Source organism: Dyadobacter psychrophilus (genome assembly GCF_900167945.1).
Lineage (GTDB): Bacteria > Bacteroidota > Bacteroidia > Cytophagales > Spirosomataceae > Dyadobacter > Dyadobacter psychrophilus.
Window position 1 is genome coordinate 288358 of the sequence record NZ_FUZA01000007.1, and the last position, 97875, is coordinate 386232.

Sequence of the window (97875 nt, forward strand, 5' to 3'; positions counted from 1 at the left end):
GAAATATGGCATGATCGGGGTGATTATCCACGAAGTTGGACACAATTTCTTCCCGATGATCGTCAATTCCGACGAGCGCCAATGGGCTTGGATGGATGAAGGTTTGAACACATTCTGTCAATATCTGGCTGAAAAAGAGTGGGATTTCAACTTCCCGACCCGCCGCGGCGAACCTAACCAGATCACGGATTATATGTCGTCAGACAAATCTGTGTTAACGCCTATTATGGCTTCCGCCGAAAACGTAATCGGCTTAGGACCAAATGCTTATGCAAAACCAGCAACTGCGCTGAACATTCTCCGCGAAACCGTTATGGGCCGCGAATTGTTCGATCATGCATTCAAAGAATACGCGACCAGATGGAGATTCAAAAGCCCATCCCCAGCCGACTTCTTCCGGACTATGGAAGATGCATCCGGCGTGGATCTGGACTGGTTCTGGAAAGGCTGGTTTTATGGAACCGAGCCTGTGGATCAGGATTTGGTGAGTGTGGATTGGTTTAACATTGATACGCAAAACCCAGAAATTGAAAAGGAAATCGCACGCAAAGAAGCAGCCCGCAAGCAGCAAACGATGAGCAAAATGCAAGATGCAAAAACCAAAGGCGAAACCGTTGTTGCCCAGGATTCCACCATGGCCGATTTCTACAACCGCTATGACCCATTCAAAGTAACCGAAGCGGACAAGCACAAATATGACCAATACATGGCATCGCTTACAGATAATGAAAAAGCGCTGATCCAGGAAAACAGCAATTTTTACACCTTATCTATTAAAAATAAAGGCGGATTACCAATGCCCGTGATCGTTAAGATGGGCTTCGAAGACGGCACAGATTCCGTAGCCGTTTTCCCGGCCGAAATCTGGCGCTTTAATGACGCTCAGATCAATAAGGTAATTTCAACCAAAAAGAAAGTCGTGCAATGGACATTGGATCCTTACCAGCAAATTGCAGACATCGACACGGAAAACAACGCATTCCCACGCATTGCAGCGCCAACAAGGTTCCAGATCTTCAAGCAGCAGCAACAAAAAAGAGCCCCTAACCCGATGCAAATGCAAGGTGCAGGAGCAGGGAAAGTCAGTACGGATCCTAAAAATTAGGGAACCAGCAACATTCGAATCAATCCTCCCCAAGCCTTGTTTCGGGGAGGATTTTTTATGTTATTTCAAAATCAAAAATCAATACATTGAAATGAACATCACAATCCTCGACGGCTACACATTAAATCCGGGCGACCTGGACTGGTTACCGATCCAGCAACTTGGCAATGTGACGATTTATGATCGGTCGGCTAATGATGAAATTGTTGAGCGTGCAAAAGATGCGGAAGTGTTGCTTGTAAACAAAGTGGTGCTTAATGAAGCGATTTTGGATCAGTTGCCAAATTTGAAATATATCGGCGTGATGGCGACTGGTTTCAACAACATTGACATTAATGCTGCCCGAAAACACAACATTACAGTCACCAATGTGAAGGCTTACGGCCCGGCTTCTGTCGCGCAGCAGACATTCGCATTGCTGTTGGCCCTTGTTAACCATGCCGAGTTGCATAGCCAAAGCGTGTTTGCCGGTGAATGGGTTTCTTCACCGGATTTTTGTTATTGGAAAACACCCTTGACAGAGCTGGCAGGAAAAACAATGGGCCTTATCGGACTGGGTGACATTGGATCGCAGGTCGCGAAAATTGCGCGGGCATTCGGGATGAATGTGATCGCTTACCGCAAACATCCGACTCCTACCGATGGCGTCGAAATGGTTTCTCTGGAAGAAGTTTTTGAAAAAAGTGATGTCGTAAGCCTGCATTGCCCGTTAACCGACGAAACAAAAGGAATCGTCAACAAAGAACGCCTGGCTCGCATGAAGCGAAACGCCATCATCCTCAACACCGGCCGCGGGCCGCTAATTAATGAAGCAGATCTCGCAGAAGCATTAAAAAACGGCATCATAGCAGGAGCCGGACTGGATGTCCTATCAACAGAACCACCCAAAGCCGATAACCCCCTACTCTCTGCCCCCAACTGCATCATCACCCCACACATAGCCTGGGCCTCATTCGAAGCAAGAAAACGCCTGCTTCAAATGGTAGCGGATAACCTGGAAAGTTTCATGCATGACGAGCCTAGGAATGTGGTGTAGTAAGATTAGCTCCTGGTCTTCTTCCCCTTACCCCAGTTCTTCTTCATCTTACTATACGACTTCTTACTCACGGTTTTTTTGCTTTTTGGCCTTGAAGTTCCTTTTTTCTTGCGGGCGTTGATGTTGTTGACAAGGGAATTTTTCACACCTAATTTGTTCTTTTTCTTACCGCTGGTTTTTGCTTTTGTGCCGCCCTTCTTTTTCGCTTTCTTAGCCATAGTGAATGCTTCGTTTAAATGGTTTCGGCACAAGCTTAAATATCCGTGCCCGCTGATCACGGACACAAAAAGCCCCGGATCTGAAACCCGGGGCTGACTTTATAAATCCCTTCCTAATAAGCACTATGCCGCAGCGTATTCACCTACCAGCATTTCCTGGATTTCGCGCATTCTTCTTCGGGCAATAGGCACCTTGCGACCGCAGCTCAGCAGAAGCGTGTCCGGCTCGATCTGCGCCGTAACGTACATAGGATTAACGATATATGATTTGTGAATCCTGATAAAATTCACATTTAAAATTTCCACCACCACTTTCAGCGTTTTGGAAACAAGGTGTTTCTTGCCCTGGCGGGTGTGAATGTATGTGTAATTGCCTTCGCCTTCCAGGTGTGTGATTTCCCGCGCCGAAACCCACAAGATCTTACCGTTCATGTGTACGGCGATTAGGTTGGCATTTTCAATGTTTGCTGGGTTGACGATCCAGGAGAATGGGTTCATTAATGTTGCTTTCATGGCTTAATAGATAAATAGTTAAATGAGTTTTTGGGGTTTGCCCTGGCTATTAGAATGACACAAAATTCGCTTGCAAACGTTGCGGTTGGAAATACATATTATCCGTACTGTCAGATTTGGTATCTGTATTACACTTTTTGGCGGATGACCTGTATGTAAGGCCTTTTTTACGGAAAATGTATATTCGGATCCGGGTAAGCAGTTTAAAGGAACATTTCCGACATTTCAGCTCATTTTTCATACAATTGACAGACGATCAGTTTCTCTTCGTCTGCCCGCGTTCCTATTTTTGCTGTTCAGTTTTTCCTTATGATGAAAATCCGGTTCAGGTATTTCGACAAGTATTTTGATACACTTCGAAAAAACCGTCTCAACTTCTTCATTCTCGTATTAGTGATTCCCTGGCTGGTTCCGGTGGTGGGCTACTTAATGTGGGGAAACATTTACTTTTCGGATCTGCAAATTTTCCTGGGCGGAAGCCTCATTAACCTGATCCTCTGCCTGATAGCCAACCATATCAATCAGGTCATTGCCATTTTAATCGCAAAAGTTTATCCCGACACACACCAATCTGTTTTCCGCGTGGTTTTTTGGTTTGTACTCTATTCCATCATCAATGTTTCCATCCTGATCCTGGTTTTGCTGGCCTATGATCAGGTGCATTTATTCGGCTTTTCCTTACAGCGTGAACGGGCGATCTGGTCTGTGTTCCTGCTGCTGGCGGCTTCGCTGATTGGCGCCGGGCTCACGGAGTTGGCTTACACATTTATGCAGTGGAAAACCAATCAGGATGAGTTGCAGCAGATGGAGCAGCGGCAATTGCTTTCTGAGTTGGAAGTGGTGAAACAGCAGGTTAATCCGCATTTTTTGTTCAACTGCCTTAATTCCCTTTCCGTCCTGATCTCCGAATCGCCTGCGACGGCGGAAAAATTTGTGGATGAAATGTCCAAAGTTTATCGCTATCTGCTCAGCGTTAACGGCCCCGACCGTGACACAAGCATGGTAACCCTGGACGCGGAGTTGCGCTATATTCGTTCGTACATTTATTTGCTGGAAACCCGCTTTGAAAATGGCATCAGCATTACAATTCAGGCCGCAGATCTTTATTTGAATGGTCAGATGGCACCATTAACATTGCAAACGCTGATTGATAATGCGATCCGGCATAACATTGTTTCCGCTGATCATCCGCTGCGGATCGATATCCGAACCACTGCGACCGGCCAGCTGGAAGTGATCAACAATTTGCAGAGAAGGACTGTACGCACGCCATTCAGTAATGCCGGGCTCGCCACTTTGATATCACGCTATAAAATGCTTTTCAACCAGGCAGGAACCATTCAGATCAAGGAAGAAGGTTCTGAATTCACAGTGCTTTTGCCTTTGATTTATACATGATTCAGACTCACAGATTTCAGCATATCGGCCAGCTGATCTGGCTAAGCCTCTTCGGCAGGTGGATGTTTGTCCTGCTGGTGCCCTGGTTTGTGCCAACCATCAGTTTTTTGCTGATTGGCGATCCTTATTTCGCCAGCATTCCTAATTTCATTTTAGGCACATTAATGGTCTTGTCCATGACCATTCTGGCTTTTGTTCCGCATGATTGGGCTGCGCAATACATTGCTCAAAAATATCCGTCGATACATTCGTCACTCAAAAGGGCGGCTTACACGGCGCTTGCTTTTTGCATACTTACGGGCATTTACATTACGGGTTATGGCTTGTTCATCATCCGGTTCCGCCCGCTTAATGCGCAATTGGATGCCGGAAAAATGGTTAATGTCTATTTGTTCGAACTGCTCGCTGTCCTGCTTCTGACCTGTTTATATGAAGTAAATTATTCGCTGCGCAAATGGAAAGAGATCAAAACCAATAAAGAGGCGATCAAGAAGGCCGGATTGCAAGGGCAGCTGCAAAGTCTGAAAAGTCAGGTTAACCCTCATTTTTTGTTTAATAGCCTGAATACATTATCGGCGCTCATCAACGACGAGCCGGCCCGGGCGGAGCAATTTGTGGATGAGATGGCGAAAGTTTACCGCTATCTTTTGCAAACCAACCAACACGAACTCACGACATTAGAAACCGAAATCCGCTTCATCAAATCGTATTATCATCTCTTGCGAACGAGATACGACAAAGGTTTGGAATTAGTGATTAATGTCAGCGACAGCGCTCAAAACAAATACATTCCGCCATTAACATTACAATTGCTGGTTGAAAACGCGGTGAAGCATAACACGATTTTGGAAAAAAATCCTCTTTTGATTGAGATCACTTCGCTCGAAAATGACGAGTTGGAGGTGCGAAATAATCTTTTGGAAAAATCAACACGCGTAAAATCGACCAAGCTGGGACTAGCCAACATTGAAGCCAAATACAAACTGCTCTCCGACAGGCAGCCCGTGATCGACCTGAGTGCAGATCACTTCACGGTTCTGTTGCCATTGCTCATGCAAAACTCTGAAAACCAATGAATATCCTGATCGTTGAAGACGAAAAGCTTGCCGTGCGCAAACTCACAAAATTGCTGGAAGAAACGGCTCCTGAGTTTGTGATCAAAGGCATTACACCCAGCATTGAAGCCACAGTGGAGTGGATTTTGGAAAACCGGAAAAGCGGTAATGCCGAACCCGACATTATTTTTCTGGACATTGAGCTGGCAGACGGCCAAAGTTTTGAGATTTTTAACCGCGTGGAAATCAGGAGCACAGTGATTTTTACGACTTCCTATGATGAATACGCGTTGCAGGCATTTAAGGTCAACAGCATTGATTATCTGCTGAAACCCGTGCAGCAGGAGGATTTGCAGCGGAGTATTAAAAAGTTTTACGACCTCACCGGAAGCCAGCGAAAATCGGAGGTGCCCGCATTGCCTGCTAATTTGGAAAACATTCTCAAAAACCTGCAATTGCAGCAGCCTGCGACCGATTACCGTAAACGCTTTTTGGTGAAGCAGGGCGCCAGGATGCTGTCTGTGGAGATTTCGGAAATTGCCTATTTCTTCATTGACGACGGCGTGAGTTTTTTCAAAAATCTGCAAGGGCAGAAATTCGTTGTTGATTACCGCATGGATGAAATGGAGCTTTTCCTCGACCCCGATCGCTTTTTCCGCATTAACCGCGGTCTCATCGTCACGCACCAGTCCGTAACCCAAATCCAACCCTACTACAACAACCGCCTCGCCCTAACATTAAAACCCGCCTTCGACAAAGAATCCATCGTCAGCAGGGAGAAAACGAATGATTTTAAGAAATGGATGGGGAAATAAGATGCCAGCTAAGTAACCATTTGATGATAAATTTTGGACTATTGTTTCTGGATTAACTTACAATTTCAGAACTTAGTAAGAAAAGTGGATATGCGAAATCGTTTACCGAAGTTTGTTGCTTTTGTCTTGCTGTTTTTCATGGACAGCTGCATTGAGCCGTTCTCTCCGCCCGAGGTGAATTCTATTGAGAATCACCTTGTTGTGGATGGATTCCTTAATGTAGGCCAGGATACGAGCAGAATCGAACTTAGGAGAACGCAAAATGTGAATCAAACGGCTGGCCCGATCATTGAAACTGGCGCTGAAATGTCCGTGGAAGCGGAATCGGGAGAGATAAACGCTTTTACGGAATCAAAACCCGGCCTTTATGTGCTTCCGCCACGACAATACAGTATGTCCGGAAAATACCGGCTCCGCATTAAAACCCGTGACGCAAAGGAATATTTATCCGATTTTGTGGAAGTGAGCGTTACGCCTGCTATCGATAGCCTGACAACCAAATTTGACAGTTTTCAGGACGCAATGATTTTCTACGTCAATGCGCATGATACGCAGGGCAAAGTACAGTTCTACCGCTGGAAATTTGAGGAAACCTGGGAATACCGCGCTGCATACCAAACGGCAATCGAAGTGATTGATAAAAAATACGTTGGCCGACAGATCGATATAAACCATTGCTGGGGAAACCAGAAATCCGGCAGCATACTGCTCGGAACCACGATCAAGCTTTCCAGCGACATAATAAAAGACCTTCCGTTATTCAAAGTGCCGGTTTCGACCAACAAGCTTTACATGAAATACAGCGTGCTGGTGAAGCAATACGGCCTCTCCCGCCCTGCTTTTGAATATTGGACGAGCCTATCCAAAACGACACAGGGAACCGGAACGCTTTTTGACCCTCAGCCTTCACAGGTTACCGGCAACATTAAAAGCACAACAAATGGGCAGGACCTTGTCTTTGGCTATTTCAGCGCTTCGACGGAAGAAACAAAAAGGCTAACTATTACACCGCGACTGGGAAGAAATCCTACCTGCATGATGCCCGATACATTTGATGTCGTGTGCAATCCCATGAGCAGCAGACAATGTGGGCTGGAAACAACCTCATTATTAATTGCTTACGCAGGTCTTCGGGGCGAATTCTTACTAGGATCGCCCAGCGAATGCACCGATTGCCGTACGCAGGGCGGAACATTGCAAAAACCTTCGTACTGGTGATTAATAACTTCCTGCGCCGCATATAAGCTTATGGAAGACACATTGACCCCGCTATTTTCCGTATCCGTAAGAAAAATGCAAACTGGCGATCTGCCTTTTTGCAGGCATCTCGTTGCAGAAGCTGGCTGGAACCAACTGGATAGCGACTGGCTGCGGGCTATGGAATTGGAACCGGAGGGTTGTTTTGTTGCTACGATAAATAACTTGCCGGTCGGCACGACTACGGCCTGTTGTTTTGGAAATATCGCTTGGATAGCAATGGTTTTGGTTGATAAAAGAAACAGAAATCAAGGTGTTGGGAAAGTGCTGGTTGAACATGCGATTCGTTTCCTGGAACAAAAAGGCATCACGACGATCCGCCTGGATGCAACCTCGCTAGGACAAGGTTTGTATCAAAAACTAGGTTTTCAGCCAGAATACGAAGTGATCCGTTTTAGAGGGAAGTTGTTACCCCGAATGCCGGACCAAAAGAATCTGCATAAGGTCCTGCCAAATGACGAATCAGCTAAGGATATATTTAATCTTGACCAGCAGATTACCGGAACAAACCGCACCGATTTTATTTCTGATTTCATTCACGCAGCAGAACGTCCATTTTACTGTACGCTCAACGCGGACGGCAAAGTAGATGGTTATGCAGGTTGCCGCGAAGGAAACAATGCAATACAGATTGGACCTGTGGGCGCTTTGAATGCGGTTTCAGGTGAAAAATTATTGAATGCAATGGCCTCACATTTTGATAAAATACCCCTTTTTATCGATATCCCTGCCGCTAATGTGCATGCCGTGGAATGGGCTGCAAAAAATGGTTTCACAGCACAGCGCAATTTTATCAGAATGTACCGGGGAGCGCCGTTAACGGATTTACAACAGCACATCTGGGCAAGTTCCGGGCCGGAGAAAGGATAATGTTAAAAGGGTTTGCATTGACAAAAAAGGCGTTCTGCCTTATATTTGCACTTTAACCAAGAAACATATCCATGTAAGAGGCAATTTCTTTCAGAAAAAATAGACCGCAGCTGATCCGATCAGTTGCAGAATTATTCACTTTTTAAAGAAAGAAATTATGCTTTTTCTTCAAGGTGCCGCCTATGCGCACCCTAACAGAGATGTATTGTTCTCCAATATCAATCTCTCCATAAACCGACATGATAAAATTGCATTGATTGGCAACAACGGCTCGGGAAAATCGACGCTGCTGAAAATGCTGGCCGGCCAATTGCGCACTTCGGAAGGACTTGTGAAAGCCGAATCGCAACCCTATTATGTGCCCCAGATTTTTGGCCAATTTAATGATTACACCATTGCGCAGGCGCTGCGGATCGAGGAAAAAATGTCAGCATTGCAGGAAATCCTTGCGGGCCAGGTAACGGAAGCGAATCTCTCTTTGCTGGACGACGACTGGGCCATTGAAGAACGCTGCCATGAAGCATTTGCACATTGGCAGCTCGGTGCATTAGACCTGTCACAAAAACTGGAAATGCTCAGCGGCGGACAAAAAACAAAGGTTTTTCTGGCTGGGATTATGATCCACAATCCGGAAATTGTGCTTCTGGACGAGCCTAGCAATCATTTGGATGCTTTGGGCCGGGGTATTCTTTATGATTATATCAAAACAACCTCCAACACATTGCTGGTCGTAAGCCACGACAGGACGCTGCTTAACCTGCTACAAATTGTTTATGAATTGTCAAAACGCGGCATAACCATCTATGGCGGCAATTATGATTTTTATAATGACCAAAAACACATTGAAAACGAAGCATTGAACAATGACCTGAAAAGCAAAGAAAAGGCGCTTCGAAAGGCAAAAGAAACAGAAAGAGAATCTTTGGAAAGGCAACAAAAACTGGATTCGCGCGGCAAAAAGTTGCAGGAGAAAGCCGGGCTTCCAAGGATTTCAATGAACACATTAAAGAACAATGCCGAGAAAAGCACTTCGAGAATAAAGGACGTGCACGCTGGGAAAGTAGACGCTATCATGCAGGATTTAAGCCAGTTGCGCAAGGAAGTAGCCGATGGGGATACTATGAAAATTGGGTTTGACGATGCTCAGCTTCACAAAGGAAAAATTCTTGTTTCCGCAGAAAACATCCAGGCGGGTTATGATGGAAAACCGCTTTGGAATGATCCGCTGAGTTTTCAGATTACAAGCGGGGAACGAATTGTTGTTAAAGGACTAAATGGCTCCGGAAAAACGACGCTTGTTAAGCTGATATCAGGAAGCCTGGCACCCATTTCGGGCAACATTCAATGTGCTGTTAATCAATCCATTTACATTGATCAAGATTATTCGCTGATTGATAATCGCCTCAGCATTTACGAACAGGCGCAGCATTACAATACGGGCAAATTGCAGGAACACGAGGTGAAAATCCGCCTCAACCGGTTTTTATTTACCAAAAATGAATGGGACAAAAGTTGCGAAAACCTGAGCGGCGGCGAAAAAATGCGTCTCATACTCTGCTGTTTAACAATCAGCAACCAGGCCCCGGACATGATCATTCTGGATGAGCCTACAAATAATCTGGACATTCAGAATATTGAGATTTTGACGGCGGCCGTGAATGAATACCGGGGAACATTACTTGTGATCTCGCATGACGCTTATTTCCTGGCACAGATCAATGTGGAGAGAATAATCGAGTTGAATAATTAATTTTAGATATTCGAATGTTTCTTGGTTTCGACTCTTGGACCGTATACCAACATGAAATTAAAAATTCAGGATGTTTCAGGCTTTCAGTCCCTTGGGTTGAATGTTGATGCTGCCATTTCTTTTATGCCTTTCCTCCGGTTTGTAGCGCAACGGGCCGCGGAAGAAACCACGCCCAAAGCGACCTTTTACCATCAGACCCTGGCCTATTTTAAGCAGCACAACATTCCCGAAGCGGATATTCCGCTGGATGATATCGGGCAGTATGAAGGCTTTTTGGAACACATATATTCCTGTGTTTCCCCGGTGCTTTCGCCAGAGAGAGAGCTTCTTTGGGCACTCAGTTTTCCGTTGAACCCGAAAATATTCTACGGAACGGATTTGCTTTACGAAATGCTGACGCAAAAGCCATTGGATGCCGATCAGTATATCAACAAGAAATCGCCTGCTGATTTTTTCAAAGAGCGGCTGCATGTCATTTATACGCTGATCATGCAGCGGCTATACAATTTTCAGGTCCCTGCAAAAATCCAGCAGTATTATGCCTGGACTAATCCGCAAACGGGATTGCTGCGTTACTTTGAAGTTTTTGTAAACACCGACTTCGTTGAGATTACACCCAAGAGTGAGTTGCCTGTGCTCGATTTTGGCGAGCTCTACGCCCGGTTTAGTGAAGAAAATGGTCATTTGCTACTGGAAAACGTTCTTCCGCTTACATTGTTCAAATTCAGGGGATTTTCGGTGCTGAATGTGTCGGACATTACCAGCAGAACAGCAGTTGAAAATATCAGGAAAGTTAGGCTCAACCGCATTCCGGGCCAGGAAGCGGAGCGTTATTACAACATTATCCATTCGCTTAAAACGCTCGTTCAGAATAATCGCATCGAGTTCGATATGTTCCCTTTTGTGCGGGTTAATAAGCGTGCTGTTTATGGCTATGAAACCACCGGAACAGGTATCATGTTCAGGGTTTGGGGCCAGGACCGGCTGACGCCGGAAGCATTTTCCAAACAAGCGGAGGGTTATGCGGCCAAGCCCATTTCATTTTATTCGCCGGATATAAATGGCGCAAAGGAAATGCAGATTGCATTTTTGGAGGCTTTCCGGAAAGAAGGTGTCCGTTCACTGGCTCTTCTGCCTGTCTTTTTTGACGAGACACTGGTCGGGGTTTTATGCATGCACACCTGGCAGGACGAGGTTTTTGACGAAAAGACATTATCCATGCTCGAACCTGCATTTGAGCCGATCGGACAGCTTTTACAGATCTATATCGACGAGTTTAATCTGGAATTGGAAAACATTATCAAGGAAAAATTCACCTCGATACAACCGGCTGTGCAATGGAAGTTCAATGAGGCTGCATGGCTTTATTTGCATAAAAAAAAGAAAAATCTACCCGGAGAAACGGAGCCGATCACTTTCAGGAAAGTATATCCGCTTTACGGTGCTATCGACATCCGGAATTCAACGCTGGAAAGAAATGCAGCCATTACAAAAGATCTTGATGTCCACCTCAATTTGCTAAGCAATACTTTCTCCGCATTGCAGCGCTGGGACAATTCTTCGCTCATGCAAGAGCTTTCTTACACGTGCAGGAAATGGCAGCAGGCATTACAATCAGAAGAATGGAGCAGCGCGGGAGAACAAAACCTGAACAATTTTTTGGGGCACGAAAGCCGGGATTACCTGGCACATTTATCCGGCCAACAACCTGAAACCAGCACGATCATTGCGGAATATTTAAATGCAACACAGCTTGAAACGGGAGCGGTTTTCAGTAACCGCAGCGCATTTGAGACCTCTATGAAAATGATCAATGATGCAGTAAACAACTATTTTGAAACTGAAAAAGACAAGCTGCAACAGCCGTTTCCCTGTTATTTCGAAAAATTCCGTACGGATGGCGTCGAATATGACATTTACATTGGACAATCCATAAGCCCTGATAAAACTTTCAATAATTTTCACCTTAAAAATCTGAGGCTGTGGCAATTGTCTTCCATGATTGCCATAGCAAAAATGACGAAAGCGCTTTTGCCGGTTATGCCAAAAACGCTTTCGACCACGCAACTCATTTTTATCCATAACCACATGATCGACATTAGTTTCCGTGCAGATGAACGGAAATTTGATGTTGAGGGAGCTTATAACATTCGCTATCAAATGATTAAGAAGCGAATTGACAAAGTGCATATCCGTAACACCAGCGAACGCCTCACCCAGCCCGACAAAATCGCCCTGATATACTTCAACAGAAGAGACATTGACGATTACCTGCCTTTTATCCATTATTTACAGGAAACCAATGTCCTTACTCCCGAAACTGAACACCTGGAACTGGAAGATCTCCAGGGATTGAGCGGGCTTCATGCATTAAGAATGGGAATCGTTTACGAATAGACCATTACCGGGTTCAAGATCACTGTTTTCCGCTCGCGGCTTTCAGGTATGAGCTGGTTATAGAACCCTTCGCGCCCAGCAAGTCCACAGGTGTGCCTTCGAAAACAACACTCCCACCTTTCGTGCCGCCATCCGGGCCCATATCGATAATCCAGTCCGCATTCTTGATCACATCCAGATTATGCTCGATCACGATCATGGTGTTTCCTGCGTCTACCAGGCGGTTCATGATGGACAGCAAGTGCGTGATGTCCGACATATGCAGTCCAGTCGTGGGCTCGTCCAGGACATACACGCTTCCCTTTTTATGCAGTTCGCTGGCGAGCTTGATTCGCTGGCATTCACCGCCCGACAACGTGCTGAGCGGCTGGCCGAGGGTAAGATAATCAAGCCCTACATCGCTCATTGCCTGCAATTTATGAAGAATGTCTTTTTGTGTAAAGTAATCCAGTGCTTGCAGGACGGTCATTTCCAAAATATCTGAAATAGACTTCCCATCCAGCTTGTAAGCCAAAACTTCTTCCTTGAAGCGCTTGCCTTCACAAATTTCGCAAGGCGTTTTAATGCCATCCATAAAAGCCAGATCTGTGTAGATCACCCCGAGGCCCTGGCAATTTGGGCAGGCACCCTGCGAGTTGAAACTGAATAACGACGCGCTCACACCATTCTCTTTCGCGAAAGCCTTGCGCACATCATCCATCACACCCGTATATGTAGCCGGGTTCGATCGCGTAGACGTGCCTACCGCCGACTGGTCAATGACAATCGCTTTGGGATGTTGTTTCAAAAATACGTGATTGATCAGGGAGCTTTTTCCGGACCCCGCGACGCCCGTCACAACCGTCAGCACGCCCGTGGGAATATCCACACTCACATTATGCAGATTGTTAATCCTTGCATTTTTTACAGAAAGCTTGCCCAAAGGCTTCCTCGATTTCTTTTTCAATGGCAACGATTGTTTGATATGGCGGCCCGTAAGCGTATCTGCTTTCACCAGATCGGCAAAGCTTCCTTCGAAAACAATGTTTCCGCCCTTGCTTCCTGCATGCGGGCCCACATCCACAATATGGTCTGCGACTTTAATTACGTCCGGATCATGTTCAACGACGATCACCGTATTTCCCTTATCGCGTAATTTTCCGAGCAATTCATTTAACCTGTGCACATCTCTCGGATGCAATCCTACACTCGGCTCATCGAAAATATACATGACATCAATCAGGCTGCTGCTCAGGTGCTTAACCATTTTCACCCGCTGCGATTCGCCACCCGATAGTGTGGTTGTTTCCCGGTCCAGGCTCAGATATTCGAGGCCAATGTCGACCAGATGCTGCAACCTCTCCGACAATGTTATTACCATGGATGTTGCCAGCGGATCTTTTATCTGCTTTATCAAAGGCACCAGTTCGGACACTTCCATAGCCGACATTTCCGCTATATTCTTGCCATCGATTCTGCAACCTAATGCAGCCTGGCTCAGCCTGGCACCGTTACACGAGGGGCAGGGCCGTAGCGCAATGTATGGCGCCACCGTTTTCTGCGTACGCTCGGACAAGGTCTTAATGTCCCTTTTAATATATGACTTTTCAAATTTCTCAATGATACCCAGGTAAGTTGCATTCATCGTTCCGCCACCGATCTGCAATTTGAATTTCAGATTTTTGCCATAAAGCAGCAGATCCATTTCTTCATTGGTGAAATCTGAGAGTTTTTTGTCATTATCAAAAAATCCCGAGCTGGCGTAACTGCTTTTTTCCCAGGTTGCAAACACCGGAACCTGAACAGCTCCTTCGTTCAGCGACTTGGACATATCCAGAAAGGAATCTGCCACAACGCCCATTTTCTTCCCAATGCCGTTGCATTCCGGGCACATTCCCTGTGGATCATTGAACGAAAATGCATTGGAGTTACCGATATGCGGATGCCCGACCCTTGAAAATAACAGTCGCAAAACGGGCGAAATGTCCGTAATCGTGCCCAATGTAGAGTGTGAATTCCCTCCCAGCCTCCGCTGGTCCACCACAATGGCCATGCTGAGATTTTCAATGGCATCGGCATGCGGCTGCGCATACTTGGGCAAAAAATTCCGGATGAACATGCTAAAATTTTCATTGAGCTGTCGCTGTGCTTCGGTGGCGATCGTGTCAAAGACAATGGAAGACTTTCCGGAACCGGAGACGCCGGTAAAAATCGTAATTTTACGCTTCGGGATGCGCAGTGAAACATTTTTCAGATTGTTTTCACGCGCACCGCGGATTTCAATAAATTCCTGATTCATGGCTTTTTGTTTATGATTCATGGCTAAAACCAGAACAAATAAGGTGCAGATTTCCGAAAATCACCCGCACCCTATCCGATCCATTATGCAAAAAGGCATTTTTCCCGTAAACTTCCTCAAAAATTTTAAATGATTCCCATTACCCAACTCCGCAAGACGCATCTGGTCGGCTTGCTACTTTTTTTCGTTGTCATTACTATCGCTACTTATATAAATCGCTTTCCTACGGGTGACGACGCCTGGTTTGGCGAACAATCTTACTGGCTTGAAAAAGAGGGCATTATAAGGTCTGAATTTTTCCGGGGAATTGTGGGATGGGAAAATCAGATTCTGGTGAGCCATAAACTATTTCTGGCTTTTGGGGCCATTGTGATCCATTTCTTTGGCTACGACTTGCCCATTCTGAAAATTTCCGGCCTTTTGTTTTTTGTGATTATGATCGGCCAGATCATGTATTACATCAATAAAAGTGAGCGGACCTATAAACTGTATTACGCATTAGCCATTGCCATTTTGATTTTCAGCAACCGGCTTCTTATAAAAATGAGCTTTGAAAACCGGCCTGAAATGATGGTTGCGGCATTTGGTTTCGGATCTTTTCTAATGCTGAATTTTTATAACAAAAACTGGCTCGCAGCATTGCTAAGCGGCATCCTCGCCGGACTTGCATTTCTCACTCACCTCAATGGCTGCATTTATGTCATTGCCGGGTTCGCATGCTTGTGCATGTTAAAGGCCCCTCTCAAAACAATTTTGAGCTTTCTGCTGGGCGCTGCGATCACTTGCAGCTTATATTTTATTGATGTTTTTACGGCTCAAAATGGCCTGGAAATGTGGTGGTTCCAATTTCGGAATGATCCCGCCACACAGGCATCATTTGACTTGTATGGAAAGATCATTCAGTTGATAACTTATCCAAGGCTGTTTTTTCAATCGCCCGAACAGCTGGCATTGTCCGTGCTGGTGACGTATCTGCTTTGGACTCAGCGGAAGTTGCTCAATGCATTACCGATGTTTCTAAAAGTGTATTTCCCAGCATTGGTAATCTCATTCTGGCTCATAACCAAGGCCAATGCCGGAATGTATCTGGTGCTCTTTATCCCCTTCATGCTTGTTCTAACTTACGAATTATATCGTCTAAAACCGTTTACACACCGCTATTTCAAATGGCTTCTTGCGCTATACTTCGTGATCGGAATCTTTGGCTCTGTGCAGCTCATTCAGAAGAATATAACCTTGGGGTATTTACCAAAAACTTACCAAAGTTTAGAGAAAATACTGCCCAGGGATAAAGTCGGAGTCGTGCCGCTGACATTCTTTTTTAACGAATACGACAACTTCGAGACATTACGCACGCATGAGAACTACAAGCTATACTGTCATAAAGTCAACATGACCCCGGATGGCTTCGGACGCTGGGCAAAGGCCAGTAATGCCGGCTTTATCTTAATGGATTACCAGTTTAATCCCGAAAAATTCTTCCCGCCCATCTCTGCTTCAAACATTGAAAACTATCACCGTACGTACTTTGACGGCCGTTTTGCTGTGTATTTGCTGGTGGAATGAGATACTAAATGAAGTCTTCGGACTGAAAAAACCTTTTAATTAAACCGAACTTACTGCAAGCGAACAGAATAAAGCGGCTTCATAATTCTAGGTCTTTTTCCGGATTTTTGCATGCTGGCCGAACCATTGTCACGCTGGAAAGGATTGGTATTTTCAAATACGTTCTGCTCTTCGAATAACTCCTGATTTTTTACTGACGATTTCATGTTTTTTAGCTTGTTGATGAATTGTGATTGAGGTAAATAAAAATCTGTGCCAACCCTCCACATTTGCTATTTCACAAAAGAAATCTTCAACTGCGCCGCATTATATGCGGCGAAACACCCGAGCCCGCCCTTCACGTTGGAATAAAGCGGGGCAGGTTCCGCAAACGGAGTGTCTGAATTCTCTTTGATCTCAATGGAATGCATATACTTATAATAATTAACATCGAGATTCAAAACTTGCAGCAACGCGCCCAGAACCTTGTTTTTAGGATAAAAGGTTACCATTTTGCCATCTTTCCCATTTAACTGTATTGGACTAAAATAACTGAATTTCCCAAGCAGCGAGTTCATGATATGGCCATCCAGATATCTATCACTCATGTAATCACTCTTTCCTTCCTGTCCCTGCCAGTGAAAATAGAAATGATTCGTTGATATCTCCTCCCTTATTTCATTCTTATCTGTCAGGATACCAACGGAATACTGATGATCAATACCCGCATCGAGCTTGTAATAATTTGTGTCTCCCGGAACATCCTGCCAGCTCATCCGCAATGTCAGGATGGTGTCTTTCATGTATGAATTGTTGACCACTATGGTGTCAAACTCATATGACTTGATCACCGGCTTCTTGCCGGGAACCGTACATTGCGCAGTAACACTTCTGGCTTTGTCAGAAACGGACAAAAAGTATGTTTTTGAATCTTTAATGGGGAACTTGGACTGGGGAATACTGTAAATTTTATTCTCCGTATCATAGGGAATCGTGATTTCATTCACACCATCGGATAACTTCACCGTGGCATCTTCCACGCGTCTTTCTGTTGCTTCTGTTTTTGTAAACAATGGGACAGACTCTGTGACAACCACATTAATATGGGGTAAATGCGGCGAAATGATGGAGTTAACAACCAGTTTCGATTCCGCTTGCGGCAGCTTTGAAGGTGGAATGTTGGTTAATGGCGTTTCACAACCATATAGTATCGTGGACAACAGCACAATGCTGAAAATACATTTGATGACATTCATGGCTTAAAATTTAAAGTTGTAACTGAATGAAGGCAATACGGGAAACAGCGAGTATTTTTTCAGCACCGTTTTCCATTCCCCATTATTCATCTTCTCTTCCGAGCGATCATAGAAAAACGGATTTTTGCGGTTGTAGGCATTATAGACGCTGAATTCCCAGGTCCGTTCGTGGCGTTTCTTTTTCTTATGAAACTGGATCGAAAGGTCCATCCGGTGAAATGCTTCTGCGCGAAAACTGTTCTTAGCCGGGAATTCAGAGGCCTTGAATTCCTTATAAGTGCTGTTTAGTATTGTTTGCGTGGGATCAAACCGGTTGAAATAATTATCACTGACAGGAGCATAGGTGGCAGCAGGAACTGTAAGTGCATTTCCGGTGCCATAAACCCAGCTTGCCGACATGGTAATGCGTTTATTGAACTCGTAAATTCCTACAACCGAAAGGTCATGCCGGCGGTCGTAGCGCGGATGGAATGTTCGCCCGTTATTCAGTTCTGGGAATTTCCCGTAAATCCAGGATAATGTATAACCCACCCAGCCGGAAAGCTTTCCGCTCTTTTTCTGAACTAAAAATTCAGAACCGTAGGACCAGCCCTTTCCTGATGTAACATTGTCCTGCCAGTCTACGTCATTGGCATTCTCTGCATTTATACTAATAAAACTGGCGCCTTCACGGTAACTCAGGATCCGGTTCATATCCTTATAGAAACCTTCCAATGTTAATGTTAAGCCATGGTCTTGAAGATCTTTTGCAAAGCCAAATGCCACCTGGCTCGATTGCTGCGGCGCAATGCGGTCGGTGCTGGTGACCCACAAATCGGTGGGCAGCCCCAGGCCGGTGTTGGAGAGTAAATGTACATATTGATTCATGCGCGCATAGGAAAGCTTCGCTGAGAAGTCCTTCGCGAGGCGCAATGCTGCTGAAAAGCGCGGCTCGGGATTGATATATTGCTTTTTGCCCGATTTGAAATAACTCATCCGAAAACCCAGATTCATTTTCAACGCTTCAAACGGCTGCCAGGTGTCTTCGAAATAAGCGCCGCCTTCCAGGGAATACATCGGCTTTTCAACAGGATTAATGTCGTCCTCACTATCGCTGCCGGAAAGAGCCAATGCGGATGGTGTGGATTTGTGACGCGTAGCCTGCACGCCAAATTTGATCGCGTGTGAAGCACTGAGATAGAAATCGAAATCGCTTTTTAAGCTCAGATCCTGAATTTGCGAATCATAACGCAGCCTTGACTCCGTTGTAGCATCACCATCGCCTACTGCTTCCCTGAAATAACCTGTTGTTGTAAAGTTGAAATGGGTAAAAACGAAAGCGGTGTTTGCAAATAATTTACGATTGAAAACGTGGTTCCAGCGCATGGCGCCTGTTGCGTTTCCCCAATTCAGGCCTGCTTTCATTTTAAATGTGCCGTGCTCTTCTTTGACAGAAAATTTATCCTGACCAAGGTAGCCGCTGACATAAAGTTTGTTTTTGGGACCAAGGTCATAATTGACCTTGGCATTCAAATCATAGAAATAATAGCCTGGCTTAAAGCTGTTTTCTTCTTTGTTCCTCTGCGTAAATGCTATCACCGGAGCAGCCAGGACATCGATATATGTTCGTCGCCCGGAAATGAGAAACGAGGATTTGCCTTTTGCTATCGGCCCTTCCAGAGTCAGCCGGGAGGCAATAAGGCCGATTCCGCCCGCGCCATGAAGCTTTTCCTTGCTCCCTTCTTTCATATCCATTTCCACAACCGAAGAAAGTCGCCCGCCGTAACGCGCAGGGAAACCTCCTTTTGTCAACTCAACACGCTTGATCGCATCGCTATTAAAGACCGAAAAGAATCCGAACAAATGGCTTGCATTATACACAACCGCGTCATCCAGGATGATCAGATTTTGATCCGGGCCGCCGCCGCGTACATACAATCCAGTTTGCCCTTCCGTGCCTTTCTGGACGCCGGGCATTAATTGCAATCCGCGCAACACATCTTTTTCCCCAAGTAGCGAGGGTATTTTTTTGATCTGTTCGATCGGGATTTCCACCACGCTCATCTGCGCCGAATTGCTGACATTATCCTCCTGTTTCCGCGCGGAAATAGTCACTTCGTCCAGTTGGCGGATGGATGATAACATTACATTTAGTTCTGTATTTTCCCGTGCCGCAATCGTACGCCGCGCAGTCTCATAACCCAACAGCGAATAAGCAATGGTCACCGAATCCGTGGCGGGGATGGTCAGAGAATAAAAGGCGTAATTGTTGGTCACTGTCCCGGTCGACGTTCCAGGAATATAGACGTTCGCACCGGTGAGGAGCTCCTGGCTTCCCTTCTCTTTCACAAAACCGCTTATGGTTATACGTTTTTGCCCAAATACATGCACGGATGCCAGGCATAGGGCTATTAAGATATTTATTTTCATAAAAAGTCAAGCTTGTTGCATTCAGGGACACGCTATTTTTCAAGTCCAGGCAAACCAGATGCATTGCTCCGGATTGCCTGAACATGTGATAAAAGGCCCCGCTTAAATGCGTGGTGAAAATGATGATTAACTGGCCGGAACTGTCACGCGCTCCCTACCAAAAATCAGACTGCGCAAAACGACATTTTAAATGTGCGTATCAATCATTTTGAAAGGAACCTCCTCTTCGATAATCGTTCGATCGTCAAGAGTTGCACTTAATCTTAACAGCAAATCGGTTGATTGATTAACATCATATTCAATCGCCTGCTTGACATTTACTCTTTTCTCACCAATACAATTACAGTCTACCTTTTTTTCGAAAACCGGACGTTTCTCAGAATCCAGTATCCGGATGTAATAACGGATGACAGAAGCATTTTTTGGTTCGATGATTGCTTCAACATTAAATGCAGTGATGTCCTTCAAATCCTGGTTGCGCTCAGGAGAGATCACTGTAATCATTGGGGAATCTTTTGTAATGTCATTCTGCTTACACGAGCCCAATGCTATTATCAGGGTTGTTATGACGAAAATTATTCTGTTAGTTTTCATGTCTTTTTGGTTTTTGTGAAAGGATATTCAATGAATTTGGCTCAGTCCTGGTCAAACGCTGCTTTATTCGAGCGTTCCTATTTTTTGACGTCAACCAATTTGAATGGGATTTCTTCGTGAATTTTACTGGCATCACTCAGTTCGGCGTCAATATGCAGCAGTAGTTCAGAAGTTTTTGAAATGTCATATTTGAATGACGCTTCCAACTGAACTTCATCCTTGTCCTTGCAATCGCAGCCTGCCGCTTTATTATAGATTTCCTTTTTCTCGTTATCCAGAAGCCATATGCGATAACTGATCACCGATTTTTCCTGGGGCTTAATAACCGCCTTCACAACAATCTCTTCGTTGTCTTCAATTTCCTGTTTCCAGCTGGGTGAAGTCACCGTAATGTATGACGAGTCTGCCCTTGGTATCTCTTTTTCCTCACACGCAGTGAATGCTGCCAAGGCCGCAAATACTATCATTGATCTGTTCGCTTTCATGTGTGTTTTGATTTAGGTGAAAAAAATATTTAAAGGAATTTCAAAACCCACATCGAATCCTGTGCCCTTGGACGTCATAAAGCCTTTGCGTTTTTTCTCCGGCAGGTCTGGTTGATTAAATGGTAAAACGCTCCCCCGCCACCGCAACTGGCCTGATAATTTACGCACACCACTTTCCACACTTACATTAAGCTAAATGCCCAGAAAGAACCCCGAACACGCGCGGATTGAGGATTATGGATTGATTGGAAATCTGAAAACCGTTGCCCTGGTATCCGTGGAAGGCTCTATCGATTTCATGTGTTATCCCAATTTCGACTCACCGACGGTCTTTGCAAAATTATTAGACAACAAAACAGGTGGCAGCTTCGCTATTTTTCCGCAGATGGACGGATACAATACCAAGCAGCTTTACCTTCCCGCAACGGCCGTTTTGCTTACCCGATTTTTCTCCGAGGAAGGCATCGCCGAAGTGACAGACTATATGCCGGTCGACGACCGGATGGACAAATCAAACGCAATCGTGCGGCAGGTGAAAACGGTTCGGGGAAAAATTACTTTCCAGGCGAAATGTCAGCCTGCATTTGATTATGCCAATGCTTCGCATACTTGCGAGATGCGTGACGACTGTGTTTATTTCAATGCAGACAATGCAGATGAAACGGTCATGCGCCTGATCGCCGATATTCCCTTGCAGATCAAGAAAAATGCAGGTTATGCAGAGTTCACGCTCGAACAGGGGAAAACAGCCTATCTGGTGTTGGAATGTGGAAAAACGCAGGTGGAAGACGAGAATCCAATTGAGATTTATAAAAAAAACACCTATCAGGACACGGTTGATTTTTGGCGGAAATGGTCTAAGAAATCGAGTTACAAAGGTCGCTGGACGGGCACGGTGAATCGTTCGGCGATAACGCTCAAGCTGCTCACTTCACGCGAGCAGGGTTCCATGGTGGCGGCGCCGACATTCAGTCTGCCGGAAGTCATAGGCGGCGGGCGTAACTGGGATTACCGTTTCATGTGGATCAGGGACGCCGCTTTTACAATGTATGCTTTTCTGCGGCTCGGCTATACGGATGAGGCCACGGCATTTCTCGAATGGATCCATGACCGCTGCAAGGAAGACAAGCTTTACCTCATGTACACGATCGATGGCGGGCATGATTTGGAGGAAAAAGAGCTGGAATATTTGAGCGGCTATCAAAACTCAAAACCCGTCAGGATCGGCAACGGCGCGCAGGACCAGTATCAGCTCGATATTTACGGCGAGCTCATCGACACGATCTACATTTACAACAAACAGCACGCAGCGATTACTTTTGAATTTTGGGAAACCATAGTGAAACAGGTTAATGTGGTTACCAAAAAGTGGAAAACCGCCGATCACGGGATTTGGGAGATCCGAAACACTGAAAAGCATTTTCTGCATAGCCGGCTTATGTGCTGGGTGGCGATGGACCGCGCGATAAAGATCGGGCAGCACCGCTCGTTCCCTTTTCCGGAAAACGACTGGAAGAAAGTGCGTGACGACATTTATACAGACATTTATGATAATTTCTGGAACGACGAAATAGGTGCCTGGGTGCAACACAAAGGCGCAGATACCGTAGACGCCAGCGTTTTACTGATGTCGCTCATGCATTTTATCTCACCTCTCGAACCGCGTTGGTTATCCACGTTGAAAGTCGTGGAAGAACAGCTGGGTGTGGATGTGCTTTTATACCGTTACAAAAACGGCATAGCATCATTCGACGGCTTGAAAGGGGAAGAAGGCACATTTAATATGTGCTCATTCTGGTACATCGAATCACTCGCTAAAAGCGGGGAAGTAGCAAAAGCGCTTGATAGCTTTGAGAAAATGATAGGTTATGCCAACCATTTGGGCTTGTTCAGCGAACAGATCGGCCACAAGGCCGAGCATCTTGGCAATTTCCCACAAGCTTTTACGCATCTGGCCCTCATCAGTGCTGCGTTGGAGATTGATAAACAGCTGGACAGACAATAATGGTATTCTCAATTGAGATTTAGGCCAACGGCAAGCCCAATGTAGGGTTTGCCCTGGTAAATCCATAAATGCTTGTTGCCGTCCAGCAGATGGTCCACCGCGCCGATCAACCCGAAAGTGAAATTTTCCACGCCCATGACAATGGCAACGCCCTTGGACCAGGCCATGCCATCGTATTCAATAGAGATGCCATTATTGGTCACCCAGGGATTTAGCGGCGTGACGCCAAAGCCTGTAATAATTCCTGCCGAGATCCCGTAATGCTTCACTTTTTCATGCAATTTTCCGATCGGATCTGTGGTCAATGACATTCTGTAAACATCCGTCCGATAGCCCAGGTAAACGGCACCATTAAGGTGATTGCTAAATTGCCTTGGAAAGGACTGTGCGGACGGACGGAATTTGATAGGAATAGTCAGGATGTCGACATCGAATCCATTTTGCCAATATTTATTGCTATTCATGTTCTCGGTTGACGCTTTTTGAGCAAAAGTCTGCTTTACCAGCTCCGAAGGCTTGACGGGAGCAGTGCGCCAGCCCTTTTTCAAAGAATATATCGAGATCGAATCTTCTGTATTTTCCACATAAACCTGCTGTTTCTGACCTTTGACTTTGGTATGGTAGATCCCGTCCGCAAAATTGAATTTTGGACTGTCCTTCTGGCTCTTGCAACTGAAAAGTTGGCACATTAAGATCAGGAAAAGAAACCGAAGGGATTTTTGCGCCATTGTCGTCTTAATTCTTAAAAGTTTGTCCAGCCAGACAAAGCTAACAAATATCCCAAAAGTCATTAACATCCCCTTTTGTACAAATACTTAGCGAAGCGCCTAGAAAGCCATTTACACGCTTACAGGCCGCAATTTCAGGAGGTTACCGTTGGCTGTTTGGTTCCCGCCACTTATTCATTGTTTGAGGATAACTAACCTTGCTTGATCTAGTATTGTGCCGTTAAGTCATCTTTAATTTTAACACTATATCGTATGAACAGCTCATTTACAAAGACCGCATTAATGGTCAGTCTTTCTGCCGGTTTAATTTTATCGTCTTGCCAGAATGAAAATTTAATTCCCGCTACTCCGCAGCCAGCAGACAATGAGGCAGGTGCACGCTTAGCAGCGATTCCGGCTGCTACGGCAGCATTGACGCTGGTGAAACACGGCGATGAGGCCTTAAGTTACTATCCCGACGGGCGTTTAAAAGAAGTTCAGTATACGAACAGTGAAATAGATTACGCGATCAAATCACTGCGCGTTGTATACACTTATGGTGCCGACTGGACTGACTGGGTTGTTGCAACCCGTTACGAAAATAATTTCAAGAAGCAGGAAATGAAATGGCGCATTGAGAATGGAAAGGCAACGGAACTGGTAACAGCACATTACAAACAGGGTTCCGGCGGATTTCCTTACCTGTACACCCATGCGAAATTTGAGTACAATGCTAAACAGCAACTCGTGAAGGTAATCAGCACGACCCCGGAAAAATCGGTAATAACGTTTTCATATGACGGATCGGGCAATCTTGTCAAACACCTCACGACCAGTGGAAGCGGAAAGTCATTGACCGTGACCGATTACAACGAATATGCATATGCTGAATATGTGGGAGGGCCACTCGATTTAGACAAGAACCGCGTTATCAACACGCATGTATTCGGTGCAAATGGTTTAAGCCAGATCGGCGATCCGTACTTGCCTATTTTCGGTAAGTTCGGGACAAACCTTGTAAAGATCAGAAATACGTCCGGCCCTACATTCAAATTTGCTCATACACTTGATGCCAAAGGAAATGTCCGGGCACAAAAAATCTCGTATTGGGATGGTCAGCTGGTAAAAGAAAAAGCCTTCCTTTATCGCTGATCGGTTGATATTCCTTCTTACAACCAAGCCAGGCAATCTAAATAGATTGCCTGGCTTGGTTGTACATGATCAAAGGCGCTGAACACGACTTTTTTCAACCCCTTCATGCTGCCTGCTTAGATATTTCTCATAAATCGAGTTGGGAGATCCCAAATACTGCTTTGCGCCTTCCGGATCCTTATAGCCATTGCGGAGGGCCTGGTATATATTAGGGTAGTCTGTATAACGAAATGTTCGATACTGCACCTCTTCGCCTGTGATCTGGCTTGCAATCTTGTTTTCTCTTAAAAGGTCCGATTTGACGTAAATAAGGCTTATTATCAAAAATAAGATCGATGAAGAAGCCAGGTAAAAATGTTTCTGGCCTGGCCATTGTCCGGATCTTATCGCTGCTTCAAATCCCCTCAAAATTCCAATAAACAAAATGATGCACAGGGGAATGGAGCCCCTGAAAAACAGGTCATTGTAAATGCCCATCCGATATAGCGATAATGCGAAGAGCAGCCCGAAAACTGTATTGATAAACCACTTCGGAAAAATCCGAAAAAGCTTATTTAAGTAAATAATTACAATATAAAACAAAGCAAAGTCGATCAGCAGACCGGTTGCATAGCTTAACAAAATATGCTTCGCAGGCTTAAAGTCCCAGAGAAAACCCTGGATTGCTAAGGTTTGAGAAGAAAGAAAGTATGCAAATACTGGCAGAAACGCCAATCCAGGTATCAGATACGAAACGATTACCGTTCGTCTGTCAATTGCTCTCCATCCATCGTTTAAGACATATTTATGAATAAAAACAGCTCCAAATACAGCCAGCAGTGAAAGAGCAGGGAACACAGCCCAAACAAAAACCAGTATGACCACAAAAAAGGTCTCATCGATTTTTTTCCGGTATATAAAATCATATAAGAGGATGCCGGAACCGATTAACGAGGGAATTACCTGGTTAGGGGTAAAAGCATTCTGTTCAAAGATGGATCTGATTGAAGGGTTAAATATGGGTGCATGAATCTGTGAAAGGTTCAAAAGTTTTAACGCAGAGAAAATCAGCTGTCCCACGCCGCGCATGAACAGAAAAAGCAACAGCATTAATCTGCTTTGACCAACAAGCAAAAGCACCCAGGCAAATCCAAGAAAAAAACCGAGAAACGTCCAGAATACAAACACCGAAGGCAGTAACTGGCCGTATATTTTAGAAGTAAATGCAGGCAGCAGATAGTATCCATAGTAATAACAGGCATATCTGTCGACCTCAGGGAAGTAGATTGGCCAGTTATTCTTGAACAAGTCGTAAAATTTTGTATTATGGGCAAGCCAGTCAAACGAAGGTTTACTAAACCCGCCAATACCACAAAAGAATACGCATATAATCGAGAATATAAAAACAAAAACCAGGCTTTTTGCTGTCAGCTTCTCCGTCCGATCCTCTTTTTTCAATTCGAGATAAAGCAGATAAACAAACCCAATCGTAAGCAGGACTGAATATGGCTGCCTGAACCAGCCCAGTCCGAATAACAGATTGGGCAGCATTAAATAGCAAACAGAACATTTACGCAATAGCCCTGCATTCATAAATATGTATTTGCTGAGAGCTTGCCAGCGATCATTTTGACAGCATTTTGTTTTGAGATATACTTATTGTTCAAACACCTAGATAGACGCCATATCGATGACAAAGCGATATTTCACATCGCCTTTCAGCAATCGTTCGTAAGCCACATTGATCTGCTGCATGTCGATCATTTCAATGTCGGACACAATGTTGTGCTCGCCGCAGAAATCCAGCATTTCCTGTGTTTCAGCAATGCCGCCGATCATAGAACCGGCGAAGCTTTTCCGACCCATAATCAAGCTGAAAGCAGCAACGGGCAACGGATTTTCGGGCGCACCAACGAGTGCCAGCGAACCATCTACGCGAAGCAGGTTCAAGTATGCATTGATATCATGCTCTGCCGAAACGGCGTCGAGAATAAAGTTGAGTTTTCCTTTGTAAGCAGCCATTTGGTCCTCGTCTTTCGACAAAACTACTTCGTCAGCACCCAGGCGTTTAGCTTCCGCGAATTTTGATTCGGATGTTGTGAATGCAACAACGTGAGCACCCATTGCTTTGGCAATCTTTATTCCCATGTGGCCCAGGCCTCCGATTCCAACGATCCCTACCTTATGCCCCGGCCCCACATTCCAGTGCCTTAGTGGCGAATAAGTGGTGATACCGGCACACAATAATGGTGCTGTTGCTGCCAGGTCCAGGTTCTCCGGAATGCGCAGAACGTAATTTTCGTCCACTACAACGCTTTCAGAATAACCGCCAAAAGTAGGTGTGCCAAGGTATTTGTCGGGTGAGTTATAAGTGCCCGTCATGCCGGGCTCGCAATATTGTTCCAAACCCTCCTGGCAATACTGGCACTCGCGGCAAGAGTCTACGATACAGCCCACACCCACAGTGTCGCCCACTTTGAATTTACTCACATGATCACCGACGCGGACAATCTTACCAACGATTTCATGACCCGGAACGCACGGATAAATTGTGCCGTGCCATTCATTCTTGGCCGTATGCAGGTCAGAATGGCAAACGCCGCAATATTGGATTTCAATTTGTACGTCGTGCGCAGTAGGAATTCTGCGGCTGATGTCCATCGGATTTAAAGGTGCCTCAGCTGCTGCCGTGCCGTATGCTTTGATGTTTGTTGTTTCAGTCATGGTATTAATACTGGTTGTTAGGTTTGTTCTTTTACAATTTTTTAAAGATTTCCTGCATCGTCTGTGTGTCGAGTACATTCATATCTATCAATTTCAATGCTTTCACCATTTTTAGCGTGGTTGTTTTGTAATGCTGGAAGTGCGGGGTTTTCAAATGCGACTGGTAAGCGGCACTGTCGGCATAAATCTCCACGATACGGATCTGATTGGGCTGCTCTTTCATAGACATTGGAAAGATAGCCACCACGCCTGGCTCCTTTTTGACGGAAGCCGCGGCTTCTTCTTTGACAATTGCGAGATAAGCGCTCAAATATTCGGGAAAAATCTCAATTTCGGAAATCCGCACCATCATTTCCGGTTCAATGACCGGGTGCAAAGGTTTTGAAATAGCTCCTTTTAACGTAATGCTGAACAAAAGCATCAGCATGAAGGCGCATAGTTTAGTTTTTTCCCAGCTCATGTTTTCGATTTATTGTTTGTTCACAGCATTGTAATCTTCTTCCGAAACCGGTTTTAGCCAAACTACATTGGTTTCACCTTCATAATTGGTTATCGCGATGTGCACCATTTTGGTTTGTGCCGCGGCTCCGTGCCAATGTTCCACATTTTCCGGAATATTAACGACGTCGCCTTTTTTAATGGGACGGGCGTCTTTGTTTTTTTCCTGATAAAAACCTGCTCCTTCTGTTACGATCAAAACTTGCCCACGCGGGTGCGTGTGCCAATTAGTGCGCGCTCCGGGCTCGAAGGTCACGCTGCCCATCAGGAAATCATTATTTTTATCTTTCGCGATCAGCGGCGTAAAGAATGCGTTTCCGGTGAAATAGCTGCCTGGTAATGGGTCGCCTTTTGGAAAAAGGGCCGTATCTTGAACTTGTGCCATGTTGGCTTGACGTTTAGTTTGACTATATGCAGCTGTGGAGATGAATGTTCCAAGCAATAATGTGTAAGTTATAGATTTCCTGAAGTGTATCATTGCGTTACGATTTTTGTGCCATTAATAAGACAAAGGTCGCCCAACCTGCCTGCACCGGTTTTATACAGATTACAGAAATATTTACCAGTTTTACTGATTATGATTATTATATAGAATCACCCTAGCCGACGATGCTATATTTGGCCAGGAAATACTAAGCGTCGACAGCAGAAATCTTTATTTTTATGCTTGATATAGTTATAGAATCCAGAAAAGCCGAAATCGTCCCCGGTTTTGAAGTAAAACGCATTCTTCCCTACCAATTAAGGAGAATGGTTGGGCCATTCATATTTATGGACCATGGCGGACCGGTAAGTATTCCCACGCCGACAGCAACTAATCTTGATGTGCTGCCACATCCGCACATTGGTCTTTCAACGGTAAGTTATTTGTTTAGCGGCAATGTTACCCATCGGGATAGCCTTGGCGTTGAGCAGATTATAAAGCCAGGGGAAGTCAATTGGATGACAGCCGGAAAAGGCATAGCACATAGTGAACGTTTTGAAGATCCTGCCATGCTTGCTGGCGGTGAATTGGAACTGATACAAACCTGGGTTGCCCTGCCAGAAAAAGACGAAGAATCTGATCCGTCTTTTAAAAACTATACGCCGGAACAATTGCCGATATTTACCGAGAAAGGCATATGGATGCGATTGATCGCAGGCGAAGCGTACGGACTGAAAAACAATGTCAGCACCAGTTCCCCAATGTTTTATCTGCATGTGGTTCTTGATCAGGGAGCTCGGTTTGGCCTTCCCGGTGGACATAGCGAGCGGGGTGTTTACATTGTTAAAGGCACTATTGAAGTAAACGGTATCAATTATACGGCAGGCAAATTATTGGTTTTCTCAAAAGGCGTAGACCCTTTGCTTATTGCCAAAGAATCCGCAACGCTGATGCTGCTGGGTGGCGAGCATTTAGGAGAGCGTTACATCTGGTGGAACTTCGTTTCCAGCCGCAAAGAAAGGATTGAACAAGCCAAAGAAGACTGGAAACAGGGACGCATTATATTACCTCCGACAGATAACGAGGAATTTGTCCCGCTTCCAAAGGACAACTCGCGACCGGCAGGCGGACCGCCTCCGGAAGCACTTTCCTAGTGTCCGGTTCAGTATTACATGATAATTTTAGATTCCAGTAAAACCACCGGGCAGAAATCATTCCGCCCGGTGGTTTTACTATGCTTTGGCAGCTATGCCGATGGCAGACAACATTAACACTATTCTTGAATAAACGCCAAAATATCCTTGTTAATGGTGTCAGCTTCCGTGGTTGGCATGCCGTGCGGGAAACCTGGATAAGTGATTAGCTTACCATTTTTCAAAAGCTTAATCGCTTTCAATGCAGTAATTTGATAAGGCACAATCTGGTCGTCTTCGCCGTGGAGCACCAGCACAGGAACGTCAACGCTGCTGAGATCCTCAGTAAAGTCCGTTGCAGAAAATGCTTTTATGCATTCGTAATGCGCAAGTATGCTGCCCATCATTCCCTGCCGCCACCAGTTGTCGCGAACTCCTTGTTTTTCAACAGCGCCTTCGCGGTTGTAACCGTAAAAAGCTTCCGAGAAGTCCTTGAAATACTGCGGTCTTTGTGTGGCAGTCAACAAACGGATTTCGTCAAAAACACCCACAGGCACACCGTCGGGGTTGTTTTCTGTCTGCACCATAATCGGCGTTACGGCACTTACCAGCACGGCTTTCGCTACCCTGCCATTCCCGTGCTTGTTCACATAATGTATCACTTCACCACCTCCGGTAGAATGACCGATATGTATGGCATCTTTCAGATCCAGGTGCGTTACGAGCTCGGCTACATCCGCAGCGTATGTATCCATCTCATGACCCTGATAGGTTTGGGAAGAACGTCCATGTCCCCGCCGGTCGTGGGCAATGACCCGGAAACCTTTTTGGAGAAAAAACATCATTTGATTATCCCAGTCATCACCGGAAAGCGGCCATCCGTGGTGAAAGACGATAGGCTGCCCGGTGCCCCAGTCTTTGTAGAACAATGTGGCTCCATCTCTTAATGTCAAAGTGCTCATGATTTTGTTTTTTTAAGTGAAAATCGTCCTGGCAATAACGTAAGATTCGGACTGCTTTTCAAAAACCAAACATCAATCTTGTATTAATTTCAATGGTTTCCAGTGTAATTTGCGCGTATGGCTGCGGAAAAAGCTTACCGTTTCGGCTCGAATATGATCCTGGCCATGAAGCTCATGCCATCATGCCGGAAGTTGGTGGGAATGCCTGTGACAAGGCCCAGTGCAAGATTGGAGGCGAGGATCAGTTTCACTTGCGGACGGATCACGGTGTGACGGACTTCGTTAGAAAACTCGTCATTCACTTCAACACCCACAAAGTTCCCGCTCGGAAGTACGTAATGCATACTCGCATTGACCTGGTAAAACAATTCATTTTTAGATTCTTCGGGCGTAAATTCCCATTCCGGGCCAGTGTAGATCATGGTGTTGATCCGGCTTCCCCATTTTTTGGCAACGATCAGAAACGGGCTGATCGAATTGCCTTTCAGCATGCCCCTGCCGTGGTTAATAGAGTAAAATGAATGGGCGCGAAATTCATGCATATAACCTGCAGCCATCGACATTTGCTGCTTTTCAGATACCAAGAATGTATATTGGGCAGCCAGTTTCAAGCCCTCTACCCTGTTGCGCGGAAGCTCAGCCCCTTCCTGAACGTGGGCCGGCCTGTAAAAAGCAAACGGAACTTCCACTTCCAGACCAAGCCGGTTCACAGGTGAAAATTCGTATTCAACAAACGAATGGTTGATCGTGTAATCCTTATGTCCTTCAACGCCATACCCGACATTCCATTCCTTCTCCCCTTTTCGCGCGCCCAAATCGCGGATCAGATCCATATAAAGCGGCTCTGCATGGCGAATTTTCACCGGTTTCGGTTTTTGAATGGAATCAATCTGTGCCATAGCCGACAACATTGTCGCGGTAAATAATAGTGTAATGATGATAATGTGTTTCATGCTTCAACTTGTTTTTAATACAATGTTAAAGGCCAAAACCGGAAGGAATTGGGAATGAAATCCCGGCATGCTTTCCGGAATAAAGTTGGTTGCACTTGAATTTATCATTATCAAAACAAATATTTGGATTTCACGTAGTATTAAGTTTACTTCGACATATTATGTCACCGCTTGCTTATTCCTCTATCTGCTATGAAAAAAATGGTTTACCTGTTCGTCATGTCGATTGGACTTTTAATCAGCTGTGACAAAGATTCCAGGATATTACAAGTAGCTCCCAAGCCTGACCCCATTCCGGAAGGAAAAATGTTAGCAGCGACAGAATTGCTGCGAGGTGTGAAGGTTGCCGGAGCCGAAAAAATCACCTTCGATTCGCTGCATAATGCTTACATGGTGAGCTTTCCGCAAACTTATGACGCGCAGCTGGCGGAAGTGACACTGTCCCTGAAGCCGGGCGTGCAAGTACTGTATGATGCGAACGAGCCAACGCCTGACAGCACGATCAGCTATAAATTTCAGCGCACATCACCTCTGTCTTTCCAGTTACAAAAGGCAAATAATGATTTCTCTATCCCGAGTATCTACTTCAATTATTCCGGGACGCCTAAAATCGAATTGCTGCAGAAAGAAATTGCTGTTAATGCGGCCGGCATTAAGCTTCCTTTCAGATTCGATGTGAAGCAAGGCAGTTCACCTGCTTCCTATGATTTCGATGGCCCGTTTGTTAAAATTACCAACAGCAAAACCGGCCTGACCGAGGAAGCTCATTTGTATTTGGAAGATCCGAATGTTTATCTTGCCAACGCTGCGGCACTGGCGACCGGCGAGCCACTAAGCTTTGAATTCAGGTTTTTTAATCAAAATCCCGTTGCTTTCGAGGGAATCAGATTCACGAGGGACACGCCGATCGTCGGTAATTTCAGTTACTACCCATTTCAATATGAACGGCAAGATACCATCAAAGCGTCTGGCGGGTTTTTCCTGCCCACACAAAAATACACAGTGGCCTTTTCAAATGCTTCCATGCCGGTTCCCGCAACATTTCCGGTCCGTGTAAATGATAACCAGTTGTTGACCCTTGATAAAATCCCTGCCAACCTGCCGGACGGCTCCTATCTGCTGTCTTATTTTGAAAATGATAAATTGCTGGGAAAAGCGTCTTTTGAACTGGCCAGGAAAGAAACAAAAAGTCTGGAATCTATTTGGAAGGGCGACCTGAACCTCAGCCCGGACCGTAATGTTGAACAGCTGTCGGTGAGCAAAGGTGACGAGTTTTATGTAAAGCCAACACCACTGATGTTCACTACGCCGAGGGTACCTTTTGAGGCAGACCATCTTCCCCGGCTTCGTCTCAAATCAGCTGAAAAAACCTTCATTCTAGTTCCGGAAGTCGCCATTTATAGTTGGGCGATGGCTGGTGTAAGTTTTGCGCTTGGCAAATACACAGTCCCGGCCGATCTGCCATCAGGCGAATACATGATCACCGGCATTTATCCGGACAAAACCGAGACAAAGCCATATTGGTCGAGCCTCAGAGTAAAATAAAAGCCGCTCCTCATATCGAGAAGCGGCTTCGCCTCGCCTTATCGTGCAAATACGGACCTGGTTCCGTTTTCCGAGTGCTTTTGCGCTGACCCGGTTCTGTGGCAGCTTGTGTAATATTGAACTTAATCCTCCGCACCAACCGCAGTTAAGTGCTTCATGGTAGGCCAGTTGTTTGAGATTGTCTTTCTTTCTCCCCATTCACCTACGCTGTTCAAGTTACCTCCGTCAACGACAAGCAGATTTTTGGTATTGGCGGTCAGTTGCGCGTCGGCGGCATAAGTGCCATTCCCGTGCTGCATAATCGCGCCGGAATTCGAATCCATTTTCCACAGTTTTCCGTTTTTCAGGATATAAAGTTTGTCATTAAATGGCACCATCTCGGTAACGCCCTGGTAACCTTTACCCATGGAAACGAAATTTTGTCCGTCCATAGAAATCCGGAAAAGTGTATCTCCATTGACAATGAACAGGAATCCGTAGCAGTAAGACAAAGCCGTTCCTGGCAGCCAGTATTGTCCCGGGAATTTTATGCCTACACCATTGGCAGGGTTGTAACTATACAAATAGCCGTTTTGAAGAAAATAGACCTTCTTTTGCGCATACACCATACTTTTTATGCCCGAAATACCCGTGATCGTTTCAGTTCTTGAACCCGTCAGTTTATTCACGGCCCAAATGGTGTTGTTATGAGCAATGTACAGCGTGTTCGGCGTTGCGCACATGGCTTCAGCATTTTCCCAGTAAAGCGAGCAAGTGGCCCTTTTGCCTTTCAGCGCATCGCCGGCATATAGGCTGCCGCTCAGTGCATAGACATTGCCATACATGATTGTGATTCCATACGTGTCTTCGTTGCTCAGCTTTTCGCGCTGTACCGTAAACGTAGTACCGGGCAGCAACGTCATTACAGGCAGTCCGTTTTTGGAATATGCATAGGAATCGAGCATCATAATGGACTTCATATCCATATACATATACTGAAATCCTTGATAGCCTTGCGCCTGATAGGTAGACATGTTGATAAGGTCTGCTTCGGAAACGTTGTTGAGATTGATCTTGATACTGTTGAGGCGGTCTGGGCGGGTATGTTCGTGGAACAAACCTACCGTATGCCCGATTTCATGCAATATGGCCCCTTTCGTCGCGAAAATTGGCAAGGTAATGAATTGCTGTCCTCCCACACGGCCAATGGAAGAAGAGTAGCCGCGGCCGTGCTTAAATGTTACATAATTGATCCGGATGCCCGCATAAATACCTTCGGGATTTTGCAGCAACACAAACCTGATCGGTGTCGATGCTTCAAATTCGGCGATTGCAGCCATAATTGCATCCTTATTGGTAATGGACGGATCGATCGTATAATTGATCGTCGCATTGCTCCATAGCTCGGGTTTGTTTGACAGTCCAGTTGCCTCCGTGCGTGCATTGGCGCCTGCGAGCTGTTCGGGCGAGAGGATAATGTCTCCCTGGAACACTGCCTTTCCGTCGATCTCGGAGTAAGTGATCTCACTGCCAAAAAGTGTACCTTTTTTTAATGTTCCGACTTCTCCCGGGTAGGCAGTTTCAGGTTCGGTGCGGCTTGTCGCTTTTTCAGAAATGGTAACAACCTCATTTTCCGGCTCCATTTCCCGGCAGGACGTCATGTAAAGCATTGCGCCTAGCAGCAGGCTTGTTTGGGTAAATAGATGAATTGGTTTCATAATTGCAGCGATTTTATGATTTATACATTGGTCGAATGCGGTGTGCATTGGATGATCAAATGTAGATCGGGAGTAGCGCTGCTGCCGCTGATAATCGATGAAGGGAAGGTGAAAATCGCTGAATGCACATGTCGCATTTCATTCCTAAGTAATTATCGCACATATTGCAAAAAGCTGTACACTCAGTCTTAGCTGCTTACCGCACCGGCACCGAATACGTGATCGACGGCGCACAATTCCGACAACATAGCAATTGAAGCAACTTTCAACCTTCTACACGAAACAATTTCTCAGGTCGGGAAAAATGTACAAGCCGCATTGACTTTTATCCATTCTTCTGCGCTGTTTTCCGTGCCAACTTTGCAATGTCAAAAAACAACGACAATCAGCTAGCGGTTAGTTGATTAACTCAAAAATACAACCTTACTACTATAATGAAAACCATTGCACTGACCATCGGATTCATATTAATGTTTATCCAAAGCCAACTCCTGTTTGCACAAACGCGCAAGCCGTCATCCGCAGGAAGAGAAGAATACATTGAAGTTGAAAAAAATGTTAAACTGCACGTTATTGACCTTGGCGAAGGTAAGCCCGTTGTCCTCATCCACGGATGGCCGCTCAACAATGAAATGTATGAATATCAATATCAGTATCTGGTTGAAAAAGGTTTCAGGGTGATCGGCATTTCGCTTCGCGGTTTTGGAAAATCTGACAGACCTTACGGAAAATATGATTTCGACACATTCTCAGACGATATTAAAGTGATTTTGGAAAAACTGAAAATCGAGAACGCAACGCTGGGGGGCTTTTCAATGGGCAGCGCCGTGGTACTTCACTACGTGACTAAATATAACGGAGCGCATATTGCCAAACTGGCGGTCTTCGGCGCCACCGGCCCATCATGGAAACAACGCGAAGGTTATCCTTACGGCATTACCGACCAAGGCGCAGCCGATTTGATCAAACAGACCAAAACCAATCGGGAGCAACTGGTGGCAGGTTTCGGAAAAGCTTTTGAGGGACAAGAAGGCGGACTTTCATCTGAATCCATTAAATGGCTGGAAAACATTAACCTGAATGCTTCACCTTATGCAACTACACAAGCAATTTCTGCATTGCGGGATCTGGATCTGCGTCCCGAGCTGGCAAAAATCAAAATGCCCGTCGCCATATTCCATGGCGTAAATGATAAGTTATGTGATTTCTCACAGGCTGAGCAGCTGAACAAAGCAATTGAAGGTTCATATATCGTGAAATTTGAAAAAGGCGGACATGGGTTATTCATTGAAGAAATGGATAAATTTAACTCCGAACTGGAAAAGTTTGCCGCGAAGTAACCAGCCTATTGTCCCTGTGGAGCTGCCAACCGCTTCGCAGGGACTTTTTTCCATATTAAAACAAAAGATATTAACCTTCCCAAGCGTATATAGCCATGAGTACGACGGTTTTCAACAATAATTCAAAGACATTGGGATTACTGCATGTAAGTAAAGCGCAGACAGACGTCATCAACGGACCCGATTACAAGCAATACATTAAGATCCTTTATTTGCCAGCCGGCTATAAAATCCGGGTAGATTTTGCCTGTTACGAAACGCAGCAGCCGACCCTTTTCTTTATCAGTCCTAATCAATATCTGGAACTGGAAAAAGCTGGCGAGGAAAGCGGTTATTTTATTTTTTACAACCGAGATTTTTATTGCATTCAAATTCACGATCAGGAAGTTGCGTGCGATGGGCTACTTTTTAACAACATCCGGAACATGCCCAAAGTCGAGGCTTCGGAAGAAGAAATCGCTTTTTTAGGAGGAATATTTAAAGAAATGATCCAGGAGTTTCAACTAAAAGATAGCTCGCTGGAAGAAATGGTAAGGACCTATCTCAAACAACTACTAATCCGCGCAACCCGCTCATGGAAAAGGCAGCATTTGGACAATGCAGTGACCGAACAGCAAAGCGATCTCGAATTTTTCCGCAAGTTTACCCGACTGGTGGAAGAGCATTATAAATCAAAACATACCGTCGCCGACTACGCGGATTTTCTCTGCATGGCGCCAAAAACGATTACACATAAGTTTAACCGTCTGCGGTTGCCACAACCCAATGAGGTGATCAAAAACCGGATTATTTTAGAAGCAAAACGACTGCTCGTTCACACATCGCTTACGGCAAAAGAAATTGCCTACGACCTTGGTTACAATGATCCGGCTTATTTTAGCAGGTTATTTCAAACTAAAACGGGTGAGTCACCGTCGGGCTTCCGGGCGAACTTCTTGGGGTAAGGGATTTTGAAAGTGAATGACTTAATGTTGTCAAAAAAATTGAAACCAGTCCGCAGAAAGAAGTAACGATTATTTATGGTTCCCTCTTTAAGTAAGAATTCGTCTTTGGCAAAGCGGAGCTCTTCGAAATACTCAACGACTTGGTCCAAAATGGGTGCACCTTCGGTAAGGAAAAATAAATACATCAATGGTATGTTTTTTCTTTACCGATAAAAAATTTCCTAATTGCCGCTTTTCGGGTGATCAATTAAAAGCCGGCTCGCCGGCCATGGATATGTTATCGTTTCGGCATGAGGTCTTTTTTGAAGTGGCTAGTTTGCTCAGTTTTACGAAGGCAGGCCAGGTTCTTAATCTAAGCCAGCCCGCCATCAGCAAGCATATCAAAGCGTTGGAAGACAATTATAAGACAAGTCTTTTTGAACGCTTTGGGAATGGTATCAGGCTGACAGACGCGGGCAGAATCCTGTTTACTCATTTGCGGGAGGCAAGTGCGATCAAGAACAGGCTGGAATTTGAATTAAGTACGAATGTTGATGAATTTAATGCAAAAGGGGAGCTCCGGCTTGGGGCAAGCACGACTGTCACACTTTATATCATCCCGGAAATTCTCTCGGCATTCCGGCGCCAATATCCGAATGTCCGCATTTCACTGATGAACCGGAATTCGGAAAATGTACTGGCCGCACTTGGAAATAATGTGATTGACTTAGGGATCATTGAGGGCCAAACCAAAACCACTTCCGCAAATTATCGTTATTTTCTGTCCGATGAAGTGATCCTGGTATGTTCTCCAAAAAGTGAGCTATGGCTGCGTGAGTCAATTAGCCTTGATGAGCTCAGAAATTATCCGGTGGCCCTCCGGGAGCGGGGATCTGGCACATTGGCGTCAATAAAATCTGCGTTAGAAAGCAAAAAATTCAAGATTTCCGATCTTAATAGCAACATTTCCCTGGGAGGCACCGAAGCATTAAAGAACTTTCTGCTCGTGGATGACTGCCTTGGCTTCTTGCCGCTGCGGTCAGTTCAGAAAGAGCTTGCTGCGGGAACACTGAAGCAGGTTTTTGTTGAGAGCCTGCAAATCAAAAGGCGTTTCTATTTCATCCAGCGGCACGGGACGGAGAACAATCCGTTTGCGCAGGCTTTTGTCCGTTTTGCATTGCAAGCTCATAACATCACGTTATAGGCTATATAAAAATAGCATTGGCGTCGTTATAATGAACATTTTACTTTTGTTCATCAACTGATAAAAGTCATGATTAAAACAGACCTTCTCTCTTCCCATATCACCCATTTAGAATGCGCATTTAGTAAAAAGCAATTCAGCCACCTGGAGATCCAAACCTTCTGCAGCAATGAGCAGGAAGGATGGCAAGCCCCGCTTTATGCAAAATATGGGTCATTGAAAGATGTTCATAAAGGTGTTTTGCGGAATCGGGTTGCTTCCTTATGGCGGTATTTTGAGTTTTTACCAATAATCAATCCCGAAAATGTCGTGAGCCTGGGAGAGGGAATGAGCCCTCTGTTAGCGCTGGATAACCTTGCCCGGGAACATAACATACCAAATTTGCATCTGAAGGATGAGTCACTAAACCCCACCGGATCATTTAAAGCCAGAGGTCAGTCTGTTGCTGTTTCCAAAATGAAGGAGTTGGGGATTAAACGTTGCATTGTCCCGACGGCTGGAAACGCTGGTGGTGCGCTGGCGGCCTATTGTGCGAAAGCAAACATTGAGGTGACGGTCGTAATGCCTTCGCACACGCCCGAGATTTTCAAGCAGGAATGCCGTTATTTTGGTGCCAACCTGGTTTTGGTAGATGGGCTGATCAACGATTGCGGACGGGTCGTTGCGGAAATGAAAATGAAAGAGGATTATTTCGATGTGTCGACCATGAAGGAGCCCTATCGACTGGAAGGCAAGAAAACGATGGGCTTTGAAATTGCCGAGCAAATGAACTGGGAATTACCCGACGTCATTTTCTATCCGACCGGGGGCGGAACCGGCCTGATCGGCATCTGGAAGGCTTTTCATGAAATGCTCGAAGCCGGCTGGATCGCAGGTCCTTTACCAAAAATGATTGCAGTGCAAACAGAGAACTGCGAGCCGATGGTCAGGTCATTCGAGGGAACGCAGGTTAATGCCTCAGGTTATCAAGCCAAACCGTCGATTGCTAATGGACTGGCCGTTCCATTTCCGTTCGCAGAACGTCAAATCATGCAGGTTTTACATGAATCCGAAGGTTACGCACTTTCGGTTACAGAAGGAGAGCTGATGGAAGGTGTCAGGTCATTTGCAAGAAATGAGGGTTTGTTCGTCGCCCCGGAAGGAGGTGCGCTGCTGCCGGCCGCATTAAAGGCCATTGAAAAGAAATGGATTCATGCCAGCGACAAAATCTTGCTCCTTAATACCGGAAGCGGATATAAATACGCAGAGAACTTTCCCGAATAGTTCGTAAGGTTATTTCAGTGTAATACATTCGTCTGTTTGTGGATACATATGATAAATGCAACACTTTCGTCGCAAAAATCGAGGAGTCTATAAGAATCCCTAGCGATGCTTTTCCCAGTCTTTAAAAATGTAGCGCAGGGCATCGAAATAAGCCACAATAGGTTCGGTCATGTGGGTTTCGGTGGGGTAATGTTTATAGAGATAATCAAATCCTTTCAGCTTTTTCTTAGCAATTGTTGCATCTAGCTTCAACAAATTTTTATGAAAAAACGAATTACGCCCTCCTTCGTTTCCATCGCTGTAAAAAAATATTTTGTCTAAAGTTGAACCGCTTTTTAGTTTTTCTTCGGTCATTCTCAACACATACTCTCTGTCCCACCAAAGAGATGGGCTTACGGCAATATACGCATCAAATAGATCAGGATGAGTGAGCAGACAGTTTAGAGCTGAAAGGCCCCCAAAGGAATGCCCGGCAAATATTTTGTAGGGCGCTGTTTTATAATTTTTGTCGATCATTGGTATCAATTCGGCCTCGATGAATTGCAAAAATTTTTCGTTCCCGCCACTGCCTTTATATGAACTACTGTCAGGTTTCCCCTCGTAGTTAAGTAAGCTGCTGGTTGGGGTAAGGTCTCTGGTTCGTTTTGTATTTGGGATGCCGACTATGATTGCCTTCGGCATTGCCAAAACATCGGGCCGACTCAGGTAATCGACATACTCGGCCAGCAGTGCAAAATGATTGTCCCCATCCATTACGTAGACTACGGGAAATCGTTTGTTTACATCGGCGGAGTCAACTTTTGGGCAATGCACATACACCTTGCGCTCTTCGTTTAGAAGCCTGGAGTGAATCGTCATCACCTCACTTGGTGTTGATGTATACGCCTGCGTATTCTGAGAGTGTGCCTGAAAAGCAACAACTAAAAAAAGAGTCGTCAGCCATCGAAAGGGATAAGCAAGCAATTGCATTTAATAGTTTAGTTATTTGTTCCTCAGCTAAAATCTTCAGGATCCTTGATTATCCGTAACCCCTCAGGCCGAACCGTCTCCTACCTGTCTTCGCTTACTCAGCGGTAAGATTAGGTTATTTGTAGGTCAATCGTTTGCTTTAGTATCTTCTTTCTTTTCGGCTTTATCGCAGCGGCAATCATATTTTCGAAGGTCCCCCTCAATTCAAAGGGCTCTAAGTGAAAATCAGAAAGGATAATATAGATATCTTTGCTTATCTTCTTGTCTTGGCTAGCGCCGTTATCTGAAAAGCTCAATTTGTTCATGAGACTAGCTCTTAGTATAAATGATTCTCCTGCCACCGAATCTACCTACAAAGTAAAATGGGTAAAATATAATGACCAATGTCCAACGAATCAGCTTTTCCATACTAATGACTTTCTTTATAGCAATATAATAAAATCGCTTATCTCTGAAAAATTAAAAAGAAATGATAATTAATGGTATGACTACGCCATTCTGCGCAGTGAGAATTAAAGGCAAATTATGGGCACTTATAGTAGTCGATAAGGCCAGTTGTGTGTAATCTATGTGCACCAAAGAAAAAAGCACCTAGCAAATTAATGCTAAGTGCTTGATTTTCAAGTGGTCACGTAGGGATTCGAACCCCAAACCTCCTGATCCGTAGTCAGGTGCTCTATCCAATTGAGCTACGCAACCTTTTATGTTTTCGATTCTTTTCCGGTTATTAATGCTTAACCGTTTCTGAATTGGACTGCAAAGATAGGCAAAGCGGCCCTTTACAGCAAATGGTTAAAGTGAAAAAAGTTGAAAAAGTTTTGGTTTAATGCTAGCGGCCTTGAAAATCAGGGCCTTTCTTTTGAAGAAATGAGGCGATTCCTTCTTGCGCGTCATAGGTTTTGAATAATCGCTCCTGGTTTTCGAGCTCGTATTGCTGCATTTTGGCCAGGTCGGAATGGAATGATTCGTTCATGACGAGCTTCATGGCGCCTATTGCCTGGGTTGGGGCGTTGCGATAGTAAGCAGCGGTTTGCTCAATCGCTGCGTCCAGCTCTGTGGCCGGAACAGATCTGCTGATCAGGCCGATGCTCGCGGCTTCCGGGGCATAGACCTTCCTGCCGGTGGAAGCGATTTCGAAGGCGCGTGCCATGCCGACCAAACGGGGCAGGAAGAATGTGGCGCCTGCATCGGGCATCAGACCGATTTGTACAAAAAGCAGACTCAAATATGTGTCTTCGCGGGCGATGACAACATCGCAGGCCAGGGCGAGCGAACACCCTGCTCCTACTGCCAGACCATTGAGCCGGCAAATCACAGGTTTCGGAATGGTACGGATGGCCTGGATCATGGGGTTGTAATACTCCCGTAAAATCTCGTCTGCACCTTGGCCCGAGCTTGCGGTTTCCTTCAAATCCGCGCCGGAGCAAAATGCCTTGTCGCCCTCGCCGGTGATGATGAGCACGCGAACGGCGTCGTCGCTTTCGGCGGCCTTTACGGCGATGGTGATTTCGTTGATCAATGCGGGGCTTAATGCGTGATAAACCTGCGGCCTGTTGAGTGTGATCGTCGCAATGCCGTCGGTGTTTTCGAAAAGAAGGTGCTGGTACATTGCTGTGAAGTGTTTTTTGTCAAAAGAAGAAATAAACGGTCAGGCTACTCACGAACACGCCGCAAATGACGCCTACGAAAATTTGTGCGGGTGTGTGCGCATTCAGATGCAGCCTGGCACTGAGCAGCCAGCCCGCGATCAGAACAGTAAATATCAAAGGAATAAGCAATTGCACTTCATCGTGGCGGATGAGCAGGCCCGTGAGCATACCTATGGAGCCGCCTATGCCGGTTGCATGTGCGCTGATTTTCCAAAACAAACTCACAACAGTTACTATGAGGAGTGACACGGTGGCGCCTCCTAAAATGATCGAGATTTGCGGGGCAAGCTCACTAATGGGTTGCAGCTTCCAACCGAACAGGTAAGTAGCTAATCCATAAATGATTATACAAGCTACATAAGGCAATCTTCGCTCTGCCAAATCGTCCACATGCATCGTGCTGATAATGCCCATTCTTTGGAAATAATAAACAACCAATGTAGGCGCAATGAATGTGTTCAGGAACAAAAGCAGCAGCAAACTACCCAATGCCGGAAGTTCAAATGCGCTCACGCCGACCAGATCCGGCGAAATGATAAATAATAAGGCAAATAAATAAGTCGTCAGGATCAGTGGGTGAAATACAACTGATAATATGAGTGCGATTCGGTTGTTCAAGGGAGAATGTCTTTAATCGGAATAGTAAAGGACAAAATTACGCTGAAAACCAGTCTGCACAAGAGACAGTTCCCACAGAAAAGTAAGTTACGCGCTTGGAATAGGTTTTCGTAGGGTAATTTGTAATTTTGCCCCTCATTCGGAAAGCCGGATGCACAAGTATTCAGTAAATTAAGATTGACATTAATAAGAAAATGGGACCGCTGCAAATCAAAGAAATTTTACAGACTTCTCCTGAAAACCAATCCGTAACAGTAAAAGGATGGGTCAGGACAAAACGTGAGAGCAAAAACGCAATTTTCATTGCATTGAATGACGGTTCAACCATTCATAATATTCAGGCAGTAGCCGAGCCGGGCCAGTTTTCGGCTGAATTACTAAGCACCGTTACCACAGGCTCTTGCCTTAAAATAACAGGACAACTCGTTGAATCACAAGGATCTGGTCAGCTTGTTGAGGTAAAAATTGAAGACATCCTGGTCTATGGAACAGCTGATCCTGAGACTTTTCCTTTGCAGCCTAAAAAGCATTCATTGGAATTTTTGCGTGAAATAGCGCATTTACGCCCTCGTACGAACACATTCAGCGCAATCCTGCGCATTCGCCACGCATTGGCATTTGCGGTGCATCAATATTTCAATGACGGTGGATTTTTCTACTTGCATACGCCGGTTATTACGGCCTCGGATGCGGAAGGAGCCGGCGAAATGTTCCGGGTTACTACATTGGATCTCAATAAGTTGCCAAGAACAGAAGAAGGCGCAATTAACTTTAAAGAAGATTTCTTTGGTAGAGAGGCTAATTTGACGGTTTCCGGTCAGCTTGAAGGTGAGTTGGGTGCCATGGCGCTTTCCAAGATTTATACATTCGGACCAACATTCCGGGCCGAAAACTCGAATACAACGCGACATTTAGCCGAATTCTGGATGATTGAGCCTGAAATGGCGTTTTTCGAACTGGAAGACAATATGGATCTGGCTGAGGATTTTGTCAAAAAAGTAATCACTTATGCTTTAATCAACTGCAAAGACGATCTCAATTTCCTGCAAAACAGGTTGGCAGAAGAAGAAAAGAATAAGCCACAAAACGAGCGCTCGATCCCGCTTCTTGAAAAACTGAGTTTCGTAGTCGACAATCCTTTTGAGCGCCTGACTTACACGGAGGCCATTGAGATCTTATTGAAATCAAAACCGCATAAAGAAAAGAAATTCCAATATCCTGTGGGCTGGGGAATCGACCTTTCCAGCGAACATGAGCGTTATCTGGTTGAAAAACATTTCAAAAAGCCGGTTATCCTCACCAACTATCCGAAGGAGATCAAGTCGTTTTACATGAAACTTGACGAGGACGGAAAAACGGTGCGCGCAATGGACGTTTTGTTTCCGGGAATTGGCGAAATCATTGGTGGAAGCCAGCGTGAAGAGGATTATGAAAAACTTTTGGGCCGCGTGAAAGAAGTGGGCATTGATCCCGAAAACCTTTGGTGGTATCTGGAAACCCGCAAATTCGGAACCGCGCCGCATTCGGGCTTCGGACTTGGGTTTGAGCGTTTGGTGCTGTTTGTGACGGGTATGAGCAACATTCGGGATGTAATTCCTTTCCCACGCTATCCGAAGAGTGCAGAATTTTAAAAAAATATTTTTTCCAGCGTGACCTTTTTGAGATTTACCGTATCAATAAAGTAAATACTGTAAATCTTAAATTTCACGCACTTGAAAAAGAACATTAATTCTTTCCGAAACAGCATTATTTTGACTTTGTCAATGATGCTGTTTTTTGTTTTAAATGGTTTTGCCCAGGAAGCATTTAAAATCAAATGGTCGATGGATTACAGCCAAAGCGGCGTCTCCAATCATGCCAATTTCATCCCAACTGACGCCGTGCTGGCAGGTGGCGGTAATACGAATGCGCTTAATGGCGGTTACGGGCTAGGCGGCGCACTTGTGGCGGCTTATGTGGTGCGGCCCTGGCCCAACTCATTTTCAGATGGCCGTTATATGGAGTTCAAATTCACTGCCAAATCATTTAAATACAACATTACCAGCATTTCGCTGCGGTTAAGGCGGTCACCCGACGGGCCGAAGCAATTTAAAATCCGGACAAGTATGGATGGATTTGCTTCTGACCTCACGGCGTCCACGTTAGTCAACCCAAGCCAATTTTACACATTCTCGGTCCCGGCCGGGCTCAGTAACCTTTCGGAAAACACATTCACATTCCGCATTTACGGCTACGGCCCGACAAGCATTTACGGAACATTATGGTTCGACGAGATCATTGTGAATGGTGATGTGCTGGCCATTGTCCTTCCCCTGAACCTGACATTTTTCAAAGCGTTGGCCAGCGAAGGCAAAGCATTGCTTGCCTGGGAAACAACCTGGGAAAAGAACAGCAAAGAGTTCCTGATCGAGCGCAGCAACGACTTGATGGCATTTACAGAAATAGCGGCATTGCCAGCAAGTGGCGAAACGCAAGGCCGAACCCGCTATGAATTTACTGACGAAAAGCCAGCAACGGGAATTAATCAGTACAGGCTCAGAATGACTGATCAGGATGATCATTTTGTGTTTTCGGCCCTGGCGGATGTGCATATGCAAGCTGAAACCGGTTCGTTTTACATTGCTCCTAACCCCGCCTCAGCAACTAAAATTTCTGTTTTGGGGCAAAATATAAATCCTAAATCGTTAGAACTGACAAACCTGGCCGGTTTACGTATAGCCATCAAACACGAATTCAATGCGCAGGGGTTTATTGATTTATTTCCCGTTCAGGCACTTTTGCCGGGCTTATATTTATTGTCTTATCAAAAAAATGGCCGCAAAGAACATGCGAAAGTATTAGTTCGGTAAAATATTGTGCGCTTAATTTGTAATGCTTAAGTATAAAAATTGCCTGCGATTCATCGTTAGGAAAGCGACGTTCTGATGAAAATAAATGGCTTGAAGCCTATGTTGAAAAAAGTGCAGCCGAAAGTGTGGTGGGCGGCATTAGCTGTCCTGGTAATCCTTGTTGTTTCATGGGGATTGGTGAGAAAAAAGAAGTCGGGACCTGAGGAAATCATGGTCGACGGCAAGATGGTCTCCAAACTCGACCCTGTTCCCGTTAAAAATCCGGACGCCGCAACGCTTCTGAAAATTTCGAAGATCGAAGATATTTTCAGGCGCAAAAAAAGGGCCGGATTCAATGGTAACGTCCTTATCGTTCAGAAAGGACAGGTGCTTTATCAAAATTCATTTGGTTTTGCTCACCTTAAGAAAAAAGATACATTAAACAGCCATTCGCGATTTCAGCTTGCTTCGCTTTCCAAGCCGTTTACGGCCATTGCCATTCTCAAACTCGTGCAGGAAGGGCGTGTAAGTCTGGACGATTCCGTGCAGCGTTTTTTCCCTGATTTTCCTTATCACGGCGTGAAAGTGGATATGCTGCTGAGCCACCGCAGCGGGCTTCCCAATTACATTTATTCTTTTGATGACAGTGTGCGCCACGGCAAAAAATATCCTGATAACCTGGATATTATGGATTGGTATGCCAAAGTCGTCCCTACGCCTACGCCCTACAACCGCCCCGGGAGATCATTTAATTACTGCAATACCAATTACTGTGTGCTGGCCGCCATCGTCGAAAAAGTGTCCGGTGAAGATTTTGGAAGATATTTATATGACCAGATTTTCGCGCCGCTCGGCATGACCAACTCATTCCTGGTTACTGACACATCCAGCGCAGCCATGCAGTTCAGAACCGACGGGCATCAGTTTGGTCGCAAATTGGACAAGGATTATTATGATGATGTCGTCGGGGACAAAGGCTTATATTCCACAACGGGCGACATTTATAAGTTTTACAACGGCCTTTCTCAGGGTTTGCTGTTAGACAAAAAATTGCTTGATGAAGCGTTCAAACCAAGAAGTTTCGAAAGGGCCGGCATCCGGAATTATGGCTACGGCTTCCGTATGCACACAAAAGAGGATAACACACCGCGCTTCATTTACCACGGCGGCTGGTGGAAAGGTTACAACACCATGCTTTGGGTTTGCCCGGAAGATGAGGCGGTGATCATTGTGCTGGGAAATTCCTATAACCGTTCCACTTACGACCTCAAAGAACTGCTCGAAGTGATCCACGGACCAGGCAAAGTGGAGGAGATTGAGAAAGACATCTAGCATTGTTTGAATTCGGCCGCGAATTCAGGATATTTGCCGAAACAAACGAATTCCCGCATCTATGCCCGATTCTGCATACTTTTTACCTGCTTGTCTGCTGTTGGGATTGCCGTTTGTTGGTTTTCTTTTGCTCTGGCTGGCTGGAAAAGGTTTTAATAAAGCAGCAGGATGGGCGGGCGCTTTCATTACAGCATTCGGGCTGTCCGTCAGCATTTTATACGCAGATGCGCAATCCTTGCACATGGTCAGTTTTCACTGGCTTACGATCGGTGACACTTCCATTGACATTCCTTTTCGTTTTGATGCATTAACCTGCATTATGCTCATTATCGTGCACTTTGTGGCGCTGCTTGTGCAGTTTTACTCCACGGCTTACTTGCACGGAGACCCAAATCTGCACCGTTATTTCGCATTTATTCAGCTTTTTCTTTTCTCCATGATCGGCATTGTGCTTTCGGGCAGCTTGCTGGTAATGTATATTTTCTGGGAGTTGGTTGGGCTTTCTTCTTATCTGCTCATTGGTTTTTGGTATTTCAAACCGAGGGCCGTTTGGGCTGCGCAAAAGGCATTTGTGCTCAACAGGATCGGTGACGCAGCCTTCCTGACGGGCATATTAATGCTGTTTTACTATATTGGTTCTACCGACTTTGAGGTGCTTTCCTTAAAAATTGAATCATTAAATCCCGGAATTCTTACCGCAATCGGCCTGTGTCTTTTTGGCGGTTGTATGGGAAAATCGGCGCAGTGGCCACTCTCAGGCTGGTTACCGGATGCGATGGAAGGCCCCACGCCAGTTTCCGCACTCATTCACGCAGCCACAATGGTTGCAGCAGGGATTTTTTTATTGGCAAGAATTTCATTTTTACTCACGTTCGACGCCAAGCTGGTCATTACGATCATTGGCACCATTACCATGTTAATAGGAGCCATTAAGGCGACACAGGTTTGGGATATCAAGCGGGTTCTCGCCTATTCTACCATGTCGCAGCTGGGATTGATGGTGATTGCAGTTGGTTTTGGAAGCTGGCAAACTGCCCTTTTTCATCTGGCGACTCATGCTTTTTTCAAAGCAGGATTATTCCTTTCGGCCGGTTCCGTTATTCACGCCGTAACCCCGTCAGATCTGGGTTCCGATTTCGATTTGCAGGATATGCGCACGATGGGCGGTTTGCGCAAAGCATTGCCGATCACATTTGCATGCTTTTCAGTTTGTGCCGCAGCATTGGCCGGATTACCGTTCTTTTCAGGATTTTTATCCAAAGACGCAATCATTACCGAAGGGTTCTTGTGGGCGGCAGAATTAGGTCCATTGTTCTATATTTTTCCAATTGTCGTAATCCTTTCCGCAGGCCTGACAGCTTATTATATGACGAGGCAGCTTTGGCTGGTGTTTTTTGGAGAAAACAGGTTTAATGCTTCATACATTCACCCGCATGAATCTCCGGCAGTAATGTGGCTTCCCATGGTGATTCTGGCTGTTTTGTCGATCTTCATCTGGTTTTCCTGGAACCCATTTGATGCGGCAGGATGGTTTCTGGCATTCTTAGGGCAACATTCAGAAACGCATTTAGTTTGGGTCCCTGTTGTTGCCAGTTTGACGACATTCGTTTCCATTTTTCTTGCATACAGAGAAATTAAATCAGAAAATCCATTCGGTATCAATACGGTAAATGCTACTAATGCTCAGAATGTGCTGCAAAACTTCGTGTGGTTAAGGGATTATTCCAACACCCAGTACTTCATCATTCCTTTTGCATTCATTACAAAATATTTGAAAACATTCGAAAAGCGGATCATCGACTCGTTTGTGGACAGACTTGCCAAAGTAAGCGTTGTCCTGGGTCACCTTATCGGCTGGTTTGATCGCTTTTTTGTGGACGGCGGCGTGAATTTGCTGGTCTTTTCGATTAAATCCGGCGGGCAGGCAGTCCGTAATTTACAAAATGGCAAGATCCAGTCTTATTTCATTGTGACTGCCATGGGCGTGTTTTTATTGATATTGTGGCTGGTTATCCTGTAAAGCGGCTCACTAAACCGGTCACGATTTTAACTTAATGCTGAATGATTGATCATATACTGACATTACTTATTGCCATTCCCCTGCTGGGCGCAGCCGCCGTAGCGGTCTGGCCGGCCAAAAAACCTGAAAATTTCCGGATCATCGCACTGGTTGCATTGGCATTGGAGGTGATTATTTCGGTATTCCTATATATTTCTTTCGACAACCAAAACCCGGGCCACCAGCTCAGCGAGGTTACCGACTGGATAACTTTGCCAATCGGCGCATTAGGTGTAGTTTCTATTGATTATGCGCTTGCGGTGGATGGCATCAGCTTTCCGCTCGTGCTGTTGGCGGTGATCGTTCTTTTTGTAGGTGTGATCAGCTCGTGGAATGTCATTCAAAAGTCAAGGGCTTATTTTGCGCTTTATTTATTGCTTACAGGCAGCGTAATCGGCTGCTTTTTGGCACAGGACTTCTTTCTTTTTTACCTGTTTTTCGAATTCATGCTGCTGCCGATGTATTTTCTCATCGGATTATGGGGCGGCCCGAGGCGCGAGTATGCGGCATTGAAGTTCTTTATTTACACATTCTTCGGCTCGCTGCTGATTCTAATTGTCATGATCGCGCTGTACTTGTCGGTGATCGATCCGCTGGAAACCGCCAAAGTTGTAGGCATTTTGGGCATCGAAGATCCGATTCACCCCGACCTCATCGCACAGGTTCAGCAATGGCTGATCGACGGCAAGATCGCTCCCGAGCAGCTCGTTCACACATTCCGTTTCGCTTATTTAGCCGATCCTAACAATTACATTCCCGGCTCATTGCTGAGCACAGCTTCTGAATATCTGATTGGCAACATTCCTTTGCGGTTACTCGCATTCTGGTTCCTTTTTATCGGATTTGCTGTGAAATTGCCCGTCGTTCCCGTACACACATGGTTGCCCGATGCGCACGTAGAAGCGCCGACGCCTATTTCCGTTGTGCTGGCAGGGATTCTTTTGAAAATCGGCGGTTATGGTTTCATAAGGATTGTGGATGGATTTTTCCCATTCGAAGCGCAGTACAGTGCCATTCCCCTGGCTGTTTTAGGTATGATTTCCATTATTTACGGCGGGTTTAATGCATTGGGACAAAGCGACTTGAAAAAAATGATCGCCTACTCGTCTGTTTCGCACATGGGATTTGTGTTGCTTGGAATTGCAGCATTCACGGCCGAAGGCATTAACGGTGCCATTTATCAAATGGTAAGCCACGGCGTCCTTTCCGCCATGCTCTTTATCCTCACAGGCGTGGTTTACGACCGCACCCACGACCGCCGCATCGACCATTACCGCGGCCTCATCGCCGTCATGCCGCAGTACACGATCATTACCGGGATCGCTTTTTTCGCATCATTAGGACTTCCGGGATTCTCGGGTTTCGTAGGAGAACTTTTCACATTGATGGGCGCATTCCAATCCGAAGCATTGCCCGTCTGGATCCCGGCATTATCCACATTAGGCATAGTACTAGCAGCCGCATATTTCCTCTGGACCTACCAACGCATGTTCTTCGGCGCCTTCTGGTACAAAAACGGAAGCCTGCACGTCCTCTCCGATCTAACAAAAAGGGAAACAGCGATGCTGCTTCCCCTGGTTGTGTTGACGATATTATTGGGTTTACTTCCCGGAATTTTGTTTGATATGACCGGGCCGACGGTTGAGGCTTGGTTGGATGGGTTGCGGTAGAATTGTTATTTCCTTAAAAAATCATCCCGATTTTCCGGCGTTACAATCTCTGTCGTTGCCTGAGGGTAAGTCGTTAGGAATGTGGATGGGAAGCGTTGGTTTGCCTTAGCATTCCATTTAAATTCAACTGCACGTAAACCTGCTCCTGTCTGCTCTATATAGTCGACTTCCTGCTGTTGAGTAGTTCTCCAAAAATAGATTTTGGCATCAATCCCGTTTTCATTCAAAAATTTAACACGTTCGCTGATAATGTAATTTTCCCACAAGGCACCGATGTCCGTTCTATTCTTTAAGAGATTAAAATTATTTGTTACTGCATTAATGATGCCATTATCATAGAAATAGAGCTTTTTCCCTTTCTTGATCTCGTTGCGTAAATTTCCTGAAAATGCAGGCACGGAAAATAGAACAAAGGCCTTTTCCAATAAGTTGATATACTTTTCAACTGTCTTATTATCCGCCTGAACCAGACGGCCAATTTCGGTAACATTCACTTCGCTACCCACCTGTAATGCAATTGCTTTAACTATCTTTTCCAATAATGCTGGCTTTTTAATTTGTTCCAGCATCAAAAGATCTTTATATAAATAGCTGTTAGCAATTAGTTTGAGATGCTTTTCCGCATTGTTTGGATCAACAATAATTTCAGGGTATGAGCCGTAAATCAGACGTTGCTCCAAAAGTCGTTGCTCATTCAGGAAGTCGGTATATTTCACTAGCTCATTGTAAGATAGTGGCAACAGCTGCATTTCATAGCGCCTGCCGGTGAGCGGCTCATTAATGCTCCCGGCTAATTCGAATGATGAAGAGCCTGTGGCTATGACTTGAACAGCCTCAAATTTGTCTACAATAATTTTAAGGACAAGACCTATTTCTGGAATTCGCTGGGCCTCATCAATAAATACGATTTCATTATCGCCGATTAGCCTTTCTAAAAATGCTGAATTCGGACGGACAAATAACTCACGTATGTCCGCTTCGTCGCCATTTAAGCGTAATGTCTTTCTCGAAACCGAGGCAAGCAATTGCTCTGAAAAAGTCGTTTTCCCAGCCTGTCTCGGCCCATATATGATAAATGCTTTTCCCTTGAAAAGGTGGCTACGCGCGTAGTCAAGTTGATTTCTGTCTATCATTGCTTCCTGTATTTACCATAAAGATAGAAATAGCAGGATTCAAATCCATAATAATTATAATATTTAGGGATTTGAATCCTTGAAAACCATAATATCCAAGGATTAAAATCCCTAATAACCATAATAATTAAGGATTACCCATTCATTTCCCGAATATCTGATCCAGGCTAAACCTCCCCTTCTTAGCCAACGCCTGCAATGTTTCTTGCTGTTCCGGCGTGAGGACTTCTATGATTTCTTGTCTTTTTTCTTCGGCTAGTCTTTTGTGGTCCCGGCGTTTGGCTTCGTCGTTTCTGGATAGTTTGCGATCCATTCGCGCGTAGCGACGGTCGATTTTCTTTAATTGTTTTTGTTGGCGTTTGCTGAGATTGAGCTCTTCTGCGAAGCGATCGAGGTTTTTTTCCAGGCGGCGGTTGTTGAGTTTGGTGTTGGCTACGGGCTCTTCGTTGCGGTAAGCCTCGTCATTATCTGATGTATTTGCGGTGTTGGACGTGGCGCAGCCAGTGAAAAACAAGGTCGCAGCCATCAGGCTTAACATTAAGATTCTTTTCATGGGGTGAATTTGGAGTTAAAAATATTGATGCTTATAACGCAACTCCGCGGCGATGATATATAACCCTAGCCAATACTTATATGTATTTTCAAATAAATGTAGTTTTGCCGGAAAGTATAAATAGTATTTTTTGCAATCTTTACAGTAATTGTAATTAGCTTTTATTCCAAACTATGTCCCTTTTACCAAATTTTATTTCTCTTTACCCTACTTTATCAAATGAAAGATAGTCCTTCGCCGCAGAGGTTGTTATCCCTGGATACATTGCGTGGTTTTGACATGTTTTGGATTTCAGGTGGCGAAGAAATTTTCGCAGTGCTCGCAAAAGTTACCGGTTGGTCCTGGGCCATTTTCATGGCACACCAATTCACCCATCCCGACTGGAACGGTTTCCGTGCCTACGACCTGATCTTTCCGACATTTTTATTCATGGCCGGTGTTTCCGCTCCGTTTTCGCTGGGCAGCCGACTGGAAAAAGGCATTCCGCCTTCCGAACTGATCCGAAAAGTGATCCAGCGCGGATTAATCCTGGTTTTGCTGGGCATCATTTATAACAATGGTTTATTTCAAACGGAGTGGGAAAACATGCGTTACCCGAGCGTTCTGGCACGGATCGGGTTAGCGGGAATGTTTGCCCAGATCATTTATTTATACACCGAAAAAAGAACGCGCTGGATCTGGTTTGCCGCGATTCTGATTGGTTACTATCTGTTTATGAAATTTTATCCGGTTCCGGGCTGCGGCGCTGGATTGCTTACCATTGAATGCAATCCGGCGAGTTACATCGATAAGATGATCATTCCAGGGCGGCTGCATTTAAAAATACACGACCCTGAAGGTCTGGTTTCCACTATTCCGGCCATTGCGACGGGTTTAATGGGCATTTTTGCGGGTGAGCTTTTGCGGACAAGTGAAGAGGTGATCTCAAAAAACAATAAAGTTGTTTACCTGGTTTTTGCCGGCATTATCAGTTTGCTAGTATGCGTCGTTTGGGATTACTTTTTCCCGATTAATAAGAATTTGTGGACGAGTTCGTTCGTGCTTTGTGCAGGTGGGTTCAGTACATTGTTGCTGGCGCTGTTCTACTGGATCGTGGACGTGTTGAATTACCGGAAATGGACATTGTTTTTCGTAGTAATCGGGATGAATTCAATCGTGATTTATATGATCGGCAGCTACATTAACTTCAATTACACGGCGCAGGCACTATTCGGAGGCATACTAAGCTATTTCCCACACACCATTGAAGCAGTAGGAGAAGTAATCGCCTATATCATGGTCCAGTGGGCGTTTATGTATCTTTTGTTCAGGAATAAGCTATTTTTGAAGGTGTAAAATTAATGAGTGAATGAGCGAGTGAGTGAATGAGTGAACAAAAAATCACATTCATTCACTTATTAAACCATTCACTCATTCACAATTCACTCATTCACTCATTAAATAATGTCAATAACCGTCTCCAACCTTACCAAACTCTACGGAACGCAGTGTGCGATCGATGGCATTTCTTTTAGCTTAAAAAAGGGAGAAATCGTTGGTTTCCTGGGCCCTAACGGAGCGGGGAAATCCACGACGATGAAAATACTGACCGGCTATCTCAAAGCGTCGGATGGATCGGCCAAAGTGTCTGATTATGACGTTGCTCGGGAGCCGATGCCGGCGCGCAGGACAATAGGATATTTGCCAGAGCATAACCCGCTTTATCTGGATATGTATGTAAGCGAATTCCTCCTTTTTTCAGGAAAATTGTATGGCATGAAGTCGGCGGAATTGCGTGCGCGGGTGGACGAAGTTATTGCATTGTGTGGGCTTGAAGTGGAGAAACGCAAGAAGATCAGCCAGCTTTCAAAAGGATACCGGCAGCGGGTCGGACTTGCACAATCATTTTTGCATAATCCCTCTGTACTGATCCTGGACGAACCCACTACCGGACTGGATCCCAATCAGATACAGGAAATCCGGGACGTGATCAGGAACGCGGGCAAAGATAAAACGGTGCTTTTTTCAACCCACATTATGCAGGAAGTGGAAGCGCTATGCGATCGGGTTATCATTATTAATAAGGGAAAAGTAGTGAGTGACAGCTCACTGGACGAGCTTCGGAAAACAGGAGACTCACTGGAAGACATTTTCAGAAGCCTGACCCGATAACGTTTGGATCAAAGTGAATTTGAAATGCTTAAATCGCGAAGATCAAATATTAGAATTGCATTAAAACAATTTTTTTTCGGATTTATTCCGACCATAATTTGTTATTATTGTAACCTTTGTTAAATTCAATTGAAGCAGTGCAAAAGTCAGATAACCTAACATTCCCTCGTTAAAATCAGTAGTTCGAAGTATGAAAAATTGGTTGTTAAGCCGGTTTCGTTTAGTTGCAAGTGTGGTCTTTCTGGTTATTATAACTTCAATGGTTTCCGTTGCCTGGAAGCGCATTCGGGTTTTTGAAGAGCCTGTTACAGCATTGCCGGAAACCGTAAAGCAGCCCGTCAAAAAAGTAAAGAAAAGGCTGGATCCTGTGCTTGTATTGCCTGAAAATGAGTGGGTGGATAGCACATTAAAGTCTTTGAGCATTGAACAAAAAATCGGCCAGCTTTTCATGGTGGCTACATTCTCCAATCGCGACGAATCTCACTACAAATACATTGACCGCCTGATCAGCGATTTCCACATCGGTGGCCTGATATTCTTTCAGGGCGGCCCGGTAGGACAAGCGCAGCTGACCAACCGCTACCAATCGCATTCCAACATTCCCTTATTTATTGGCATTGACGGCGAATGGGGCCTGGGCATGCGCCTCGACAGCACCATTTCATTTCCAAAACAAATGGTGCTCGGATCCATCCAGGACGACGCGCTTGTTTACAAAATGGGCAGCGATATTGCCAGACAATGCACCCGTCTTGGGATACAAATCAATTTTGCACCGGTTTCGGACATTAACAGTAATCCTGGCAATCCGGTGATCGGTATACGTTCGTTTGGTGAAGACCGAGACAATGTAACGCGCAAAGCGATTGCTTACATGAAGGGTTTGCAGCACAATAAGATCATCGCGACCGCAAAACACTTCCCCGGCCACGGCGATACGGACGCAGATTCGCATTTTACATTGCCTGTTCTCACGCATTCCATTGACAAGCTTACAGAAACAGATCTTTATCCATATCGGGCCATGATCGCCGACAGCTTAATGGGCGTATTGAATGGTCATTTGTATATTCCAGCACTGGATAGCACGCCTAATCTGGCCAGCTCCCTTTCCGAAAAAGTGGTTAGCGGCCTGTTACGCAAAGATCTTGGCTTTCGCGGATTGGTTTTCACCGATGCCATGAACATGCGAGGCGTTTTGAAAACGGGAAAAGCCGCAGAAGTTAACCTGAAAGCATTGATCGCCGGAAACGACATTCTTCTTTATCCGGAAAGCATTGCCGAAACAGTTGCAAAAATCAAGGACGCGATTGATTCAAAAAGAATCAGTGAAAAGATCATTGATGACAAGGTAAAACGCATTTTGCAAGCCAAATACTGGTCGGGACTGAGCCAGTACGAACCGATTGACACCAACAATCTTTACGCAGACCTGAACACCGAAAAGAGCAAGGAATTGTATCGCGAGTTGTGCGAAGCATCAATTACGGTTGTGAAAAACAATAATGACCTGCTGCCGATTGGCTCGGTTATTGATGATAAAATGGCTTCTGTGAGCATTGGGGATGGAAGCAGCGTAGCATTTCAGAAAATGCTATCAACCTACAAACCGATGCGGTCCTACACTTTCTATGACGGGCCTTCGTCGCAAGCGCAGATCTCGGAAATGGTTGGCTATTTAGAGCCTTACAACACGGTGATTGTGGATGTGCACGGTTTAACTTCCAACCCAAAAAGCAATTACGGGGTTACGACGGGCATGGTGGATTTTGTAAACCAATTGAAGCAATTGAACAAGAAAGTGATCCTATGCTTGTTTGGAACACCATATAGCATTCAATTTTTCCCTGAAACGGATGCGCTGATCTGCGCAAGCCAGGATGGTAAGGATCAGCAGGAAATTGTTCCCCAAATCATTTTTGGTGCATTAAAATCACAAGGCCGCTTGCCGGTTTCGGTGCTTTCGTATAAAGCAGGAAGCGGCGTAACCACGACTACGATCAACAGGATCGCCTTTGGAACGCCGGAAAGTGTGGGCATGGACGGCAGTTCACTGAAAAGAATTGACGATCTGGCGACAGCCGCAGTGAATGATCATGTATTTCCGGGTTGCGAAGTTTTGGTAGCCCGAAAAGGGAAGATCATTTATGACAAACAATTCGGCGGCCTCAATTATCGCACGCCCGACCGTGTGACTTCGGAGACAATTTATGATCTTGCGTCTGTGACTAAGGTTTCGGCCACATTGCAGGCGGTGATGCTTTTGTACGATCGCAAACAAATCGATTTAGACCAAAAGGCGTCGACCTATCTGCCTGAATTGATGGGCACCAATAAGCAAAATTTCACGGTCAGGGATCTACTTTTGCACAGATCGGGCCTGGTTTCATTTTATCCGCCGCTTTGGGACAGGACCAAAACCAGCGCGGGTGGCTTGCTTCCTGAATATTACAGTTCCAAAGCGGATACATCTTATTATTTGCAAGTTGCACCGAAGCTTTTCGCCAAAGGCGCCATGCGCGATTCGGTGTGGAAATGGGTTGTGGAGTCGCCCATGAACAACCGCAAAGAAAGATCGGGCAGTTACGGCTATCTGTACAGCGACCTTGGTTTTCTTACGTTACAAAAGATCGTTGAAAAAGTAACCGGCCAGCCGCTCGATATTTTCGTTTCTGCCAACATTTACGAGCCATTGGGCCTTGCCTATCTTGGTTTTAACCCGCTGCGCCGTTTTTCAGAAAAACAAATCGCGCCTACCGAGCAGGATTACCGTTTCAGGAATCAGTTGCTTCAAGGCACTGTGCACGATCAGATGTCGGCCATTGTAGGCGGCGTTGCCGGACATGCAGGGCTTTTCGGGACTGCGCGCGATCTTGCGATTTTATTCCAAATGAATCTTTGGAAAGGGAATTACGCTGGCCGCAGATACTATGAAAATGCAACTGTTCCCATGTTTTCAAGAGTTTATGATGAATCGCATCACCGCGGCTTAGGCTGGGATAAAGCCCCGATCGATGGAAATAGTTCTTACGTATCGCCACAGGCGTCTGTAAATTCTTTTGGTCACACAGGCTTCACCGGGACTATGATTTGGATAGATCCGGAAGAAGATCTGGTATTTATTTTTCTCTCCAACCGTGTCAATCCCGACGCCGAAAACACTGCTATTACCACGCAGCGCACACGTCGCAAAATTCAGGATGTAGTCTATAGTTCACTTATTGAAAGGAAAAGCGAGCTTCCTTAATCGAGTCGAAAGTGTATTTGAAAAATATCTCTAACTTTACCAGTCAAACAGGTTAGCGGAAAGATATTAAGACATTTACATGAAAAGAACATTTATTAAAAAGAGTATTTTTACAATTCTGGCTGCGATTTTAAGCGTCGCAAATTCATTCGGCCAGACAGCGATTACCACGGGTGCCCTTAACCCGACAGAGGTTTGTGCAGGCGGAAATGTTACTGTTCCCTTTACTACAACCGGCACTGTTGCCCCATTAACCAACTTTATTGCTCAACTATCAGATGCCGCCGGAGCGTTTACCTCGCCGGTTAACATTGGTTCCGCCGACGCATCGCCCATTACCGCAACCATTCCTGCCGGCACAGCCGCCGGCGCTGCATATAAGGTTCGAGTTATTTCGGTATTAGTAGCAGTTACAATCGCCACCGGTTCCGAAAGCGCCGCGCTGAAAGTGAATGCTATTCCGGCAAAACCCACGGTGACTTCGCCGGTTGCTTACGAAGTAGGCGACAAAGCCGTTGCACTAGCCGCAACCGGCACAGGCCTGAAATGGTATGACGCAGCAACCGGAGGCGAAGGAGCGACAAAAATCCCAGTCCCTGACACCAAAACGGAGGGAACACAAAATTTTTTCGTAAGTCAAACAGTCGGTGGATGCGAAAGCGCGCGGTCTGAAATTGTTGTGAATGTTACTAAAACGGTTTGTACGCCGCCGGCGAAGCCAACTGTTTCTAATCAAAGCTATACGCTTAATGCTGATGCTGATCCATTATCGGCCACGCCAACCACTGGTTTGCTTTGGTATACTGCTGAAATGGGCGGGACTGGGTCACCAACTGCGCCAACACCTTCCACAAACACTGTTGGAACAAAAAGTTATTATGTAAGCCGGACGGTGGCTGGATGCGAAAGCGAACGGGCTGAAATTGTGGTTACTGTTACGGCATGTGTTCCGCCAAAAGCACCGGACGCTACTAATGTTTCTTATTGCATCAATGAAGCAACCAACGCATTAACGGCAACTGGGACAGCGTTAAAATGGTATAGTGCAGCTTCTGGTGGCGCCCCACTAGGCGCCGCTCCGAAACCCTCAAGCGCATCGGCGGGAACTACATCCTATTACGTAACCCAGACAGTTGGAGGATGTGAAAGTCCAAGAGCCGAAATCAAGGTGACCATTACACAGACTGCGCCTCCTACTGTCGAAAACCTGGATTACTGCTTAAATGCAACTGCACCTACATTAACCGCAACCGGAAGTAACCTGAAATGGTATACTGCTTCGTCAGGAGGAACCGGATCAGCTTCTGCGCCGACACCAACAACCAATTCACTGGGCACAAAAAGCTATTTCGTAAGTCAAACAGTGGGTGACTGCGAGAGCGCCAGAAGCGAGATAAAGGTGACTGTCAAAAACGTATCTCCTTTGCCGACGGTGACTTCACCAATTAATTTGTGCCAAAACACAGATACAGCACCGCTTAAAGCGACTGGGACTGCATTGCAATGGTATACTGTTGCAACAGGCGGAAATGGCTCCTCAACAGCGCCTTCTCCAAATACTGCAACTGTCGGCACAACAAGTTATTATGTAAGCCAAACATCAGCCGGACTGTGCGAAGGACCAAGAGCGAAAATTGACGTGATCATTAAAGACACGCCAGCTACTCCGACTGTCACTTCTCCAATAGAATATTGTGTAGGTGAAACTCCCAAAACGCTTACTCCTGCTGGCCCGACATTCAAATGGTATTCTGCGACCAACGATGTAACAGGGAATACCACGCCTCCTACTCCAAAAACAACAACAGCAGGCACGACGACTTTTTATGTTACTCAGTCAACCACATACGGTTCGCTCGTATGCGAAAGTTCACGTGCTGACGTTAACGTTGTGGTAAATGCTAGACCTGCGGCATTGCCAACAGTATCCGAGGCATTTTGCCAGGAGCGTGCAGATAAATCCTACACATTTGAAGCGCAACCTGCTGCCGGAAACACTGTAAACTGGTATACTTCCGCTTCTGGTGGAACCGCTTCCAAGACTGCACCTTCAATAAACTTGAAAAACGCAGGCGAAACGACCTTCTACGCAACGCAGGTATCCAAAACTTGTGAAAGCCCGACAAGAGTAGCTCAGAAAGTACGCGTAAAAGCATTGCCTGGATTACCAACAATCGATAAACCACTGGTTGAAATTTGCCAGTTCGTTGCAGCGCAGCCATTGTCCGCAAAACCGGTAACAAACGGAATCCTTAAATGGTACGGAACAAATGCGACGGGCGGCGATGCAAGTGACAATGCGCCAGTTCCATCCACTGCAGAAGGTGGGACGACTTCTTACTTTGTAGGCCAGGCTTTGGAAGGATGTGTTGGTGACCGTGCAAAAATTGATGTTAAAATCAATACAACACCAAAACCTCAGACAACAACGCAACTTGCATATTGCCAGAATGAAGTTGCTCCAAGACTGGATGCAACAGGATCTATTTTGAAATGGTATCGCAATGCAAGTGATACTGATTTTCAGGGTGTTCCATTTACGCCTTTCACTGAAAAAGTACAGGATTACTCATTCTTCGTGACCCAAACCGGCTCCAATGGCTGCGAAAGTCCAAAAGAAGAGATCAAAATCCACATTAAGGCATTGCCATCCGCAACAGTCTCAGGCAGCTCCACCATTGACCTCGGACAAACGGCGACGATCAGGATCCGATTTACAGGTGATGGACCTTGGATCTATGCGCTTTCAGATGGTACAACCGATACAACAGACCAGCAAAATCACGAAATTCAGGTGAAGCCAACCACTACAACCACTTATTTGCTTACCAATGTGGCCAATGCCTGCGGTAAAGGTTTGCCCATCGGAAGCGCTCTGGTAACAGTGAAAATTCCGACCATTAATTCGGGTAACCCATCTGTGGCAGAGGCTTGCGCAGGTAAAACATTCAATGTGCCATTCCAGCAATCGGGCGATTTCCCTGCTGAAAACACATTTAAAGTGCAGATCGCAACGGAGAATACGGATGCCAAATTTAAAAGCATTCCATCTGTCGCCTCATCCAGCCTGATAACAGCAACATTGCCCGACACCACGCTTGCAGGAAGTTATTACGTGCGGGTTGTGAGTTCAGGGACCAATCCTGAATTTACCGTAAAAGGCAGTGTGAGCTCGATTACCATTACAGCGAGCCCGCTTCCCATTGCTACAATCACAGGCACGCAGACCATTTTAGTAGGCGATAAAGCGGACATGAAAATTGAAACCACCGGAAAAGCACCGTGGACATTTACATTGAGCAACGGCACAAAGGATTCGCTTATCACCGCTGCAGTAACTCCCTACACATTTAAACTGGCGCCAAGAGTAACTACAACTTACACCATTTCGAAGGTGACCAACGGCTGCGGAACCGGTAAAGGAGCCGGCAGTGCACGCGTCCAGGTTGACCCAATCCTCGGTGTAGAACCGCCTGCATCAGCAGACTGGGTGAAGGTTTATCCTACGCTTGTCACATCGCAATGCACAGTAGAGTTAACAGGAACAGTATCGCCGAAAGAAGCCCGCGCAGAAGTTATTGACCTGACTGGGCGTTCACGAGCAGTGAAGACGATCAACCAGAAAACAACAGAAGTTGATTTTTCATCTTATCCTTCGGGACTTTACTTATTGAGGATTACAAACGGAAATAAGAATACAGTTTGGCGCGTTATGAAGCCTTAATTTTAGATAAAAAAAACACCAAACGGGACATTTATTGCTTAGCGATGAATGTCCCGTTTTCATTAAACAACGGACTTATACATTGAATATCCAGGCAGACATTCTCGATAATTACTTCATGGCGGAAGCGATGCGACAAGCTGAGAAGGCGTATGAAGAAGGTGAAATTCCGGTCGGTGCTGTGGTTGTAATTGGCGAACGCATTATTGGTAAAGGTTATAATCAAACTGAAAAACTGAACGACGTAACTGCTCATGCTGAGATGATTGCGATTACCGCCGCATCTGATAACCTTGGTTCAAAATACCTTTCGGATTGCACATTGTATGTAACGCTTGAACCTTGCGTGATGTGTGCCGGCGCGCTTTATTGGACTCAGATGAACCGCGTTGTCTTTGGTGCAGCCGATGAAAAACGCGGCTTTGCAAGGCTTGGCAAAGTTATTTTACATCCTAAAACAAGTCTGACAACCGGAATTTTGGCTCGGGAATCGCAGGAACTGCTGCTCAAATTTTTTAAGAAATTAAGAACATAAAGCCTTTTTCTGCTGTTAGCCAACTGATACAGTACATTTTTTAATCATTAAACTACACTGAAAATGGCATTTACACTAGATCCCTTACCTTACGCAAACAATGCATTGGAGCCGCATATCGATGCATTGACCATGGAGATACATCACGACCGTCACCATCAGGCATATGTTACCAATTTGAATGCAGCGGTAGCAGGCACTGAACTGGAAGGCAAAAGCATAGAAGAAATTATCTCAAACATCAGCAAAGCGCCAGCACCTGTACGTAACAATGGCGGTGGTCACTGGAACCACGCATTTTTCTGGAAATCACTTTCTCCAAACGGAGGCGGCGAACCAACAGGTGAATTGGCACAAGCGATCACAGCGAAATTCGGCTCATTCCAGGCATTCAAAGATGAGTTCAAAAAAGCAGCAACAGGCCGTTTCGGCTCAGGATGGGCATGGCTTATTAAATCCGGCGACGGCGTAGCGATCACTTCTACACCAAACCAGGACAACCCATTGATGGACATTGCAGAGGCAAAAGGAACGCCTATCATTGGTTTGGATGTGTGGGAACACGCTTATTATCTGAAATATCAAAACAAGCGCCCGGATTATATCGACGCATACTGGAACGTAGTGGACTGGAAAGCCGCTGACGCTCTTTATGTTGGAGCGAAATAAGGGTTGAAAATATAGATTGAGGTTTGAAGGTTGAAAAAAAAGTGCACTGTTAGCCTTGCAACCTTCAAACCTTTTCCTAATTTTGTGTCCTCGAAAGGGGTTCTCCCCTCAGAACGGAGGTTGTAGCTCAGTCGGTTAGAGCGCTAGATTGTGGTTCTAGAGGTCGCGGGTTCGAGACCCGTCTCCCTCCCTTGAAATAAGTTCAAAGTCAAACAAAATGCCTGTAAATCAATGATTTGCGGGCATTTTTGTTTTTCAGATCATATCAAAAAATGCAAAAATTCCCATGTTTCCAGTGAGTCTTTCGTGTAGTTCACTCACTTTGAGAAAAAGACTCACTGGAAACGGCCTAACAAATTGATTGACAACATGTTCACCGCATGGACATCTTGATTGGCAAGCGTGGTAATTCGATATTTAACCACTTTTAAACGCTTGTGTTATGTTGGAGAAAACATTCGGCCTGCTTTTCTATTTAAAGCCCGCCAGAAATCAAAAAGGAACAGTTCGCTACGTTTACCTGCGAATTACCGTCGACGGCAAAGTCGCCGAGCTATCTACCAAGAAGTTATGGAATACGGAAAGGTGGAATTCCTCAGCCGGGCGACCAGCCGGAAACAAGGAAGATGCAAAGACGCTTAATGCATATTTGGACTTGCTCACGGCGAAGGTTTACCAAGCCAAGAAAATTCTTACCGAGGATGACAAAGAAATTTCTGCCGAAGGCTTGAAAAACATTTTGCTTGGCAAAAGCAATGAGACCCGCACCATTCTTGAAGTCTTTGAGCATCACAATGAGCAGATGGAAGCACTCGTCGGTCAAGAGTTCGCACCACTCACTTTAAAGCGTTACAAGACTGCAAAAGAACATACTGCCTCCTTCATCAAATGGAAGTATAAGAAGGATGACATGGCGATCAAAGACCTAAACTATGAATTCATTACCGAATTCAACTTCTGGCTTCGTAGTGCGCGGGGTTGCAATCATAACTCGGCAATCAAGTATATGAGCAATCTAAAAAAGGTGGTGTTGATTTGCGTCAATAATAAGTGGTTGAAAAAAGATCCGTTTCAAGGGTTCAAGCTGACGAAGAAAGAAGTTGTCAAGAATCCGCTATCAAGGGAGGAGCTGAAACGACTTACTGAGAAAGTGTTCGAAGTTGAAAGAATCGGCCAGGTGCGGGATATCTTTCTATTCTGCTGCTACACTGGGTTGGCTTATGTAGACGTGAAGCAATTGAAGACGACGGATATTGTTGTGGGCATGGATGGCGAGCCGTGGATTGATACCACTCGCCAGAAAACGGATGCGCCTACACGTATTCCACTTTTGGATACGGCGCTGGAAATTATTGAGAAGTATAAGGATCATCCTCAATGCTGTGCGGCTGGCGTTGTGCTGCCGGTGCTGAGTAACCAGAAGATGAATGCTTATTTGAAAGAGATTGCCAATCTGTGCGGAATTTCCAAGACGTTGACCTTTCATATTGCGCGGCATACGTTTGCTACAACTGTGACGCTGAGTAATAAGGTGCCGATTGAGACGGTTTCCAAAATGCTGGGGCACCGGTCTTTGAAGCAGACAATGATTTATGCTAAAATACTGGATGTGAAGATTAGTGAGGATATGAAGGGGTTGCGAGAGCGGTTGAAGGGGCTATAAAATTTAAGACGATTTAATCGTCTTTTTTACTAAATTTGTATGGAGTTGTAGCTCAGCAAGGTCAGAGCGCTCGGTTTACCGAGGGGCGCAGGTTCGATTCCTGCCAGCTAATGTACATTGCAAAGGTGTCCATTAGCTGGCTCAATCGATTATCTAATATGCCACATCCAAATACTCTCCCATTTTACGAAGCTTATGTCACTAACGTTCGTGATTTTCTACAAGCTGGCATTGATATTAAAAGAACGATAAATCGATCTCTGAAAACTGGTAAGACTGCAACAGTCACAATTCAAACTAAGCTATACGCGTTAACTTACTCGACATATTCTGAAGCTAGTTTCATGAAAATGATTCTTACCCCATATGGCTTCGATCAAATATACGTCGAACAGATCCTCAAACAGTCATCAATTCAAGAAAAGTGGCTTAAATGCCTTGAAATAGCATTTATAAACTTTTCAAAATTCTCCAAAGGATCGGAGATTCCAAACAGAAAGCTAGCACTCCGCAGAATAATAAAAAGCTATATTGTCGATCCAAGTATCATTAGGAATAAGATTGCTCATGGCCAATTTACTGTCGCACTAAATAGTGCTAATACAAGTATTAATCCCACATTGACAACACAGCTTGCAGATTTGAACATAGTTACAATTTACAGATGGTTTGAAATCAACAAACGGCTATGTGGTATTATTGAAGATTTGATCGAGTCGCCGGACAAGGCTCATTACAATCAATATTATACTAAATATCAAGATTTGGAAAAGTTTATTTCAGATACTAAGCATTGGACGGTTCAAACCAAAATGCAGACAGCAGGTTTAGTAAAGCCGGTTAAAATAAAATTTAGCTAGCGTGGATGGACGTCTGTTTTTTCTGCAATTTTTATCGCAGTAATGGTAACCAGCTTCAATCTTTTAAAAATTCCTCTGTCGATACTCGATAGGAATCACTTAGGTTAGTGATAGCGTCATTTAGACTAAGAGCATACTTATCCCGAATCATGCGTTGGCTGAACTGCTCTTCTACGTTATACATTGCTGCAAATAGCTCGCTATGTGGACTACCTATCCCACAATATTCTACTAGGTCCGACAGTTCGAAGGAATCTGCCTTCCACAAATGGAAGACGTTTACATCACCATCTGGTAGTTTAAATTTCCAAATTCCGGTATCAAGAAAGTTTATAAGTTCATGCACATGTCTAACAGGATATCCAGAAATATGATGACCAAAGATTCTTCTCGAAGACGGAACAATCAGATAGACCACGCGTATAATCTTCGAAAAATCAATATTAAGCCGCCTACCAAGATCAACCTGATAATTTGGATCAGAGATTGCAGATTGAATATATTTTAACTGTTCTCCTGCCTTCATTAAATAATCGTTAATACGTCGATATTCGAACGAGTCAGTAGCATCCATCACATCTTTGCATTCGCAAATAAAAATAGTATCATCTTTTACACCTAAAAAATCGATATCTCCCTCCCTTTGAGTCTCACCTTTATAATATATTTTTTGATCTATGAAACACGAAAAACCACGAGCCGCAAATGCTTTTGCCAAATGAACACCTCCTTGAGAAATTAAATCCATTTGATTTCCCCTAACATTCTTACCACTTTTGGCCAAAGATGCTATAATATTACGGGTCGCCCTAGAATGGCGCAGCACCGAAAGACAGATAACGTAGAAATCGTTCGAACTTAATATAGGTGTGTACTGCAAATCCAGGAAAGCATCTCCGTCAAAGTTCCAGGACATAATATCTAAATAATTTAGTATTTTATCTCTAGATACAATTGACTCAAAGGTACCGACTAACCGTTCTTCGTCCCAAATGACTAGGAGAGAACTCAACAATTTATAATAATTTGATCCAGAAATTCGCTTGATAACATACTCTGAATATACATATTGTAAAATAGTAAAGATTCGATGAACGTATAAAAAGTCATTCATCGTAAATCCATCAACCAAGACAAATTTAGTTAAGGCTTCCTCTGAGATTGACAATTCCTTCGCAACGTATTGTAGCCCTTGTACCTCCTCATAGTAATAACCAATTTTCTCTTTGCAAATTATTTCAAAAAAAGCAGTCGGAAGCAAAAACGTGAATCTGGGAAATGGATATAATTGATACTGAATCGCATTTGGGAATTGTTCATGTACAATTGAGGCAAGTGAGCTAATAGTTGGATAACCATTAAAGAACTCATACACACCCCAAGCATCTGCATCCTTTTGCCCTTCTCCAAAAATATCAGAAAGAGCCATGCTTTTGAGGAAGTTCGGTTCTTTATGTGTAATTCTAAGGAGGGAAGATTCTTTCTGACAAACGTATCCCAAAGTTTCAATTTGAATTTCAAGGTCGCGAAACGTTCTCAAACGGTTGGCACTTTGAATTAAAGAGACATGCCGATTCTTTTTCAGGAATTCCTCATCGATGAACAAATTAAACGGCTTGCTTGGAGTTAGGACGCCAATTAGCCATACCAGGTATGAAATCGCTTCGCAATTTTCCTCAAGTGAAAGCGATTGGTCGTTGACATCTCTTAAACTGCCGAGTGGACTCTCTTTTCTTTTTAAAAAGAATAATTCATTGATGACGAGCAAAGATTTGACTAGGCTTGTCTCAACGATATGTCCTTCAACATTTACCTTTTGAGGTCTATAAGCTCTGATATACGCGCACAAATCCTTATAGACTTTTTTAAGTTCAATAGAATACTTGTCAAGGTGAATCAAAGACTCAAAGTATAACGTTTCCGATTCAGAAAGGCAAAAAAAAGACTTGTGTTTTAGGATATGTTTCGATATTCCGGCAACAGGATCTTTTTTGTCAATGTATGTAGAATGTCTTAGAATACCCTTTTGTTTCAATTTATCCAAAAATCTGCTTCCGCCAACTACTATTCCAAGACTAATACGGTCTATCGCGTAACCTATTCTTGATTTGGATAATGAATAGAGAATCTCCTCAAGAAGATTTATTATGAGCTTTTTCTCAGAAATACTTTTCACGGGAACAGGAACACCATTTTGGATTAGATGGTTAGTCCAATCGCTCTTTGGGAAATATTGCTCAATTTTAAAATCTTCTATGGCTATTCTGATAACAGGTTAATAATGCTTTTCGATGCAAGCGCCTAGCGGGAACAATCTAAGAGAAGTTCAGTTTAATTACTCTTTGACGTAAACCGCAACATATGTGGTAGTAGGGCTACCTATACCTAGACAACCAGGCTTCTGAATTGGGAACACGGAATGGAATTTATATCCACTTGACGCGTGTTTAGAGAAGCGGCTTTCTAATGCTAAAATGTCTTTGTCAGAAAACTGCGCACCAATTTGTTCGATTTTGTACTGCATAAATATTTGTTAGTTATATAAGTTCGTCAATCCCTCCATTTTCACCTCGACAACGCCAGAGCCTATTCAACGTTAGCTTAATGCCCTGAAAAAATCCATGGTTTCTAAATGCTATTTCTGCGTAATGTGAGCAACTCGGATCAAATACACATCGGTTTCCAAGCCTACTAGAAACATTGTCCTGATAATTCCTAATTGCTCTAACAGTCATATTCAGCCATATAGGGCTCTTTGGCACATCTAATTGCCTAATGGCTGTATCTCGTTCCGTATACTTTGAAAAATGCCGTTGAATGTGAGCGAAGTCCTTTTCGCTCACATTCAACTCAAAGTGATCATCACCAACTTTAATAGCCTTAGGTTCCTTTTGAATATGACACATGTGAAGGTTCTCATAATGTTAGTTACGGATTGTATTTCGTGCACAAATCATATGAACGATTGCGCTGCATTTAAATAAATTTAATCTCCTGGTTTGTGCCTGTGAGGCCTAAGATCTGGATGCTGCTCACGCTTTTCAGGCGCTACTCTCCTTCTTTGATCTCGTGAACCATCTTCCTTCTCGGGTTTTGGCCCGGGCTTTATAGCTGTGATATCTATATGAACACTGATTATTGGGTTTAACAAACATTGCTATTTAAGTACTATTCGACCATTCTCATCCACACAATACCCCTTTAATACTGCCGCTTCAATTCCATAACTCATTGCCATTTCCACATTGGATCCCGCCCGAGAATACCCCATCAACTTAGATGCTTCTCGCACCAACTCTGCTTTTGGTAAACTAATTTGGTTAACTAATATCTCTTTTACGGCATTTGCAACCTCCTCGGGCGGAAGATCATCCGCATCCCTTTTGTGAATTTCAAGATCACTGAGCCGAAAAGTCGAATAATCACTTGGATTGTGCTCCATTTTCCAAAGGATCACATTTTTGCCGTTGTGCGTGGTCTTCAAAGCGACTGTTGGTAGAATACTGTCGATATGTGCAGCTGTACGAGAACCGTTTCGAGCAATTCCCCACGCAGCCAAAAGACGTTTCGAAAGCAAATTTTTGCTAATTGGAGATTCGCTTTCCAGGATGGTCATTATTTGATTTGAAATCTTATGCTTATTGAATGGCTGAAGAAAGTCCTCTGATGATTTTGCCAATATGGTCTCAACTACCGCCACTTGGTATTTTTTTGCATTTGTAACAGGAAACTGTGATGGTGCTGCAGTGAAAATTTGACTAGCTACTACTTCGGCTATGGGCTGAAAGGTTTCTACTTTGCTCTCGACATGTAAGCTTTCCCTTTGTTCCTTTTTTATATTGTAGTAAGTCCTGGCCGCCTCTATCGCATTGACAATTCCATCGAGGGTTCTATGTGGATTTTCCCACCAATCCAGTGACCAAACACGGTGAGTTGTCCATCCCAAAGCATGAAGGACGTCCTTCTGAACGATTTCTCTATCACGGGAATTCTTAGCCTTATTGTAATTGTAGCCATCACACAGTACGCCTATCAAATACTCACCTTCGTTTAAAGGATTAACGATACCAATATCTATTTTGAAATCTGAGCATCCGATGTTTGTATGTACTAGGTATCCAAGCGCCTCCAGTTTTTCTGCAAGCTCACGCTCGAAGCCTGCTTCCGATTTACCACGATGAGAGGCTCGAACAGGTAGAGCTGTCTTACCTCGTTCAGCATAGGCCAGAAATGCTTTCAGTCCTGCAACACCTTCTGATTTTGTTCGGGTTAGATCTATCTTATCCGACGCCATTGTTGCAAACACTTTCATTTCGTAGCGTGCTCTGGACACGGCAACATTCAAGCGGCGCCATCCTCCCTCCCGGTTGATCGGGCCGAAATTGACGGTTGATTTACCTTCTTCGTTGGGTCCGTAACAAATTGAGAAAAGTATTACATCGCGTTCATCGCCCTGAACATTCTCGAGGTTTTTAATGAAAAGTGGTTCTTCCGACCCATAAGCAATTGTCTCCAATTCAGGGAGCCGCCTGAATTCTTCTGACAGCAGATCTTCAATTAGATTTTGTTGCACCGAACTGAAGGTAACAACGCCAATGCTCCTGATGGAAAGCTTTGGGCTAGACAATCTAGAGATGATTTCCGCCACGATAGCTTTCGCTTCTGCCTCATTTTGTCTTGTTTTTCCCTTATCATAGAAACCTACAACTGGAACATGTTTAACCATGCTATTGATGTCGTCTGTGGATGGGAAAGTAAGCAACTTGTTATCATAATATTTCGAATTACTGAAAGCAATCAAACTTTCGTGCTTGCTTCGATAATGCCAAAGAAGATGATGAGAAGGCATTGAGATGGCCAAGCAGTCATCCAAAATACTTTCCATATCCTCAATTTCAATGTTCTCTTCGTCAACATTATTGGAAGAGAAGAAGCTTGTTGGAGGCATTTGCTTAGGATCACCAACAACGATGACGCTAGCTCCTCTTGCAATAGCACCGACTGCTTCACAAGTCTGAAGCTGAGAGGCCTCATCAAAAATAACCAAGTCAAACTTCACCCGATCAGCATCAAAATATTGCGCAACTGAAATTGGGCTCATTAACATACAAGGAGTCAGACGTGGCAATAAATTGGGAATCGAATCAAACAATTTTCGAATGGACGTAGCTCGGCCGTTGTTTCTGATGTTTCGCTGCAAAATCCCCATTTCCGAACTTTGTGCTGCTTCCTGAGGAGCTGACGGTATTCTTGCTGCTAAACGTGCGTAAAGTTCTTGCTTAGTCAAATTGTCGAAATGTTGGCTTATCTGCCTGAACTTCTTGACTTTTTCTTCAAACAATCGTCCATTGAATGCTGCTAGAACTGGATTTTTATCAATAATATATGTCGCTGCGGCGCGATAAAAAGCCTTCTTGAAATGGCCGACCACGTTATTGCCGTCAATTTGTCCATCGCGATACGCCTTCACAATTGCCGAGACACCCAGGACTTCTGCTTTCTCAACGCAGGTGTTCCATGCTACCCAGTCCTTTAATTCTCCTAATGCTGACTGCCACCTTTTGACAAAAAAGAGACTATTTTCCGACCAGCTAGCTTCCAAAACAGGTAAGTTGGAAAAGTCAATAGCTAATAACTGGCTTATGCTCAGCTCTGCGTCATTCATTGATCGAATTACCGTTTGCGCTTGCGTAAGGGCCTGCTCATGCCTAGCAAAGAACACCTTACTACCATCGGCAAAAGAGAGAGATAAGTCTTTGCGCCAGGAACTTGAGGTTTGGCCGCAATTCAGTTCAATGAACTTTCGATGGATAACAAGCAAGTCCTCACAAATTTCCCTTATGCGACCCCAATCACCTTCACCATCCTTCCACAAAAAGCCTAGTAACTCGGGCAAGTACACGGCCTTGTCTATCTTTCCCTGCTGGATCTTGTAGTTGGCAATTTTTTGTAGAGTTTCCTGAACCTGCTCTTTGGGAACGTTTCCGGTTGTACAAAAGCTTTTTAAGGTTTTAATAACCTTACGCTGCCCGAAAAAGCGCGGCACGAACCACTGATTGTTTGCGGTATGCCAACTAGCCATCAGCAATTCAGCGTCCACACTTATTACGTTGTTGGTAAACGCTTTCAGTAAGTCTTCTTTAATTTGATCTCTGACTTGCCCGCATTTAGCAATCTCTATAATTCCAGGAAGAGTCTGCTCAATCTGATCAACCGCGAACAATTGCGAAGGCACATCTGGTAACTTTTTTAGCAATGTGATGAGCTCGTCGAAAACTTTATCCTGTGACTTGCTCTCTGACGGGTTGTCGATCTTCAATACGACTCTCGCGCCACTGAGATGTTTTTGATGTTGTTCAAGCAGTTGACGATAAGTATCTAGTTCCTTATCGGCTTCATCTTTTATTGAATGCGAAAATTCCCTAATTCCAATTCCTTCAAGAGGGTGCTGTCTAGGGATACCGCAAATGGAACCGGAAAGCTGTATCTCTTCGACCAGTTCTTCAACTTCCCGAACCTTTAAGGCTGTCAGTCCCTGAAAATAGTTTGCCTGGAAAGCTAGCTTGTCAGAGGTGTGAGCAATTTGGACATAGTTGTTAAAGGCATCAAATAGAGAAAAACCAAATCCATGCTGATGGTGAAGTGCCTGCACGTATTCCCCAAGTTCAGTTCTTGATTTCAAAAGCCGCTCGGATTCTTCCTTAAAGAATGGAGGTGACTGCGTTTTTGTAACCTCTGTCGCTTTTTTTAGCTGTTCCAGAATCGCCGACTTCTTAGATTTATTCGAATGGAGTTCAAGACAAAATGGACCAATGCCGATGGATTCCAAACGATTTTCCACGACTTCAAGCGCTGCCTTCTTAGCAGCAACAAACAAGACCTTTTTACCTGCATAAACAGCATTAGCGATTATATTGGTAATAGTTTGAGACTTACCAGTTCCCGGGGGGCCATGTAAAACGAAGCTTTTACCATGCGAGGAACTTATGATGGCCTGCAACTGCGATGAGTCTGTGCTAATTGGAAGAGAAAGTGCAGCAGGATCGAACTCAATAGTTTGGGATTCAAGTTCCATTTCCTGATCATGCCACTCCAACTTACCCGAGATTAAGCTTTTTACAATCGGATTTGCGGTTAGCTTATCTACATTATTATGGATATCGTTCCAGAGGACAAACTTGTTGAACGAAAATGTGCCGAGAAACGCCTGCTCTTCAACATCCCACCGCTGTTTAGTCATTATCGCTTTTCGAATCATACTAAAAACCAGCTTGACATCAACCCCACTCTCATCCTTTGGTAAGTTTTCAAGGCCTCCAATGCTGATATCGAAATCCTGCCTAAGCATTTCCAGCAGTGTAATATTCATTAGCGTTTCCTCCTCCCTGCTCCTGATCACAAATCCTTTTTGTGCTGATTTCTTGACGATTTCAATTGGAAGCAACAAAATTGGCGCATACCGAGGTTTTTCGCTGGTCGCAGTCTCATACCATCTCAACAGACCTAAGGCGATGTAAAGGGTATTGGCACCATTCTCTTCTAAAGACTGTCTAGAAGAACGATATATACTTGTCAGCGTTTGTGTTAGTTCACCCTCCGTGAGGTAAGATCTTAATCTTTTATAGCCAAGCTCCTTCCTAACCAGGTCATTAATTGGGTCGGATTGATTAATTGCCTGATATACACCTGAATTTTTCAAAGGGTTATCCCAGTCTGTTGGCTTGGATAATATTTGCACCTCATCGCCATCGGCAAGAACATCTTCTAATTTCCCTAAATCGACTGAAATGAACTGAACAGTGCCCTTGGTTATCCTTAAATTCAAGAGACTGTTCCGTAGTGTCAAATCAAGAAGTTTTCGCTCCCAAAGCAGCTGTTTGGAAATTTTGACGCTACCGGTCCCATTGATTTCAACAACTTGACCCAGGGTTTGTGGCATAATATTATCACGTTCCTTGGCGCTTTCTTCTATGACAACTAGGCCATCCTCTGTTAGAACTCTAAGTGGGAGTGGACGAATCCCGCCATATCGAGCTCTTTTAACGTCTACAAACGAATTGAATTCATCTAAACGAACCATTTTGAAATTAGCGGATCGCACTGCATCTTCGAAGGAAGCATTATTTCCCGCACTCATACAAGTGCTTTCAATCAGGACAATTTCACTAATGCCATTTGCCGTTCTTTTTGTCAACAAGGCCGGATCATCACTAACAGGATCTGAAAAACACTCATCTATTAACCAAGCACCCGCAAATGCATGTCCTTGGGTAAAAACAATCAATGGATGAATCCCGACTGCTTCCAAACAAGCTGCATAGAGAAGCGACAGATCAAGACAATTACCAATTTTATGAGATAGAACGGTTTCACAAAGTCTCACTCGTTGCCCGGCATCCTCGAAACTCGCCGGCACGCTCACATAGACAATTTGTCTTGCAGCGATAGCTTCGTAAATCGCTGCCGTTTGTCGGAGCACCCGATCAGGATTACGACTCTGATATTCATCAAAAGATGGATTTCCTGTCCACTTTCCAAGAATTTCAGACGCACTAATTATAATCTTGGATATTTCAGAGTGATTGGGAGTGACAAACGCCGCTATGAGTTCAGGCAATGTTGCCGCACCACCCCATTGGTCATACGCTAATACGGTGACGGGATATGTATTCTTAGCAACAATGGCACCTGCAACAGATACCGTTACCCTGAAATGTCCCGAAAGCCGTTCAGTTAGGCTAGATAAAAAAGTAAATGAAATAGATGGATTTACCGCATCGAAAGCAAAAGCCTGTCCGGACTTTAAATATTCCACCCGTGATGTCCAAACAGTTGTAAAATCTGGCTCCGAGGTTATTTCAACTTCAACGTCAATCAGATCATCAGTACCATTATTCTGTATTTGTAGTGTTCTTACAACCGGTATGTGATTCTGCTGCATCGCAAAATTGATAAACGGCATGTATATGAATTCGGTAGAAATATTTTCCATTCTAAGGGGGTTATTAATTTATGCTCTAATCAGCCGCTGCTGGGACGACCAACTTCAATAATTAATTTTGTTGGGTTACTATTATAGTGTCCCCTGCCGAGGGATGTTTGTCTGATAACGGCACCGGAGATTCATTGTCATCGTCCAATTCATCAGTTGGCACAAAGGAATCTGGGAGTGATTTTTTTGTAGAAATCCCGAGAGCACGTAGCTTTTGTGCTCTGCTGATTAGGTTACCTCTACCGCTTGTGAGGTTGCTGAGCGCCTCATTATAAGAATCATCCGCTTTCCGAATGTGCTTGCCAATGTCTTCAATGTGCTTTACAAAACCTACAAACTTGTCATATAGACCGGCCCCTGCGTCAGCGATTTTCTGAGCATGCCTACTTTGATTTTCCCTATTCCATAAATCAACAATTAGCTTTAATGCAGCAACCAGATTCGTCGGGCTGATCAATAACACTTTGCGCGAGTAGGCGTAGTGCCAAAGTTCGTTATCAGTTTGAAGTGCAAGGATGTAGGCCGGTTCGATGGGAATGAACATCATGACAAAGTCCAGGGATTCTGTTAGTTCATCATACTTTTTGCTTCCGAGTTGATCAATGTGCTGTCGTAGTGATTTTAAGTGTTCCTTGATAAAAAGATCTTGATCTGGCTTTTCATCAGCCGAACAATATTTTTCATACGCGTTCAGCGAAACTTTCGAATCGACAATAATATTTCGGTTTTCTGGTAATTTGATGAGTACGTCAGGCCGATAGCTTTTGCCTTCCTCATTCTTAAAGGTCTCTTGAACAAAATACTCTCGCCCTTTTACCAATCCAGACTTATCTAATATGCTCTCCAAAATCATTTCACCCCAGTTGCCTTGCTTCTTCGATTGACCTTTCAGAGCAGAGGTCAAGTCATTAGCTTCTTTACCTAACTTTTGACTTGTTTCAACTAGCTCCTTCACCCGGTCAGCAAGTGAATGCCGATCTTTTGATTCTTTCTCGTACGTTTCTTCTACCTGCTTTTTGAACTTTACTAAGTCTTCTCCAAGCGGTTTAAGGATACTTTCTATATTGACTTTATTAGATACTGTAAACTTCTCTGTTTTCTCGTCCAGAATCCTATTCGCCAGATTTTCAAATTCTTTAATTGAAGTTTTTCGGAACTCTTCTATGTCTTGCTTCTGAGTTTCAAGCTTTTCTTGAAGTGACTTGTTAAAAGTCGAATATTGAGAAACCTCCGCACGCAGATCACCGATGATGTCCCAACGGTCTCTTACATCGTTTTCCAAGCTGGTGATTTTCGCTTCATAATGTATTAATCTTTCTTTTTCTTCTGAAAGCTTGGCTGATATCTGATCACTCATGTACTTGACACGCTCTTGTGCTATCGCGAGTGCGCCTTCACTATCAGTTAGTCGTGAACGAAGGTCGTTGTAAAGATCAATAGCAATGACTTTTGTCTTTTGGATAGTATAAACTATTAGATATGACAAAAGCGAACCGATGGCCAGGCCAATAATGACAGAAAGAAAATCAATGGACATTTAGCAATAATTTACTATGAAGGGTGCGAAAAGGAAATGATAGCCCGCTCTCGGGTGCTTGCTGGCGGATTAAATCATTTAATATAGACTATCGTCAGAGTATAAGGAAGTCACGATTTGCTTTGTGAGTCTTCCGACAGCCTGGTTAAGAGGAAAGTTGAATTTAAATCGAAGCATTTACTGTGAAAGTTAAAGATGAGCTAGGTTTACACTATGTAATTCTACAAAAATTCTTGGTTGGATACAATATTATTTATTATTCGGTTTCTGCAATTGATAATTTGGCAGAATAGGGTATTAGCAACGGATTGGTGCCTGGTAGAAGAAGGTTAGTAGTAATATACAGTTATAATTTACCCCCCCTCATACGAACTGAAAGTCAGCTAATAATTAGTTCGAAAGTTTTCTTTCTATCTTGCTCAGGTACTTACGTATCATTTCTTATTATAACAACCTTCTCTAAGTTTTATGAACAAAATTATTCTACTTCTAGCACTTATTTCAGGCATATCCATTAATGCTAGCGCACAATATAAAAAGGACGGAACTCCTGATATGAGATATAAGTCTAACCAATCAAGCGTTGGCAGTTACAACTTGCCCAGCTACAGCAGTACTCCAAGCTCTGAGGTGAGATATCAAAGTGGATATTTGAATTCGAGTGGAACTTATGTTGAGCCACACTACAAGACTAATAGCAATCGTACGAATTGGGATAATCTTTCGACTGAGGGTAATTACAATATGTACAATAGCACCCAAGGCACTAAGGCTCGAGACTACTCAATCGATGCGTATAACTACGGCAAAAATCAAACTATACAAACAGGACCAAATGGAGGCCAATACTACACAAATGATCGTGGGAACAAAGTATATGTGCCAAAGAGATAATCGCACCACTATGAAATATAGGATTTTTGCTTTCATTGTATTGTTTCTATTTATATACAATACGGATGTCTTTTCACAAGTCTCTAGATACTCTCAGCCGTTCGACATCTCTCCCCCATCATCCAATATTGATTTAAATCAACTGGATCAGACATTAAGTACTTTACAGGATCTATATGATCAAAATTATTTGATCATTCAAGAAAAGGTTAATAATTGTCATAATATGATACAGTTAGTGAAGAATTATGACAATCAATCTGCATCTGTCTATCAAAAGAAATTCAACAGTATCATTGATATTCTGAATGGAGAAAGAAAAATAAAATATTCAGATGGTAGTATTGTTGAAAATAACATCACAGATAAAACATTCTTCAATTATGTAACCAAGCAGCTTGACTTTCTGCAAAACAAAATGTCCCGCCGCTAAATCGGAGACATACCCTAAAGATAGAGTACCGAAAGTTTTGCGGAGCACAGGCTTAATCGTTCGAACAAACACAAACATTTTCGACTTTTTTCGACCATTCTCGAACAAACACAACTTTTCTCGAACAGGCAAACGTCAGCCCAAAACGCTTTCAATCCTAAGGCAAATTTACACAGGATAGGTAAATCCCATTCCAATAAACTAGATTCACAAATCGGCCCAGCACAAGGTTTCGAAGACTTCGAAATCCAAATGAGCCGCCTGCTTTGCGCGTCTGGCCAGATGTACGATTGTAATACAATCGCCGGTTGCTGCGCACCCGATCTGGCCTTCCCCTCCAAAGTCGGTCCAGGTTTTTGAAGGAGTTTTTAATGTTTGAAAGTGTAGATAGGATCGTGATGAAAGAAGAAAAATCGAACAAGACAAAGCATGTAATCTTCCGGTTAACACCCAAAGAATACGCCAATCTGGAAGCCAAACGCAGCCGCACGACATGTCGGAAATTGAGTGAATTTTTACGGCTCTTGATCTTCAACCGACCGGTAACTGTGATCGAAAGGAACGGTTCACAAGATCAAATGATCGCGGAATTATCGGAGCTGCGGGAAGAACTTAACCGGCTTGGCAACAACTTCAATCAGGCGACCAGACGCCTCAATGCAGTTAACCAAATCTCAGAATTCAGAAACTGGATCGCCAGCTACGAAGCTGAAAAGACATTCCTGTTTTCAATCCTGGACAAGATCAAATCGCAAACCGATAAACTGGCTGACAGATGGTTGCAGTGATCCACACCAGCAGTCGGCTCCGGGCTGTGCTGCAATACAATGAGAAAAAGCTGGAACAGGGGTACGCGGAATGCATTTCGGCAATCAACTATCCTAAGGATGCGGATGCAATGAGTTTTGATCAAAAGCTGACCCGGATTCAGCGGCAACTCGCTTTGAACAAAAGGACAAAAGTCAACACGGTTCACGTGTCCTTGAACTTTGATCCCTCGGAGAAGCTGAGCAAAGAACAGTTTGCGGAGATCTCGAAAGCCTATTTAAAAGGCATTGGATTTGAGAAACAACCCGCTCTCGTATACGAGCATCGGGATGCCGGTCACCCACATGTGCATATCGTGACGACCAACATCAAAGCTGATGGCAGCCGGATTTCGCTGCACAACCTGGGTAAAAATCAATCGGAGAAAACCAGGAAAGCGATTGAGATAGATTTTGGATTGGTGAAGGCACAGGATCGAAAAGCGCAGGAGTTTAATTTGAAGCCTGTCAGCATTAAAGTAGAGTATGGAAAATCAGAAACCAAGAAGGCCATTGCCAACGTGCTCGACAAGGTTCTGAACGAATACAAATTCACCACGATGGGTGAATTGAATGCAGCGCTCAACCATTATAATGTTGCCGCGGACATTGGCTCAGAGGGATCGAGGATCAGAAAGAACGATGGCATCTTATACCGCGTGCTGGATAAAGGCGGCAACCGGATTGGGGTGCCAATCAAAGCAAGCGATTTTCATTTCAAACCAACACATAGAAATCTGAAAGTGCGTTTTCTGTATAATGAGATGAATCCGAACCGTACGAAGGATTCGTTACGTGTTAAGAATAGTATAGATTTTACTTTGTATGGCAAACAAAACGTGTCATTGCCCAGGCTGATCAATCTTCTTCAAAAAGACGGGATTGATACGGTAATGCGGAAAAATGAGGAAGGCAAGCTGTACGGGATCACATATTTAGACCATCGTACGAAATGTGTTTTCAATGGAAGTGCATTGGGTAAGCAGTATAGCGCAAAGGGAATTACTGAGCGATGCATCGAGGATCCTTTTTCTCTTCATCAGCAAAAATCTCAAAGGATAGGGATGGATGTTGGTCAGTCTGCAGGTGCCGGTAACGTTTATCAAGTTGGAAATGGTAGTTCGATGGAGAATGATAAGTCTCTTGATTCTTTGTTATCTCCCGTTAAGGATGGCGAGTATGTGCCGCATAAGTTGAAGAAGCCGAAACGGAAGAAGCAGAAAGGGTTTTCGATGGGATTTTGACTTATTGAAGATTTGCGCTTGCACCCCAGCACAGCGAAAGATACAACGCAAAAAGTGACGACTTCAAATCCATGAGGCTATTTACCGCGGCAAAATGCCGCTCCTTAAACCGCCTCATGGATTTGCAGCCGAGGGGTGAACCCCGCCACTTTTTACTTTGAGCAAGGATAGCGATTGCGCTGAGGTGAAAAATAATTGTGTTTGGATTCTGAGATCATTACAAATCTTGACCCATCTGCAAACGGATACGGGGACAACGCTACGACATTCATCTGCTGTCGCTCAAAAGGTGTTGAATGAATCGGCACGCTGCCAGTTCGGCTCTGGGCAAAGTCAATACCTCAATGTGCGACAGTTCTCGATATAGGTTGTGGCATGGGGGACCCAATTTAGGAGGCTCTGATAGATCAAGCTTTAACTGTTTATGGGATTGATGCGTCACCTCAGTGATTCAAATTTCAAGCGGAATTTCCAAATATTTCCGTCTCCTGTGAAGCCGCAGGAGAATATTTTAATCTGAAACGAGCAGACACAAATGCTTCTTGCGACAACCATTTTGGGAGAGTTAATAAAAAGAATTCATTTTGGGGTGAAGAGTGATTTTCCTGTGGTAAAACTTATTGACCTGGTTCGAAGTAGTTGGTAAATTGCATCGTTGGTTGGTTAAGTCCGCAGTACAGTGTTTGAGTTGCTTCTCTGCAAAGAGGAGATACCCTATCTAAATGAGGTAGGCGGTGCAAATATCATCTGGGTTCCACACAGGAGTGCCCGTTATGATGTAAAGCGAAACGGTTATCATGTTGCTCAGGATTATTTGGGTGTCTATGTGAATAACAATGTTCATTTTCCAAAAGACGTGCCCTTTTTTGGGCGTTAAGACACGAACTGGCTGCATTCATTATGAATAAAGGATAGCGTCGATTTTTAACCAACCAACATTTTTAAATCTATCGATATGAAAGATTGGCTCCGATTGAGACCGTATTTACATATATCACCACGGCTGGGTGGGAAGAATCTTAAAGCAACGAAATGTTACATTTCATCTTATGTGAAGAAAAAAGAAAATATAGCTGCACATCGATTCTCACCACTACTACACTACAAAATTGTTGATCACAGGTATAAGCGCGACAAAAACAATATTATAGAAGGCGGAAAAGTTGGAAGATCTTACAAGGCTAAGATTAGGCCAATATATTATCCCAACCATTTAGATGCTCAAATTTTCGCCTATTATTCACATCTAATTGAAAAAGAACTAAAACCCATTTATGAATCAAATGTTGATCTAAATAACTCTGTAATTGGCTATCGAGCAATTCGATTTGATGAACATAGGAACAAATGCACAATAGATTTCGCAAAAGAAGTATTCGATTTCATATCTACCAATGAAGCCCGTGAGCTATCGGTGGTTTGCTTGGATATTACAAGTTTTTTTGACAACCTGGATCACAAGAAATTAAAACAAAGTTGGGGTGAATTGTTCGATCAAAAGATTTTAGATATCGATCATTATCAAGTTTTCAGGGCAGTTACTAATGCTAGTTATGTGGATTTAGAAGAGCTGATTCCATTGATACCAGATTTTGACAAACAGAAAGTTAGTCTGTTAAAAAATTCTAAATATAATTCTCTGTTCAAAACATTTCCTCAATTCAGATCTATTATTTATCAACACAAACTATTAAGAAGATACGATTCAAAAAAGTTAAAAAAAGGAATTCCACAAGGAACGCCAATAAGTGCGACTCTTTCAAATCTCTATTTTTTAAACGCCGATATCGAGATTGCCAAAATGGCTAGTACAGTCAAAGGGCTATATAGACGTTACTCTGATGACATTCTACTAGTGTTGCCTACTGATCATATTGATTGGGCTATTTGCAAAATCAAGGAAATTATTGAAAAGGACCTTTGGTTAGAATTACAAGATAAAAAAACAATTTCTGCCCATTTAAGTCGTGAGAATATTGACTTGCCTTGGAACATAAAGGTGTGCGATTGGCAAAACTGCGTTATGGATAAGCCAATTAGCTATCTGGGATTTGACTTCGATGGAAAAAATATAAGAATTCGAAATAGTAGTATCTCCAAATATTATCGTAGCTTGAAAAGAGCAATTCGACGTAGAGCATTCTATGCCCGAGTCCAGGTTGCAAAAAACAAGTCAGCTGAGATTAAGAAAGATGCATGGCTTTTTAGAGCTGGGATTTTTAGAGGAAAAACTCATCTAGGAGCTGCTAGAAAAAAAGTTAACGGCAAAGTATTTTGGGGGAATTACATATCGTATGCTCATACCGCTGCACGAATTATGGGAAATGAAGCTTCAGTTGGAATTAATAAACAAATGAAGAACCATTGGAAGGTCGTCACGAGGGAAATTAAAAAATTTGAGACGGCATATGATTTACCGAAAGCTCCAAAAGCAACTCGTTATACTAAGTAGAAGAAATTAATAGCCTGCCATAGCCGGCATAATGATTATCTTCTACGCATTTAATTCATTCAAAACCACCGTCGCAATCTAGCTTGCGGCAGCAAAACTCCCGCCAGTGTTGAGAGAAGTACATCCCGACATTGAACCTTACCGTCAAAGAAACTATGTGCCTTGAATTTCTAGGCATACCGTAGGTTCAATCTAACAAACAGCAATTAAGCCGCTATCAATTTGCGTCAAACGACCTTTAAAGCCGAAACGCCGCAGCCATCAATGTCTGCTCGCCACGACTTATTCCAATTTCACTAGCCAACTTCTGCCAATCGGCTACGGCTGATTTGACTTGGTCGATAATCCCATCCATTTCCTTTTCGCCTAAACGAAAATAGACTCCGACCTGCTTAGCAAGATCTAAATCAAGTTGGTTGCTATCCATATCGATATTCAGCGCCAGTCCATCCTTGTCAATCGACGGATTGATATCAAAAGCCGGCGAAAGCCTCCATCCTGAGGAAGTGAGTAAGAAGCCGTGATTCCGCAAATGGTCATCCGTATTGGATATGAGTATATTGAATACCATTCGTCGCCATAGCTGGGCTAGGTCTTCGGCCACGTTGGCTCCTAAAAACTGTATAAATTCAACTATATCGAGATATGAAGGAATGTCGTCGCGAATCAGTTCTTCATTCTTACCTGTCATGGTCATAGCCGAGGCAAAATGAATGCGCGAGCTCTTTACCCGGTCGAATCGCTTGGTGAAAAAGGTATGATACTTTCCCGCAACATGCTCTAATTTGCTTTCGGCCATCTCGATCCCTGCATTTATCGCCAGTCGATACGCCAGATATTCCCAGGCTGCCCTGTCTATTGTATCATTTTTTGACGGAAATTTAGCGATCCAGGGCTGCCCCTTCTCGTCAAGAATGTTGGCTTTCGGTCTAGCACCACCGAGAGAGGAGCCCGGTGCCATCAACATCGCCAGCCATTTTCTTACTTCCGCAGTGTCTTCATTAGATTCTATGAGCTCTGCTCCATGTTGAAGTTCACGGATGGTTGCCCAGGGGGGTGTAGGCGAGACAGTATCGTTGTTTAAAAATGGGCCGTCCGGATCAAGTTTGAACCGTAACGCACCCATTCGGCTTTCGTCATGAACGCCTAGTAAAAAATCTATATCATATAGAGTAGGCGTCTGCTTCCCATTTTGCTTTGCTAGAATGGACGCTCTTCTTTTCATAAGTGTGCGCCCCCAGGTGTCTGGCATAGAGTCGAGAAACACGCCAAAATTCTCCTTTTGGTTAGGATACTGCGCTCCGCCAAACCAGGCAATGTCGGGGTCTAGCAGGAACTGTTCGTGAGAAGCGATCCACCCTCCGTTATACATGAAGCTGAATGATTTCCTACCCTTGGCCTGTTGCGCGGAGAGCGTTCCAATCAGCTTTGGCCCTGCCATGCCGATCCAATCTGCATAAACATAAATGTCCGTCCGGTCTGCCATACTAAGACTTGCCAATCAGTTTCAAATCCTGCAATTTCCTTCCCAACTCATCGTCGGCCGCCAATTTGAGAAAGTCGTCTTGCAAGCCCAGGACTCGCAGAACATTGAAATACGCTCCTATCGATACGCTAGGGTTGCCTTTCTCAATGTGGTACAACGTAGTACGATCAATACCTGCCCGCTCAGATACCTGAATGGTTGTAAGTTTCCGCCGCTTGCGGGCTAGTTTGATGTTTTCGCCCAATTGTTCCAGGATTTTCTGGAACCTTGGTAGTACTACTTGCTTTTTAGTTTGCATAATGTTGATTATTACAAACAAAAGTACGTATAGTGTTGAATATAATCAACACTAGGTTAGGATTAGATTTATTAGATTAACTGATAATCGGATATCACATAGCCTAACACAATTAAAATAGCACCATTATTACCGTTCAAGCCAAATCGCCTTACCGACGCTATTTTACAGAAAACGCAAGGTGCAAGAATAAAGTGAACTTGAAGGACATTCCAGATTGATAAAGATGCTACTTTAAGGCACAAAATGACAACTATGGCTACAGAGAATAATTTAAAATTCAATACATTTATCAATGAGGTTAAGGAACAAATACAATCTCATACATTACCTCTTTTTTATCATGTAAGGGGCAAATTATATAAACCATTAGGAACCGGGGTGTTTGTCAAAATTGATAATCATTACTACCTGTTGACCGCAGGGCATGTTGTAAGCAACAAAGATGAATACGATCAATCCTATCCCATATTCATTGTAACAAAAGGTGGTTTGATTGAAACAGATGGGTTAAAATTTGAAGCAAGCCATTTCGGAGATGTGGGGGTTATCTTTTTACCTACACCAATTGCTGAGTTGCTGATATATTCTACTACTCCATTATTGGAAGGTCAAATAAGAACTGACACTTCTGATATCGGTCGGGCATTTCAATACTGCATATTAGGATACCCAAAAACGCGCGTAACAATAGGCGACGATCAAATCAATGCTAACTATCAATTTTTTCTTACAAGGGCCGCGTCCGACAAGGCTTTTTTCTTCAATAAAAAAAATAGAGACGACGACATTTTCATGGAATGGGATCAATTTTGGGATCTAGAAGGAAATAGAGTCAAGCGTGAAAGACCAGAGGGAATGAGCGGTAGCGGATTGTGGTATATCGACAATACAGCGAACTATAGCGGACAGTATAGGATCTCCTATCAACTGATTGGAATAATGTATGAATACAGAACATATAAACATCCCATTCTTGTAGGGTCGCCCATAAGCGGATTTATTCAATCTATAAGAATGCTTCGGGCAAATCCACAAGCATTGAAAAAATTTAATTTACCCGATTAGGTTGATTTATAACGGTGCTGTCTTTAAAATCGTGTTTTTGTAGCATTGATTAACTTCATTATATGTTACCATTTGGAGAGTTCGGTTAATAGTTGATTTTCTCTCACAATTCCGATGTCATTTATATCCCTCCAACAAACAGTAATTTATAAACTATGACAACAAATGGGAAAAGACAAAATGGCCAACCCCTGTTAATTTCGAACAATGCAACCCGCAGCATGGAACGAGTACCGCTGTATAGCAATGAATTCTCTGAAAGCTGGCTGCAAAAACTCATTCATGAAAACCCTTCGCTTCTTCCAATCAGTGAAATTGAATCTGGATTTGCCCCTGCAATTTCGATTGGTAGGGAAATAAAAACTAAGGCTGGCTATATTGATAACCTGCTAATCTCACCAGATGGTTATATAACGATTGTAGAAACAAAACTTTGGCGGAATCCACAGGCAAGAAGAGAAGTGGTCGGACAAATCCTAGACTATGCCAAAGAATTAAGTAAATGGACTTTCTCTGATTTGGATATCAGCCTGAAACGATTTGATCAAAGTTCTGAGGGAGTTGTCGCGAAGGTTCGTAGAAATCCGGGTTGCGAAGATATAGAGGAGCATACGCTGATAGACAACATCAACAAAAACCTAAGAAGAGGACGTATCTTACTTTTAATCGTTGGAGACGGAATTCGTGAAAGCGTTGAAGAAATGGTCGAGTATCTGTCACAAACTCCCCAGCTACACTTTACATTGGCACTGGTCGAACTGCAAGTATACAGGCTTGGCGATTCGGTTGATCCCTTGTTAATCATTCCGCAAGTCGTAACCAGAACAAGGGAAATTACAAGGGCTGTTGTACGTGTAGAAGGAGACTATTCTACTGGATTAACCTTAAATATTGACAGCGACCTGGGGACTGAACCTGAAACATTACACAGGAGATCATCAGGACGAACCACACTTTCAGCTCAGGACTATTTTGAGCAGCTGCTGCAAAACACAAATTCCTACACTGTCGATTTTGTGAAAAAGGTTATAACAGATAGTCAACAAATTGGCCTAACTGTTGAATGGAACGCATCCAGTTTTGGACTCCAATTCCCTGATCCGGCCGGAAGCGGGCTTAGAATTAGTATTATGACGTTTGATAAAAAGGGTCAAATCACGTTAGGCTATGCTGAAAAGCAGCTTGAAGCCTTAAATATTCCATCCAATATCAATTACAGTTTTTGTGCAGAAACGGCGGTGATGTTTACCGGACTTGCACGTAATCCTCTTAAATTGGGAAGCTGGAACCGAAGAATCTCAATCTCAGAGCTAATTCCTTCGTATGATCTTTTTATGGAAAGACTAGAAGTATACCTAAATGAAATATCTGATTCGCAAATGACGCCGGATTAGATTTATAGTTTCCATGGCAAACGTATTTTTCTTATTTTTACGCTAGCAAAATCGCAGTTACCACCGCCAAAAACCACAGGCATTTTCCAAACTTTGAACACCAAAAACAACCCGAAAACTCACCCAAAAACAGCGAAAATCCACCATTAAATCGAGCAATTTTCGCTAAAAGAATTATACATAACAAATATACTGTTGTACTATATGTATAAAAAATAGTGAGTCTTTCGTGTAGTTTGCCTCAAATACAGGAGACAAAACCTTGATTACGAGCTAATTAAAGGCCAAGTTCGAGACCCGTCTCCCTCCGTTGGAATAAGTTAAAAGCCAACTAAGCTTGTAAATCAGCAATTGAGCCTTATCCTTTTTGAAAAAATATTCTGCCGTTGCTCCCTAGGCGGGAATATAGATGCCGAAGGATACACAATCAAACATCAAATGCTGTATGTTAAGCTCGTGCTCATTCACTGCACAGACAGTGTTCTTACGTGTCTTTGCCCTCCGGCCTGGAAGCGGATGAAATAAAGCCCCTTTGACAGTCCTGTTAACCTGATAGTTAAACGAGTATCAGCCTGCTTTTGAATCCAAATATTGTGTAAATTCCTCCCGACAATATCGTATACTGACAAGCCGGAGATAGCTGTCTTTGCTTCCACGGTTATCATTGTACCGATCGGTGCGGGATTTGGATACATATTGAACTGAGGGTCAGGCACAACGACCACTATCCTGCTAAATGCAAACGTACTATCTAAATCTACCATACGAAGGCGATAATAAACGTCACCATGCATGTTTGAAAAGCTTCTATCGGTATAAGAATACAGGTGCTGCTGAATGGTGGTACCTGCCGCCATCACACGCCCGATTGTCTCAAAATTTACGGAATTGGCACTGCGTTGGACCTCGAAATGGGAGGCATTGTATTCGACGGACGTCTGCCAATTTAACTTAGCCTCGCTTTCCGACTGACGAGCCTCGAAGACTTGCAAATGGACGGGTAGCAAAACGTCCGTCGACTTTACAAAAAACCCGCCGGATCCGCTAATTTCCAGGCTGACCTCCCACCAGTTTTTCGTGGCATTCCAGCGTATATCTGTGTTTAAAGGGTCTATCGTTGTCGCAGTGCCATTGTAGGTGAACGGCCTTCCAGAATTATCACTACTTGTGCCACCGCGTTTTTCAATACGTAATTTAGCTATACCCTCAACGTCTTCTGGATCTCTGGGCAGTTCTCCACCAACGATATTGAACGCATCAAAGTCTGCCTGGGAAAAGTACAGCGTAATCCGAGCCAAAGAAGTTGCGCTGGTATTCGTTGAACTTATTTCATAGTGGCGTTTGACATATTGGGAAGGTTGATTGCTTTCGAGCCATACGTTTACAGTTACGAAACCTGAAACAGTATTCCGGTCTTGGGCGTTACTTGCAACACTGGCCATTATATCACAATTGGAACGATAGATGTTATATTGCCCTTGCTGCATTGTTACCGAGCTATTTAATGAAACCAATTTCCTAGGAAACGATGTCGCTGCGCCTGAGCTAACCAGTGTAGGCACTTTTTGAGTTACAAAAGATCCGATTCCAATCTGCCCTTCGCTATTACGCCCCCATCCAAAAAGAATACCCCTACTGTCAGTTGCCATCATATGATTTCCTCCTGACTCAACGGCTATCCAACCGTTAGCAACGCCAACCTGTAATGGAATATTTTGACTAGTCGTGGAACCTATTCCCAACTGACCGTAATTGTTTCTTCCCCATACAAACAAAAGTCCATCGCCGCGTATTGCCATGGTTTGGTATATTCCTGCACTTACACTTTTCCAATCATTGAAGTTCCCCACCTTCGTTGGGCTGCTCTGGTTCAAATTTGTGCCAAGTCCAAGCTCGCCAGCGGAATTTTTGCCCCAAGCCCAAAGAGTATTGTCACTTTTGATACCCAAGGAGTGCGATAATCCGCATTCAATACTTATCCAGTCAGAAGCGCTACCTACTTGCACTGGTATTAATTGTTTTATCCCCGACCCAATCCCAAGTTGGCCGGAAATATTAGACCCCCATGCCCAAAGAGTTCCGTCGTTTTTAATACCTAGTGAATGTGCATCTCCGGCGCTGATAATCGCCCAGTCGGCTGCGGAACCCACTTGCATGGGTACCCGTTGCTCGATCGTAGATCCGTTGCCAAGTTGGCCTGCAAAATTGAGCCCCCAAGCCCATAGCGTTCCATCATTTTTAATAGCCATTGAATAATATGATCCTGTGCTCACGCTCTTCCAATCTGACGACGTACCAATCTGCACAAGAGGTTGCTTGTATAAATTTACACCTTCGTCTATAATCTGTCCAAACACGTTGTAACCCCATCCCCAAAGTGTCCCATCATTCTTGATGGCCAGGGAGTGTGCAGATCCGGTACTCACCGTTTTCCAGCCGATATCATTGCTTAGTTGGACAGGTATGTTTTGATTCTCTTCCCCTCCAACTCCATTTAGTTGGTAATTCTTATTTAAGCCCCATCCCCAAAGACTTCCGTCATCTGTAATGCCAATTGAGAAGTTCTCCCCTGCGCTAATGATTGACCATCGGGATACAAATATGGAAATAGGTGAATTTTGGTTTACATCTGATTGTAGCCCAAGCTGGCCAAAGTTATCAGCACCCCATACATAAGCCTGGCCATCGCTTTGAATTCCCAAGGAGTGATAAGCTCCCCCGCTCACGGAAATCCAGTTGCTGCCATTTCCAACTTTTGCTGGCACAATTAGATTCGTATTAGTCCTATTCCCCAGCTGACCATCGGCATTTTGTCCCCATACCCATAACGTTCCATCTTTTCGTATACCAAGGGAATGTTCCAAACCCGAGCTGACTGATGCCCAATTAGTACTGCTGCCAATTTGCTGTGGGGTGTTCATGTCAAGGTTCAATCCCGTACCTAGTTGCCCGGCTGCATTGGCTCCCCAACCCCAAAGTGTCCCATTGTTTTTTATTCCAAGAGTATGAACTGATCCAGCGACGACGCTTTTCCAGTTATTGTCATTACCGACCTGTCTAGGTTGGTTGCTATTGGAACCGGGTCCATTGCCTAATTGCCCTTCATTATTTCTTCCCCATGTCCACAAGCTGCCGTCGCTTTTTATGGCGCCGGAATGCCCTTCTCCGGTAAGGACAGTCGACCAATCAGAAGCGTTACCAATTCTTACCGGGGCCTGCTTATTGGTAAAAGACAAATCTCCAACCTGGCCAAAAATATTAGATCCCCATGCCCAGAGGCTACCATCAGTTCTAATTGCTACTACATGCAGCCCACCTGTACTAACAATTTTCCAGTTAGCATCATTACCCACCTGTGTCGGGAAGTTCTGATCCGAGCTGACACCAATTCCGAGCTGTCCGGCTGAGTTTGCACCCCATGCCCACAATGTTCCATTATTTTTAATAGCAATGGTGTAATCCTGCCCCGCACTTACACTCATCCAGTCAGATGCGATACCGACCTGAACTGGAATATTTTGATTAATATTAGACCCGATTCCTAGTTGCCCGGACGTATTTTCACCCCAGGACCAGAGTGTTCCATCGCTTTTTATACCTAACGTATGCCGCGCGATGGGTCCGGTGGCAATGGAAGTAAATTCGATGCATTGTGCGAGGGAACCAGAACCCACGGCGAGCAGTCGTCGGTAATGTTTAAAAGTAATAAATTTCGCCCTGTTTCACGGATATTTTCATTCAGTATATTTACGCTTATCCCTACCCAAAACAAACCCAACACACAATGCCCATTCACGTAGCGATCACCCGCAAAGTGCTTCCCGGAAAAGAAGAGGAGTTTAAAGAAGCGTTGCGACGATTTCTGGGAGATTCATTTTTACATGGCGGTGTGCACGGCGCGGCAATGATGACTGCTTTGCCCGGCAGCGAGAGCCGGGAAATAGGGATTTTACGAACTTTCGCCGATCAGGCCGAACGGGACGCTTTTTACCATTCGAAACTCTTCAAGGATTGGGAAGCATATGCATCTACGCTGACGGAAGAACCGGTATATCACGAACTCACCGGCCTGGAAGCCTGGTTCCGCTCGCCTGTTCCGCCGCCGAGGTGGAAAATGGCGGTGGCTACGCTTTGCGGCGTATATCCTACGAGTTTATTCCTGACTTATATACTTGCACCGCATACCCAGGAACTGCACCCCGCATTAAGGACATTGATTGTGGCAGGATGCATGGTAGGGCTGCTGACCTGGGTTGTCATGCCGCAAGTGACGAAATTGCTGAAACCTTGGCTTTCTGTGAGCTCAAAATCGTAAAAACCAAACTGATTCCCGATGGATAAATCAAACGGATACGAAAACCACGCGACCACATTCATACGTTGCCGCTCGAAAGGCATCAATGGCGTCGGCGCGCCATCAGTTCGTCACTGGGCAAGGTCACTACCCGCGAATGCGACTGTTCTGGACATAGGCTGTGGCATAGGCGACCCTATTTCGAAAGCATTGGTCGATGAGGGTTTGAATGTTTATGGGATTGATGCGTCACCTTCGATGGTTGAAATCTTCCGGCAAAACTTCCCAAGCAGTCCCGTCGCCTGTGAAGCCGTAGAAAATTCGTCATTTTTCAATCGGCAGTTCGACGCCATAATTGCCTGGGGATTAATGTTTCTTTTGCCGGAAGAAACACAGGAGGTTGTAATTCAAAAAATGGCAAATTCACTGTCCGCTGGTGGAAAGCTGTTATTCACGGCTTCTTCTCAAAAAATGAAATGGAATGATGCCATTACAGGAATAGAATCGATATCGCTCGGAGCGGAGAAATACAAAGCGTTGCTGGTGGCATCCGGACTTTCGCTTATTGAGGAGTTTGAGGATGAAGGAGAGAACCATTACTATCATGCGGTCAAGCTTTAAAAAACCAAAAAAGGACGGTCACCAACAGTCCTTCGATTCCTAAACCCTCGCCCCCATCTTCTCAAACCCTTCCCAAAGCACCTTCACATCAAAATGCGCTGATTTTTCAGCCGTATCAAACGGAACATCTGAATGATAAAGCGCCAAGTCATGAACCATTTTAAGCGACCGCGCAAACTCCAACGAAGAATACTTCGGCCAGGTCTCGGGACTCGCACCCGTATGCCTCTCCAAGGCCATTTGGCCTGCGTAATTACCTAGCCAACTGCAAATCCGCAATGCTCTTAATCCGATTCCTTTCCAAAAACGCATCAATCGTCTCGAAATGCTCAATTACCCGTTTGTCTTTGAATTCAAAAACCTTCTCGGACAAGCCTTGTAAAAAATCACGGTCGTGGGAAACCAGCACCAATGTTCCGTCAAAGTTTCGGAGTGCTTCTTTCAAAACATCCTTCGACTTCAAATCCAGGTGGTTTGTAGGCTCATCGAGAATCAGCAGATTTACAGGTTCCAGGAGCAACTTTACCATGGCGAGGCGGGTTTTTTCTCCACCCGATAATACGCTTACTTTCTTGTCGATGTCTTCGCCCTGGAACATGAAGGCGCCCAAAATATTCTTGATCTGGGTTCTTACATCTCCTTCTGCAACCTCGTCAACTGTTTGGAAAATAGTCAGATTAGGATCCAATAAGGATGCCTGGTTTTGCGCGAAATAGCCGACTTTGACATTGTGTCCAAGCTGGCAAGTTCCGTCCACATCGATCTGGCCCATAATCGCCTTGATCATGGTGGATTTTCCTTCACCATTCCGGCCGACGAACGAGACTTTTTCGCCTCTGGAAATGGTCATGCTGGCGTTTTTGAACACAACCTGATCTCCGTAGGATTTCGAAACGTCTTTTACGGTCACCGGATAGTCGCCTGAACGTGGCGAAGGTGGAAAACGGAGTTTCAGGGCTGAGTTGTCTATTTCATCAATTTCAATGATTTCCAGTTTTTCCAGCATGCGCTCACGGGAGGATACCTGGTTGGTTTTGGAATATGTTCCACGGAAGCGTTCGATGAATTGCATGTTGTCCGCAATCATTTTTTGCTGTTCCTGATATGCCTTAATCTGGTGCGACCTGCGCTCCTCGCGCAGCACCAGGTAATGTGAATAGTTGGCTTTATAGTCGAAAATCCGTCCCATTGTCACTTCAATGGTCCGGTTGGTAATATTGTCGATGAAGGCCCGGTCGTGGGAAATAACCATAACAGCATTTGACTTATTGACCAAAAAATCTTCGAGCCACATCACAGATTCAATGTCAATGTGGTTGGTAGGCTCATCGAGCAAAATGAGGTCGGGCTTTTGCAAAAGTATCTTGGCGAGCTCAATGCGCATACGCCAGCCTCCACTGAATTCCTTGGTTTGCCGCTGAAAATCTTCCGGCCGGAATCCTAATCCTTTCAATGCTTTCTCAACTTCTGCGTCGTAATTAACTTCTTCGAGCTGGTAATATTTTTCACCTATTTCGGTAACCTGCTCAATGATGGCCATATATTCATCGCTCTCATAATCTGTGCGGGTCTCGAGGGCAAGATTCAGTTTTTCCATTTCGGCACGCATTTCAAAAACCTGTTTGAATGCTTTGGCTGCTTCTTCGAAAACGGTACAGTTATCTTCGGTGAGCAAATGTTGTGGCAAATATGCAATTACGGCATCTTTGGGCGCACGTACATGGCCGCGATTCGCTTTTTGTTCACCAGCAATAATTTTCATCATTGTGGATTTCCCAGCTCCATTTTTACCCATCAGGGCAATTTTATCGGTAGGATTAATCACGAAGGAAACTTCGCTAAAAAGGACAGAACCGCTAAATTCAACGGCCAAATTTTCAACTGTAATCATCGTCTCATTTTTTGAAGCCGCAAATGTACGATGATACGATCATTGATCAACAGCATTGAATTAATTGTTAATCGCAAGCGTTTTTCAAGTGAGGATATTTATCTCATTTAACTAATTTACAAAGAACAATAACCTAAAAATATGGACTTACGCACCACATTATCAGTAAATGAGAGCTTTATGGAAATGCTGAAAGATATCAAAAACCGTGGAGCGAAAGCAGAAATGATCCTGGACATCAACGGATTGGAAAGAGCTGAGGGATTCATCAAGGAGATTTACGCTGACGATCCCAACCCTTACATTGAACTACAAGACGGGACGAAGATTGTAGAAAAAACGATTGCTGCGCTGAATGGACTTTTCCGGCCGGAGTATTCTGGGTGTTAATGGGTTGCCTTAATCGGGGAAAATGAACTTTGAACACCGGCCTCCATTAGGGTTGAAGCTAGTGACAGAATCAAAAGAAATATACTTTTAATCAAAACCTTCATTATGGACGCTCAATTCATTGAAAAGTTACAAGAAACCCATGTTGCCGCCTGGAACGAAAGGAATCGTGAAAAGAGGGACAGCCTTTTAAAAACGATCTATGCAGAAGATATCAAAATGTACGATCCCAATTCTATTTTGCATAACCTGGCGGAGGTTTCAGATTTGATCGGGAAACTTCATACACAAGATCCTGACTTTCTATTCAGTGCAGCGAAGCCAATTGACATCACGCAAAATGGGGCGCGTTTGTATGGACACATCGGTACAAAAGAAAAGCCGGATATGATGAGCAGTATGGATTTTTTTATCATCGAAAATGGAAAAGCCGCGCACCTCTACGTCATGCTGGAACCTGCGACAAGCTAAAATTCATATCAATCATTAAAAAAGGACTGTCGCCAACAGTCCTCACATTCCTAAACCCTCACTCCCATCTTCTCGACCAACAAAACCGTAAAAAGTATACAACTACCCTGAATTCGTATTCATACCAGCCCGGTTTTCACCCCGACTTTTGATGCATCAATTTAACAATCAGAGATCATGAAAACCATTTTAATTACAGGAGCAAGCAGCGGTATTGGTAAAGAAACTGCTAAATTATTTCACGCCAAAGGCTGGAACGTTGTCGCTACCATGCGCAATCCGGAAACCGAAACTGAACTAGGGGAATTGGAAAATATATTGGTTGCCACAATGGATGTGCTCGATCCTTCCTCCATTGATCATGCAGTAAAAGAAGGCATTGCCAGGTTCGGGCAGATTGATGTTTTATTAAATAATGCCGGTTATGGCGCTTATGGCGTGCTCGAATCTTTTTCGAGAGAGCAGATCATCCGTCAGTTTGATACGAATGTGATCGGTTTACTGGATGTGACAAAAGCTTTGCTACCGCATTTCCGCAGCAACAAAAGCGGGATCATTATCAATGTTTCCTCGATCGGTGGCAAGATGAGCTTCCCGCTCGGAGCCTTGTATCACGGTACAAAATTCGCGGTCGAAGGCATTTCCGAATCGCTGCGCTACGAGGTGGAGGAGTTTGGCGGAAAGGTCAAAATCATAGAACCGGGAGCAATTGCTACTGATTTCACTGGTCGCTCGCTGGATTTCAGCAATGATGAAAGCATGACGGAATACCAGCCGATTGTCGGCAAAATGCTGGCAGGCACGCAGGCGATGTTTGGGCAAGCCTCGCCAGCCAGTGTTGTGGCCGATGTGATTTACGAAGCTGCCACAGACGGCACAGATCAGTTACGGTACGCGGCGGGCGAAGATGCCAAAGCCATTATCGCGCAGCGCCAGCAGGCCGACGATGCTACTTTTACCAGCGTAATTAAGTCTATGTTCGGTTTATAATTTTAAGATCATTATGCCTCATTGTCAGCACAATGAGGCTATATTTGTTTTTATGAGCACAAATATTCACCTGCACACCGTCGAGGAATTGTTTAAATTTTTCGGGCTGGACCAGCCTGTGCACCACCCGCTCGTGGCTATCATCGATTTCGGCCAGGTTCGCGAGGCGGACATTGGGAATATCAAAATTTCGACGGATTTCTACACGCTGATTTACAAGACTTACAACCGGAATCACGTGAAATACGGGAGGAAGTTGGTCGATTTTACAAATGGAAGTTTGATCTGTCTGGCACCCAATCAGACACTGGAAATGGACGACGATACCGAGGGATCACCGCAGCCATTGGGTTGGGGCCTGGGCTTTCATCCCGATCTGATCCGGGGCACGCCGCTGGGTGACAAAATGAAGAGTTACAGCTTTTTCTCCTACGAGGTTTCGGAGGCGTTGCATTTGTCGGAAAAGGAAAAACAGATTTTGATGGACTGCGTTCAGAAAATCGAAGCTGAACTGCACGAAAATATTGATGTGCACAGCCAGTCCATCCTCGTATCGGGTATTGAAATGCTTTTAAACTATTGCTCCCGGTTTTACGGCCGCCAATTCATCACAAGAAAAACGTCCAATAACGCAGTGATCGTGCAGGTGGAGAAGTTGCTGAACGAATATTTCGGGCTGGGCGACCTCAGCGAACGCGGCCTGCCGACGGTCAGATACCTTGCGGAACAGGTAAATTTATCGCCCAATTACCTGAGTGACCTCCTGAAAAAAGAAACCGGCAAAAACGCGCAGGACCATATCCACTATCACCTGATCGAAGAAGCCAAAAACATTCTTTTAAGCAGCAGCCGCTCAGTCGGCGAAATAGCCTACGGTCTCGGCTTCGAATATCCCCAGTATTTTAATAAGCTCTTTAAACAGAAGACTGGGAAGACGCCGGTGGCATTCAGGAATATGAATTAGCGGCTTCTTGCCGACACCGCATTCCATTGTGGATCAGTATTAAAACAAAAAAGGACTGTCGCCAACATTTGATACGTGCATCATTCGTTGGGGCTAAAACTGCGCTCGTATATTCCTGTCAGTGAGGTCTGATAGAGATCAGTATATCAACTCAAAACTGCCTTATTAATACATTCAAACCATTTAATCGTAAACCCTTCAGAAAATGACACTGGAAGAGAACAAGAAGTTCATGAGCAACTTCATTGAAGAAGTAATTAATAAAAAGAATCTGGACGCCGCTGATGATCTGGTGGCAGCGGATTTTATTGAGCATCTGCCATTCCCGGGCCAAGGACCAGGGAGAGAAGGACTAAAATTTGCTATCAACGCAATGCTTACCGGATTTCCTGATATGAACTGGACGGTGCAGGAGCAAATCGCGGAAGGCGAAACGGTTGTCACCCGGTTTACCTGGACAGGAACCCACGACGGCGCATTTATGGGAATCCCGCCAACGAATAAAAAAGTGGAAGTTTGGGGTGTCGTGATCGATGTGGTCAGAGACGGGTTATTTGCTGAAAGCCGGATCATTATGGACACAGTGGGGTTATTGCAGCAAGTCGGTGTAATGGGTTAACAATGAAATAGGGTGCCTCTCGATTTGAGACACCCTATTTCATTTCTAAACTTTCGCTCCCATCCTTTGAAATCCCTCTAAAAGTAAATTGACATCAAAAAGCGCCGACTTTTCAGCCGTATCACACGGAACATCCGAATGATAAAGCGCCAGATCGTGGACCATTTTGAGCGAATGCGCCAGCTCCTTACAGCCCTGACATTCTACAACATACCAAAACTCGGCTTGGGATTGCGTCAGCGAATCGCCGACATTTGATGCGTGACGTGCATTAATCGTTGGGTTGACTGAATTTTTGTTCGAGTCAACACTTTCGCCATTCGACGTTTGCATGGTAGAAATGGATTTTGGTAAATGAATAAAGGAGAGGTCACTGCAAACGTCAGCGATGGAACACATCGACCAGGCTTCGGGACTTGCACCCGTATGCCTCTCCAAGACCATTTTCTCCTGGTTACTATTAACTGTTCCATACTTATTAATCAAAAACGTTTGCGTGGCAAATATAGGGAAAGATTTGGATGGGTGCTGAGGGAATGAATAAGCGGCATGCAGAGATACCGTTAAATAAATTATACAAGTAAATCGATGCGCCGTCGAACTTGAAAGTCCATTCATGTAAACCTAATATCACAATGGACTTCAAAGATCAAATCAAGCAATTCAGCGATCGCGTGACAAAACTGAGAGATAATATTCATACTGAAGAAGCAACAAAGAATGCATTCATTATGCCCTTTCTTCAAGTTCTTGGATATGACGTATTTAATCCCCTGGAAGTAGTTCCAGAATTCATCTGCGATATTGGCATCAAAAAGGGAGAAAAAATAGACTACGCAATTTTTCGGGACGGCAATCCAATTATTCTAGTGGAATGCAAGCATTGGAAGCAGAAGCTAGACGTACACGACGGACAGTTGCTCCGCTACTTTCACGTTTCTAAAGCAAAATTTTCGATTTTGACAAATGGATTGATATTCAGGTTCTATACAGATCTCGTCGAGCCTAATAAAATGGACGAGAAGCCTTTTCTGGAATTTAATATTGAAGAAATTAAGGACGGACAAATTGAGAAGCTTAAAGAGTTTCACAAAGCGTATTTTGATGTAGAAAATATCTATCAGTCCGCAAGTGATTTAAAATACATTAATGAAATCCGTCATTTGGTTAGTCAGGAGTTTTCCGAACCAAATGATGAATTTGTGAAATACTTTGCCAAGCAAGTTTATCCGTCGGTAGTAACATCCAAAGTTTTAGAGTCTTTTCGATCTCTTGTCAAGAGGACGATCACCAATATTATCAATGACACGATTAATGATCGGCTGAAATCGGCGATATCCAGCAATGATGCCCCAATCCAGGAGGAGCCCGCGCCAGGCACTTTAACAGCCAACCCGGCGCAGCAGGACAAAGAAGTTGTTACAACTCAGGAAGAACTTGAAGGATTCTACATTGTAAGATCTCTTTTGAGACAAAAAGTGCAATCAAATCGCATTACTCACAGAGATGCTTTGTCATACTTTGCCATCTTCTTAGACGACAATAACCGCAAGCCATTATGCCGCCTGTATCTCAACAGCCCTAGTAAGAAGTACATCGGACTGTTTGACGCCGACAAAAAAGAGACAAAAGTGGAAATCAAGTCGCTAGATGAAATCTACAATTTTGGTAAGGAGCTTGATACTACTGTTGAAATTTATATCAAGTAGTGCAGGTAAACTATAAATTGAGCTAGCCCGAAGAGATTCGGGCTTTGCTTTTTAAAATGCTGCTGAATTGAGCATTTCTGTATGTACCCCATTTTTCAGACAGCCATTTGTTGTTGTATTTCTTTTTTCAGCAGCAATTCTTTCCATTCAAAAGGGGTCATATTGCCGAGTC

General features: G+C 44.3%; 76 protein-coding genes and 2 tRNA genes (1 of these 78 only partly in view). 46 read left to right on the top strand and 32 right to left on the bottom strand.

What is annotated here, in order from left to right; all coding sequences use genetic code 11:
* Both B5X68_RS23010 and B5X68_RS23015 read left to right on the top strand, forming a co-directional pair.
* Nucleotides 1–1105, top strand: the 3' portion of a protein-coding gene (locus B5X68_RS23010) for a M1 family metallopeptidase (protein WP_082217105.1). The gene continues 1277 nt to the left of window position 1, outside the view; the window shows 1105 of its 2382 coding nt (coding positions 1278–2382); the start codon falls outside the window, past its left edge; its stop codon occupies nt 1103–1105.
* A 91-nt stretch (nt 1106–1196) separates the two neighbouring features.
* The gene (locus tag B5X68_RS23015; RefSeq protein WP_082217106.1) at nt 1197–2141 is read left to right on the top strand and encodes a D-2-hydroxyacid dehydrogenase; all 945 of its coding nucleotides are present in this window, start codon (nt 1197–1199) and stop codon (nt 2139–2141) included.
* A gap of 5 nt (nt 2142–2146) precedes the next feature.
* Here the strand turns inward: B5X68_RS23015 and B5X68_RS23020 are convergent, their stop codons facing one another.
* Nucleotides 2147–2359, bottom strand: coding sequence for a hypothetical protein (locus tag B5X68_RS23020; RefSeq protein ID WP_082217107.1), 213 nt, complete (start codon nt 2357–2359; stop codon nt 2147–2149).
* Nucleotides 2360–2482: 123 nt separating this feature from the next.
* Nucleotides 2483–2872: a LytR/AlgR family response regulator transcription factor gene (locus B5X68_RS23025; protein ID WP_229208534.1), complete on the bottom strand. Its 390-nt coding sequence runs from the start codon at nt 2870–2872 to the stop codon at nt 2483–2485.
* A gap of 309 nt (nt 2873–3181) precedes the next feature.
* On the opposite strand from B5X68_RS23025, the gene B5X68_RS23030 reads away from it, so the two are divergent.
* The 7 genes from B5X68_RS23030 (at nt 3182) to B5X68_RS23060 (ending at nt 12414) form a co-directional block, all read left to right on the top strand.
* On the top strand, nt 3182–4270 hold the full coding sequence (locus B5X68_RS23030) for a sensor histidine kinase (protein WP_141110386.1): 1089 nt from the start codon (nt 3182–3184) through the stop codon (nt 4268–4270).
* Nucleotides 4267–5346, top strand: coding sequence for a sensor histidine kinase (locus tag B5X68_RS23035; protein WP_082217109.1), 1080 nt, complete (start codon nt 4267–4269; stop codon nt 5344–5346). Before B5X68_RS23030 ends, B5X68_RS23035 begins: the two co-directional genes overlap by 4 nt.
* Nucleotides 5343–6140 (top strand): LytR/AlgR family response regulator transcription factor, encoded by a 798-nt coding sequence (locus B5X68_RS23040; RefSeq protein ID WP_082217110.1) that lies wholly within the window; start codon nt 5343–5345, stop codon nt 6138–6140. Before B5X68_RS23035 ends, B5X68_RS23040 begins: the two co-directional genes overlap by 4 nt.
* A 90-nt stretch (nt 6141–6230) precedes the next feature.
* Nucleotides 6231–7358: a DUF4249 domain-containing protein gene (locus B5X68_RS23045; RefSeq protein ID WP_082217111.1), complete on the top strand. Its 1128-nt coding sequence runs from the start codon at nt 6231–6233 to the stop codon at nt 7356–7358.
* Between the two features lie 30 nt (nt 7359–7388).
* On the top strand, nt 7389–8267 hold the full coding sequence (locus B5X68_RS23050) for a GNAT family N-acetyltransferase (RefSeq protein WP_082217112.1): 879 nt from the start codon (nt 7389–7391) through the stop codon (nt 8265–8267).
* Between the two features lie 157 nt (nt 8268–8424).
* Nucleotides 8425–10017, top strand: a complete 1593-nt coding sequence (locus B5X68_RS23055) for an ABC-F family ATP-binding cassette domain-containing protein (protein WP_082217113.1) — start codon at nt 8425–8427, stop codon at nt 10015–10017.
* Between the two features lie 51 nt (nt 10018–10068).
* On the top strand, nt 10069–12414 hold the full coding sequence (locus B5X68_RS23060; protein ID WP_082217114.1) for a GAF domain-containing protein: 2346 nt from the start codon (nt 10069–10071) through the stop codon (nt 12412–12414).
* 19 nt (nt 12415–12433) lie between these two features.
* Here B5X68_RS23060 and B5X68_RS23065 read toward each other — a convergent pair whose 3' ends face one another.
* Entirely contained in the window at nt 12434–14692 is a 2259-nt protein-coding gene (locus B5X68_RS23065; protein WP_082217198.1) for an ATP-binding cassette domain-containing protein, read from the bottom strand.
* A 129-nt stretch (nt 14693–14821) separates the two neighbouring features.
* Between B5X68_RS23065 and B5X68_RS23070 the strand changes: the two genes are divergently transcribed.
* The gene (locus B5X68_RS23070; protein ID WP_082217115.1) at nt 14822–16258 is read left to right on the top strand and encodes a glycosyltransferase family protein; all 1437 of its coding nucleotides are present in this window, start codon (nt 14822–14824) and stop codon (nt 16256–16258) included.
* 50 nt (nt 16259–16308) lie between these two features.
* On the opposite strand, the gene B5X68_RS29005 is transcribed toward B5X68_RS23070, so the two are convergent.
* The 5 genes from B5X68_RS29005 to B5X68_RS23095 form a co-directional block, all read right to left on the bottom strand.
* Entirely contained in the window at nt 16309–16464 is a 156-nt protein-coding gene (locus tag B5X68_RS29005) for a hypothetical protein (RefSeq protein ID WP_170916711.1), read from the bottom strand.
* 66 nt (nt 16465–16530) lie between these two features.
* Nucleotides 16531–17493 carry a DUF4249 domain-containing protein gene (locus B5X68_RS23080; RefSeq protein ID WP_082217117.1) on the bottom strand — a complete coding sequence of 321 codons (963 nt, stop codon included), beginning with the start codon at nt 17491–17493 and terminating at the stop codon, nt 16531–16533.
* A 3-nt stretch (nt 17494–17496) separates the two neighbouring features.
* Nucleotides 17497–19902, bottom strand: coding sequence for a TonB-dependent receptor (locus tag B5X68_RS23085; protein ID WP_082217118.1), 2406 nt, complete (start codon nt 19900–19902; stop codon nt 17497–17499).
* 186 nt (nt 19903–20088) lie between these two features.
* A complete protein-coding gene (locus B5X68_RS23090) occupies nt 20089–20496 on the bottom strand; it encodes a hypothetical protein (RefSeq protein WP_082217119.1) in 408 nt (135 codons plus the stop codon).
* A 77-nt stretch (nt 20497–20573) separates the two neighbouring features.
* Nucleotides 20574–20981, bottom strand: a complete 408-nt coding sequence (locus tag B5X68_RS23095) for a hypothetical protein (RefSeq protein WP_082217120.1) — start codon at nt 20979–20981, stop codon at nt 20574–20576.
* Between the two features lie 196 nt (nt 20982–21177).
* Here B5X68_RS23095 and B5X68_RS23100 point away from each other — a divergent pair, with 196 nt between their 5' ends.
* Entirely contained in the window at nt 21178–22986 is a 1809-nt protein-coding gene (locus tag B5X68_RS23100; RefSeq protein WP_082217121.1) for a glycoside hydrolase family 15 protein, read from the top strand.
* Between the two features lie 8 nt (nt 22987–22994).
* Here the strand turns inward: B5X68_RS23100 and B5X68_RS23105 are convergent, their stop codons facing one another.
* Complete coding sequence (locus B5X68_RS23105) at nt 22995–23777, bottom strand: hypothetical protein (RefSeq protein ID WP_082217122.1); 783 nt, start codon at nt 23775–23777, stop codon at nt 22995–22997.
* A gap of 189 nt (nt 23778–23966) precedes the next feature.
* Between B5X68_RS23105 and B5X68_RS23110 the strand changes: the two genes are divergently transcribed.
* The gene (locus B5X68_RS23110; protein WP_082217125.1) at nt 23967–24845 is read left to right on the top strand and encodes a hypothetical protein; all 879 of its coding nucleotides are present in this window, start codon (nt 23967–23969) and stop codon (nt 24843–24845) included.
* Between the two features lie 69 nt (nt 24846–24914).
* Here the strand turns inward: B5X68_RS23110 and B5X68_RS23115 are convergent, their stop codons facing one another.
* From B5X68_RS23115 to B5X68_RS23130, 4 genes are all read right to left on the bottom strand, one after another.
* A complete protein-coding gene (locus B5X68_RS23115) occupies nt 24915–26417 on the bottom strand; it encodes a hypothetical protein (RefSeq protein ID WP_141110388.1) in 1503 nt (500 codons plus the stop codon).
* Between the two features lie 78 nt (nt 26418–26495).
* On the bottom strand, nt 26496–27548 hold the full coding sequence (locus tag B5X68_RS23120; protein WP_082217127.1) for an NAD(P)-dependent alcohol dehydrogenase: 1053 nt from the start codon (nt 27546–27548) through the stop codon (nt 26496–26498).
* A gap of 31 nt (nt 27549–27579) precedes the next feature.
* Nucleotides 27580–28008 (bottom strand): putative quinol monooxygenase, encoded by a 429-nt coding sequence (locus B5X68_RS23125; protein ID WP_212568031.1) that lies wholly within the window; start codon nt 28006–28008, stop codon nt 27580–27582.
* Nucleotides 28009–28017: 9 nt separating this feature from the next.
* Nucleotides 28018–28431 (bottom strand): (R)-mandelonitrile lyase, encoded by a 414-nt coding sequence (locus B5X68_RS23130; protein WP_082217200.1) that lies wholly within the window; start codon nt 28429–28431, stop codon nt 28018–28020.
* A 278-nt stretch (nt 28432–28709) separates the two neighbouring features.
* On the opposite strand from B5X68_RS23130, the gene B5X68_RS23135 reads away from it, so the two are divergent.
* Complete coding sequence (locus B5X68_RS23135; RefSeq protein WP_082217128.1) at nt 28710–29624, top strand: pirin family protein; 915 nt, start codon at nt 28710–28712, stop codon at nt 29622–29624.
* Nucleotides 29625–29743: 119 nt separating this feature from the next.
* On the opposite strand, the gene B5X68_RS23140 is transcribed toward B5X68_RS23135, so the two are convergent.
* The gene (locus B5X68_RS23140; protein ID WP_082217129.1) at nt 29744–30565 is read right to left on the bottom strand and encodes an alpha/beta fold hydrolase; all 822 of its coding nucleotides are present in this window, start codon (nt 30563–30565) and stop codon (nt 29744–29746) included.
* A gap of 134 nt (nt 30566–30699) precedes the next feature.
* Nucleotides 30700–31518 (bottom strand): HAEPLYID family protein, encoded by an 819-nt coding sequence (locus B5X68_RS23145; RefSeq protein ID WP_082217130.1) that lies wholly within the window; start codon nt 31516–31518, stop codon nt 30700–30702.
* Between the two features lie 192 nt (nt 31519–31710).
* Here B5X68_RS23145 and B5X68_RS23150 point away from each other — a divergent pair, with 192 nt between their 5' ends.
* The gene (locus B5X68_RS23150; RefSeq protein ID WP_082217131.1) at nt 31711–33063 is read left to right on the top strand and encodes a hypothetical protein; all 1353 of its coding nucleotides are present in this window, start codon (nt 31711–31713) and stop codon (nt 33061–33063) included.
* Nucleotides 33064–33185: 122 nt separating this feature from the next.
* Here the strand turns inward: B5X68_RS23150 and B5X68_RS23155 are convergent, their stop codons facing one another.
* Nucleotides 33186–34760: a M12 family metallopeptidase gene (locus B5X68_RS23155; protein ID WP_170916712.1), complete on the bottom strand. Its 1575-nt coding sequence runs from the start codon at nt 34758–34760 to the stop codon at nt 33186–33188.
* 434 nt (nt 34761–35194) lie between these two features.
* Between B5X68_RS23155 and B5X68_RS23160 the strand changes: the two genes are divergently transcribed.
* The 4 genes from B5X68_RS23160 to B5X68_RS23180 all read left to right on the top strand — a co-directional run bounded on the left by B5X68_RS23160 (nt 35195) and on the right by B5X68_RS23180 (nt 39490).
* Nucleotides 35195–36100: an alpha/beta fold hydrolase gene (locus B5X68_RS23160; protein WP_082217133.1), complete on the top strand. Its 906-nt coding sequence runs from the start codon at nt 35195–35197 to the stop codon at nt 36098–36100.
* Between the two features lie 95 nt (nt 36101–36195).
* Complete coding sequence (locus B5X68_RS23165) at nt 36196–37044, top strand: helix-turn-helix domain-containing protein (protein WP_082217135.1); 849 nt, start codon at nt 36196–36198, stop codon at nt 37042–37044.
* 268 nt (nt 37045–37312) lie between these two features.
* Nucleotides 37313–38227 carry a LysR substrate-binding domain-containing protein gene (locus B5X68_RS23175; RefSeq protein ID WP_229208535.1) on the top strand — a complete coding sequence of 305 codons (915 nt, stop codon included), beginning with the start codon at nt 37313–37315 and terminating at the stop codon, nt 38225–38227.
* A 69-nt stretch (nt 38228–38296) separates the two neighbouring features.
* Complete coding sequence (locus B5X68_RS23180) at nt 38297–39490, top strand: threonine synthase (RefSeq protein ID WP_082217137.1); 1194 nt, start codon at nt 38297–38299, stop codon at nt 39488–39490.
* Between the two features lie 99 nt (nt 39491–39589).
* Here B5X68_RS23180 and B5X68_RS23185 read toward each other — a convergent pair whose 3' ends face one another.
* From B5X68_RS23185 to B5X68_RS23205, 4 genes are all read right to left on the bottom strand, one after another.
* Nucleotides 39590–40459, bottom strand: coding sequence for an alpha/beta hydrolase (locus tag B5X68_RS23185; protein WP_082217138.1), 870 nt, complete (start codon nt 40457–40459; stop codon nt 39590–39592).
* Nucleotides 40460–41084: 625 nt separating this feature from the next.
* Nucleotides 41085–41158: transfer RNA gene (locus tag B5X68_RS23195), tRNA-Arg, on the bottom strand.
* A gap of 130 nt (nt 41159–41288) precedes the next feature.
* Nucleotides 41289–42068: an enoyl-CoA hydratase/isomerase family protein gene (locus B5X68_RS23200; RefSeq protein WP_082217140.1), complete on the bottom strand. Its 780-nt coding sequence runs from the start codon at nt 42066–42068 to the stop codon at nt 41289–41291.
* Between the two features lie 19 nt (nt 42069–42087).
* Nucleotides 42088–42726: a hypothetical protein gene (locus tag B5X68_RS23205; RefSeq protein ID WP_082217141.1), complete on the bottom strand. Its 639-nt coding sequence runs from the start codon at nt 42724–42726 to the stop codon at nt 42088–42090.
* A gap of 194 nt (nt 42727–42920) precedes the next feature.
* Between B5X68_RS23205 and asnS the strand changes: the two genes are divergently transcribed.
* The 5 genes from asnS (at nt 42921) to B5X68_RS23230 (ending at nt 50615) form a co-directional block, all read left to right on the top strand.
* Nucleotides 42921–44357 carry an asparagine--tRNA ligase gene (gene asnS, locus B5X68_RS23210; RefSeq protein WP_082217142.1) on the top strand — a complete coding sequence of 479 codons (1437 nt, stop codon included), beginning with the start codon at nt 42921–42923 and terminating at the stop codon, nt 44355–44357.
* 81 nt (nt 44358–44438) lie between these two features.
* Nucleotides 44439–45575, top strand: a complete 1137-nt coding sequence (locus B5X68_RS23215; RefSeq protein WP_082217143.1) for a T9SS type A sorting domain-containing protein — start codon at nt 44439–44441, stop codon at nt 45573–45575.
* 75 nt (nt 45576–45650) lie between these two features.
* Entirely contained in the window at nt 45651–46886 is a 1236-nt protein-coding gene (locus B5X68_RS23220) for a serine hydrolase domain-containing protein (RefSeq protein ID WP_229208536.1), read from the top strand.
* 61 nt (nt 46887–46947) lie between these two features.
* Nucleotides 46948–48906 carry an NADH-quinone oxidoreductase subunit L gene (gene nuoL / locus B5X68_RS23225; RefSeq protein WP_082217144.1) on the top strand — a complete coding sequence of 653 codons (1959 nt, stop codon included), beginning with the start codon at nt 46948–46950 and terminating at the stop codon, nt 48904–48906.
* Between the two features lie 41 nt (nt 48907–48947).
* A complete protein-coding gene (locus B5X68_RS23230; protein WP_082217145.1) occupies nt 48948–50615 on the top strand; it encodes a complex I subunit 4 family protein in 1668 nt (555 codons plus the stop codon).
* Between the two features lie 5 nt (nt 50616–50620).
* Here the strand turns inward: B5X68_RS23230 and B5X68_RS23235 are convergent, their stop codons facing one another.
* A complete protein-coding gene (locus tag B5X68_RS23235; RefSeq protein ID WP_082217147.1) occupies nt 50621–51748 on the bottom strand; it encodes an ATP-binding protein in 1128 nt (375 codons plus the stop codon).
* A gap of 142 nt (nt 51749–51890) precedes the next feature.
* A complete protein-coding gene (locus tag B5X68_RS23240; RefSeq protein WP_082217148.1) occupies nt 51891–52301 on the bottom strand; it encodes a hypothetical protein in 411 nt (136 codons plus the stop codon).
* Between the two features lie 219 nt (nt 52302–52520).
* On the opposite strand from B5X68_RS23240, the gene B5X68_RS23245 reads away from it, so the two are divergent.
* The 9 genes from B5X68_RS23245 (at nt 52521) to B5X68_RS23290 (ending at nt 65150) form a co-directional block, all read left to right on the top strand.
* Entirely contained in the window at nt 52521–53636 is a 1116-nt protein-coding gene (locus B5X68_RS23245; protein ID WP_082217149.1) for an acyltransferase family protein, read from the top strand.
* Between the two features lie 108 nt (nt 53637–53744).
* Nucleotides 53745–54452, top strand: a complete 708-nt coding sequence (locus tag B5X68_RS23250; protein ID WP_082217150.1) for an ATP-binding cassette domain-containing protein — start codon at nt 53745–53747, stop codon at nt 54450–54452.
* Between the two features lie 190 nt (nt 54453–54642).
* Nucleotides 54643–57699: a serine hydrolase domain-containing protein gene (locus B5X68_RS23255; RefSeq protein ID WP_082217151.1), complete on the top strand. Its 3057-nt coding sequence runs from the start codon at nt 54643–54645 to the stop codon at nt 57697–57699.
* A 79-nt stretch (nt 57700–57778) separates the two neighbouring features.
* Nucleotides 57779–61423 (top strand): Ig-like domain-containing protein, encoded by a 3645-nt coding sequence (locus tag B5X68_RS23260; protein ID WP_082217152.1) that lies wholly within the window; start codon nt 57779–57781, stop codon nt 61421–61423.
* 118 nt (nt 61424–61541) lie between these two features.
* The gene (locus tag B5X68_RS23265; RefSeq protein ID WP_082217203.1) at nt 61542–61958 is read left to right on the top strand and encodes a nucleoside deaminase; all 417 of its coding nucleotides are present in this window, start codon (nt 61542–61544) and stop codon (nt 61956–61958) included.
* A gap of 63 nt (nt 61959–62021) precedes the next feature.
* Nucleotides 62022–62627, top strand: coding sequence for a superoxide dismutase (locus B5X68_RS23270; RefSeq protein ID WP_082217153.1), 606 nt, complete (start codon nt 62022–62024; stop codon nt 62625–62627).
* Between the two features lie 115 nt (nt 62628–62742).
* Nucleotides 62743–62818 (top strand) — tRNA-His (locus tag B5X68_RS23275).
* 251 nt (nt 62819–63069) lie between these two features.
* On the top strand, nt 63070–64290 hold the full coding sequence (locus tag B5X68_RS23280) for a site-specific integrase (protein WP_082217154.1): 1221 nt from the start codon (nt 63070–63072) through the stop codon (nt 64288–64290).
* Nucleotides 64291–64448: 158 nt separating this feature from the next.
* The gene (locus tag B5X68_RS23290; protein ID WP_082217155.1) at nt 64449–65150 is read left to right on the top strand and encodes a hypothetical protein; all 702 of its coding nucleotides are present in this window, start codon (nt 64449–64451) and stop codon (nt 65148–65150) included.
* Between the two features lie 55 nt (nt 65151–65205).
* Here the strand turns inward: B5X68_RS23290 and B5X68_RS23295 are convergent, their stop codons facing one another.
* From B5X68_RS23295 to B5X68_RS23315, 4 genes are all read right to left on the bottom strand, one after another.
* Nucleotides 65206–67326 carry a hypothetical protein gene (locus B5X68_RS23295; protein WP_082217156.1) on the bottom strand — a complete coding sequence of 707 codons (2121 nt, stop codon included), beginning with the start codon at nt 67324–67326 and terminating at the stop codon, nt 65206–65208.
* Between the two features lie 361 nt (nt 67327–67687).
* Complete coding sequence (gene yidD, locus B5X68_RS29505) at nt 67688–68056, bottom strand: membrane protein insertion efficiency factor YidD (protein WP_212568032.1); 369 nt, start codon at nt 68054–68056, stop codon at nt 67688–67690.
* A 251-nt stretch (nt 68057–68307) separates the two neighbouring features.
* Entirely contained in the window at nt 68308–74142 is a 5835-nt protein-coding gene (proA, locus tag B5X68_RS23310) for an anti-phage protein ProA (protein ID WP_082217158.1), read from the bottom strand.
* 61 nt (nt 74143–74203) lie between these two features.
* Entirely contained in the window at nt 74204–75679 is a 1476-nt protein-coding gene (locus B5X68_RS23315; protein WP_082217159.1) for a DNA recombination protein RmuC, read from the bottom strand.
* A 1120-nt stretch (nt 75680–76799) separates the two neighbouring features.
* Here B5X68_RS23315 and B5X68_RS28695 point away from each other — a divergent pair.
* The 4 genes from B5X68_RS28695 (at nt 76800) to B5X68_RS23335 (ending at nt 81508) form a co-directional block, all read left to right on the top strand.
* A complete protein-coding gene (locus tag B5X68_RS28695; RefSeq protein ID WP_141110389.1) occupies nt 76800–77006 on the top strand; it encodes a hypothetical protein in 207 nt (68 codons plus the stop codon).
* Nucleotides 77007–77377: 371 nt separating this feature from the next.
* A complete protein-coding gene (locus tag B5X68_RS23325; protein WP_229208537.1) occupies nt 77378–77794 on the top strand; it encodes a plasmid mobilization protein in 417 nt (138 codons plus the stop codon).
* Nucleotides 77782–79056, top strand: a complete 1275-nt coding sequence (locus B5X68_RS23330) for a relaxase/mobilization nuclease domain-containing protein (protein WP_082217161.1) — start codon at nt 77782–77784, stop codon at nt 79054–79056. The genes B5X68_RS23325 and B5X68_RS23330 overlap by 13 nt, the downstream gene beginning before the upstream one ends.
* Nucleotides 79057–80107: 1051 nt before the next feature.
* Nucleotides 80108–81508, top strand: coding sequence for an RNA-dependent RNA polymerase family protein (locus tag B5X68_RS23335; RefSeq protein ID WP_212568033.1), 1401 nt, complete (start codon nt 80108–80110; stop codon nt 81506–81508).
* A gap of 238 nt (nt 81509–81746) precedes the next feature.
* Here B5X68_RS23335 and B5X68_RS23340 read toward each other — a convergent pair whose 3' ends face one another.
* A complete protein-coding gene (locus B5X68_RS23340; RefSeq protein WP_082217163.1) occupies nt 81747–82994 on the bottom strand; it encodes a type II toxin-antitoxin system HipA family toxin in 1248 nt (415 codons plus the stop codon).
* A 1-nt stretch (nt 82995) separates the two neighbouring features.
* Nucleotides 82996–83292 (bottom strand): helix-turn-helix domain-containing protein, encoded by a 297-nt coding sequence (locus B5X68_RS23345; RefSeq protein ID WP_082217164.1) that lies wholly within the window; start codon nt 83290–83292, stop codon nt 82996–82998.
* A gap of 255 nt (nt 83293–83547) precedes the next feature.
* On the opposite strand from B5X68_RS23345, the gene B5X68_RS23350 reads away from it, so the two are divergent.
* Both B5X68_RS23350 and B5X68_RS23355 read left to right on the top strand, forming a co-directional pair.
* Nucleotides 83548–84360: a hypothetical protein gene (locus B5X68_RS23350; RefSeq protein WP_141110390.1), complete on the top strand. Its 813-nt coding sequence runs from the start codon at nt 83548–83550 to the stop codon at nt 84358–84360.
* Nucleotides 84361–84515: 155 nt separating this feature from the next.
* Nucleotides 84516–85754, top strand: a complete 1239-nt coding sequence (locus tag B5X68_RS23355) for a PDDEXK family nuclease (protein WP_082217166.1) — start codon at nt 84516–84518, stop codon at nt 85752–85754.
* Nucleotides 85755–86218: 464 nt separating this feature from the next.
* On the opposite strand, the gene B5X68_RS23360 is transcribed toward B5X68_RS23355, so the two are convergent.
* On the bottom strand, nt 86219–89428 hold the full coding sequence (locus B5X68_RS23360) for an RCC1 domain-containing protein (protein ID WP_082217167.1): 3210 nt from the start codon (nt 89426–89428) through the stop codon (nt 86219–86221).
* Between the two features lie 110 nt (nt 89429–89538).
* Between B5X68_RS23360 and B5X68_RS23365 the strand changes: the two genes are divergently transcribed.
* Nucleotides 89539–90069, top strand: a complete 531-nt coding sequence (locus B5X68_RS23365; protein WP_082217168.1) for a putative antibiotic biosynthesis monooxygenase — start codon at nt 89539–89541, stop codon at nt 90067–90069.
* Between the two features lie 18 nt (nt 90070–90087).
* Nucleotides 90088–90669 (top strand): class I SAM-dependent methyltransferase, encoded by a 582-nt coding sequence (locus B5X68_RS23370; RefSeq protein ID WP_082217169.1) that lies wholly within the window; start codon nt 90088–90090, stop codon nt 90667–90669.
* A 39-nt stretch (nt 90670–90708) separates the two neighbouring features.
* Here B5X68_RS23370 and B5X68_RS23375 read toward each other — a convergent pair whose 3' ends face one another.
* Nucleotides 90709–90909 carry a hypothetical protein gene (locus B5X68_RS23375; RefSeq protein WP_082217170.1) on the bottom strand — a complete coding sequence of 67 codons (201 nt, stop codon included), beginning with the start codon at nt 90907–90909 and terminating at the stop codon, nt 90709–90711.
* Nucleotides 90910–90922: 13 nt separating this feature from the next.
* Nucleotides 90923–92560 (bottom strand): ABC-F family ATP-binding cassette domain-containing protein, encoded by a 1638-nt coding sequence (locus B5X68_RS23380; RefSeq protein WP_082217171.1) that lies wholly within the window; start codon nt 92558–92560, stop codon nt 90923–90925.
* A gap of 141 nt (nt 92561–92701) precedes the next feature.
* Here B5X68_RS23380 and B5X68_RS23385 point away from each other — a divergent pair, with 141 nt between their 5' ends.
* The 5 genes from B5X68_RS23385 (at nt 92702) to B5X68_RS23405 (ending at nt 95994) form a co-directional block, all read left to right on the top strand.
* Complete coding sequence (locus B5X68_RS23385) at nt 92702–92950, top strand: hypothetical protein (protein WP_082217172.1); 249 nt, start codon at nt 92702–92704, stop codon at nt 92948–92950.
* Between the two features lie 105 nt (nt 92951–93055).
* Complete coding sequence (locus tag B5X68_RS23390) at nt 93056–93421, top strand: nuclear transport factor 2 family protein (protein ID WP_082217173.1); 366 nt, start codon at nt 93056–93058, stop codon at nt 93419–93421.
* Between the two features lie 177 nt (nt 93422–93598).
* A complete protein-coding gene (locus B5X68_RS23395) occupies nt 93599–94411 on the top strand; it encodes an SDR family oxidoreductase (protein WP_229208538.1) in 813 nt (270 codons plus the stop codon).
* A gap of 52 nt (nt 94412–94463) precedes the next feature.
* Nucleotides 94464–95375, top strand: a complete 912-nt coding sequence (locus tag B5X68_RS23400; protein WP_082217175.1) for a helix-turn-helix domain-containing protein — start codon at nt 94464–94466, stop codon at nt 95373–95375.
* Between the two features lie 205 nt (nt 95376–95580).
* The gene (locus tag B5X68_RS23405) at nt 95581–95994 is read left to right on the top strand and encodes an ester cyclase (protein ID WP_082217176.1); all 414 of its coding nucleotides are present in this window, start codon (nt 95581–95583) and stop codon (nt 95992–95994) included.
* Nucleotides 95995–96039: 45 nt separating this feature from the next.
* On the opposite strand, the gene B5X68_RS23410 is transcribed toward B5X68_RS23405, so the two are convergent.
* Complete coding sequence (locus B5X68_RS23410) at nt 96040–96438, bottom strand: hypothetical protein (protein WP_141110392.1); 399 nt, start codon at nt 96436–96438, stop codon at nt 96040–96042.
* A 191-nt stretch (nt 96439–96629) separates the two neighbouring features.
* Between B5X68_RS23410 and B5X68_RS23415 the strand changes: the two genes are divergently transcribed.
* Nucleotides 96630–97703: a type I restriction endonuclease gene (locus tag B5X68_RS23415; protein ID WP_082217178.1), complete on the top strand. Its 1074-nt coding sequence runs from the start codon at nt 96630–96632 to the stop codon at nt 97701–97703.
* The last annotated feature ends 172 nt before the right edge of the window (nt 97704–97875 follow it).

Excerpts from the sequence above, each read along its gene's own strand:
- B5X68_RS23055 (WP_082217113.1), top strand. The coding sequence starts at position 8,425 with ATGCTTTTTCTTCAAGGTGCCGCCTATGCGCACCCTAACAGAGATGTA.
- B5X68_RS23155 (WP_170916712.1), bottom strand. The coding sequence starts at position 34,760 with ATGAAACCAATTCATCTATTTACCCAAACAAGCCTGCTGCTAGGCGCA.
- B5X68_RS23230 (WP_082217145.1), top strand. The coding sequence starts at position 48,948 with ATGATTGATCATATACTGACATTACTTATTGCCATTCCCCTGCTGGGC.
- B5X68_RS23200 (WP_082217140.1), bottom strand. The coding sequence starts at position 42,068 with ATGTACCAGCACCTTCTTTTCGAAAACACCGACGGCATTGCGACGATC.
- B5X68_RS23060 (WP_082217114.1), top strand. The coding sequence starts at position 10,069 with ATGAAATTAAAAATTCAGGATGTTTCAGGCTTTCAGTCCCTTGGGTTG.
- B5X68_RS23280 (WP_082217154.1), top strand. The coding sequence starts at position 63,070 with ATGTTGGAGAAAACATTCGGCCTGCTTTTCTATTTAAAGCCCGCCAGA.
- B5X68_RS23370 (WP_082217169.1), top strand. The coding sequence starts at position 90,088 with ATGGATAAATCAAACGGATACGAAAACCACGCGACCACATTCATACGT.
- B5X68_RS23330 (WP_082217161.1), top strand. The coding sequence starts at position 77,782 with ATGGTTGCAGTGATCCACACCAGCAGTCGGCTCCGGGCTGTGCTGCAA.
- B5X68_RS23040 (WP_082217110.1), top strand. The coding sequence starts at position 5,343 with ATGAATATCCTGATCGTTGAAGACGAAAAGCTTGCCGTGCGCAAACTC.
- B5X68_RS29005 (WP_170916711.1), bottom strand. The coding sequence starts at position 16,464 with ATGAAATCGTCAGTAAAAAATCAGGAGTTATTCGAAGAGCAGAACGTA.
- B5X68_RS23260 (WP_082217152.1), top strand. The coding sequence starts at position 57,779 with ATGAAAAGAACATTTATTAAAAAGAGTATTTTTACAATTCTGGCTGCG.
- B5X68_RS23270 (WP_082217153.1), top strand. The coding sequence starts at position 62,022 with ATGGCATTTACACTAGATCCCTTACCTTACGCAAACAATGCATTGGAG.
- B5X68_RS23165 (WP_082217135.1), top strand. The coding sequence starts at position 36,196 with ATGAGTACGACGGTTTTCAACAATAATTCAAAGACATTGGGATTACTG.
- B5X68_RS23130 (WP_082217200.1), bottom strand. The coding sequence starts at position 28,431 with ATGGCACAAGTTCAAGATACGGCCCTTTTTCCAAAAGGCGACCCATTA.
- B5X68_RS23090 (WP_082217119.1), bottom strand. The coding sequence starts at position 20,496 with ATGAAAACTAACAGAATAATTTTCGTCATAACAACCCTGATAATAGCA.
- B5X68_RS23125 (WP_212568031.1), bottom strand. The coding sequence starts at position 28,008 with ATGAGCTGGGAAAAAACTAAACTATGCGCCTTCATGCTGATGCTTTTG.
- B5X68_RS23415 (WP_082217178.1), top strand. The coding sequence starts at position 96,630 with ATGGACTTCAAAGATCAAATCAAGCAATTCAGCGATCGCGTGACAAAA.
- asnS (WP_082217142.1), top strand. The coding sequence starts at position 42,921 with ATGGGACCGCTGCAAATCAAAGAAATTTTACAGACTTCTCCTGAAAAC.
- B5X68_RS23135 (WP_082217128.1), top strand. The coding sequence starts at position 28,710 with ATGCTTGATATAGTTATAGAATCCAGAAAAGCCGAAATCGTCCCCGGT.
- B5X68_RS23245 (WP_082217149.1), top strand. The coding sequence starts at position 52,521 with ATGAAAGATAGTCCTTCGCCGCAGAGGTTGTTATCCCTGGATACATTG.
- B5X68_RS23035 (WP_082217109.1), top strand. The coding sequence starts at position 4,267 with ATGATTCAGACTCACAGATTTCAGCATATCGGCCAGCTGATCTGGCTA.
- proA (WP_082217158.1), bottom strand. The coding sequence starts at position 74,142 with ATGGAAAATATTTCTACCGAATTCATATACATGCCGTTTATCAATTTT.
- B5X68_RS23100 (WP_082217121.1), top strand. The coding sequence starts at position 21,178 with ATGCCCAGAAAGAACCCCGAACACGCGCGGATTGAGGATTATGGATTG.
- B5X68_RS23375 (WP_082217170.1), bottom strand. The coding sequence starts at position 90,909 with ATGGCCTTGGAGAGGCATACGGGTGCGAGTCCCGAGACCTGGCCGAAG.
- B5X68_RS23235 (WP_082217147.1), bottom strand. The coding sequence starts at position 51,748 with ATGATAGACAGAAATCAACTTGACTACGCGCGTAGCCACCTTTTCAAG.
- B5X68_RS23365 (WP_082217168.1), top strand. The coding sequence starts at position 89,539 with ATGCCCATTCACGTAGCGATCACCCGCAAAGTGCTTCCCGGAAAAGAA.
- B5X68_RS23355 (WP_082217166.1), top strand. The coding sequence starts at position 84,516 with ATGACAACAAATGGGAAAAGACAAAATGGCCAACCCCTGTTAATTTCG.
- B5X68_RS23065 (WP_082217198.1), bottom strand. The coding sequence starts at position 14,692 with ATGAATCAGGAATTTATTGAAATCCGCGGTGCGCGTGAAAACAATCTG.
- B5X68_RS23045 (WP_082217111.1), top strand. The coding sequence starts at position 6,231 with ATGCGAAATCGTTTACCGAAGTTTGTTGCTTTTGTCTTGCTGTTTTTC.
- B5X68_RS23020 (WP_082217107.1), bottom strand. The coding sequence starts at position 2,359 with ATGGCTAAGAAAGCGAAAAAGAAGGGCGGCACAAAAGCAAAAACCAGC.
- B5X68_RS23160 (WP_082217133.1), top strand. The coding sequence starts at position 35,195 with ATGAAAACCATTGCACTGACCATCGGATTCATATTAATGTTTATCCAA.
- B5X68_RS23085 (WP_082217118.1), bottom strand. The coding sequence starts at position 19,902 with ATGAAAATAAATATCTTAATAGCCCTATGCCTGGCATCCGTGCATGTA.
- B5X68_RS23120 (WP_082217127.1), bottom strand. The coding sequence starts at position 27,548 with ATGACTGAAACAACAAACATCAAAGCATACGGCACGGCAGCAGCTGAG.
- B5X68_RS23405 (WP_082217176.1), top strand. The coding sequence starts at position 95,581 with ATGACACTGGAAGAGAACAAGAAGTTCATGAGCAACTTCATTGAAGAA.
- B5X68_RS23105 (WP_082217122.1), bottom strand. The coding sequence starts at position 23,777 with ATGACTTTTGGGATATTTGTTAGCTTTGTCTGGCTGGACAAACTTTTA.
- B5X68_RS23030 (WP_141110386.1), top strand. The coding sequence starts at position 3,182 with ATGATGAAAATCCGGTTCAGGTATTTCGACAAGTATTTTGATACACTT.
- B5X68_RS23070 (WP_082217115.1), top strand. The coding sequence starts at position 14,822 with ATGATTCCCATTACCCAACTCCGCAAGACGCATCTGGTCGGCTTGCTA.
- B5X68_RS23095 (WP_082217120.1), bottom strand. The coding sequence starts at position 20,981 with ATGAAAGCGAACAGATCAATGATAGTATTTGCGGCCTTGGCAGCATTC.
- B5X68_RS23255 (WP_082217151.1), top strand. The coding sequence starts at position 54,643 with ATGAAAAATTGGTTGTTAAGCCGGTTTCGTTTAGTTGCAAGTGTGGTC.
- B5X68_RS23345 (WP_082217164.1), bottom strand. The coding sequence starts at position 83,292 with ATGCAAACTAAAAAGCAAGTAGTACTACCAAGGTTCCAGAAAATCCTG.
- nuoL (WP_082217144.1), top strand. The coding sequence starts at position 46,948 with ATGCCCGATTCTGCATACTTTTTACCTGCTTGTCTGCTGTTGGGATTG.
- B5X68_RS28695 (WP_141110389.1), top strand. The coding sequence starts at position 76,800 with ATGATACAGTTAGTGAAGAATTATGACAATCAATCTGCATCTGTCTAT.
- B5X68_RS23390 (WP_082217173.1), top strand. The coding sequence starts at position 93,056 with ATGGACGCTCAATTCATTGAAAAGTTACAAGAAACCCATGTTGCCGCC.
- B5X68_RS23145 (WP_082217130.1), bottom strand. The coding sequence starts at position 31,518 with ATGAAACACATTATCATCATTACACTATTATTTACCGCGACAATGTTG.
- B5X68_RS23410 (WP_141110392.1), bottom strand. The coding sequence starts at position 96,438 with ATGGTCTTGGAGAGGCATACGGGTGCAAGTCCCGAAGCCTGGTCGATG.
- B5X68_RS23290 (WP_082217155.1), top strand. The coding sequence starts at position 64,449 with ATGCCACATCCAAATACTCTCCCATTTTACGAAGCTTATGTCACTAAC.
- B5X68_RS23140 (WP_082217129.1), bottom strand. The coding sequence starts at position 30,565 with ATGAGCACTTTGACATTAAGAGATGGAGCCACATTGTTCTACAAAGAC.
- B5X68_RS23150 (WP_082217131.1), top strand. The coding sequence starts at position 31,711 with ATGAAAAAAATGGTTTACCTGTTCGTCATGTCGATTGGACTTTTAATC.
- B5X68_RS23180 (WP_082217137.1), top strand. The coding sequence starts at position 38,297 with ATGATTAAAACAGACCTTCTCTCTTCCCATATCACCCATTTAGAATGC.
- B5X68_RS23050 (WP_082217112.1), top strand. The coding sequence starts at position 7,389 with ATGGAAGACACATTGACCCCGCTATTTTCCGTATCCGTAAGAAAAATG.
- B5X68_RS23265 (WP_082217203.1), top strand. The coding sequence starts at position 61,542 with ATGGCGGAAGCGATGCGACAAGCTGAGAAGGCGTATGAAGAAGGTGAA.
- B5X68_RS23325 (WP_229208537.1), top strand. The coding sequence starts at position 77,378 with ATGTTTGAAAGTGTAGATAGGATCGTGATGAAAGAAGAAAAATCGAAC.
- B5X68_RS23115 (WP_141110388.1), bottom strand. The coding sequence starts at position 26,417 with ATGAATGCAGGGCTATTGCGTAAATGTTCTGTTTGCTATTTAATGCTG.
- B5X68_RS23350 (WP_141110390.1), top strand. The coding sequence starts at position 83,548 with ATGGCTACAGAGAATAATTTAAAATTCAATACATTTATCAATGAGGTT.
- B5X68_RS23025 (WP_229208534.1), bottom strand. The coding sequence starts at position 2,872 with ATGAAAGCAACATTAATGAACCCATTCTCCTGGATCGTCAACCCAGCA.
- B5X68_RS23395 (WP_229208538.1), top strand. The coding sequence starts at position 93,599 with ATGAAAACCATTTTAATTACAGGAGCAAGCAGCGGTATTGGTAAAGAA.
- B5X68_RS23380 (WP_082217171.1), bottom strand. The coding sequence starts at position 92,560 with ATGATTACAGTTGAAAATTTGGCCGTTGAATTTAGCGGTTCTGTCCTT.
- B5X68_RS23340 (WP_082217163.1), bottom strand. The coding sequence starts at position 82,994 with ATGGCAGACCGGACGGACATTTATGTTTATGCAGATTGGATCGGCATG.
- B5X68_RS23250 (WP_082217150.1), top strand. The coding sequence starts at position 53,745 with ATGTCAATAACCGTCTCCAACCTTACCAAACTCTACGGAACGCAGTGT.
- yidD (WP_212568032.1), bottom strand. The coding sequence starts at position 68,056 with ATGTGTCATATTCAAAAGGAACCTAAGGCTATTAAAGTTGGTGATGAT.
- B5X68_RS23385 (WP_082217172.1), top strand. The coding sequence starts at position 92,702 with ATGGACTTACGCACCACATTATCAGTAAATGAGAGCTTTATGGAAATG.
- B5X68_RS23220 (WP_229208536.1), top strand. The coding sequence starts at position 45,651 with ATGAAAATAAATGGCTTGAAGCCTATGTTGAAAAAAGTGCAGCCGAAA.
- B5X68_RS23110 (WP_082217125.1), top strand. The coding sequence starts at position 23,967 with ATGAACAGCTCATTTACAAAGACCGCATTAATGGTCAGTCTTTCTGCC.
- B5X68_RS23315 (WP_082217159.1), bottom strand. The coding sequence starts at position 75,679 with ATGTCCATTGATTTTCTTTCTGTCATTATTGGCCTGGCCATCGGTTCG.
- B5X68_RS23185 (WP_082217138.1), bottom strand. The coding sequence starts at position 40,459 with ATGCAATTGCTTGCTTATCCCTTTCGATGGCTGACGACTCTTTTTTTA.
- B5X68_RS23015 (WP_082217106.1), top strand. The coding sequence starts at position 1,197 with ATGAACATCACAATCCTCGACGGCTACACATTAAATCCGGGCGACCTG.
- B5X68_RS23175 (WP_229208535.1), top strand. The coding sequence starts at position 37,313 with ATGGATATGTTATCGTTTCGGCATGAGGTCTTTTTTGAAGTGGCTAGT.
- B5X68_RS23400 (WP_082217175.1), top strand. The coding sequence starts at position 94,464 with ATGAGCACAAATATTCACCTGCACACCGTCGAGGAATTGTTTAAATTT.
- B5X68_RS23240 (WP_082217148.1), bottom strand. The coding sequence starts at position 52,301 with ATGAAAAGAATCTTAATGTTAAGCCTGATGGCTGCGACCTTGTTTTTC.
- B5X68_RS23080 (WP_082217117.1), bottom strand. The coding sequence starts at position 17,493 with ATGAATGTCATCAAATGTATTTTCAGCATTGTGCTGTTGTCCACGATA.